The sequence below is a fragment of the Umezawaea sp. genome, from assembly GCF_057122925.1.
On the sequence record NZ_DBNGPQ010000048.1, the window covers coordinates 54,348 to 167,477 of the forward strand.

Sequence of the window (113,130 nt, forward strand, 5' to 3'; positions counted from 1 at the left end):
GACCTCCGGGCGCACCAGCCGGTGCGCCCCGTCGTCGGTGGGGACTCACGTTCGGGTTTTCGCCGCGAACCGCTGTCGTCGCCCGATACTTTTTCCCGATGAACGCAGGAGCCACCTCGGCGCGGCGGGTCGTGATCGTCGCCTACGACGACGCGCAGATCCTGGACGTCGCCTGCCCGAGCGGAGCGCTGGAGATCGCGAACGAGCACGGTGCGGCGCCGCCCTACGCGGTCGAGCTGGCGACGGTCGGCGGGCGCAGGGCGCGCACGTCGTCCGGGATCCAGCTGGCGGGCGCGCGGCGGCTGGCCTCGGTGACCGGGCGGATCGACACGGTGCTGGTGGTCGGCGGGCACGGCACGCGGGCGGTCATGACCGACCAGCGGATGCTGACCCAGGTGCGGCGGCTGGCGGAGCGGAGCAGGCGGGTCGCGTCGGTGTGCACGGGCGCGTTCGTGCTGGCCGCCGCCGGGCTGCTGGACGGGCGGCGCGCCACCACCCACTGGGGGTACGGCGACGTCCTCGCGACCGTCTTCCCTGCGGTGACCGTGGACCTGGCGCCCCTCTACGTGCGCGACGGCAACGTCTACACCTCGGCCGGGGTGACGAGCGCGCTCGACCTCACGCTCGCGCTGATCGAGGACGACCACGGCCCCGCGCTGGCCCGCGCCGTCGCCCGCGAACTGGTGACCTACCTGCAACGGCCCGCGGACCAGGCGCAGATCAGCATGTTCCTGGCCGCCCCGCCGACCGGTGACCGGCTGGTGCGCGACGTGCACGGCCACATCGCCGCCCACCTGGCGGACGACCTGAGCCCGCCCGCGCTGGCGGCGCGGGCCGGGGTCAGCACCCGCCACCTCACCCGGCTGTTCGCGACGCACCTGGGCACCACCCCGGCCCGCGCGGTCCGCGCGGCCAGGGCCGAGGCCGCCGTGCACCTGGTGCGCGGCAGCGACCTGCCGCTGGCGACGATCGCGCGCCGGTGCGGGTTCCGGTCGGCGGAGACGCTGCGGCAGGCGTTCCTCGACCTGTACGGGGTCACCGGGGACAGGATTCGCAGGATGCCGGACATGCCCCGACCGCTGGAACCGCCGCACCAGCAGACTCCCGGCCGTGGAGATCCGCGGACGAACGGAGCGACCGCGGACTGACTGTTGGGGGTAACCCGTGAAGACGATCACCGGTCTCGCCGCGGCGGCGATCACCGCGGCCTTCCTCGTGCTGCCGGGCACGGCGGCGCAGGGCGCACCGACCTCGCCGCGGACCGCGGTCGAGTACGACTACTACGCGACCTACGCCAACCGCGACCTGTGCGAGAAGGCGGGGAAGAGGTACCTGAACTTCCTCTGGCGCGACTACTACTGCAAGTGGACGGGCGGCGGGACGTTCCACGACCTCTACGTCTGGTGGAACGCCTGACATGGCCGCGGGTGGAGGGGTCCCGCGGAGGTTGGCGGTGCTGGTGGCGGCGACAGCGGCGGTGGTCGCGTGCTCGACCGCGCTCGCGGCGCCCGCCCAGGCGAGTTCCGCGAAGTGCCAGGAGTACCTGAGGGCACGGAACTACGTGGTCGGTCCCAAGGTGCGGGCGGCGTGCGACGTCGGTCAGAACGGCGGCGCCTCGGGCCCGCTCGCCTGCTACGTCTCGCTGCTCGCGATCGAGGTGGAGGCGGCGCACGCCTCCACCGCGTGCAACGCGGCGAGCGACTAGCACCGTCCCGCTCGACGGGGCCCGCCAGGAACGGTCCGATGTGGACTGTCCCGGCGGACCCCGGTCGGGCGGCCTGGACACCGCTCGCGAGGTACGCCCGCACGTCGGCGGGCGGTGACGGGCAGGTCTCCGACGACCTCGGCGGCGACGGCCGTCGCCTGGTGGGTGCGGAACCGCGCCCGGTCGGGGTAGCCCTTGGCACCGGGCGTGAACGCGGCGATGACGCGCAGGTGGTCGAAGAACGCCCCGCTCGTCGCTGACGACCTCGATCCCGTGCGTCGGGCACCGCGCCAGGTCGCCCTCCCCTTCGAGCTCGTCACCGTTCCCGTCGACCACCAGCGGACCGATCGACCTCGAACCCGATCACGACGCGCTCCCTCCTCGACGTCCCCCGACGCCACCGCACCTGGCGCGCCCACCCAAGTTCATGTTACCGTTGGTAACTGTAACTTTGGGTTACATACAACTAGTCATCAGGGAGCCCTCATGACCAGCGCCGAGACCCACGACCGAGCAGCTCAGCCGCGGCGCGACCGCGACGCGGTCGCGCGCAGGCTGCTGGACTCCTCCGAGGCGCTGTCCTACGACCCCGTCCGGGAGGTCGACTGGGACACGCCGCTGGACGAGGGGTTCCACGGCACGAGCCCGGAGTGGAGCACCCTCTACGGGACGCCGTACTGGCAGGAGATGACGCCCGAGCAGCAGCGGGCGCTCACCCGGCAGGAGGCCGCGTCCGTCGCGAGCACCGGGATCTGGTTCGAGATGATCCTCCAGCAGATGGTGCTGAGGGACTTCTACGCGAAGGACCCGACCGATCCCGCGTTCCAGTGGGCGCTGACCGAGATCGCCGACGAGTGCCGCCACTCCATCATGTTCGCCCGCGGCGCGCAGAAGCTGGGCGCTCCCGCCTACCGGCCGCGCAGGCTCGTGGTCGAGCTGGGCCGCGCGTTCAAGACCGTCGCCGTCGGCGAGGCCGCCTACGCGGCGATCCTGGTCGCCGAGGAGGTGCTCGACGTCATGCAGCGCGACTGGATGCGCGACGAGCGGGTGGCGCCCTTCGTGCGCACCATCAACAACATCCACGTGATCGAGGAGTCGCGCCACATGGAGTTCGCCCGCGAGGAGACCAGGGCCAGGCTGGCAGGCGCGGGTTGGCCGCGCAGGCAGTTCAACGCCCTGGTGGTGGCCATCGCCTCGTACTGCATCGTCACCAGCATGGTCAGCGAGAAGGTCTACGCGAACGCCGGGCTCGACCCCGAGCGGGCGATCCGCGAGGCCAGGGCCAACGAGCACCACCGGTCGATGCTGCGGTCGAGCTGCGCGGGGCTGATGGGGTTCCTGCACTCCGCCGGGCTGCTCACCAGGGCGGCCACGTGGTTCTACCGGCGCGCGAACCTGATCTGACCCATGGCCTACGCGATCACCCAGACCTGTTGCAGCGACGCGTCCTGCGTGGCGGTCTGCCCGGTCAACTGCATCCACCCGACGCCGGACGAGCCGGACTTCGGCACCACGGACGTGCTGCACGTCGACCCGCGCGCCTGCATCGACTGCGGGGCGTGCGCGGAGGCGTGCCCGGTCGACGCGATCTTCCCGGTGGACGAGCTGACGGGGCCGCTCACGGCCTACGCGAGCATCAACGCCGACTACTACGCGACCGCGGACACCGCCGGGGCGGACGCCGACCACGGGCCGAACTTCCACGCCTGGGGTCCGCCGGTGTTCGCCCGCACCACCCCCGGCGGCCCCGAGCCGCTGGACGTCGCGGTCGTGGGCACCGGCCCCGCGGGCATGTACGCGGTCCAGGACCTCCTGCTGCACACCAACGCCCGCGTCACGCTGCTCGACCGGCTGCCGGTCGCGGGCGGCCTCGTCCGCTACGGCGTCGCGCCCGACCACCCGTCGACGAAGAGGATCGGCGAGACCTTCGCGCGTCTCCACGACCACCCCAGGCTCCGGTTGCGCCTGGGTGTGGAGGTCGGGAAGGACGTCACCGTGCGGGAACTGGCCGCGCGGCACGACGCGGTGGTCTACGCGGTCGGCGCCGCGTCGGCCAGGAGCCTGGGCGTGCCGGGTGAGGACCTGCCGGGCAGCCTCGCCGCCACGACCGTGGTGGCCTGGTACAACGGCCACCCCGACGTGGCCGACGACGCGGTCGACCTGTCGTCCGAGCGGGTCGTGCTGGTGGGCAACGGCAACGTCGCGCTGGACGTGGCGCGGATCCTGACCGCCGACCCGGCCACCCTGGCGGGCACGTCCATCGCTCCAGGGGCGCTGGCGCGGCTGGCGGCGTCGGAGGTCCGCGAGGTCGTCCTGCTCGGACGGCGCGGTCCCGAGTCCGCCGCGTGCTCCAGGGCGGAGCTGCTCGCCCTCGTCGAGCGGGACGGCGCCGGCGTCGTCCTCGACGTGGGCGATCCCCGCACGGCCACGACCGTCGACGCCCTCGGGGCGAGTGCGTTCCAGCGGGTCGCGCGGGAGGTCGTCGACTGGTCGGCACCGCCGCCCGCCGGGCGGCGCGTCGTGTTCCGCTTCCACTCCGCGCCCCTCGCCGTCCTCGGTGACGGCGCGGTGCGCGGCCTGCTCGTCACCGGTCCCGACGGCGACGAGGAGATCGCCGCCGGGCGGGTGGTCCGAGCGGTCGGCTACCGGGGCGCGCCGCTGCCGGGCCTGCCCTTCGACGAGGCCACCGGCACCGTGCCCCACGAGGGCGGACGGGTGGTGGACCGGCCGGGGACCTACGTCGTCGGCTGGATCAAGCGCGGGTCCACCGGGGGCATCGGCGCCAACAGGACGTGCGCCGCGGAGACGGTCGGCACGCTCCTCGCCGACGCCGCGGACGGCAGGCTGCCCGCCCGGCCCCGGCGCGGTGCGCTGGCGCGCCTGCTCCGCCGGGCCTGACCCCGCCGGTCTGTACGCTGGGAACGACCGGGTTTTCCGGACGGAAGGGGTTGGCGTGCCGGGAGTTCGGCGATTCGCGCTCGTCGGTGCGCTGCTGCTGCTCGCCTCCTGCACCGCGGGTCCGGTCGAGAACCCGGTGTCGACGTCCACCACCACCAGCGGCGGCGGTGCGCCGCCCGTCGACCGCGTGCACGTGTCGCTGGGCGACTCCTACGCGACCGGCTACCGGCCCGCGGGCTCCGGCGCGCCCGCCGGTCCGAGCCGGGACGGCTTCGCCTACCTGGTGGCCGAGCGGGCGGACCTGACGCTCGTCAACCTCGCGTGCAGCGGCGCCACGTCCGCGCAGATGCGCGACCAGGCGGGCTGCGCCGTCGGCAACCGCGCCGCCGACGCGGCCGACCCGGCGGGCCTCACCCAGGTCGACGCCGCCGTGCGGGCGCTGCGGGAGAACGAGGGCCGCGTCGGCCTGGTGACGGTGGTGATAGGCGGCAACGACCTCGCGCCGTGCGCGCTGGCGTCCGACCCGGTGGTGTGCGCGTCCCAGGCGGTGGAGGGCATCCGCGCGGGTCTGGCCGCGATGCTGCCCGCGCTGCGGGAGGCCGCGGGTGACGCCCCGATCGTCGGCCTGACCTACCCCGACGTGTTCCTCGGGGCGTGGGTGTCACCCGCGTTCCCGAACGGCCAGAACCTCGCGCGCCTGTCGGTGCCGCTGTTCCGGGACGTGCTCAACACCGCCCTCAAGGCGGAGTACGAACGGGTGGGGGCGACGTTCGTCGACGTCACCGCCACCACCGGCGGCTACGGACCGCTGACGGAGGTGACCCAGGACCCGACCTACGGCCCGATCCCCACCCCCGTCGCGAAGGTGTGCGCCCTGACGTACTTCTGCACCCGGACCGACGTCCACCCCACACCCGAGGGCCACCGGGAGATCGCCGACGCGGTCCTGGCCGCCACCGGCCGCTGACCGACCGCTCAACCAGGGGCAGGCGGCCGAGCAGGCCCCACTGCTCCTCCCCGGCCACGCCGCCGACCTCAACCCGCGGCAGCACCGAACCAGCGCGGCAGGTGGTCGAGCAGGTCCCGCTGGTCCTCCCCGACCCACGCCACGTGCCCGTCCGGCCGCAGCAGCACCGCGGGCACGTCCAGTTCCTCGCTGACGTCCACGACGTGGTCGACCCGGTCCTCCCAGCCCGCCACCGAGAGCCCGCCGGTCTGGTCGAGCAGCAGCCCCCGGCCCGCGTGCAGCAGCCCGTACAGGCGTCCGCGCTTGAGCCCGACGTCCCGCAGCCGCCTGCCGACCAGGTCGTGGCCCCCGCCGAAGTCGTAGCGCAGCCCGATCGCGGTGATCTTCTCGGTCAGGTGCCGGTTCACGTCCTCGAAGTCCATCAGCTCGGCGATCAGCCTGCGCACCGCCCTGGGCCCCGGCTCGGTGGACATCAGCTCCATCTGCGCGCGGGTGTTGTCCAGCACGTCGGCGGCCACCGGACGCCGTTCGGCCTGGTAGCTGTCCAGCAGCCCCTCCGGCGCCCAGCCACCGACCGCGGCGGCCAGCTTCCAGCCGAGGTTGAACGCGTCCTGGACGCCGAGGTTGAGCCCCTGCCCGCCCGTGGGCGGGTGGACGTGCGCCGCGTCGCCCGCCAGCAGCACCCGGCCGACCCGGTAGCTGTCCGCCAGCCGGGTGGCGTCGCCGAAGCGGGAGAGCCAGCGCGGCGAGTGAGCGCCGAGGTCGGTGCCCGCGACCCGCACGAGCTGCCGGGTGAACTCCTCGAACGTCGGCGGGACCGACCGGTCCCCCGCCACCCCCTCGGCGGGCACGACGACGCGGTGCACCCCCTCCCCCAGCGGCATCGCGCCGAACCGGACCTGCGTCCTGCGGACCTCCGCCATCACGGCCGTCAGGACCTCCGGCGACGCGGTCAGCTCCATCTCGCCCAGCAGCGTCTCGACCCGGCTCGGCTCGCCGGGGAAGCCGACGCCGAGCAGCTTGCGCACCGTGCTGCGACCGCCGTCGCAGCCGACGAGGTAGCGCGAGCGCAGGTGCTCGCCGTCGGCCAGGTCGACGGTGACCCCGTGCTCGTCCTGGCTCAGCCCGACCACCTCGCGGCCCCGCCGGACCTCGGCCCCGAGTTCGACGGCGCGCTCGGTCAGCAGGCGGTCCGTGGTGGTCTGCGGGATGCCGAGGACGTAGGCGTGCGCGGTGTCCAGCCGCTCCGGCGACCGCTTGGGGATGCCCGCGAAGAAGCCCCCGACCGGGTGCGTCGTGCCGACCGCGAGGAACCGGTCGAGCAGACCGCGCTGGTCCACCACCTCGATGCTGCGCGCGTGCAGGCCGAGCGAGCGCACGACCCTGGTCGGCTCCTCGTCCCGCTCCAGCACGAGCACCCGCACGCCGTGCAACCTCAGTTCGCACGCCAGCATCAGCCCCGTGGGCCCGCCGCCCGCCACCACCACGTCGATCAACCTGATCCCCCGCCCATCCGAGTCAGCACGTCCGGCCGCAGAGTCTGCGGCAGCACCCCGGTCTTGCCGCAAGCCCCCCGGTGAGCTATAAATTGAGTGTGGCGAGGAGTGTTGAACTCCTCGCCATTCGTCGTTTCAGGACCACTGTGGACAGACGCTGGCATTGCCGCACCGCGTTCGTCGCGATCGGCGACCCGTCCACCCCGGACTCCTCGGCGACCGCGTGACCGTCGTCAGCGCCGACCCTCGCCCACGGCCCCTCCACCGGCTCGCGGATCCGGCCGTCGGAGATCCGGGGTGGGCGGGAGGTCGCCGTGCCGTCAGGATCGTCGACGCTCTCGGTCGGCACCGACCGGGAACAGGCCCGCCAGCACGTGGTCCACGATGTCGGCGGAACCGGCCGTCGGGGCGACCGCCGTGCGCAGGGCGAGGCCGATGCCCAGCGCCCCCAGCAGGACCACCGCCTGGGACAGCGGGATCGCGGGCGTCACGCCCAGCCGCTCCACGTGGGTGTCGAGCAGGGCGACGACCTGGTCGTCGTGGCGCCGCTGGACCGCGGCGACCGCCGCCGCCGTCACGGGCTGCCGCGCCGTCGCGGCGAGGACCTCCGCGGCGACCGCGCTCCACTTCGCCGCGTCCTCGTCCAGCACGGTGGCCGGGAACAGGGCGGCGACCAGCTCGTCACGGGTGGTGGCACCCGCCAGGGCTGCGCGCAGCCAGGTGAGGTGCGCCTCCGCGTGGCCGTCCACGATCGCCAGCCACAGGCCCTCCTTGCCGTCGAAGTGCTTGTACACCGCGCCGCGGGTGTAGCCGGCGTCCGCCGCGATCTCCTCGACCGTCGCCGCCAGGAACCCGCGCCGCAGGAACACCTGCCGCCCGGACTCCAGGAGCTGGTCGTGGGTGCGCCGCTGCTGCTCGGCGCGGGTCAGCCTGGCCATGCCCACCTACTTCAGTAACAGACCGTTTCTGGATACACGACGTTACTGTACGGTCGGGCGCATGGACTTCCTGGGGCCCTTGGCGACGGTGGCCTGCCTTCCGCTCAGCCTGGCCGTGTTCGCGTGGTTGGCCGTGCGGGCCCGACAGCGCGGCAGCGGCCACTCGCTGGTGGCGCCGTTCGAGGACATCTGGGACCCGAGCTCGCACCGGACGCACATCGAGGTCCAGCGCCAGGAGGACCGGGCCACCCGAGCGCCGTCGCCCGGCGACCCGCCGCTGCTGCCGTGGCGCTACGCCGACGTCGACGACGTGGCCGACCACCGGGGTGAGGTCAGGTGAGCAGCCGGTTCCGCCACGCCCAGATGGCGATCTCGGTGCGGTTGCGCGCCTCCAGCTTCGCCTGGACGCTCGCGAGGTGGGACTTGACGGTGGACAGCGAGATCCGCAGCGCCGCGCTGATCTCCGCGTTCGTCCGTCCTCTCGCGACGGCCAGCACGACGTCCAGTTCCCGCGCCGTCAACGGGATGTCCGGCCTCGGTGGCGTCCGAGCGCCCGCGTCCTCGGTGAAGTGCTTCAGCAGCCGCACGGTGACCGAGGGAGACACCATCGACTCCCCCTTGGCCGCCGCGTGCACGGCTTCGAGGAGAAGCCGGGGCCCCGCGTCCTTGAGCAGGAAGCCGCACGCCCCCGCGAGCAGGGCCGCGTAGACGTTCTCGTCGACGTCGTAGGTGGTCACGACGACGACCCGCAGCGGGTCGACGACCGTGGGGCCGGCGAGCAGCTCGGTGGCGCGCAGGCCGTCGAGCTTGGGCATCCGGATGTCCATCAGGGTCACGTCGGGCCGGTACCGCTGGGCGAGCCGCACCGCGGCCTCGCCGTCGGCGGCCTCGCTGATGACCTCGATGCCGGGATCGGCGTTCAGGATGAGCCGGAACCCGGTGCGCACCAGGGTCTGGTCGTCCGCGATCAGCACCCGGATCGGCATCAGACCCCTTCCTCGCCGCGCAGCGGGAGCCACGCGGTCGTGCGCCAGCGGTTGTCCGGTTCCGGACCGGCGTCGAGCGCCCCGCCCAGCGACGAGACCCGCTCGGCCATGCCCACCAGGCCGTAGCCGTCGCCCCCGCGGTCGCCGCTGACCCCGTCGTTGCGGATGTCCAGCACGAGTTCCCCCTCGTCCACGTAGGCGCTGACCTCGACCGCGGTGGCGCCGGGCGCGTGCCGCCGCACGTTGGTCATCGATTCCAGCACGATCCGGTGGACCGTACTGGACAGGTCCGACGGCACCGGCATCCCGTCCAGCTCCTCCGTCACGTCCACCTCGGCCTGGTCGCCCGCGGCGGCGCGCACCGCGTCGCCGAGGGTGCCGCTGGGCAGCGGCGGCAGCGGGTCGCTGCGCAGCATCCCGACCAGCCTGCGCATCGAGGTGAGCGCCTCGGCACCCGCCTGCTCGACCTCCCGGTAGACCTCCACCGGGTCCTGGTCGGGCACCGACGGGTCCTCCGCGAGGGCGTGCGCGGCCTGGGCGAGGACGACGATCCCGCTGACGTGGTGCGCCACCAGGTCGTGCAGCTCCCGCGCGAGCTGGAGGCGCTCGCTCTCGCGCACGCGGTCCAGTGCGGCGACGTGCCGGGCGTCGGCGTCGCGCAGCACCAGGCCGATGGCGAGCGCCGTGCCCCACAGCAGCGCGGCGGGCACCGCTCCCAGCGCCGCCCTCGACTCGAACCCGTAGCGGACCACGGGCGCGGAGACGACGGTGATCCCCGCGGCCGTCGCGAGCACCGTCGCCCCCACCGGCCGCAGGCGCCTGCACCCCGCACCCGCGACCAGCGCGACGGCCAGGACCTCCGTGACCACCGGGTGGGAGGCCGACCCGACCCCGGTCATCCCCACGAACCCGGCCACCGCCGTGCTCAGCGCCGACAGACCGATCACCGACCAGCCGAGCAGCGCCACGCGGTCCGGGAAGCGGCGGCGCAGCACGGCCAGCACCGCCACGGCGGTGCCCATGTGCGGGACCACCGCCGACAGCGCGGACGACACGACCCCGGAGTTGCCCCCCTGCCGCACCACCAGCACGTTGTCCGCGATCGTCGCCACCACCAGCGCGGTGATCTCGGCGACGAGCACGCCTCGGCGCGCGGGAGGTCCGGTCGTTGCCATGGGGACGATCATCCCGCCGTCGCGCACGGCGTCACCGACCAGGCCCGTGAGCGGAGCGGCCGTTCGGGTCGGGTCATTCGACCAGTCCACCTTCCCAGGCCCAGATGGCGATCTCCGTGCGGCTGCGGGCGCCCAGCTTGTTCCGGGCGCCCGCCAGGTGCGTCTTGACGGTGGACAGCGAGATCGACAGCTCGGCCGCGATCTCGGCGTTCTCCAGGCCGCGCGCCACCGCGAGCACGACGTCGGACTCCCGCGCGGTCAACGGCACCTCGTCGCGCCGGGGAGCGCGGCGGGTGGTGCGGGTGAAGTGCCGCAGCAGCCTCGTGGCGACCGACGGCGACACGATCGACTCGCCCCGCGCGGCGGCGTGCACCGCCTCCACGAGCAGGCGCGGTCCGGCGTCCTTGAGCAGGAAGCCGGCCGCGCCCGCGGACAGGACGGCCTCGACCGTCTCGTCCACGTCGTAGAGCGTCACCACGAGGACCCGCAACGGATCCGGCACGCCCTCGCCCGCGAGCAGTTCCGTGGCGCGGACGCCGTCGATCCTCGGCATCCGCACGTCCAGCACGGTGACGTCCGGGCGCAGGTGCCGCGCCAGCCGCACCGCCGACTCGCCGTCGGAGGCCTCGGCGACGACCTGGATGCCGGGGTCGGCGTCGAGGATCAGCCGGAAACCCGTGCGCACCAGGGCTTGGTCGTCGGCGACCAGCACTCGGATCGTCATCGGGTCCGGTCACCCGGCTCGCTTGACGCCCGCGATGTAGGCGTTGGAGGCGGGCAGGAAGCTCAGCACCACGGCGATCACCGCGATGGCGCAGCTCACGTAGCCGATGGCCGTGTTGCCGTCGGTGGTGAGGATCGACGCGAGCTGGAGCAGCGTGAGCACCGTGAGCACGATCCGCGCCCAGTTGCGGCCCGCCTTGAGCTTGAACGCCAGCCACAGGTCCACCAGCGCGATCAGCGCCGCGACGCCGATGGCGAAGGCGAGCCCGACCGTGGCCGAGCTCTGGAGCTGCTCCTCGGTCATCGACGCGCCGCTGGACTGGCGCAGGGTGTCGACGAGCTGGTCGCGCGACCCGGCGAGCACGGCGATCGACACCAGGCTGGTGACGGTGTTCGCGAGGAAGCCGAAGAAGGCCGCGATGATCGTGGTCGGAGGGGTGGTGTTGTGCGTCGAGGTAACCATGCCCGAAAGCTATGGCCTTCCCGGATGTGGCGCAGTGCAAGGAGGATCCGCCTAGTTCTTTCGGCTGATCCCCTAGTGCGCGGGCACTAGGGGATCAGCCGGCTCCCTATCGGGGCGAGTGCGCGTTGACCTCGCGCAGGTACTCCTGGACGTGGTCGCGCAGCGGCGTCGCGGGCGTCGGGGCCTGCGCCGCCAGGACGGTCGCGGGGGTCTTCACGGGACCCGCGACGGGGTGCACGACGTCCTCGTCGATCAGCGGGACACCGGGGCACACCGCGGTCCCCGGCCGGGAACCGTGCAGCAGGAACACGTTCACCATGCCCTCCACGCACGGGTTGCCGCTCGTGGCGTACTGGCCGTGGTACGGCGCGTCGTCCACCGACACGAACCCGACGCCCGGTGCCGCGCGCACGGCGTCGCGCGCCTGCTCGTAGCCGGTCTGCGGGTCGAACTCGCCCTGCACCACCAGAATGTTGCCCGCCACCTGCGCGGGCAGCGTCGGCAGCTGCCGCCTGGGCGCGTCGGACCAGAACCCGCAGGGCTCGGAGAGCCCGTAGGCCCAGCCGTACAACGGGTTCGCCGGACCCTGGCGGTCGCTCAGCGCGCGGTACCAGGCGGCCGACCGGGTCGGCTGGTCGCCGCACGCGACCGCGTAGCGCGTGCCGGGGACGAACGTGTAGTCCGGCGCGGCCTCGGCGATCCGCGCCGGGGTCAGCTCGGCCGCGGGCACGCCGAACTCGGTGCGGGACAGGCCGTCCAGCCGTTCCCGCAGCTCCGGTGCGACGCCCGCGAGCGACTCGCCGCCGCCGGCGGCTCCGTTGGCGCCGATCACGAACACCAGCGTGCCCAGCAGCCAGCCCAGGGGGCTGCCCATGCCGACGAACGCGCGGTCGAAGCCGTCCGGCGAGATCTGCTGGGACGCGAAGAAGACGCGCGCCCGCTCCCACGTGGCCTTCGCCTCCACCGGGGTGGAGCCGACGACGTCCGGGAAGTTCCGGGCCGCCCACGGCAGGTACTGGTCGTCGAACTGGCGCTGGTCGATCACCGGGAACGCCTCGAACGCGGCCTGGAGCCTGCCCTGCCAGTTCACGCTGGAGTCGAGCACCACCTTCCCGGTGGAGGCCGGGAACAGCGACGCGTACTTGGCGCCGAGCCAGGTCCCGTAGGAGTAGCCGAGGTAGTTGAGCTTCTCCTCCCCCAGCAGCGTCCGCACGAGGTCCATGTCGTGCGCGGTCTGCCACGTCGTGACGTACGGGGCGATGGCGTCGCTCTGGCAGGCCTCGGCGACGGCCCTCGGGACCTGCTGGTGCGCCGCGATGCTCCGCGCACCGCGGTCCCGCGCGTCCAGCAGGCCCTGGGGCAGGCGCCCGGTCGGCACGTGGCACCGGAAGCCGAGGTCGGTCGGCGACGTGCCGCCGGTGCCGCGCGGGTCCATGCCGATGAAGTCGTACTTCCCGTTGACCTCGGGTTCGAGCCCGGCCAGCGAGTTCGCGAACGCGGCGCCCTGCCCGCCGGGGCCGCCGGGGTTCAGCAGCAGGACCCCGGCGCGGTCACCGGTGGCCTTCGTGCGGCTGACGGAGACGTCGAGGTCGACGCCCGAGTCGGGTGCCGCCCAGTCCCTCGGGGCCTTGATCAGCGCGCACTCCACGGCGGGCGCCCCTTCCTGCGGTGTGAAGGGGCACGCCCCCCAGGTCACCTGCTGTTCGGTGTACCGGTCGAGCGGGTCCGCGAGCGCGGTGGCGGGAGCGGAGGTGGTGATGACGGTCAGCACGACCGCCGCCGCGACCCTTGCCTGTCGTCGCATGGTGGGCCTTCCGGATCGAGGATCAAGACCTGCGATCGTGGTGGCCCGCGCGCTCCGCGGCCTCGGTCGCGAGGACGAGATCCGCCGACCGCCTAGTCCTCCGGGACGAGGTGGGGGTCTTCGCGACGCGCACGACGGTGGTCCGCGTCACCAGGTCGCCGAAGCGCTGGTGCTTCGGCGTGACGGCGATCAGGACGGCGCCCAGCAGGCCGAGGAACAGGCCGTCCACCGCGAACAGCAGCCAGCGCACCAGGTAGTCGCGCCTGCTCGGCCGACCGCCGTCGAGCCGGACGACCTTCAGCCCCAGCCAGCGCATCGCGGGTGTGGCGTCGTCCTTCCGGTGGGGCACGAAGACCTCGACGTAGAGGGTGCCGAGCAGGCTGACCCCGATGAGCATCACCAGCGGCAGGAACAGGACCTGCCACGGGGCGCCCAGTCTCACCAGGCCGTACGCCGCGGCGGCCCCCCACAGCGTGGCCGAGGCGGTGGCGACGTGGACCAGCACCTGGTCCACCACGTGCTGGAGGTACCGCCGCAGCACCACGTTCTGCCCGTCGAGCACCCGCCCACCCTTCCAGACCGCGGCCCCACCCCGCCGAGCGGTGTCTCACATGGACGGTCCGCCCGTGAGCGCGCGGCGTTGCGACAGGACCGGGACACGCGGTGGACGGGACGTGGACGCGGGAGGGGAACCGTGGAGGCCATGACCACACGTGCCGCAGTCGTGATCGCCGCCTCCGCGCTGTCCCTGCTCACCGCCTGCTCCGGGGCGGACCCGTCGCCCACCGCCGCCGGGAGCACCGCGTCCCCCTCGGCCCGGCTGCTGTGGATGGGCGACTCGGTGGCCGCGGGCGAGGCCGTCCCGCTGGCCGCCGCCGCGAAGGCGGGCGGGCTGGCGCTGGAGTCGATGGCCTCCGAGGGCGGCGGCAACGTCTCCGGCATCCCCGACCTGACCACGGCCACGTGGGACCGGCTCACCGAGGAGCTGCGGTCGTTCGCGCCGACCGTGGTGGTCTACCAGGTGTCCACGTTCGACTGGGGGACCGAGCAGGAGCAGCGCGCGGCCTACGGGAGGCTGCTGGAGACCGTGTCCGCCGCGGGCGCGGAGCTCGTGTTCACCACGGTGCCGCCCATCAGGGTCGACGACTTCTACGCCCCGCACGTCGAGGAGCTGCGGCGCACCACCGCCGTGGCCAGGGCGGTGGCCGACGGCTCCGGCGGCCGGGCCGCGGTGCTGGACAGCGCGGCGGTCTGGGGGCCGACCTACCAGCAGGACCGCGACGGCGAGCGCGACCGCCACCCCGACGGCGTCCACACCTGCCCGCAGGGCGCGGCCCGGTTCACCACGTGGCTGCTGGAGGAGCTGGCCCGGCTCGTGCCGGGGTTCACGCCCGCCGAGCCGGAGGTCTGGGCCAACACCGGCTGGGCGGGCGACCCGGCGTTCCGGGGCTGCTGACCCCCGGTGGCTGGGACACCGGCGACCCGGATACTGGGCAGATGGCCGTGATCTTGCTCGTCGAGGACGATCCGCGGGTCAGCAGGGCGCTCCAGCTGGCGCTGGCCCGCTACGGCAACGAGGTCAGCACGGCGGGGACCGGCGAGGAGGGCGTGCGCCGGGTCCGCTCCGCCGCGCCGGACCTCGTGGTGCTGGACGTGATGCTGCCGGACGTGGACGGGTTCGAGGTGTGCCGCCGGATCAGGGCGCTGGGGTCGGTCCCGATCATCGTGCTCACCGCGCGCGGGGACGACTTCGACGTGGTGGCCGGGCTGTCGGCGGGCGCGGACGACTACGTGGTCAAGCCCGTGCGGCCCGCCGTGCTGGACGCCAGGATCAAGGCGGTGCTGCGCCGCGGCGGGCTGCCGACCGACGAGGTGCGCACGTCCGGCGACCTGGTGATCGACGCGGCGGGCGCGTCGGTGGCCAAGCGCGGCAGGCCGGTGGCGCTGACCCCGATCGAACTGCGCACGCTGCTCACCCTGTCCGGCGCGCCGGGCCGGGTGTTCAGCCGCGAGCAGCTGCTGCGGCTGGTCTGGGAGCACGACTACCTCGGCGACTCCCGGCTGGTGGACAACTGCGTGCAGCGGTTGCGCGCCAAGATCGAGGACGTGCCTGCCGAGCCGGTGTACGTGCAGACCGTGCGCGGCTTCGGCTACCGGTTCGGCCCGCTGTGAGCCGGTGGTTCCGCCCGCGCGGGCTGCGCTCCCGGCTGGTCGTGGCCTTCGTGCTGGTGACCGTGCTGGGCGCGGCGGCGGCCGCGTGGGCCGGGGCCGCGACGGCGGGGACCGCGCTGGAGGAGGAGAGCAGGCGGCGGCTCACCGAGACGCTGGAGCGCCAGATCAGCGCCGTCACCGCGGACCTGGCGCACCCACCGACACCCGACTCGCTCGACCGGCTGCGCGCCTCGATCGGCGAGGACACCCAGGTGAGCTACCGCGACCTGCGGTCGGGGGACCTGCCGGTGATCACCGACGCCCTGCGGGCCGCCGTCCGGGACCGGGGCGGGCTGGTGTTCCAGACCGTGACCACCGGGGGGAGTCGGAAGCTGCTGATCGGCACCCCGATCGTGCTCACCGGCATCGACCTGCGGCGTTCCCCCTCCGGCGTCGAGGTCTACGCGGTGCGCGACCTCGCCGAGACCGACCGGCAGGTGGGCCGCCTCCTGTGGACGGCGGCGCTGACCAGCGCGCTGGCGCTGCCCGTCGCGGTGCTGCTGGCGCTCGTGGCGGCGGGCGGGGTGCTGCGGCCGGTGCGCCGGGTCCGGGACACCGCGCGGGCGCTGGCGGCGGGTGACCTGTCCGCCCGGATGTCGACGCGCGGCGGGGACGAACTGGCCGACCTGGGCCGGACGGTCAACGGGATGGCCGCGTCGGTGCAGGAGGCGATGGCGGAGCTGCGGCGGTTCGTCGCCGACGTCTCGCACGAGCTGCGCACCCCGCTGACCACGCTGACCGCCGTGGTCGAGGTGCTGGCCGACTCCGTCGACGACCGCGAGCCCGCGGCGAGGGAGTCCGCCGAGCTGGCGCTGGCCGAGACCCAGCGGCTGGTGGCCCTGGTGGAGGACCTGATGGAGGTCTCCCGGTTCGACGCGGGCATGGTGAGCCTGCGGGCCGAGCCGGTGGAGGTGGCCGGGGCGGTCCGCGACTGCCTCGGCGCGCGCGGCTGGCGGGACCTGGTGCGGCTGGACCTGCCCGAGGAGGTGGGGGCGACGCTGGACCGCCGCAGGCTGGACGTGATCATCGCCAACCTCGTCGGCAACGCGCTGCGCCACGGCGCACCGCCGGTGGCGCTGCGGCTGAGCGCCGACGACGAGCGGGTGGAGATCGAGGTCACCGACCACGGGCCGGGCCTGGACCAGGAGGTGGTGGCGCACGTGTTCGACCGGTTCTACAAGGCCGACACCGCGAGGGCGCACTCGGCGGGCAGCGGCCTGGGGCTGGCGATCTCGCTGGCGAACGCGCGGCTGCACGGCGGCGACCTGGTGGCGGGCAACGCCGAGGGCGGTGGGGCGCGGTTCGTGCTCCGGCTCCCGCGCCACCACCGGGAACCGTCGTGAAGCGGCTCGCGGCCGTCGGGCTGGCCCTGCTGCTGACCGGCTGCGGCGCGGGGTCCTCCGAGGTGGTCGACGGGATGCGCGCGCCGACCGGCCTGGCGCCGGGGGTGACGCTGTTCTTCGTCGACGCCGACCAGCGGCTGCGGCCCCAACCGCGCGAGACCGGCAGGCTGGGCACCGTCGTGGAGGCGCTGGCCCTGCTGCTGACCGGCCCCGGCGCCGATCCCGACCTGCACACCGAGATCAGCGCGCGGGGCGAGACCAGGGTGGTCGTGGAGACCTCGGCCGACCGGATCACCGTCCGCCTGCCGCTGACCGGCGCCGACCTGACCGACCTGGGCGTCGACCAGGTCGTGTGCACCGCGCTGGGCGTGCACGTGCAGGGCGGGGGTTCGGCGTCGACCACCGTGCTGGTGGTGTTCACCCTGCCGGGCACCGAGCCGAACCCGCCCCGCCGCTGCCCGGTCATCCCACCCGGCTGACGTGCAGGTCGCCCACGTCGATCCGGGCCGCGGGCGGCTCCGGCACGACGACCCACAGCGCCGCGAGCGCGACCGTGGCCGCCGCGAGGACCGCCAGCCCCGTTCGTCCCCTCGCCCACGGGGCGCGGAACCTGATCGGGTCCTCGACCAGGACCTTCGACAGCACGGCCAGGCCGAGCGACACCGCGCACAGCACCCCCGTGCGCGCCCACCCGTGCAGGCCGAGCCGGTCCTCCGACAGCACCACGAACACCGGCCAGTGCCACAGGTACAGGCCGTAGGACACCAGGCCGAGCCCGCGCAGCGGGGCCCAGCCGAACAGCCGGGTCACCGCCGAGTCCGGCGTCCGCGCGCAGAGCAGGACCAGCAGCGCCGCCAGCAGCGAGTGCGCGAACAGCCCGCCCCGGAACAGCCAGTGCGCGTCCTCGCCGTCGGCGCTGGTCCACAGCACCGCGAGCGCGCCGGTCACCAGCACCTGCGCCGGGACGACCCGGCGGCCGACCGCCTCGACCACGGCCCGGCGGACCGGCGCGGTGGCCGCCAGCGCGCCCAGCAGCAGCGAGGACGCCCTGGTGTCGGTGCCGGTGTAGACCCTGGTGGGGTCGCCGGGGGTGAACAGCAGGACCACCAGCACCAGGGACAGCACCGAGACGACCACCGCGACCAGCGCGACCCCGTGCTCCACCCGCTCGACCGCCCTGGCCACCAGCAGCACGACCACCGGCCACACGAGGTAGAACTGCTCCTCCACTGCGATGCTCCACAGGTGGCCGAACACCCGCCCCGGCCCGAACCCGTCCCAGTAGCCCGCCGACTCGGCCAGCAGGTGCCAGTTCACCAGGTTCGCCTGCACCCACGGGCCGTCCGACAGCGCCGTCGCCCGCAGGTCCGGCTCCCCCAGCGCCCACACGGCCAGCGTGGTGCCCGCCATCAGCAGGGTCAGGGCGGGCAGCAGCCGCCGGAACCGCCTGCCCCAGAACGCGACCAGCGACACCGTCCCGTCCGACCCGACCTCGCGCAGCAGCAGGTCCGTGATCAGGTAGCCGGACAGCGCGAAGAACAGGTCCACACCGAGGAAACCACCGCCGAGGTGGCCCGCGTGGAACAGCAGCACCCCGGCCACCGCGACCCCGCGGACACCGTCCAGTCCCGCCGAGCGCGCGGGACCCCGTTCGAGAACACCCATGGGTCCCGAGCCTGCTGGGCGCGGGTCCCGGCCCTGTCCCGGCCGTGTCGCGGCCGTGTCGCGGACCCGTCGCGGTGATCGGGTTCGGCCCGCCCGCGAGCGGACGGACCGAAAATGTGGGAGCGTTCCCAGAAGCCGCCGCCGCGAGCCTTCGAAAGGAGTTCGATGCTAAGCACCCTCCGCGTCCTCGCGCTGGCAGGTCTGCTGGCCGCGGGCACGATCGCCGCAGTCGCACCGGCGCAGGCCGACACGACGATCTGCGAGCAGTACGGGTCGACCACCATCGGGGGCCGCTACGTGGTCCAGAACAACCGGTGGGGCAGCTCGGCGGCGCAGTGCATCAACGTCACCTCGACCGGGTTCCAGATCACCACGCAGCAGGGCTCGGCGCCGACCAACGGCGCTCCCCTGTCCTACCCGTCGGTCTTCCTGGGCTGCCACTACGGCAACTGCTCCCCCGGCTCGTCACTGCCGATGCAGGTCAGCCGGATCCGCAGCGCGACGTCCTCGATCGACTACCGCTACACCGGGGGCACCTACAACGCGTCCTACGACATCTGGCTCGACCCGACGCCGAAGACCAACGGGGTGAACCAGATGGAGATCATGATCTGGTTCAACCGCCAGGGCCCGATCCAGCCCATCGGCAGCGCCGTGGGCACGACGTCGGTAGGCGGGCGCACCTGGGAGGTGTGGCGCGGCAGCAACGGCGCCAACAACGTCATCTCCTACGTCGCCCCGTCCGCCATCTCGTCGTGGTCGTTCAGCGTGCGCGACTTCATCAACGACGTGCGGGCCCGAGGGGCGATCACCGACTCCTGGTACCTGACCAGCATCCAGGCGGGCTTCGAGCCGTGGAACGGCGGCACGGGCCTGGCGGTGGGGAACTTCTCGGCGTCGGTCTCCGGCTGACACCGACGGCGGTCGCGGCGCGTCCTGCTCGCGCGCCGCGCACCGCGGTCGGCGTCAGGGCTCGCGGACGGCCACCAGGCCGGATTCGTAGGCCAGCACCACGAGCTGGGCGCGGTCGCGGACACCCAGCTTGGTCATGGCCCGGTTGACGTGGGTCTTGGCGGTCAGGGGGCTGATCGCCATGCGCGCGGCGACCTGGTCGTTGGACAGGCCCCGCGCGACCAGGACGACGGCCTCCCGCTCCCGGTTGGTCAGCTCGTCCAGCCCGGCGCTGCTCGCGGGGTCGGGCGGCTGCGCCACGTACCGGTCGATCAACCTGCGGGTGATCGACGGCGCCAGCAGGGCGTCACCGCGCGCGGCGACCCGGACGGCGTGCAGGAAGTCCTCCGGCACGATGTCCTTGACCAGGAACCCGGCGGCACCCGCGCGCAGGGCGTCGAGGACGTACTCGTCCAAGCCGTAGTTGGTCAGGATGACGACGCGCACCGCGGCCAGCTCCGGGTCCGCCGCGATGCGCCGGGTCGCCTCTATGCCGTCCACGACCGGCATCCGGATGTCGAGGAACGCGATGTCGGGCAGGTGCTGCCGGGCGAGCGCCAGGCCCTGCTCCCCGTCGGCGGCCTCGGCGACCACCTCGATGTCGTCCTCGACCTCCAGCAGCGCCCGGAACCCGCCGCGCAGCAGCGGCTGGTCGTCGACGAGCAGGACGCGGATCACGGCGTCCGGTCCACGGGCAGTTCGGCGTGCACGGTGAACCCGCCGCCCGCGCGCGGTTCCGCGCTCAGGCGACCGCCGAGGGCCGTGACCCTCTCCCGCATCCCGAGCAGCCCGACACCGGGCGCGGGCGCGGAGTCCGGTGCGGCCGCGCCGTCGTCGTCGACCCGGATGGCCAGGACGTCGGGCCGGTGGTCGATCCGGACCGACGCGGTGGCGGCCCCTGCGTGGCGGGCGACGTTGGTCAGCGACTCCTGGACGATCCGGTAGGCGGTCCGGTCCACCGCGGCGGGCACGGCGTCGCGGTCCCCCTCGACCGCCAGCCTCGCGTCCAGGCCGTTCGCGCGGGCCCGGCGCACCAGGTCCGGGACGTCGTCGAGCCCCAGCGGCGGGCTCCGGTCGTCGTCCCGCAGCGCCTCCAGGGTCGCGCGCAGCTCGCGTGCGGCCTCCCGACCCGCCTCGCGGATCGCGAGCAGGGACTCCGGCACCTCCTCCCCCCGCTTGAGGGCGAGGTGCACGGCGACCTCGGACTGCACCTTGATCACGGAGATCTGGTGGGTGAGCGAGTCGTGCAGCTCGCGCGCGATGTGCAGCCGCTCCTCGTCGGCCCGGCGCCGCGCGGTCTCCTCACGGGTGCGCTCGGCCTCGTCCGCCCGGCGCTCGGCCTGCCGCAGCGCCTCCCCCGCCGCGCCGGCGGCGACCAGCCAGGCGATCTGGAGGACGTCCCGCGCCTGCGCGACCGCCTCGCCGACCGGCCAGTCGTGGGGCGACACCAGGATCGCGAGCGGGACGGCCACCAGCATGGCCACCGCCCCCACCACCGCGACGAGCCGGTGGCCCGCCCGCACCGCCGCGTACACCGCGAACAGGAACGCGACGACGGGCACGTCGAACCCGAGGGCCTGGTGGGCCAACGCGCACACCCCGGTCACCGCCAGCACCGCGACCGGTGCCCGTCGGCGCGCGGCCAGCGCCAGACCACCGGTCGCCAGCACCACGTGGCCGAGCGGGTCGAGGAGGGTGGAGGGGTGCCGCCCGGACAGCCCGGCCACCAGCAGGGCCGCCGCCACGCCGACGGCGATCCCCCAGTCCCCGACACCGATCCGCGGCCCGCTCATGCGTGCACAGTAGCCAGCGGTGGGCCCTGGCGAGTCCTGCTCGCGGACGACCTGCCGACTACCGCGAACGCGGTAGTCCCGCCGTTCCCACGACATCCGCGGTAGTCCCCCGCGACGACGGCGGCAGCGCGGATCTCCCGCGCGGGCACGACGACGGACGGCGCTCCGACGGACATGCTCTGCGGGGAAAACCCGTCGCAGTGAAGGAGCACACCATGTCCGCTCTCCGGTTCACCACGTCCGCGCTGGCCCAGTCCTCCGCCCTGACCACCGGGCGGTCCTGGTCGCTGGTGGCCGCGCTGCTGGGACTCGTCGGCGTGGCCCTCGGCGGGCTGGCGCTGGCCCGCCGCGCCGGGAGGCGAGGCGCTGTCGCCGCCCTGGCGACGGGTCTGGTCGGCGCGCTCGTCGGCGGACTCGTCGTGGGAGCGGCGCGGGGCGGGCCCGGCACCGGCTACGGCATCGTCGGCGGCTGCGTCGCCGTCGTGGTCGGGTTGGTCGCCGTGCTCCTCGGCGGGCTGGCGCTCGCCCGCTCCCGGCGCCCGGCGCCGACCCGGTGACCGGCGCTACCGGACGCGGTAGACGGAGACGTGCGAGTCGGACTCGGCGGTGAACTCCGCACCTGCCCAGTCGGCGTGCCGGGACTCCAGGTCGAACCCGGCCACGCTCGCCATCAGGTCGAGTTCGGCGGGCCAGACGTAGCGGTGCGGGCTGCGGGCCAGTCGGACCCGCCCGCTGCCGTCGAACGTGAAGTGGTGGGACACCAGGTGTTGGCGCACCAGGTCGTAGGTGTCCACGCCGAGGTAGCCGGGTTCGGAGTGGAACACCGCGGCGTCCCGCCCCGGTGGCAGCCTGCGCAGGTCTGGCACGCCCAGCTCGACCACGAACCGGCCACCGGGGTCGAGGTGGCGGGCCGCGTTGCGGAAGCAGTCGATCTGCTCGGCCTGGGTGAGCAGGTTCGAGATCGTGTTGTAGACCAGGTAGACGAGCGAGTAGCGGCCGGGGGCGGTGGCGGTCGCCATGTCCCCGACGACGACCGGGATCGTCGATTCGTCCACTGTGGACCGCAAGCGGTCGAGCATCGGCCGTGACAGCTCGATCCCGGTGACCGACACGCCGCGCCGCGCGAGCGGCACGGCCACGCGACCGGTGCCGACGGCGAACTCCAGCGCCCGCCCGCCACCGGCCAGCTCGACGAGGCGGTCCACCGTCGGCCCCAGCACCTCGGGCGCGAACATGCCGGTGCCCGGTGTGTCGTACCGCTGGGCCGCCTCGGTGTCCCAGACCTCGTCCTGTCGCATGGTGACGACCATGCTCGGGGCGGTCCGCGTTGTCCACCGAGTTTCCGACCGGTGCCGCGGGACGGGGAGCCGACCGTCTCAAGTGGAGTGCGACCCCTAGGGGTGGAGTGGGCTCCACCCCGGACCGGGTGGGCCGCACCACTGATCTCCGGCCGCGGATCGCGCAGGATCTCCCCATCGACCAGATCAACGGAGGAGATCCACGATGAGCAGAACCATCGCGACGGTGCGCAAGGGTGCGGCGGTCCTGACCGTGGCGGGGTTGGTGGGCGCCTGCTGGACCGCGAGCGCGGCGGCGGGCCCGTCCGGGCACCCGGCCGTCCAGGACAGCCTCAACTCCCTGGTGAGCCAGGAGAGGTTCCCGGCGGCGCTCGCCTCGGTGAGCCGCGACGGCCGCACGACCTCGCTGGTCGCCGGTTCCGCGCGGATCGACCGCCGGGTCCCGGTCCCCCGCGACGGCTACGTGCGGGCGGGCAGCGGCACGAAGACGTTCACCGCGGTGGTGGTCCTGCAACTGGTGGCCGAGGGCAAGGTGGACCTGGACGCGCCGATCGAGACCTACCTGCCGGGCGTGGTGCGCGGCGAGGGCGTCGACGCCACCAAGATCACCGTGCGGCACCTGCTCCAGCACACCAGCGGGCTCCCGAACTACACCGCGCACATCGGGCTGGACCACTTCCAGAAGATCCAGCACCGGTTCTTCCACCCCCACGAGCTGCTCGCGGCGGCACTCGCCCACCCGGCGGACTTCGCCCCCGGCACCTCGTGGAAGTACAGCAACACCAACTACCTGCTGGCGGGCTTCCTCGTCGAGCGAGTCACCGAGCGCCCGGTGCAGGAGCAGATCACCGAGCGGGTCATCAAGAAGGCGGGGCTGCGCCACACGTACTGGCCGCAGCCCGGTGACCAGACCGTCCGCGAGCCCCACGCGCAGGGCTACGGCACCGTCAGCACCACCGACAGGACGGTGATCGACGTGACCGAGATGGACCCCTCCTGGGGCGGGGCCGCGGGCCAGCTCATCTCGACGCCGAGCGACCTCGCGAAGTTCAACCGCCTGCTGCTGGACGGCAAGCTGCTCCCCGCGGCGCAACTGGCCGAGATGCGCAGGACGGTCGACGCGCCGGTGTACCCCGGTTCGGAGTGGCGCTACGGCCTCGGCCTGGTCAGCATCCCGCTCACCTGCGGCGGCCTGTACTGGGGCCACGGCGGTGACATCGACGGGTACGAGACCCGCGGCGGCGCCACCGACGACGGCCGTTCGGTGGGGCTCGCGGTGACCGCGCTGCCGGGCACCTTCGGCGACGAGCTGAAGGCCGTCAAAGCGGTGCTGAGCAGTGTGGACACCGCGTTCTGCGCGTGATCGGCGCGACGCGGGTGCCCGGACCCCGGTCCGGGCACCCGCCGGTGGGTGATCCGGATCATCCACACCGGAAACCACGGGCGCGCATCCGGGTGACAGCACCGGAGAACCGCTGGTCACCCGGTGCGGCCGAGGGGTACCACCCGGTCGCGGCCGAGTCGTCCGCCGAACGCGGTTGACCCTTTCGGGGGTCGACAGGAGAGGGTGAACGGGTGCTGGATAGGAGCGGAGAACCGCTTCCCGGCCCCTGGAGGACCGAGCACATGCCCGTTCCCGCACCACCCGTCCCCACCTGCGACGTGTACTCGCCCGAAGCCGCGGACGACCCCGTGGCGATGCTGCGCGGGATCCGCGCCGAGAGCCCCGTCAGCTGGATGCCCGACCTGAACTCCTACCTGTTGACGCGCCACGCCGACATCGTGGCCGCGTTGCGGGAGCCCCGGTTCATCAGCGGCAACCTGACGCAGGGCCTCGACAGGCTCAGCCCGGCGGAGGTCGCCGAGCTGAGCCCGATGCGGGAGTCGCTCGAACGCTGGATGGGGCACACCAACGACGTCGACCACGTCCGGTTCCAGCAGCTGCTCAAGCGGTACTTCACCCCGGCGATGGTGAACGGGTTGCGGCCGCGGGTGCGGGAGCTGACCACCGAGCTGCTGGACGCCGTGGCGCCGCTCGGCCGGATGGACGTGGTCGCCGACCTCGCGTACCCGTTGCCCGCCAACGTGATCGCCGAGATGCTGGGGATGCCGACCAGCCACCGCGAGCAGTTGCAGGCCTGGTCGCGCGACATCACCGCGGTGTTCACGATCGCGGACGTCGACAACCTGCGGGCGGGCCAGCGCAGCATCCTGGAGATGGAGGAGTACCTGCGGCCCATCCTCGCCGACCGCAGGGCGGAACCGCGCGACGACCTGCTCAGCATGTTCGCCGCAGCCGAGAGCCGCGGTGCCGTGTCGGAGGCCGAGGCGGTCGCGAACTGCGTGCTGCTGCTGTTCGCGGGCCACGAGACGACCGCCAACCTGATCGCGAACGGCCTGGTGCTGCTGCTGGAGAACCCCGACCAGCTGGCGCTGCTGCGCGAGCGGCCCGACCTCGTGCCCTCGGCCGTGGAGGAGATGCTGCGCCTGGAGGGCCCCGCCTCGGTGATCTCCAGGGTCGCGGAGGAGGAGGTCGAGGTGGCGGGCCACCGGTTCCAGCCGGGTGAGCGCGTCTACCTCGCCATGAACGCGGGCAACCGCGACCCGGAGGTGTTCCCCGATCCCGACCGCTTCGACGTGACGCGCAAGCCGAACCGGCACACGGCGTTCGGCATGGGCTCGTTCTACTGCCTGGGCGCGGCGCTGGCGCGGGTCGAGGCGGACGAGTGCTTCCGCCTGCTGCTGGACCGGCTGCCCGACCTGCGGGCGGGCTACGACCGGGTGCCGTGGCGGAACGTGGTGCCGCTCAACCGCCGCCTGGACACGCTGCCGGTGGAGTTCTGACGCCGTCCCGGCGCCCCGACCGCGGGGCGCCGGGCCCGGCCGTCAGGGCCGGAAGGGTGTGAGGTCCTTCAGCGAGTCGACGAGCTGGGCGCCCCAGCCGAGGACCGCTTCCCGGAACGGGGGCACGAAGATGAGCAGTGCCACCAGCAGCGCCACGTACGGCGCCACGCCCCCCTTGCGCTTCGACGCCACGCACACCCCCTGATCCGTCGTCACGACCAGCATGGCACGAGACCCGCGCGCCCCGCCGCCACGCCGTGCGGTGGTCGACGGGCCTTCGGCATTCCGCCGTCCACTCCCACGCCACCCGATCACCGCCCTTCCGAACCCATCGGTGAAGGCGGTCTCCCGCTCGGTCTCGAACAGCGCCCGGTCGACGTCGTGCACGGCGTTCTCCGTCGCTGTGGTCCGCCGTGCCGTCACCGGGAATGGGTGCACGAACCGTGCCGCTCCCCTGACCTGCGACGATGCGAACGACTCCGCGGTGCGGAGCGCGGGTGAGGTCGCGGTGCGCGGGCGGGCCGTGGTCGAGGAAGGCCGCCTGGTGCTCCACCGCGGCGGTCGCGACCCGGCGCAGCACTCCCGCGCGCAGGTCCAGCCCCCGGACGAGCTTGCGCGCGGCTCGCCCGCGCGGCCGTCACGCCCAACGCCTCGGCGACCCCCTCCCGGTCGTCGGCGGCGACCGCGGGCAGGTGCTCGCGCACGACGTCCACCAGCAGCGCGGACGCGACGCCGTCCTCGACCAGCGCCCGTGCCCCGGCGGCGAGCAGGTCGACGACCGTGCGCTCGACGATGCCGGACGGCCGCGACGCGCACCGTCCGCACCGCGTCCTCGACCAGCGCCCGTGCCCCGGCGACGCACCGCCCGCACCGCTTCCCCGACCGCGGCCACCGCCAGGCGGCGAACAGGTCGACGACCGTGCGCTCGACGATGCCGGGCAGCCGCGACGCGCACCGTCCGCACCGCGTCCTCGACCAGCGCCCGTGCCCCGGCGACGCACCGCCAGCACCGCTTCCTCGACCGCGGCCACCGCCAGGCCGTGCAGGTCGGCGATGTCCTCGGGATCGGCGTCGAGCAGGCCCCGGTCGGTCAGGTGCGCCACCACGGCGGGCAGCGCGTGGCGGCAGTCCGAGCGGCCCTCCAGCCCGGCCGCGGCCCCACCGTCCCGAAGGGCCGCGTCACGGCCTCGACGGCCTCCCGCGGCGCGCTCCCCGGACCGCGGCAGCGCGGACAGCGCGCCGCGACCAGGTGCCTGCCGCGGCCGGGCGCGGCGCCCCGGCCCGCCGCGCCGGCGCCGGGTTCTCCGCCAGCTCCCGCTCCACCCGGCGGGTCACCTCGTCCCGCGCCAGCGGCAGGAACTCCAGCCTGGAGCAGTTCCGGCAGCGACCGCGGCTCCAGCGCGGTGTGCGGCCCGAACGCGGGCGCTCCCCCGTGCGACACGTCGCCCTCCCCGACGGCGCTGCGATCCCGGTGCGCCGCCGCCCCTCCCTCACCACCGGCGGGCGGACCCCGCTTTCGCCGAGAACCACACCGTCCGGGCGTCCCCCGTTCGCGGTATCGGACCGCCCCCGTTTGAACCACAGGTCCCGCTGCGCTACGTTCAGTCACCGATCTGTCACGCGACCACTCTGGGGAGATGCGGCGCAAGTGCTCCAGCTGTCGAGGTACGCGCCTCGCACCAGGAACGGCGCGGTGCTCGCGGTCAGCGCCCTGGTCGACTCCATCGGCACCGGCCTGTTCCTCGCGATAGTGCCGGTGTTCGTCGTGCTCCACCTCGGTGCCGATCCCGTCCAGGTCGGCGTGGTCGTGGGCGCCGCGAACCTCATCGCGCTGCTCTCCCCCCTGCCCGCGGGGTGGCTGACCGACCGCGTCGGCCCCGGCCCCATGTGGACGGGGCTGCTGGTGGGCCGAGCGATCGGCTACTCGGGGTTCCTGTTCGTGTCGTCGTTCACCGGGTACGCGGTGCTGCTGTGCGTGCTCGGCCTGTTCGACCGCGCCAGCGCGCCCGTGCAGCAGGTGTTCCTGCTCCGCATGGAACGCCCCGAGGACCGCAGCAGGTCGATGGCCGTGCTGCGCACCGCCCGCAACATCGGGATGAGCGTCGGACTGCTGCTCGGTGGCGTGGTGATCTCGATCGGCACGCGCACGGCGTTCACCGTCGGGTTCGCGGCCAACGCGCTGTCGTTCGTGGTCCTGCTCGTCGCCGTCCGCCTCCTCTCCCGCACGGCACCCCCGGTCGAGCCCACGCCCGAACCCGGCGTGCGCGTCCCGTCGAGCGGAGTCGTGCTCAAGGACCGCCGCTACCTCACCCTGGCCACGGGCAACGCGATCCTGCTGCTGCACGACGCCGTCCTGTTCACCCTGCTCCCCCTGTGGATCATCAGCAGGACGGAGCTGCCACCCGCGTGGATCGGCCCCCTGCTGGCGGTCAACACCGTGCTGACGGTGGCGTTGCAGGTGCCGCTGACGAAGTGGGCGAACACGATCCCGAAGGCCCGCACGACGATCCTGCGCTCACTGGTCCCGCTGCTCGTCTCGGTCGTCCTGTTCCTGACCGCCGAACACGTGGGGGCCTCCATCGTGCTCCCGCTGGTGGCACTGGCGGTCGTGCTCCTGACCCTCGGCGAGAACATGCACTCGGTGTCGGCGTTCGAGCTGTCCTACCGAATGGCCCCGGAACGATCGATGGGCTCCTACCTGGGCGCCTTCGACTTCGGCCACGCCGTGCAACTCGCCGTCGGACCACCGTTCATGACCGTCGTGGTGCTGCGGGGCGCGATCGGCTGGAGCGCGCTCGGAGGAGCGTTCGCCCTCGGAGCGGTCCTGATGGCGGCCAGCTCGGCCAAGCGGGAACAACCGACCGGAGAGGGCTGAAACCCGCTGGGCGCTGTCGCGACCCGCACGACACCCCGCTCCGCCGAAGACCGTCCACCACCGTCCGCGACGGCCTCCACGAGGCGGTCCCGCACCCGGCCCGCGACGTCGCCGCCCGCGCAACTCCCGTCACGTCCGGAGTTCCGGGGCCGTTCCCACCCGCCGAACCGGTTCTCGGGCGGTCAGCCTCGGGTCACGGCCAGGTGGTCCACGAAACCGTCGACCGTGGTCACCTGCTCCGACCAGCCGAGTTCGCGGCCCAACCGCACCACCTGCGGCAGGCGGGCGACGCGGTCGCCCGCGAACACCTCGGCCGGTGTGCCGTCCTCGACGATCCTGCCGTCCGCGACCAGCACGACGCGGTCGAAGTTCTCCACGCAGAAGTCCATGTCGTGCGTGATCGCGATGACCGTGCGACCCCTCAGGGAGAGGTCGGCGATGATCGTGGCGAGCGCGTCCAGCGCGACGGAGTCCTGCCCCGTGGTCGGTTCGTCGAGCACGACGACGGGGGTGTCCATCGCGAGCACGCCCGCGATGGCGACCATCTTCCGCTGGGCCAGCGAGAGGTGGTGGGGGTGGGCGTCGGCGAGATCGGTGAGCCCGGTCGACTCCAGGGCCCGCTCGACCAGGTGGCGCGCGTGCTCGGGCGGGAACCCGAGGTTGCGCGGTCCGAAGTGGACCTCGGCGGACACGGTCTTGGCGTGCAACTGGTCGTTCGGGTTCTGGAACACGAACCCGACCTTGGCCGCCAGCACCGCGATCGGGTGCTCCGCGGTGTCGAGGTCACCGACGAGCACCCGGCCGGACGTGGGCTTGACCATGCCGTTGAAGTGCTGGGCCAGCGTGGTCTTGCCCGCGCCGTTCGGCCCGATGACCGCGACCCGCTCGCCCTGCCGCACGACGAGCGACACGTCGTCGAGCGCCGTCACGCGCTCGTCGTAGCGGAACGTCAGCGACTCGACGCGAATGTCCGACCGCACGGTGGAAACCTCCTGGGAGTGCCCTGGCAGAACGGTCACGGCGTGTGCTCCACCGACAGGCCCGCACCGAAGCCGCGCACGGCCTCGGGCAGCAGCACGGGCAGCGGGAGGGATTCCGGCCACAGGCCGCGTTCGGCGGCGCGACGGGCGGCGCGGGTGTAGCGGGTGCTCGACACGCCGAGATCCGGCAGGAGTTCGTCGGTGAACACGTCGTGCGGGGACCCGTCGAGCACGAGCGACCCGTGCGAGAGCACGAGGACCCGGTCCGCCAACTCGGCGAGCTGCTCGATCCGGTGCTCCACGAGCACGATGGTGATCCCGTTGCGCCGCAACGCGTCGAGCGCTCCGAAGACCAGTGTGGCGCTGGCCGGGTCGAGCTGCGACGTGGGCTCGTCGAGCACCACCACCCGAGGCCGCATGACGAGCACCGACCCGATCGCCACCAACTGCTGCTGGCCACCGGACAGGGCGAACGGCGAGCGGTCCGCGAGGTGCTCGATCCTCAGGTCCTCCAGCACCTGCTCGATGCGGCGGACCATCTCGGCCCGGTCCACACCGAGGTTCTCCAGCCCGAAGGCCAGTTCCTCGCGCACGGTGAACTTCGCCCCGGACATCTGGTTGAACGGGTTCTGCACCACCAGGCCGACCTCGGTGACCAGGTCCGCCAGCGGGGTGGTCGCGACCGGCCGCCCGCCCACCCGAACCTCACCGGAGAGCCGACCGCCCGACACGTGCGGGATCATGCCCGCGACCGCGCTCGCCAGCGTGGACTTGCCCGAGCCGCTGGCCCCGACGACCCCGCACACCTGGCCCGCGGGGATGGCGAAGCTGACCGGACCGAGCGCGTCCTCGGCGGTGGTCGGGTAGGCGTACGAGACGTTCTCGAACTCGATCATCGCACCACTCCGAGGACGTTGACGACGATGGCGGTGACGGCTGCCGCGCCCATCAGCAGCCGGGCCCACCGCTGGGCGGAGGAGTCGGCGACCGCGACCAGCGACGTGCGGCGGGTCGTGGAACCGAACGCGCGGGCCTCCATGGCGACCGCCCGCTCCTCCAGGTCGGCCAGCGACCCCAGCAGCAGCGGCCCGACCAGCGGCAGCAGCGCGCGCACCCGACGCCGCAGGCCCGTGGTGTCGAGACCTCTGGCCTGCTGGGCGCGCAGCACGTTCTGCGCCCTGGCGCGGAACGCGGGCACGATCTGGAGCGTCGCCGAGATGACGTAGCTGGTGTTGGGTGACATGCCCCGCTCGACCATGGCGCTCATCAGCACTCCGGGGTGCGTGGTGAGCAGGAGGAACAGGAACGAGCCGAGCATCACGACCAGCCGCAGCGACGTCTGCGCGGCGAACAGCAGGCCCTCGGACGTCACCGTGGCCGGGCCGAACTCCGCGAGGACGGTCGTGCCCTCCGGGAAGAACAGGCCCTGGAGCAGGAAGATGACCAGCACGACCGGCGCGGAGAAGAGGAGCAGCAGCCGCGCGTACGGCCGCTGGACCCCCGCGACGAGGACGGCGGGCACCAGCACCACCAGCAGGAGCACGAGCGGCGCCCACACCACGGGGATGGCGAACGCCGTGGTCGTGACGGCCAGCGCCATGACCAGCTTGGTGGTCGGGTTCAGCCGGTGCACCGGCGAGGCGCCGGACTGGAAGAACATCGTGGTCATCGGACCGCCTCCGCTCGCACGGGCGGCACCGCGGCGGGCCGGTCGATGCCGAACACCGAGTGCTCCCGCACGAACGAGAACCGCTGGCGCAGCCTCGGCGGCAGCGCCACGAGCACGCTGTAGGCGATCAGGCACGACACGACCTTGTCGAGCGGGTCGGCGATGAGACCCTGGATGCTCGCGGCCTCCAGCATGCTGTTGCCGTACACCTGGAGCGTCGCGATGAACGCGGACTGGCCGAGCGAGCCTCCCGCGTTGCCGAACACGAACGCCGTGATCGGCGCGGACACCACCCCGGCCACGACGCCGATCAGCACGCCCGCGAGGACCACCGTCGGCACGCGGCGGAACAGCCCGAACCGCGCGAAGGTGCCCGCGAGCAGGCCGATCGTGGCCGCGGTGACGGCGTAGGGCAGCGAGCCGGGGTTGATCGTCATCCCGACCGTGATGCTCGACAGCGCTCCCGCCGCCGCTCCCGCCGCGGGCCCGGCGAGCACCGCGACCAGCACGGTGCCGATGGAGTCGAGGTGCACCGGCAGCCCGCTGATCCGCACGAGCTGGCCGATGACGATGTTGATGGTGATCGCGACGGGGAACAGCGTCACCGTGGACGTGGTCAGCTTCGACATCGCGCCGCTGATGATCAGCACGGAGCCGAGCAGGTAGCCGACGAGCGCCAGCAGCGCGGCGGAACCGCCGACGCCGTGCGGCGAGGTCGGCCGGGTCGCGATCAGGTAGGCGTAGGTGATGATCACGACCGCCGCGCCCGCGGCGATGCGCGCCCACGGTGGTAACCGGGTGAGGAGGGTGAACCGCGGAGCGGTCATCGAGGGCCTGCTTTCCGGGGAGTTCGGGGCGGAGTCAGGCCTGCCACAGCACCGGGCAGAACTCGGGGTCGGCGTAGTCCGGGTCGCCGTTCGCGGTCTTGCGGACGAGTTCGTCGTGCTTGTAAGGGGTCTGCCTGCTGTCCGTGGCCAGCCGGTGGTCGCGGTAGGCGTTCGCGCCGTCCTGCATGTGCAGGGAGATCGCGCGCCTCGGCCGGTCGGTGAGGTTGGCCGCGCTGCCGTGGTAGAGCCGGCAGTGGTGGAACGTCATGTGCCCCTTGGGGATCGTCATCGGGAGCTTGACGACCTCGGCGGCGTTGCGCCGCGACGTCTCCAGCAGCAGGTGCTCGCGCTCGTGGTCACCGGGCACCGCGGCGTAGCCGTTCCTGCTGTCCCAGCCCCGGAACTCGTTCCACCGGTGGCTGCCGTCGACCATCGTGATGGTGCCGATGGACTCGTCGCAGTCGTGGAACGGGATGAACGCCGTGATCATGTCCTCGGAGCTGGACGAGGCCCAGTAGTACTTGTCGAAGTGCCAGGGCACGATGTTGGACTTCTCGTCCGGCTGCGGCGGCTTGTACAGCAGGGTCGCCTGGAACAGCCGGATGAGGTCCACGCCCGCCAGTCGGGCCGCCGTCGCGGCGATCACCGGCTTGCGCAGGATCGCGCCGATGGTGTCGTTCTCGTAGTGGATGTAGTCGTTGTTGCGCTGGATGTCGCCGTCCTCCGGCGTCCAGTACGAGATCTTCGACGGGTGCATGGGCAGCTCGCGGTCGCGCTTGCCCGCGTAGTAGTCCTCGCTGGCCTCGACGAGCGCGTCGGTCTCGTCGTCGGTGAGCAGCTTCGGGGAGAGGTACCAGCCGTGCTCGGCGTAGAACCGGACGTCCTCGTCGGACGGCAGCAGCTCCAGGTCGCGTGCGGACAGGATCGCGTTGTCTGGCACGGGTTTTCCTTTCACGGGTCGCGCCTGGCCGGCGAGGTCACGCGTCGGCGGGCGCGGTGGTGACGCGCAGGAGTTCGCGCACGGTCTTGAGCGTCTGCTCGCGGTCCTCCGGTGACGGGGCGTCGACCAGGACGAAGCCCGCGCGCTGGTCGGACGAGCGCAGCGGCGCGACGACGTCGCCGACCGACACCGCGAGACCGGCGCGGGTGACCATCGGGTGGGCCTTGACCTCGTCGAGGCCCGAGATGTCGACGACCGTGCCCGGCGCGCAGATCGGGAACCAGGCGGCCGCGTAGGACACCGGCTCGGGGGAAGCGGGCAGTTCCGGCGGCACGCCCATCGCGAGCTGCACGGCGGCGCGGTACGGGTCGAAGCGGTAGGACGCCGCGACGAGGTCGAGGATGAAGTCGCCGGGGGTCCGCACGGCGACCTCCATGATCGCCGGACCCCGCTCGGTGAGCCGGAACTCCAGGTGCACGAGCCCGGTGCGCACACCCGCGCTCCGCACGACGCCCTCGGTCAGCTCGCGGACGGCGCGCTCGGTCTCCGGGTCGTCGAACCGGTGGCCCGCGCGGTGCGCGACCTCCACGAAGCGGGGTGGACCGGTGGTCTCCTTCGCCGTGATGTTGCCGAACAGGACCTCGCCGTCGCGGGTGAAGCCCTCCCAGCTGAACTCGGGCCCCTCGACGGCCTGCTCCACGAGCAGGCGCTCGGTCCGCCGCGCCGCGAGGACCGCGCGCAGCTCGTCCACGCCGGACACGAGCTGGACGCCCGTGCTGCCGAAGGAGGAGAACGGCTTCACGACCACGGGCAGTCTCGGTCGTGCCCACTCGACGGCCCGGTCGTGGCCAGCCACGACGTGGAACTCCGGCTGCGGCAGGCCGTTCGCCGCGAAGCAGGCGCGTTGCAGCGCCTTGTTCCTGGACAGGGTCGAGGCGTGCAGGGACGGGCCGGGGAGGCCGAGGCGGTCGCCGACCACGGCCGCGCCGAGGACGTGCGGCTCGGAGAACGCCAGCACACCGTCCACCGGCGACGCCGCGGCGACCGCGTACCCGCCGACGGCCCACAGCTCGTCGACCGCCCAGCCGTCCTGGCCGAGGTCCGGCACCCGGTGCACCTCGACACCGTCGGGCACCTCCCCCGACCACGCCTCGGTCTCGACGACGTGGACCCCGAACCCGAGGTCGCGCGCGGCCTCCAGGTACGGGCGGCCCATGAAACCGACACCGACGAGCGCAAGCCGCTTCACTGGTTACCCGCCTTCACGCAAAGAGCACCAACAGCACATCCCCAGACGGCACGAGCATCAGCGCCGGATATTTTCGAAGCTAGCACCGCCGCATTCCAGCGGCAAGCAGATATCGGTCCGGACCCGCTCCGGGACCACTCGCCGCTCGGCCACCGGGGAGGCGAGCAACACGATCCCTCACACCCACCACACAGAAGACCAGCCAAACCAGCTACCCATGACGTTCACTCGAATGGAGTAACTATTCACGAAGTCAAGCGACTATGAGCACAGAATGCTACCAATGTCTCTTCCATCCCTCTTTCGAGGGATACCCCCAGCTCAGGGCCGGTCTGAGGGGCCACACCAGACCAGTTGCACCGGATTGGAATCGCCGGTAGTGTCGGGTCTTGATCGGCGGCTACGAGCGTTGTCCTGGGGACACTGGATCCAACGCTCCGAAGAACTGATTCGCGGTGTGACTGGGGAAGTATCGCACAGCGGCGCACTTTTTCGTGCGCACGAAAGAGTCGATTAGCAGTCGACGCTCCATAATCATCAGCCCGCCCAGCAGGGTGGGCCCAATCGGTGTGCCTAAATATTGTTTCACCGCCCTTCGCTCGCTCACACCAAGGTTTCGAAGAGGAGAACCGTGTCTGAATACGACTCTTTCGCGGACGCGTACGCGGCCGGTCTGCGCGACGTCCTGGTCGACGGCTCGCACGTCCCGTCGGTGCGCGACCCGCTGTCCAAGGCATCGGACTTCGGGACGAAGGACCGCCCCTACCGCGAGGTGATCGCGCACTCCTTCCGCGTTCGAGACCCCCAGCAGTCCCTCGCCGTCAGCTCGGCGCTCCCGGTGAACCTGCCGTACTGCTTCGGGCTCCTCGCCTGGTCCCTGGACGGCCGCAACGACGTCGACACCCCGGCGTACTACCGGCGCGGGGCGCACGAGTACTCCGACGACCAGCACACCCTCAGCGGCGCGTTCGGCCACCGGCTGCTGTCGTCGGCCGCGGGCGGCGACCAGTTGGAGGCGATCATCGGCCGGATCCGCAAGGATCCCGCGCACCGCAGGGCGTTCGGCCTCGTGCTCGACCCCTCGGACAACTTCCGGGAGTCGCGGGAGTACCCGTGCGCGGTGGGCGTGCAGCTCTTCCTTCGCGACGGCGCGCTCACGTGGCTCACCGTGATGCGCGCGCAGCAGGCGCTCACCGTCCTGCCCTACGACGCGTTCCTCTTCCTGCTCATGCACCAGTGGGCCGCGGCGCTGCTGGGCGTGCCCTGCGGGCCGTACATCCACCAGTCGGGCACGTTCCACTTCTACGACAACGAGATCGACCTCGCGCGGAAGGTCGTCGAGGCCCCCGTGACGTCGGCGCAGCTACCCGCCCTGCCTGACAGCCCCGAGGAGGCCCGCGAGGCCGTCGCGGAGCTGATCGCACTGGAGCGGACGCTGCGCGAGGCCGGGGTGGCGGGCAACACCGCCGCCGTCGACGAGATCGCCTCGACCAAGGCGTCGACCGACTTCACCGACGTGGTGCGCGCGTGCCTGGCCACGCAGGCCTACCGCAAGCTCGGCGACGCGGAGACCCGTGTCGACTCGCCCGCGGCGTCCCCCGAGGTGGGCGGGCTGATCGCGGCCGTCTGACCGCTCCCCGCCCTTTCCGAGGAGGAGTTCGTCGAACTGCAAGGGGGACCACACGTGGACGTCTCGGTGCGCGACACCCTGAAACCGGACCGAACACCACCCATCGACGGCGACGACCGCCTCACCCGGCTCGTCGAGGACAGACGAGCGCGGTTCGCCGCGGTTCAGCACGCGGGCGGCGACCAGGACGCCGTCTACCGCTTCCCCGTCATGGCGGCGCTCGTGCCCGTCGCGACCAACCGCGGGGGTGAGGTCGCCTACCCCGGCGACCCGATGTGCCTGTACTCCGCGCTCATCAGCACGATCCTGCGTTCCGTGGAGCGCAGGGCGTCCGGGCTGCCCGCGGTCCCGCACGTCGACGACGTGTACCCGGACTGGGGCCTCTACCCGGACGCGCACTACCGCTTGGCCGAGTCCGGCCCGCGGACCGGGTTGATCGTCGACAACCCGACGACCGACGGGAAGGTCTTCGACCCGCGGATCTGGGACGAGGCCGCGCGGGACCTCTTCGTCGAGCAGTTGCGCACGCTGCGCCCGAAGGTCGTGATGCTCAGCGCGGTGTCCGCCGCGCACCGGTACGCGCTGGAGATGGCGGAGCTGGCCAAGGAGCACGTGCCGGACTGCCTGGTCGTGCTGGGCGGCAGGCACGCGGACGAGACGGTCCGGGTCGACCGGGGCTCCGGTCTCGTCCAGCTGTCGTGGAGCAGCACGGTCGAGGTCGTGCGCGACGGCAGGGCCGACGGCGACGTCGACTTCGTCGTGGCGGGCGACGGCGCTCCGCTGCTGGACCTGCTGATGCGGGCCATCGGCCTGGTGGCCGAGCCGGGTTTCGGTCCGACCGACGTCGACCGGGTGATGGACGCGCTGCGGCTGATCGGCGAGCGGCACGAGGACCTCGCCGGGGTGGGGCGCGTCGTGGGCTTCGGCCGCGACGTCGTCATCCAGCCGGTCGAGGGCCGGGCGCTGAGCAGGTCCGAGCTGCCCTCGCCCTACGACGCGTTCTCAGTTCGGGCGCGCTTCGGCGTGTTCGACCGGGCGGGGTCGTCGATCCACGGCAGCCGGACCGGCCACATGATGACCCTCGACTCCTGCCCGTTCAAGTGCACCTTCTGCTCGGAGAGCAGCGCGGTGAAGGGCACGCCCACCCGGTTCGCGATCACCGAGACGCAGGAGGTCGCCGCCAGGGTCCAGCGGTTGGTGGACTGGGGCGCCGAGGCCGTGTTCTTCGACGACCCGGTGTTCTGGGGCGGCAACTGGACGGCCATCACGGCGTTCTGCCGCGACCTGCTCGCGCAGGCCGACCAGCCGTGCGCGGGCCACCTCCCCGGAGACCCGGAGCACCGGTCCCTGCGGGACCTGGAGTGGGGCGCGCAGCTGACGGTCGACGTCGTGCTGAACCGGGCCAGGTGGGCCGAGGTCGGCGCGGGGCTCGACCTGATGCGCGAGGCGGGGTGCTCCTACGTCTACATCGGCATCGAGAGCATGGCCGAACCGGTGATGAAGCACGTCAAGAAGAACCTGCTGCGCCGCAACCCCGAGCCGTGGGTCGGCAAGGTCAGGGAGGCGCTGGAGAAGATCAGGTCGCACGGCATCCGCGTCGGCAGCTCCGTCCTGTTCGGACTGGACGGCGAGGACCGCACGACGATGGAGGAGACCATCGAGCAGATCGGCAGGCTCATCGACGACGACCTGCTGATCATGGCCAGCCCGAACATCCTCACCTACCACCCCGGCACGTCGGTGTCCGAAGAGCACGGCCAGGACAAGCTCGACTACCACTCCCGCAAGGAGAACCGTCCCCCGTACACGTACTTCGAGGAGGCGTACCCGGAGGTGGTCTCCAAGTTGTTGGCGGAGGACGACATCTGGTACATCCACGAGACGGCCGCCAAGAGGTGGGGCACGGTGCGCAACAGCGCGGCCGAGGGAGCGGGCGTCGCCGACTGAGCGCCGACCGCACGACAGCATCCGACAGCCGCCCAGGAAGAGGAACACCATGCTGGAACCGACGTTGAACCCGCCGCTCGCGGTGGACCCGAAGAGCTACTGGGCTCCGTACTTCACCTACTTCCCCGCGCTGTCGCGGTACATCCCGCTGGGCGACTACGCCAAGCGGGTCCGCCCGAGGGCGTGCGTGCTGGGCGCCTCGGACGGCAAGTTCGCGCTGCCGCTGCTGCGCGCGGGCTGGGAGGTCGTCGGGGTGGAGACCGACGAGACGTTCCTCGACGGCGGTGTGCTCGACCTCGTCGACGGCCCGCACGAGATCGTCGGCCTGCGCAAGCGGCTGGCGGACGAGGGCCTGGAGGACCGCTGCACGATCGTCGAGCAGGACTACATGACGCTCGACGCGGCGGGCGACTTCCAGTTCGTCATGGGCAGCGGCCTGTGGTCGATGCCGCCCAACCGCAAGCACACCCTCCAGGCGCTGTTCGACCACGCGATGGGCATGGTGGCGCCGGGTGGGGTGTTCTTCGCCGACTACCTCGTCGGGTTGACGCCCGAGGACCAGGCGTGCGGCTACTACCCCGGTGTCGAGGAGATGGGCGGCATCGTCGCGCGCGACGGGTGGGAGCTGTTCGAGAACGTCGACCTCGGCATCTACGGCGAGAGCCACGTGGGGTTGGAGGAATGGCACTACCACCGCTACGCGGCCGTGATCGCGCACCGGTTCCCCGCTCCCCCGGCCGCAGGGTGATGTCGGGCTCCGCACCGTGCCGGGTCTGGGTGCTCGGCGGTTCCGCGAGTGGCAAGACCACGTTCGCGCGGGAGTTCTCGGCCGCGGCCGGGGCCCGGCACGTGGAGCTGGACCGGCTGTACTGGCAGGAGAACTGGACCCCGAAGGAGGACGCCGCGTTCCGCGAGGAGCTGGGCGTCCTCCTGCGGGAGCCGCGCTGGGTCGTGGACGGGCAGTACGCGGCGGCGGTCGACGACTTCGTGGCCGAGGCGGACTGCGTGGTCTGGCTCGACACGCCGCTGCGCGTGGCGTGGCCGAGGCTGCTGCGGCGCACCGTCACCAGGCTGGTGCGCAGGCAGGACCTGTGGGCGGGCAACCGCGAGTCCTTCACCAGCGTCGTGGGGCCCAGGTCGATCCTCTGGTTCGCGCTGCGCCTGCGGAAGCCGCAGCAGGAGGCGAACCAGCGGTTGTTCGACCGCCTGCGCCCCGGTGGCGCCGTGCTGGTGCGCAGCCGGACAGGTGACCCGGCCGCGCTCGCACGCGGTCTGGCGAACGGGGTGGGGTCGAGTGACCACGGCTGATCTCAAGCCGGTGCCCGGCTCTGCGCTGGCGGCCGACCCGGCGGTGACGGCAGACCCAGCGGTGACGGCGGATGCGGCAGCCACGGAAGTCACGGTGGATCCGGCTGTGGCAGCGGACACGGCGGTCACGGCAGACCCGACGGACGTGGCAGGTCCGGCGGCCACCGCAAACCCGACGGACCCGGCGGTCACGGCAGATCGGACAGACGCGGCGGTCACGGTGGATCCGGCAAAACCGGCAGTGGCGCCGGATGCGCCGGTCACCACAGACCCAGCGGTCACGGCGAGCGCGGCAATCGCGGCGGACGCAGCCGCGAGGACAGCCCCGGCGGCGGCAAACCCGGCAGACGCGGCAAACCCGACAGTGAAGGCGGTCACCGCGGACACGGCGGCCACCGCAGGCCCGGCGGCCCCGGCGCTGGTCGTGACGGACCTGGACGGCACGCTGCTGCGCTCGGACGGTTCGCTGTCCGGGCGGTCGGTTGCGGCGCTGGTGTCGGTGGCTGAGGCGGGTCTGCGGGTCGTGTTCGCGACGGCCAGGCCGGTGTGGGCCGCCGTGGGTGTCGTGCAGGCCGCACGATCGGGTGACTTCCTGATCTCGTCCAACGGTGCCGTGGTGTCCGAGGTGGCGTCCGGTCGGGTCGTGCGCACCACGGCGATGTCCGCCGAGGTGGCGGGGGCGGTCGTGGCCGCCCTCGCCGCGCGGTGCCCGGAGGCGGTGTGGGCGGTGGATCGGGTCGCTGACCGGATCGTGTCTCCCGCCTGGCCGAACGTGCTGGCCAGCACCTCCGCGCGGCTGTCCCGCGCCGACCGGGTGCCGCCGGGCGCGGGAGTGCTCTGCCTGATGGTCGTCGGCTGTCCCCGCGAGCTGGGGCACGAGGTCGCCCGCGAGTTCGGGGTCGGCTGCACGTCGTCGAGCGCGGGTCTGCTGGAGTTCTCGGCGCCGGGGGCGGACAAGAGGTCCGCCCTGCTCTGGGTGCTCGACCGCCTCGGGCTGTCCGCCGAGCGGGTCGTGGCCTACGGCGACGCGCCGAACGACCTGGCCCTGCTCGGGGTGGCGGGTACGGCGGTCGCCGTCGCCAACGCGGACGCGGCCGTGCTGCTGGCGGCGGACGCGGTGGTCGCGTCGAACGACGAGGACGGCGTCGCGCGGCACCTGGAAGAGTTGACGCGGCAGACCGGACCCCGCCGCACACCAGAAGGGCAATCGATGATCCTCTCCGCCTACGACTCCGCCGCCGAGGTCCCCGCGACCGAGTGGGACTCGCTGCGGGACCGGGCCACCACCTACTCGGCGTCCGGCTGGCTCGGCGTCCGCGAGGAGGAGCTGCCGGGCAGCGGGGTCGGCCGCCACCTGGTCGCGCGGGACGCCACCGGCGCGGCGGCGGGTCTGGAGACCTACGCGTTCACCGAGCCGCCGCACCGGCTGTACGCCCCCACGTTCCTGTTGGAGGGCCTGGTCGACGAGGACCGGGCCGTCGCCTACGAGCGCGAGCCGTTCGTCTTCGGCGCGGGCTGGTCGGAGTTCCGCGGCCAGGTCCCGGTGCGCCCCGGCCTGCCCGCGGCCGACCGGGCGTCCGCCGTCGGCGCGCTGGCGGCGGACACCCTGGCCTGGGCCGCCGATCGGAACGCGCACCTGCTGTCCTACCTGTACCTCCCGCTGGAGGAGGCGCTCGACGTGGCCCGCGCCCACGCCGACGCCGAGCCGGTGGTGGTGCTCCAGGACGTCGAGAACGTGCTGAGGACCGACTGGGCCGACTTCGCCGACTACCTGGCCTGGCTGCCCCGCAACCGCAGGACGCGGGTGCGCCGCGAGCTGCGCGACTTCCAGGAGAGCGGCCGGAAGGTGCGCGAGTGCGCGCTGGCCGAGGTGGTCGACGTGATCGCCCCGCTGAACAACGCCCTCATGCAGAAGTACGGCCACACCTGGTACAGCCTGGAGCGCGCGCTCGCCGTGTACGACCGGCAGGCGCGGCACCTCTCGGCGGACAGCTCCGTGCTGCTCGTCGAGGACGAGGGCAGGCCCGCGGCGTTCGCGCTGCGCTACCGCCGTGACGACCGGCTGTACTCCAGGGTCGTGGGGTTCGACTACGACCTGCCCAACCGGTCGGACTACTTCAACATCCTGATGTACGACGCGGTCCGCACCGGTGCCGAGCGCGGGATCGCGGAGATCAACCTGGGTGTGGGCACGTACGAGGCGAAGCTGGGGCGCGGTGCCCTGCCGGTGCCGCTGTACAGCGTGTTCGTCGGGGTGCGGGAGCCGCTGCCGGTCACGGCGCGGGCGGTCGAGGAGCACAACCGGCGCAAGGTCACCGCGTTCGCCGAGGAGTTCGGCCGGTTCGTGGTGGGCGGGCTGGACGCCGAGGCGTGGATGCCGGAGAGGGGAAGCGAGTGACGGTCCGGGTGCTGGGGAGCCTGGAGGGGGTCGACGCGCGGGCGTGGGACTCGCTGGTGCGTCCGCTCGGGTTCTACGCGAGCTACGACTGGCTGCGGTCGCAGGAGCGGTCGGCGGCGGCCACGGTGACGTACGTCCTCGTGGAGGAGGACGGCGAGCTGGTGGCGGCGACGCCGGTGTACGAGTTCGCGGCGTTCGCCGAGCCCGCCCCGCCCGCCTCGGCGGGGGCGGCCGGCCTGCTGCGGGCGGGGCCGCGCACCGGCTACCACAACCAGCTCCTCGTGCGCGCCGAGAACGAGCCCGCGGCGGGTGAGCAGGCCGCGCTGCTGGTGGGCGCGCTCGCGGACCTCGCGGTCGAACGCGGACGTGAGGCGGTGCTGTTCGACCACCTGACGACGGCGGACCTGGCCCTGCTGGACTGCGGCTTCGAGGCGCGGGGCGAGCTGCGCGGCGCGGAAGGCGTGGTGCACAACGACGGGGGGACGTTCGAGTCCTACGTCCGGCTGCTCGGGCGCAACGCGCGCAAGAAGGAGTACGAGTGGCGGCGCTTCGCCGACGCGGGCTTCCGGGTCGACGTGGTGCGGCTGTCGGAGTGCGTGGACGAGGTCGTGCCACTGATCGCGAGCACGGGCGACCGGTACGGCTCCGGGCTGCCGGAGGAGGAGATCCGCCGGTACCTGGGTGAGCAGGCGCGGTGCGCCGACGACGCGAGCGCGGTGTTCCGCTGCTTCGACGCCGACGGGGCGCTCGTCGGGTGCTCGGTGTGCTTCCGCTGGCAGGACACCCTGTACGCGCGGGTGGCCGGGTTCGACTACGCGAGGCTGCGGGACGCGTTCGAGTACTTCAACACCGTGTACTACGAGCCGCTGCGGTACATGGAGGCGAACGGGCTGCGCACCCTGCACCTGGGGGTGGCCTCGCTGGAGGCGAAGGTGCGCCGGGGGGCGGCGCTGCACCCGCAGTGGGCGTGCGCGATCCCGGTGCCGCTGACGCCGGGGGTGCTGCGGGCGCACGACCCGGCCGCCGACCGCGCGCTCGCCGACTCGATCGCGGAGGGGGCGAAGAGCGGCATGGGCGACCACGAGTGGTCGGCCGACGCGTTCGGCAAGGCCACCCGGCCGAGCTGACCACAGCGGACCGCTCCGCCACCGCCGACCTGACCGCGAGGCGGGTTCGGCGGGGCGGACCGCGGACCTGACCACGACGACCGTTCTCGGGGGGACGAGGAATGCCAGCAGGGACCGACACCGACGCGCTGCGGGACGAGTTGCGGCGCGCCACCAGCGGGTCGTGCCGTCACGCCGACGCGTTCGTCGAGCGGTACGCCCACATCGCGCTGCGCCACGTGGGCGGGCGGACGGCCGACCTGATGACGACCCGGCGCGCGGGCACGTCCGTGCGGCGCGTCGACGGGGACGGCGTGGCGTACCAGGCTGACGACGACCCGGCTCGGGTGCTGGAGGTGCTGGGGGCCGAGCAGGCCGCCTTCGACCTGTCCGCCGGGCACGCGCACCTCGACGACCTGGTGCTCGCGGTCGAGGAGGCGGCTCGTTCCGCGGACCCGCGGATCACCCAGGTCCTCGTCGACGCCGAGCTGAGCGCGCAGCAGATCGCCGTGGTCGGTGTCGACGAGGTGCGCCGCGACCAGCGGAGCCTGCTGTACCTGACGATCCGGGTCATCGCGGAGGAGAACGGCAGGCGCGCCACGGGTTTCCTCACACCGGGCACGTCCGCCGCCGACCTGTCGCTCGACGCGGCGGCGGCGGGCAGGGCGGCGGCCGACCGCGCGCTCATCGCACTGGCCGCGCGGCCCGCCCCGGTGGCGCACCTGCCGGTCGTGGTCGGGCCGGGGCGGGGCATGGTGCTGGTGCACGAGGCGTGCTGCCACCCGCTGGAAGCCGACGAGGTGCTGCGCGGCTCCGTGTACGCGGACCGGTTGGGAGAGCGGATCGCCGCGCCAGGGGTGTCCATCGTGGACGATCCGACGCTGGCCGGCGCGGTGGGGTCGTACGGGGTCGACGACGACGGGACCGCGGCGCGGCCCACCACCCTCGTGGACGACGGGACGCTCGCGTCGTTCCTCAGCGACCGGGTGACGTCCGAGCGGCTGGGGCTGCCCATCACGCCGAACGGGAGGCGGGACGGGTTCCACCACCGGCCCATCCCCCGGATGACGAACACCCGCGTGCTGGCGGGCGGCGTGACGCCGGAGGACATCATCGCCGACACGCGCTTCGGGCTGTACGCGCCGCACGTCGGCGGTGGCGAGGTGCTGGAGTCGACCGGCGACTTCGTGTTCCGGGTGATGAACGGGTACCTGATCGAGAACGGGAGGATCACCGACCCCATCGGGGAGACCACGGTGCGCGGCAACGGTGCCGAGGTGCTGCGGTCCATCGACGCGGTCGGTGACGACGTGGAGCTGGGTGTGGCGAAGTGCGGCAAGTTCGGGCAGCTGATCCCGGTCGGCGTGTGCGGGCCGACGCTGCGGATCGGTTCCCTGCTGGTGGGAGGGACGGACGCGTGAGGCTCGACGACGCGGTGATCGACGACTACCTGCGGGCGGCGGCCCGGCACGGCGCGACGGCCGAGGTGCGGCTGCGGGTCGACGAGCGGGAGGAGCTGGTCGTCCACTCCGGACTGGTGGACTCCACGTCGACCGTGCGGGCGGGAACGGTGACCGTGCGGCTGTGGCGGGACGGCCGGACAGCGCTCGCCGTCGTGCCGCGCACGGCCGACGCCGAGTCCGTGGTCGCGGACGCGCTGGCGAACTCCTACGAGGCCGCACCGCGGCAGGTCACGGCGGCGGGGGGAACGGGAAGCGGTGGAACGGGAAGCGGTGGAACAGGAGGCGGTGGAACGGGAGGCGGTGGGCAGAGCGGTTCGCCCATGGCCGCACCACCCGCGACGAACGCCGACGACACCACGCCGGGGCAGGACTCGACGGCTGAGACCGACCACACCACACTGAGGCAAGACCCCGCGGCTGGGACCGACGACACCACACCGGAGCAAGACTCAACGGCTGAGACCGACCACACCACACCGGGGCAAGACCCCGCGGCTGGGACCAACCACACCACACCGGAGCAAGACTCGACGGCAGAGACCGACCACACCACACCGGGGCAAGACCCCGCGGCTGGGACCAACCACACCACACCGAGGCAGGACCCCGCGGCTGGAAACGACCACACCACGCCGGAGCAGGTCGCGGTGGGTGGGCCTGGCGGTGGTGGGCGGAGTGCCAGTCGGTCGCTTGCGGAGTTGCGGGCGGAGGCGGCGGCGCTCACCTCCGCTGGCGACGTGCTGACGGAGCTGTGGATCAACCAGGTCAGCCGGTCGGTGGTCGTCGCGAGCACCGGAGGTGGCCGCCGTGGGTACCGGACCAGTTCCGGGTCGTTGCTGTACCGCGCTACCCGTGACGCGGCCGGTCGGAGGACGCACGTCGACCGGGAGGACATCGGGCCGGACGCCGCGTTCCTGCTCGGGCGGCTGCCCGCGCTGGTCGCCGGGCGGTGCGGTGCCGTGTTGCGCGCCCCCACGACGACGTCCGCTCCGCCCTCGGCCGTTGTGCTCGACGGGGCCGTGGCGGCGCGGTTGGTGTTCCTGTTCGCGCGGAGCCTGTGCGCGGACTCGGTGGCGCAGGGGCGCAGCAGGCTCGCCGGCCTGGTGGGGACGCGGATCCTGTCGGCGTCGTTGACGCTGGTGGACGATCCGCTCGCGCGGGACGCGCCGCTGCACGCGCCGTTCGACGACGAGGGCACGCCGACGGCTCGGCGCGTGCTGGTGGACCGGGGTGTGCTGACCGGTTTCCTCGGCAGCCGCGAGCACGCGTCGCCGGTGGCGGGCAACGCGTGGCAGGAAGGTCCGTCCGTGCCGCCCCGGCCGATGCCGGGGAACCTGTGGATCGAACCGGGGTCCGGGGCGGCCGTGCCGGACGGCGCGTTCCTGAGGGTGGTGCAGGCGTACGGGATGCACCTGTCGAACGACATCACCGGCGACTTCTCGATGGGGGTGACCGCGCTGGTGGAGCAGGGTGGCGAGGTGTGCTCGGCCGAGGGGCTCACGGTGGCGGGCAACGTGTTCGCGATGCTGGAGCGCGCGCACCCGCTGGCCACCGAGCTGACCTGGTCGGGTGGCGGGTCGTCGTACTGCGCCTCGCCGGACCTGCTCGTCGAGGGCCTCACCGTGGGCGTCTGAACCGTTGGGGGAGAAGCACGTGTCGGGTTCTCTGTGGCGCAACAGCGACTTCGTGAAGATGTGGACGGGCGAGTCGGTGTCGCTGTTCGGCACCTACATCACGCAGCTCGCCTTCCCGCTGACGGCGATCCTCGCGCTCGACGCGACGGCGTCCGAGGTGGGGTTCATCAACGCCGCGAGGTTCGCGCCGTTCCTGCTGATCCCGCTGTTCGCGGGGGTGTGGGTCGACCGCCACCGCCGCAAGCCGGTGCTGCTCGCGGCCCGCGCGGGCTGTGCGGTGGCGCTGTGCGCGGTGCCGCTGGCGCAGACGTCGGGTCTGCTCAGCATCGCCCTGATGTGCGTGATCGCGTTCGTGATCGGCTCGCTGGGCGTGGTCGACCAGATCGCCTACCAGGCATTCGTGCCGTCCGTGGTGCCGAAGGACCAGCTCGTGCGGGCCAACAGCGGGTTCATGGGCAGCGAGTCCGTCGCTTCCGTCGCGGGTCCCGGTGTGGCCGGTCTGCTGATCGCCGCGATCACCGCGCCGGTGGCGCTGCTGGTGAACGCGGCGTCGTTCGTGTTCTCGACGGTGATGCTGCTGTTCGTGCGGGCGGAGGAGGAGAAGCCCGCCCCGCCGGACGGCGACAAGCGGGTGTTCGCGCAGATCCTGCTGGGGATGCGCCTGACGTTGGGCAACCGCGTGCTGGTGTCGCTGATCGGCTGGTCGGGGACCTACAACTTCTTCCACTCCGGCGCGTTCACGCTCGTCGTGATCTTCCTCGTGGACGAGCTGGGCGTGGGTGCGGGGTCGGTGGGCGTGGTGTTCGCCGTCGGCGGTGTCGGCGCGCTGCTCGGCGCGGTCGCGGCCCGCCGGGCGGGCGACCGGTGGGGTGTCGGCCGCACGATGGTGGGCGCGATGGCCGTGGCCGCCGCACCGTGGCTGCTGGTCGCGTTCGCCCACGACGCCCTCACCGGTGTCCTGGTGTTCGGTGCCGTGCTGTTCGTCAACGGGCTCGGCGAGACCGCGTCGAACATCCACTCGCTGAGCCTGCGCCAGAGCGTCATCCCGCCGGAGCTGCTCGGCACCGTGATGGGCGGGATGCGCTTCCTGATCTGGGGCCTCATCCCCGTCGGCTCGCTGCTGGGCGGCGTGCTGGGCACGGCGATCGGGCTCCGCCCGGCCCTGCTCCTGTGCGCCGCGGGCATGATCGCCGCCTGCGCCTGGCCGCTGGCGACGAAGCTGTTCCGGATCCGCTCGGCGGAGGACGTGACCCTCACGCTGACCCGGTGATCACCCCGTTCGGCTCCGCCAAAGGAGACGGGATCGGTGTGTCCACTGTGGCCTCGGTGAAGAAGTCGTTTCACCTCCTCTGACCTGCGTTGTTCGTGACCCGCCGAGCAATCTCCACTGTGGATCACCGGAGGTTTCTGGTACGAAGGTTCCCGTCGGAGCCGTTCGGGAGCAGACCCGGGAAGTCCGGGAACTCGTGTTCGGGTTGGTGCGGATGCGGGTACCACCTCCGGGGAAGAGGGGCACCATGAGCTTCTGGGACTTCGTGGCCGACCGGTGGAGCAGGCTCGCGGGTGAGGCGCTGCTGCACGTCAGCGCCGTCGTGCAGTGCACGGTCCTGGCCGCCCTCATCGGTGTGGGCCTGGGGGTCGCGGTGTACCGCAGCCCCGCTGGGTCGGCGGTCGCGACCGCGTTGACCAGCGCCGTCCTCACCATCCCCTCGTTCGCGCTGCTCGGTCTGCTGATCCCGGTCCTCGGCCTCGGCGCACCGCCGACGGTGGTGGCGCTGGTGCTGTACGGGCTCCTCCCCATCGTGCGCAACACGATCGTCGGGCTGGTCGGCGTGGACGCCTCCGTCCGCGACGCCGCCCGCGGCATCGGGATGAGCCGCCTCGGCGTGCTGACCAGGGTGGAGCTGCGCCTGGCGTGGCCCGCGATCCTCGCGGGGATGCGCGTCTCGACCCAGATGCTGATGGGCATCGCCGCCATCGCCGCCTACGCACGGGGGCCCGGCCTCGGCGTGGAGATCTTCGCCGGGCTGACCAGGGCGGGCAGTGCCAACGCCACCAACCAGGCGGTCGCCGGGACCGTCGGCATCGTCGTCCTCGCGCTGGTCCTGGACGGGGTCTTCGCGCTGATCGGCCGCTACACCACCTCCAGGGGGATCCGTGGCCAGTGAGATCGAACTCGTCGACGTGACCAAGCGGTACCCCGGTGCCGACCAGCCCGCGGTGGACTCGGTCAGCATGACCATCCCCGCGGGCGAGATCGTGGTGTTCGTCGGTCCCTCGGGCTGCGGCAAGACCACCACCATGCGGATGATCAACCGGCTGATCGAGCCCACGTCTGGCCGGATCACCATCGACGGCGAGGACACGCTGTCGCTCGACCCCGACCGGCTGCGCCGCGGCATCGGCTACGCCATCCAGCAGGCCGGGCTGTTCCCGCACCTCACCGTCGGGCAGAACGTCGGCATGGTGCCGGGGCTGCTGGGCTGGAAGAAGTCGAAGTCCGCCGACCGGGTCGACGAGATGCTCGACCTGGTCGGGCTGGACCCGGCCGACTTCCGAGACCGCTTCCCCCGGCAACTGTCGGGAGGGCAGCAGCAGCGCGTCGGCGTGGCCAGGGCGCTCGCCGCGGATCCGCCGGTGCTGCTCATGGACGAGCCGTTCGGGGCCGTCGACCCGATCACCCGCGGCAACCTCCAGGACGAGCTGATGAGGTTGCAGGCCGAGCTGCGCAAGACCATCGTCTTCGTCACCCACGACTTCGGCGAGGCCGTCAAGCTCGGCGACCGGATCGCCGTGCTGGGCCAGCAGTCGCGGATCCTCCAGTACGACACGCCCGAGCAGATCCTGGCCAACCCCGCCGACGACACCGTCGCCGGGTTCGTCGGCGCGGGCGCGTCGCTCAAGCAGCTGACGCTGCTGCGGGTGCGGGAGGTGGAGCTGAGCAAGGCGATCACCGCGACGACGGCCGACGACCCCGCCGAGATCGTCCGCAGGCTCGCGGCGGCGAAGCGCGAGTTCGCCCTGCTGCTGGACGCGCGCGGCCGTCCGACCGGGTGGGTGCACGCCCGCACGCCGTCCAAGCCGGTGCCCGTCGGCGACTCCGTGACGCTCCAGTCGACGTTGCAGGACGCGCTGGAGGCGATCCTCACCGAGGGCGGCGCCGCGGTCGTCACCGGTGCCAGGGGCGAGTACGTCGGGCTCGTGGAGATCGACACCGTGATGAGCACGGTGAAGCGGCTGCGCGAGGAGGCGGGCGCGTGACGGCCGCCCTCGCGCGGGAGCGGAGGTCGGAGCGGCTCCGGCTGCTGGTGCAGCCCGTCGCGGTGCTCCTGCTGGTGCTCGGCGTGCTGGTGTGGGCGTTCTCCCAGGACCTCGACTCGATCGAGCGGCAGAGCCTCAACGCCTCGGCGCTGCTGTCGGCGACGTGGGACCACCTGGTGATCAGCTTCGTGGTGACCGCGCTCGTGCTCGTGGTCGCGGTGCCGCTGGGCGTCCTGCTGACCCGCCGGTGGGCCCGCCGCGTCGCACCGCTGTTCCTCGGCATCGCGACGATCGGCCAGGCCTCCCCCGCGATCGGCGTCCTGGTGCTGTTCTTCCTGGCGACCGGGATGGAGGGCCTGTGGGCGGCGGTGCTGCCGATCGCCTTCTACACGCTGCTCCCGGTGCTGCGCAACACGGTGGTCGGCCTCCAGGGCGTCGACCCGGCGCTGGTCGACGCGGGCCGGGGCATCGGCATGTCCTCGGGCGCGGTGCTGCGCCGGATCGAGCTGCCGCTGGCGGTTCCGCTGATCCTGGCGGGCCTGCGCACGGCGCTCGTGCTCGCGGTCGGCGTGGCCACGCTCGCGGTGTTCGTCAACGGCGGCGGCCTCGGACTGCTGATCGACACCGGCTACAAGCTCGCCCGGTTCCCGGTGCTGATCACCGGCGCCGTGCTGGCCGTCGGGCTGGCGCTGCTGGTGGACTGGCTCGGCGCCGTCGCCGAGGCCTACCTGGGACCGAAGGGGCTGCGATGAAGAGGACCGTGCGCCGTCTGGCCGCGCTGGCCGCCGCGACCGGGCTGCTCGCGTCCGGCTGCGGCCTGGAGACCTCGTTCGCGCTGCCGTTCGACGTGGCGCCCGGCTCGATCCAGCGGGTGCCGGAACTCGACGGTCTCGGCGTCGCGGTGGGGTCCAAGGACTTCACCGAGAACCAGGTGCTCGGCTACATCGCCGAGGTCGCGCTCGCCGCCGCGGGCGCCGAGGTGCGGGACATGACCAACATCCAGGGGTCGAACAGCTCGCGCCAGGCCCTGCTGACGGGTGACATCGACCTGTCCTGGGACTACACCGGTACGGGGTGGATCAGCTACCTGGGCAACACCGAGCCCATCCCGGACGAGAAGGCCCAGTTCGAGGCGGTCCGCGACGCCGACCTCGCGGCGAACGGCCTGCGCTGGCTGGACTACTCGGCGGTCAACAACACCTACGCCTTCGCCGTCACCAAGGACTTCGCGCGGGCCAACAACCTCACGACGACCTCGGACATGGCCGCGCTGGTGCGCGACTCCCCCGACAAAGCCGTGTTCTGCCTGGAGACGGAGTTCATCAGCCGCAACGACGGTTTCCCCGGCGTGGCGGCGGCCTACGGGTTCGACGCGAAGACCGCGCAGGTCAAGACCTTCGGCACCGGCACGATCTACACCGCGACCGCGGACGGCCTGTGCAACTTCGGCGAGGTGTTCACCACCGACGGCCGCATCCTGGCGCTGGACCTGGTGGTGCTGGAGGACGACAAGAAGTTCTTCCCGCAGTACAACGCCTCCGTCGTGCTGCGCTCGGACTTCGACACCGCCCACCCGCAGGTGCGGGAGATCATGGCGCCGATCGTGGCGAAGCTCGACAACGACACCATCCGCGGCCTCAACGCCGAGGTCGACGTCGACGGCCGCGACCCGGCGGTGGTCGCCCGCGACTGGATGGTCCGCGAGGGCTTCGTGTCCCTGCCACCGGCCTGACCTCGCCGGGAGCGTCCGTCCGATGTGGATGCCGACGCTCCCGGAGGACGCGCCGCGAGCCGCTCGTCCCCCGAGCGAGCTACCCACGACTGTCCACCGCGCGGTGACGATTCCGGGCGGGTGGATCCCTAGCGTTCTCACCGTAGCCGCGGCACCCCGCCGCGGACCTCGCGGAGGAGACGTCATGCGGTTCGTGAAGCAGCTCTTGGCCGTCGCGGCGGTCAGCCTGGTCGGCGGTCAGGCCGTCGCCGCGGTGCGGGCGACGAGCGACTGGCTCACCCTGGTCCTCGGACTCCTGACAGCCGTGGCCGCGGTCGCCGTCTACCGGTGGGTGGTGCGGCGCACCGAGCACCGGGAGCCCACGGAGCTGGCCGGGGCGGGCGCCGTCGCCCGAACCGGTCGGGGCGTGCTGATCGGGTTCGCCATGTGCGCGGCGGTCATCGTCAACATCGCCTTCCTCGACGGGTACCACGTCAACGGCCTCGGCTCGGTCACCGGGGCGCTGGCGCTGCTCGGGTTCATGTCGGCCGCCGCCGTGGGCGAGGAGCTGCTCTTCCGCGGGGTGCTGTTCCGCGTGGTCGAGGAGCGCACCGGTACCTGGATCGCGCTGCTGCTGACCGGTGTCCTGTTCGGCCTCATGCACCTGGCCAACCCCGACGCCAGCCTGTGGGGCGCCACCGCCATCGCCGTGGAGGCCGGGTTCATGCTCGCCGCCTGCTACGCCGCCACCCGCAACCTGTGGGTGCCGATCGGGCTGCACTTCGGCTGGAACTTCGCGCTGGGCGGCATCTTCAGCGCCGCGGTCTCCGGCAACGGCGCGTCGAAGGGCCTGCTGGACACCACGATGTCGGGGCCGGACCTGGTCACCGGCGGCGAGTTCGGCCCGGAGGGCAGCCTGTACACGGTGGCGGCGGGCGTGGTGCTGACGCTGGTGTTCCTGTGGCTGGCCCACCGCCGCGGCCACATCGTCCCGCGTCGCGGCCGCACTGCCGGCGCTACAGTTTCCCGGTGATCGACCTCCGGAAGGTGTCCGCCCGCTGGCAGGGCTGGGACGTCGCGGTCCGGGACCTCCCGCTCGCGCTGCTGCTCGCGCTCACGTCGCTGCTGCCCGCGCTGCACAACCGCGGCACGCAGATCGGTGAGCTGCCGGGCCGTCCCCTCGACGCGCTGACCTTCGTGGTGATCGGCCTCCAGTGCCTCCCGCTCGCGGTCCGCCGCCGCTGGCCCGCCCTGTGCCTCGCCCTGGTGCTGCTCGGTTTCGTGGTCGACCAGCTCCGCGGCTACCACACGGTCGCGGGCACGGCGGTCCCCCTCGCCCTGATGAGCGCGGCGGCGCACCTGGAGCACCACCGGCGCACCGCCGCCGTCCTCGCCACCGCCGCGTACGTGGCGATGGTCGTCGGACTCTTCCGGCTCGGGTCGCCCGAGACGCTGATCGGGTTCACGACGTTCTACGCGGCGCTGGCCGCCGCGTGGGCCGTCGGGGCCTGGCTGAGGACGACCCGGATCGCCGAGGCCGAACGCCGCGGAGCCGTCGCCGCGGCCACCCGCGTCGCCGAGCGCACCCGCATCGCGAGCGAACTCCACGACGTCGTGACGCACCACGTGACGGCGATGGTGGTGCAGGCCGAGGCGGCCCGCTACCTGACGGCCGCCCCGGAACGCCTCGACCGGTCGCTGACCGCCATCACCGACAGCGGCAGGCGGGCCATCAAGGACCTGCGGAACCTGCTCGACCTGCTCAACCCGGAGCACGGCGCCGAACCGCGCACGCCGTCGGTCGGCGAACTGCGCTCCCTGGTGGAGCAGACCAGGCAGGCCGGGCAGCCGGTGGAGTTCACCGAGGACGGGGCGCCCTCGGCGACGACCGGCAGCGCGGCCATCGCGGCCTACCGGGTGGTGCAGGAGGCGCTGACGAACGCCCTCAAGCACGCCAACGGCAGCCGGACGACCGTCCACGTGCGACACGGCGGGGCGGAGACGACCGTGGAGGTCAGCACCGACGAGTCCGGGTCGCGGTCCTCGTCGCCCGGTGGGAGCGGGCGGGGTCTCGCGGGGCTGCGGGAGCGGGTCGACGTGCTCGGCGGCGAGTTCAGCGCGGGGCCGCGGGCGGGCGGCGGCTTCGTCGTGCGGGCGCGCATCCCCACGGGCAGCGCGTCGTGACCTCCTGGGGGCGCGGTCACCGGAGTAGCCTCTTCCCCCGTGCCACCGTGGAAGACGTTCGAGCAGGCCGAGCCGGAGTTCGCCGCGCGGGTGCGGCGGCTGTTCGACTCGGGCCGCCACAAGACGCTCGCGACCCTGCGCGCCGACGGCTCGCCGCGCATCTCCGGCATCGAGTGCGAGTTCGCCGGGGGTGACCTCCGCTTCGGGTCGATGCCCGGCGCGCGCAAGGGCGCCGACCTCAGGCGGGACCCCCGGTTCGCCCTGCACGGCCCCACCTCCCACCCCGTGGAGGGCAGGGAGGGCGAGTGGCCGGGCGAGGCGAAGATCGCGGGCCGGGCCGTCCCGGTGGCCGAGGAGGCAGGCGGTGAGCAGCCCGCCGGGGAGACGTTCGTCGCCGACGTCACCGAGGTGGTCGTCACGGCGCTCAACGCCGAGGCGACGAGGCTCGTCGTCGAGTCGTGGACGCCCGAGCGGGGACTGCGCAGGGTCGAGCGGGAGTGACGCGCGCCGTGGGGGCTCCGGGCGGAGCCCCCACGGCGGCGTTCGTCACGGACTGGTGCAGGTCACCGTCGGCAGCGAGTTGGTGCCGGAGTAGCTGACCGCGAACCCGAAGTTCACCGATCCCTCGGGTGGGATCGTGCGGTTCCAGTCCACGTTCTTCACCACCACCTCGGCCCCGGACCCGGAGCGCACGCCGTTCCACACGCTGTTGACCGTCTGGCCGTCGGCGTAGGTCCACCGCGCGGTCCACCCGTTGTAGGCGGTGGCGCTGTGGTTCATGACCTCGACCTCGCCCTGGAAACCGCCCTGCCACGCGCTGGTGATCTTGTAGATCGCCATGCAGTGCGCGTCGCCCGGCGGGTTCTGGCCGGTGGTCGTGGTCGTGGTCGTCGTCGGACCGCCGCCCCCGCCGCCGACCCCGGTGACCTCGCCGTTGCCGCCGTCGAAGACGACGTCGGAGCAGTTGTAGAAGGTCTCCTGGCTGTCGGACCTGGTCCACACCGAGTAGACGAGGTGCCTGCCCGACTTGCCCGAGGGCAGGGTGGCGTTCCAGTTGTACTGGCCGTCGACCGTGCCGACCTGGCCGACGCGCGCCGGGTCCTTGATGCTCGCGAACGGCGTGCTCTCCAGGTCGTCCCACGCCAGCGCGCGGGTCGGGCTCCAGCTGTCCTTGGTGATGTACAGGTGGAACGTGCCGGGGTGCGCGGCCCACGCGTTGTACGCCCAGGCGAAGTTCGCGCCGGAGGTCAGGTGCGTGAGCGGGTAGTCGTTCCTGGCGAGGTCGAACCCGGAGTAGGTCGGGTTGCCGCCGCTGCACAGCTTGCCGTCGGGGATGAAGCCGCGGGTCCGGCCCGCGCCGTCGGAGCGCAGCACGCCGAACCAGTTGTAGAGGGCGTTGTCGCCGCCCGCGGACACCGCCGCCGCGCAGCCGGGGTTCTGCGGCACGATGTTGCCCTGCGGCGACAGGCCGTCGCGCCAGCACAGGAAGGTCCGGCTGCCCGGTTTCATCATGGCGCCGTGGGCGGACGCCGCGGTCGGACTGATCACGTTCACGAGCACGGCTATCAGCACACCGGTGACACCGGCCGCGGCCAGCGCGATCCATCGTCGGGCCGTCACGTCGTCCACCTCCTCGTCGAGGTTCTGGGAACGCTCCCAGAACCTCGACTGTAACGGCCATCACGCCGGAGTGTGAACACCCAATCACCCACTGCGTCCACTCGGACGCACGCGCACCCCCGTCCCGCCGAACGAACCGGGCGACCACAGCGGCCACCGCGGCCGCCTCGGTGACGACCAGGCCCGGTCACCCAGCAGGACCACGTCGGCTGGCGAGCGGTGCGTGGAGGCCACCCGAACCCGGTGGCAGTGGTCGACGTGGACGCGATCCGGACCGCGCTCGGCGGGTGAGGCCGGAACGGTCAGCACGGCAGGACGGCGTCGACGATCTCTCGCGTGTCGTGCACCCGCGCCGCCGCTCCCGGTCCGCGCCGGGCGGCACGCTCGGGTGATCAGCCGCCGATCACGCCGATGGCGATGCCGAGCATCGCGGTGTTGTAGACGAACGAGAGCACACCGTGCGCGAGAACCCGCAGCCGGATCCCGGAGGTGCGCGACTCGACGTCGGAGACCGCGAACGTGGTGCCGACGGTGAACGAGAAGTACGCGAAGTCGATGAACGTCGGGTGTTCGGTGCCGGGGAACACCAGCAGCTTCTCGGGCAGGTCGGCGTAGTAGGCCTGCGCGTAGCGGTCGGCGTAGCCGAAGTGCAGGATCCCCCACGCCAGCAGCACCGCGGGCACACCCACGACCTTGCCGTTCACCGCCTCCTGGGTGCCCTCTTCGCCGACCACGATGAGCAGGCCGGACATGATCCCGATGAAGCTGGTGATCAGGGTGAACAGGGTGCCGCTGCGGCGGCCCAGCGCGGTCTTGACCCACGCGCCCTGGTCGTCCCCCGCCCGCTTGCCGCGCCTGAGGCGGATGACGCGGATCGCCAGGTAGACGACCGCGAGGACGTCCCACAACGCGATCCACCTGAGGTCGTCCGAGAAGAAGATCGGGAGACCGAGCAGGACGAGTGTGCCCTCGATGGTCCGGGACAGCACGATTGACGGGCTGAAGCGCATGACTTTCCTTTGTCGGGGCAGCAGGGGTGGCCGGTCGACCCGGTCCCGCGACCCTCCTGGTCGCGGGGCCGGGAAGGCGTCAGCCCGCGGCGCGGAGGATGAGTTCGGCGACCGCGTTCGGACGCGAGACCGCCACGGCGTGCGAGGCTCCGGCGACCGTCGCGGTGGCGCGTGAGCCAGCCCGGTCGGCCATGAACTCCTGTGCTCGCACGGGGATGTTCTTGTCGGCGCCTGCCAGCAGGAACCACGAGGGGATGCTCGCCCAGGAGGGCGTGCCGGACGCCTCGTTCAGGGCGACGTCCCGGATGGGGCGCTGGGTGCTGGCCATGAGCGCGGCCTGTCGCGCCGGGACGTCGGCCGCGAACTGCTGCCGGAAGAGCGCGGGCTTGATGTAGAGGTCCGTCGAACCGTCGGGCAACGGGACCGGTGCCAGCGTCTCACCCAGCGTGCTGCCGGGGTGCTCCGCGGCGAGCCGCGCCGCTGCTTCCCCCTCGGCGGGGGCGAAGGCGGCGACGTACACCAGAGCCTTCACCTTCGGGGAACGTGCGTTCACGTTGGTGATGACGGCGCCGCCGTAGGAGTGGCCGACGAGCACCACGGGGCCGTCGATGGTGGCGAGACGCGTGTCGAGGGCCTCGGCGTCGGAGGCGACTCCGCGCAGCGGGTTGGCCACGGCGACTGCGGTGAAGCCGCGTCGCTGCAACCGTTCGATGACGGGGTTCCAGCTCGCGCCGTCGGCGAAGGCGCCGTGAACGAGGACGATCGTGGGCTTCTGACCGGACGTCGGGTGGGCGGCCACCGCGTTCGAGATGCCGAACGGGGCGAGCCCGGCGGCGGCGAGGACGGCGAGCAGAGCGGTGATGCGGTGTCTGAGCTTGTGCACGTCAGGTTCTCAGTCCGTGAGGAAGGCGATCAGGGCGGTGTTGACCTCGGCCGCGTGGGTGAGCAGCAGGCCGTGCGGAGCGCCGTCGACCTCGACGTAGCGCGCGTTGGGCAGGCGGCGGTGGAATTCGCGGGCGGTGGCGTCGATCGGCAGGATGCGGTCGGCGGTGCCGTGCAGGATCAGCGACGGCACGTCGATGCGCTCCACGTCGGCCCTGAAGTCCGTCAGCCACGCCGGGACGCACGCGTACGCCGCCACGGGTGCCGAGGCGATGGCGGTGGCCCAGTTCGCCCGCAGCGCGGCATCGCTGAGACGGGACCCGAGCGTCTCGTCGGTGTTGAAGAAGTCGACGAAGAAGTTCTCGTACCAGGCGTAGCGGTCGGCCTCGGCCTGCTCGGCGATGCCGTCGAACACCGACTGCGGCACGCCCGCGGGGTTGTCCTCGGTGTGCAGCAGGAACGGCTGGAGCGCACCGAGGAAGGCCGCCTTCGCCACCCGCTGCGAGCCGTAGGTGCCGAGGTAGCGGGCGACCTCGCCCGAGCCCATCGAGAAGCCGACGAGGACGACGTCGTTCAGGTCGAGCCGGGTCAGGACCTTGTCCAGGTCGCCCGCGAAGGTGTCGTAGTCGTAGCCCGTCATGGTCTTGCTCGACCGGCCGAAGCCCCGGCGGTCGTAGGTGATGACCCGGTAGCCGGCCTTCACCAGCGCGTCGGTCTGCTTCTCCCACGACTGCCCGTCCAGCGGGTAGCCGTGGATCAGGACGACCGGCTGGCCGGAGCCGTGGTCCTCGTAGTACAGCTCGACGTCGGTCGAGCCCTCGGTGCCGACGGTGATGGTTCCCATGGTGCCTTCCCGCCCGTCCGCCGTGTGCGGACCGGGCACGGCACGAACCTAGGGAGCGAGCAGGGCTGGCCGCGTCCGTCGGACTACGTCTTCGGCGTACGTCGTCGTGCCGCGCAGCACCGCGGCGAGTTCGCCTCGTGACGTCACGCCCAGTTTGGGGAACATCCGCTGGAGGTGCGTGCTCACCGTCCTGGGCGAGACGTACAGCCGCTCGCCGATCTCCCGGTTGGTGAGCCCTTGCGCGGCGAGCTGGGCGACGTGCAGCTCGGTCGACGTGAGCCGGTCGACGGCGGCCGGGTCCTGGCGGGGCGAGGACGTGCCCGCCGCGCGCAGCTCCTGGCGTGCCCGCTCAGCCCAGGCCGACGCGCCGAGCGCGTCGAAGACCTCGCGTGCGGCCCGCAGGACCACACGGGAGTCCGCGGGCCGCCGGTGCCGCCGCAGCCACGCGCCCAGAGCGAGGTGCACCCGCGCCCGTTCGAACGGCCAGTCGACCGGGACGGCGTCGAGAGCCGCCCGGTAGAGCTGCTCGGCGGCGTCCGGCGGGCTGAGCAGGGCGCGAGCGAGGCGCAGTCCGCAGAGCAGGGCCGGTGAGGGCGTCCCCTCCGCGAGCGGCTCCAGCTCCCGCAGGACCTCCCGCGCCGCGTCGGTGAACTCGCTGCGCACAGCCGCCTCGACCAGTTCGGCGACCCCGTAGAACCGCAGCCAGGGGTGGAAAGCGGGGTCGGCGGGGTCGAAGGCGCGCTGCAGGTGCCCGAAGGCGTCGCCGTAGCGTCCCTGGCAGAGGGCTTCCTGACCGCGAGCCATCTGCACGATGGCCAGTGCCGGGCGCGCGCCACAGGGAAGAGCGGTGCGCTCCGCCTCCGACGCCCACGCCTCCACACGCGGATCGCCGCAGACGGCGGCGAGCTGTGCGCGGATGGCGTGCACCATCGCGTGCACGAGGGGCTGACCGGTCTCGCGGGCCAGCTCGGCGGCCTCCTCGGCGGCGAGGTGAGCGGCGCGCACGTCGCCGAGCCGTGCGGCGCTGCCCGCCTGGACGCACAGGGCCCTGGCCAGCATCGACAGACGGCCCTGCGCACGGAGCGGGTCCAGTGACCTCGCCGTCAGCCGACCGGCCAGGGCGGGAGCACCCACCGTCACCGCGGCGGCGCCCAGGAGCTGGTCGCCCTCGGCGTCCTCGGACGAGCGCTCCAGCTGACCGGCCAGGCCCTCGAGCGCCGTTCGGCCGCGCTCGACCGGTGCGCAGTACGCCCGCAGGGCCACCAGGTCGGCGTTGTCCGCGTGCACGGGCATCCGGTCGGCCGCGGCGGCGACCCGCCGGCGAGCGGCCGGCCCCGGCTCTCCCCAGAAGCAGTGCAGGACCGCGCCCCACAGCATGCGCAGTCCCAGCACGGGCTCACCACCGGCAGCGGTCTCGACGGCCAGCTCGGCCAGTTCGGCGGTCGCGGTGCCCTCGCCCTGCGCCGCCCCCTCGACCAGGGCGATGCCGACCCAGGCCGCACGCCCCTGGTCCCGGACCGACAGGTCCAGCGAGCGCGCCTGGGCCAGCAGGTGCGCCGCGACGTCGCTCTGGCCCGACTCCAGGGCGAGCTCGGACGCGCGCAGCAGCCGGTCCGCTCGTGCGGAGGGGTCCGCGGTCAGCTCCGCCGCTCGTCGCAGCGCGGCCAGGGCCGCGGCGACACCACCGCGCCGCACGGCCCTGCCGGCGGTGAGGTCGAGTTCCCGCGCCGCGTGCTCGTCGGGACCGGCGGTGGCGGCGGCGCGGTGCCACGCCTGCCGGTCGGGCTGTCCCTGGAGCTCGTGGGCGAGAGCGGCGTGCGCGGCCTGTCGTTCCGCGGCCGTCGCGGCGTGGTGCATCGCCGAACGGACGAGCGGGTGCCGGAAGACCATCCCCCAGGGCTCCAGCAGGCCCGCGCCGACCGCCGGTTCGAGGGCGGCGACGCCGACCGCCGTCCCGAGCATCCGGGCAGCGGCGGCGAGGCACTCGTCCATCGTTCCGTCACCGTTGAGGGCCGCGAGGAGGAGGACCGCCCGCGTGTCGGCCGGAAGCCGGGAGACCCGTGCCGTGAAGGTTCGCTCCAGCCGTTCGGTCAACGGCAGCGGACCCGGCGTGAGGGCGTAGGCCCCACCGACCGACCGCAGCGCGACCGGCAGCTCGGTCAACGCCAGCGGGTTCCCCGCCGCCTCCACCAGCAGTCGCCGCCTGACTTGCTGCCCCAGGTCGGGGGCCACCGCGTCCAGCAGCTCGCCCGACACCTCGTCCGTCAGCGGGTCCAGGTGCAGCACGGGCAGCCCGGCGCAGCCGAGCCGGTCGTCGAGGCAGCGGGTGACGGCGACCAGGGCGAGGGGGTCGGACTCGATCCGCCGCGCGACGAACCCGAGCACGTCGAGGCTGGCCCGGTCCATCCAGTGGGCGTCCTCGACGACCACCAGCAGCGGTGCCTTCACGGCCGCGTCCGACAGCAGGGTCAGCGCGGCCAGGCCGACGAGGTAGAGGTCGGGCACGAACTCGTCGACGAGCCCGACGGCCGCGCGCAGGGCGGCGCGTTGCGGCGCCGGCAGGTCGTCGATCCCGTCTCGGAGCTGGTGGACCAGCTGGTGCAGGCCGGCGCAGGGCACGTCCTCCTCCGACTCCACGCCCACCGCCGTGATCACCCGCGTCCCGCGGTCAACGGCCCGCGCCGCGGCCTCCGCGACCAACGCCGACTTGCCGATCCCAGGGGCGCCGAGGACGACCACCGCGCCGCCCGACCCCGAGGCGGCCTGCTCGACCAGGGCGGCCAGTGCACGGCGTTCCGTCTCGCGTCCCAGCAGCGCCCGTCGTTGCATGCCGCGCTCTCTCTTCCGTGTGACTTCCCGCTGCCGACGAGCGGCCGCGGTCCGCAGAATGGCACGCGCGTCGCTCCGGGCAAAGCGAGGGCTCCAGTGCCTTCGGGAGTATTCGAGCACCCGCTTGAACGTTCCACGGGCTCGTCGCTCACGAGGTGGTGCGGTTCACATCCGGGACTCGTGCGGGACCGGCCGTCCGACAACGTCGATCGGAACACCCGGCGACCGGCTTTCGGCTGACGTGAGCTCAGCCTGCCGGGCCTGCGCTTCCGCTACCACAGGACGGTTCAGGAACGTCCGGGGGATGAGGTGCCGCGGTCCGGAATCGGCCAGCCCGGAACCGCGCACCGCCCTCTGCGCAGGAACTCCTGACTCGGTGGGGGGTTGCGGGATCGGCACCAGCAGATGGCGCGGTGCACGCCAGGGCCGGAGCCGTGTCGGCTGCCGCGGCGGGCGGTCACCGGTGTGATGCCCTTGGACCGCGCCAAGTCCCGGTCGGGGACACGGCCACCGGGATGCCGTGTCCTTCGGTGAACAGGGGGTGCTCCGAGCCCGTTCCGGCCGCTCTGCCGATGCTCGACCCGATTCCCGCGCGGTGGCTGCACCTCGCGCTCCAGGGCATCGGGTTCACCGACGAGGTGCCCCGCGGTGACGTGGACCGAATCGCCGTGGCCGCTCGGGTCACGACTCCCGGCGCACCACGTACCAGCCGGTGCGGTCGAACCCGTCGACCCGGCCGCCGCCGTCGAGCAGACCGGTCAGCGCGTGGCGCACGGCGAGGCGCCAGCGCCGCGCCAGGTCGGGGTCGGTCGTGCGGAGACCCTCGACGTTCCGCGGCACGGCCACGAGGGAGGTGGCGCCGTCGAGGCTGCCCGGCAGCGGGCCGCCGTCCTCGGCGACGCCCAGCGCCACCACCGCCCCGGCCGCGAGTTCGTCCGCGGCCACGGCGCTCGTGGTGCCACCGCCCGCCGCCCGGTCGCGCAGCGCCCAGCGCACGAGGAAGCGGTCGGAGTCCTCGTCGCCGTTGATGGCGTCGAGCATGGGACCGTAGAAGTTCGTGAGGTACTCGGTCGGTCGCGCGCCCAGCTTCACCAGGTTGAAGTAGGCGTTGCGCGCCACCAGCGGGTCGAACGTCCAGGCGATCTCGGACAGGCCGCGCGCCAGCGCCCACGACCGCTGGTGCTGCTTGAGCGCGAACCCGACGCTGCGACCGGTGGCCGAGCGCGAGACACCCGCGATGTGGCTGTGCAGCGCGTCGCTCGCGGGCGCGTGGACGAAGCCGACGCAGGCGCCCACCAGCCGGTCGCCCTCGAAGGCGCCCGACACGTAGTTGCCCGCCTTGGTGAAGGCGCGCAGGAGTTCGATCGTCACCGGGGGGTTCGCCGAACGGCCCCAGACGGTGGCGAACAGGTCCACCACCTGGTTCAGCTCGGACAGGTGCGCGAGGTCGCGGACCGAGACACCGGCGGCCCTCGCCGCGGCGAGGGCGGTGTCCACCGCGCGGGCCTGCTCGGGCGCCGCGGTCTTCATGTCGGTCACGGCGTTCGTGCTCCTCAACTCGTCAGGGGTGGTCATGGCCGGGCGCCGCGGGAGCCGGGGTCGCGGAGTCCGCCAGCAGCTCCTCGACCAGCGCGCGCAGCAGCGCGGTCCGGCCGGGCACCTCGCCGACCAGCACGTGCTCGTCCGCGGCGTGGGCACCGCCGCCGACCGCGCCGAGACCGTCCAGGGTGGGGGTGCCGACGCCCGCCGTGAAGTTGCCGTCGGACGCGCCGCCGACGGCGGCCGAGCCCGGCGCGGGCAGTCCGAGGCGCGACGCGATCGTCAGCACCCGCCGGTGCAGCGCCGCCGACGAGGCGGCCTCCAGCGGCGGCCGGTTCACCCCTCCCGCCACCTCGACCCGCGCGCCGGGCAGCGCCGGCGCCAGCGCGCCGATCGCCCGGTGGACGCGCTGCTGCTCGGCCGCGGTCCTGGCGCGCACGTCGACCGCGAACGACCCGGCGGCGGGCACGGTGTTGGTGGTGGTGCCCGCGCGGGCGGCGGTCGCCGTGACCGTGGTGCCCGCCGCGGGGTCAGCGAGGGCGCTGACGGCCAGCACCTGGTGCGCCAGCTCCTCGGTGGCGTTCACCCCGCGCTCGGGTTCGAGCCCGGCGTGCGCGGCCAGCCCGAACACGCGCACCTCGTACAGCGACACGCCCTTGCGCTCGGTCTTGAGGGCTCCGCCGTCGGCGGACGCCTCCAGCACCAGCGCGGCGGTGGCGGCCCTCGCCTCCTCCTCGACCAGCTCGCGGGAGCTGGGCGACCCGAGTTCCTCGTCCCCGGTCACGAGCAGGGTGACGCCGTCGAGACCGGCCGCCGCGTGGAACGCCATCACCAGGCCGACCTTCATGTCGAAGCAGCCCGGTCCGCGCAGCACCCCGTCCTCGACCCCGTACGGGTGCTCGGCCAGCGAGCCCAGCGGCCACACGGTGTCGTGGTGGCCCAGCAGCAGCACCCGCGACGGCGCCGGGCCGAGCCGCCACCGCAGGTGGGTCCGGCCGTCCAGCACGATCCGCTCGGGCGCCACGCCCAGGCGCGCGGTGCCGACCCGTGCGACGACCTCCGCCGAGCGGGCGACGGCGGCCAGGTCGGCCGACGGCGACTCGCACTCGACGAGGGTCCGCACGTCGGCGAGCACCTCGTCGAGGAGGTCCGCCATCAGGACACCCTCGGCGTCGCGCGCACACCGAAGTGCACGTACCGCTCGCCGGTCGGCAGCTCGTAGAAGGTGACCGGGGCCCACGTCTCCGCCTCCGGCGGCTTGACCGCGAACAGGCCGGGACCGGCCGGGACGAGCGGGTGCTCCTCGACCGGATCGGGCAGCAGCGCCGCGAGCGGGCCGCTGATCGTCGTCCGCAGGAGCGGGCCGTCGGGGCCGTCCTCGACCTCCATCCGCACCGCGGACCGCTCGTACACCCCGACGTACGGGGTCACGTCGACCTGCACCGGCTCCTCCGGCGGCGCGAACGGGCGCGGCACCGCGACGTCCGCCACCTCGGCGAAGACCTCCCGGTAGAGGTCCTCGTACAGGTCGCGGGTGTGGCCGCCGTTGGTGAGCAGCACGACCGCGAGCCCCTGCTCGGGCAGCACGCGCAGGAACGCCGCCTGCCCGAGCGTGTTGCCGTCGTGGCCGAACAGCCGGTGGCCGTCCCAGTCGAACCGGATCCAGCCCAGCCCCCACGAGTCGCCGAGGACGAGCTTGTCCGGCAGGTCGGCCTGGTGCGCGGTCATGGCCGCCGCGCTCTCCTCGCCCAGCACGCGGGTGCCGTCGGCGGCGACGCCGCCGAGCAGGTGCATCCGGGCGAAGGCGAGCACGTCGGCGGCGGTGGAGGTGACCAGCCCGGCGGGACCCACCGAGCGGAACAGGCCCCAGGCCTGCGCCGGGACGGCCTCGCCGTCGCGCTCGTCGTGGCCCATCGCCGCGCCGAACGCCAGCGCCTCCTCCGGCAGCGTCACGGTGTGCGCCAGCCCGAGCGGGGTGAACAGCCGCTCGCGCAGGGCCTGGTCCCAGGTCTGCCCGGTGACCTTCTCGATCACGCGGCCCAGCAGCGAGTACCCGGAGTTGCAGTAGGACCAGGTCACGCCGACGGGGTGGTTCTGCCCGGCCTCGCCGAGCAGGTCGACGTAGCGCTCCAGGCAGTCGTCGCCGCGGCCGGTGTCGGTGAAGACGTCGCCGTCGATGCCGCTGGTGTGGTTGAGCAGGTGGCGGACCGTGACCGACTTGGTGGTGTCGGGGTCGGCGAGCCGCAGTTCGGGCAGCACGTCGACGACGGGGGTGTCGAGGTCGAGCCGCCCCTCGTCGACCAGCGTCATCACCACGGTCGCCGTCCACACCTTGGTGATCGAGCCGATCTGGAACAGCGAGTCGGTGTCGACGCGTGCTCCGGTGCGGACGTTCAGGACGCCGTGCGCCACCTCGACCAGCTCGTCCTCCGCGCCGCCGGTGCCGAGGCGGAGCAGGCCGAGCTGCGCGCCGGGCACCCCGTGGCGCTCGGCGAGCCGGGTGAGCCGCCGCTGCCAGTGGGCGGCGTCGATCCGGGCCCTGCCCCCGCGGGTGGTGTGCTGCTCCAGCCAGTCGAGCACGCGGTGGTTGAAGTCGAGCCGCTGCGAGGGCGGGCCGAGGAGGATGAACACGTGCGAGGCGTTCGGGTAGACGACCAGCCGGGTCGGGACGCCCTGCTCGCGCAGCGCCGTGTGCCACTGCTGGGCCTGGCTGACGGGGCAGGTCAGGTCGTCGGCCCCGTTGACCACGAGGGTGGGGGTGCGGACGTCGGCGACGCGGGTGAGCGGTGACATGGCGGCGTAGCCCTCCGGGTTCTGCCGCGGGGTGCCGCCGAGCTCGTACGCGCTGAGGAAGTGGCTGTCGTCGCTGGTGCCGCCCATGCTCACCAGGTCGCTGACCGGCCCGCCCGCGACCGCCGCCGCGAACCGGTCGTCGTGGCCGGTGAGCCAGCACGCCATGAACCCGCCGTAGCTGTAGCCCGCGACCGCGAGCCGGTCCGGGTCGGCGAAGCCCTCGGCGACGAGCTGGTCCAGCGGCTCCAGGAAGTCCCCGGCGTCCGCGACACCCCACGCGCCGCGGACGCCGTCGTAGAACGCCTCGCCGTACCCGTCGCTGCCGCGCGGGTTGACCAGCAGCACCGCCCAGCCCCGGTTGACCAGTTCCTGGTGGTAGAGGTGCATCTCGTCGGCGGCGGCGTTCCACGCGTTGTGCGGTCCGCCGTGCACGTCGAGCAGCACCGGCCGAGCACCGCTCCGCTCGGGGTCGTGCACCAGCCAGGCCTGGACGTCCGTGCCGTCGGAGATGGTGAACCACCGCTCCTCGCGCGGGTGCTGGTCCACTTCGGACAGTGCGGCGCCGTGGTCGGTCGGCGTGGTCTCGGCACCGGTCGCCAGGTCGACGACCGCGATCTCGCCGAACGACGTGGGCGTGGCGAGCGCGACGGCGGCCCGGCCCGCCGCGATCGACAGCCCGGAGACGACCCGGCCCGCGCCGTCGACGACGGGACGGGCGTCGCCGCCGTCGGTGCCGACCGACCACAGGTGCGTGCAGCCGCGGTCGCGCAGGCAGAACCACACCCGGCCGTCGTGCTCGTGCGGCAGGCCGCCGGGGTAGGCGGTGGCGCCGGGCATCACGTTGCGGTCCAGCGCTCCCGTGAGGTCGGTGACCGAGCCGTCGTCGACACCCACGCGGAACAGGCGGGCGTGGCCGACGGGGTCGCCGGACCAGCCGACCACGAGCAGCGCCGACCCGTCGGCCGACCAGCCCGCGGTGCTCGCGACCCCGTCGGCGAACGCGAGCACGCGCGGCCTGGCGTGCGGCGCGTCGACCTCCAGGAGGTGCACGGGCGTGCGGTGCCGCAGGTCGCCGTCGGGGCCGGTCCGCCGGGTGAAGACGAGGGTGCCGCCGTCCGGCGACCAGTCCGGCGGGCCCGCGCTGTGCGGCCCGTCGGTGAGCTGCCGGACCTCGCGGGTGGTCGGGTCGAGGACGTGGAGCTGCGTGCGGACCCGGCCGAACATCCCCGAGCCGTCGGCCTGGTAGTCGAGCCCGTCGGAGACCATCGGCCCGGCACCGCCGGACGGGTCGACCGGCGCGGTGAAGGCGAGCCTGCGGCCGTCCGGGCTCCAGCGCGGTGCGCCCGCGCCGAGCGGCAGGTCCGTCACCCGCTCGGGCACCCCTCCCCCGGCGTCGAGCACGGCCACCTGCCCGTCGCGGACGAACGCGAGGCGGGTGCCGTCCGGCGACCACGCTGGCGCGGCGTCGTCCGACCCCGCGCTGAGGCGTCGGGGTGGGCGGCCGTCGGTGTCGACCAGCCACAGCTCGTCGACGTTGCGGTCCAGGTCGGTGTCCGGGGTGCGGAGCACGTAGGCGATCCGGCTCCCGTCCGGCGACAGCGCGGGCTGCGACGGGACCGCCACGTCGGTGAGGTCCTCGATGCGCATGCGTCGCGTCATGGCTGGCTCCTTCGCGTGGTTCGTCCGGGTACCGCGGCGAGCAGTTCGCGGGTGTAGTCGTGGTCGGGCGCGGTGAGCACCCTGGAGGTGGGGCCCTGCTCGACGACCCGGCCGTGCCGCATGACCGCGACGTGGGAGGCGACGTAGCGGACCACCGCGAGGTTGTGGGAGATGAACAGGATCGTGAGCCCGAGTTCGCGCTGGAGCTCCCGGACCAGGTTGAGCACCGCTCCCTGGACGGAGACGTCCAGCGCGGACGTGATCTCGTCGGCGATGACCACGCGCGGGCGGGCGGCCAGCGCCCGCGCCAGCGCGACCCGCTGCCGCTGGCCGCCGGACAGCCGCGACGGGACGTGGTCCGCGCACACCGGGTCGAGGTGCACGAGGTCGAGCAGCCGCTCCACCTCGGCCCGCCGCTCGGCGCGCGTGCCGCCCGGCGGCATCGCCTCGGCGACGCTCCCGCCGACGGTCATCCTCGGGTCGAGCGAGGAGTAGGGGTCCTGGAACACCATCTGGAGCGGGCGCGGCCTGCCGCGGGTCGGCACCGGGGCGCCGTCCAGGGTGATGCGGCCCGACGTCAGCGGGGCCAGGCCGACGGCGGCCCGCGCGAGCGTGGACTTGCCGGACCCCGACTCGCCGACGAGCCCGACCACCTCGCCCCCCGGCACGGTGAGGCTGACGCCGTCGACGGCGGTGGTCCGGCCGTAGCGGACCGTGACGTTGTCGAAGCACAGCTCGCTCACGTTCGCTCCACCAGGTCGTCGGTGTTCCGGTCGGGGACCGAACTCGGCGCGCTCACAGGGACTCCACCGTCTCGACCAGGTCGTCGGCGCTCAGGTCGGCGGGCAGCGGTTCGCCCGCGTGCCAGCACGCGACCCGGTGGCGCCGCGAGTCGGCCACCAGCGGCGGGTCCTCGGTGCGGCACCGGGCGTCGGCGAGCGGGCAGCGGTCGGCGTAGGCGCAGCCGGGTGGCGCGTCGGCCGGGCTGACCGGGCGGCCGGGGATCGTCGCGAGCGGCTTGGTCAGGTCGGTGGACATGTCGGGCACCGCGTCGACCAGCGCGCGGCTGTACGGGTGCCGGGCGGCGGTCGCCAGGTCGGCGGCGGGCAGGTCCTCCACGACCCGGCCCGCGTACATCACCAGGACCCGGTCGCAGACCTCCCCGACCACCGTGACGTCGTGGCTGATCAGCACCAGCGCCACGTCGTCGGCCTCCCGGATCGCGCCGAGCAGGTCGAGCACCTGCTGCTGCACGGTGACGTCGAGCGCGGTGGTCGGCTCGTCCGCGACGATCAGCGCGGGCGCGCCCATCAGCCCCATGCCGATCATGGCCCGCTGCCTCATGCCGCCGGAGAACTCGTGGGGGTACTGCCCCGCGCGCCGGTCGGCGTCGGGGATGCGGACGGCGGTCAGCCGGTCCACCGCGCGGGCCATCGCCTCGCGCCGGGTCAGGCCCTGGTGGTGGGTGGCGACCTCGGCCAGCTGGGCCCCGATGCGGCGGGTGGGGTTGAACGACGTCATCGGGTCCTGGAAGACCATGGCGAGCGAGGTGCCCAGCATCCGGCGGCGGACCGCGGTGTCGGGCGCCAGCAGGTCGGTGCCGAGCAGGTCGAGCCGGGACGCGTCGACCCGGCCGTGGTCGGCGACGAGCCGCGTGATCGCCAGCGCGGTCATGGACTTGCCGGACCCCGACTCGCCGACGATGCCGACCGCCTCACCCCGCCGCACCTCGAAGGACACCCCGCGGACCAGCCGCACCGGGCCTGCCGGACCGGGGAAGGTGACCTCCAGGTCGCGGACGTCGAGCACCACGTCGGACGACGGCTCGGGGACGTCCTCGTCGCGGACGGCGGGCTCCGGCGCGGTCGCGGGAGCGGGCGGGGCGCTCGCCCGCGCGCGCGGGCCGACGCCCACCGGGACACCGAGCCCCTTCGCGACGGACTCGCCGAAGAGGTTGAACGCGAGGCCCGCGAGGAGCACGGCCGCGCCGGGGGTGAGCGCGGCGGCGGCGTTCACGTAGATGGCGCCGATGCCGTCGTAGAGGAGGCGACCCCAGTCGAACGAGGGCGACTGGACGCCGAGACCGAGGAACGACAGGCCCGCGAACGCCAGCAGCGCGTTGCCCGCGCCGATGGTGGTGTTGACGACCAGCGGTTCGGCGATGTTCGGCAGCACGTGCCGGAACAGGATCCTGATCCGGCCGACGCCCGCCATGCCGGCGGCGGCGACGTAGTCGCGCGCCGCCACCCCGGCCACGAGGGTCTGGGTGAGGCGGGCGAACGCCGGGGCGCCCGCCAGCCCGATGGCCAGCACGGCACCGGTCGCGCCCGCGCCGAACACCACCGCGAAGAACAGCGCCAGCAGCAGGCCTGGGAAGGCCACGGCGATGTTGACCGCCGCCGTCACCACCCGGCCCGCGTGCCGTCCGAGCACGAACGGCGCCGAGCCGAGCAGCAGACCGGCCACCACCGCGATCGCGATGGCGAGCAGCGCGAGCACGATCGACAGCCGGGCCGCGACCAGGGTCCTCAGCAGGATGTCCCGCCCGAGGTTGTCCGTTCCCGCCCAGTGCTCGGCCGACGGCCCCGCCAGGATGTCGTCGGTGTCGACGGCGTCGGCGCCCGCGCCCCAGAGGACCGGTCCGAGGCAGGCCAGTGCGACCACCGCGACCACGAGCACGGTCGCCGTGAGCCCCACCGGGGTGCGCACGACCCGCGACCAGCGTCCTTGCATCCGTCAGACCTCCCGGATCGTCGAGCGGGGATCGAGCAGGGCGAGCGCGACGTCCACGACGAGGTTCGTGATCAGCACGCCGACGCCGTAGACGAGGACGATCGCCTGCACCACCGGGTAGTCCTTGGTGAGGATCGACTGCACGATCGTGCTGCCCAGTCCCGGCCAGGCGAACACGTTCTCCACCAGCACCGTGCCCGCGACCATCGAGCTGAGCAGCAGCCCGCCCAGCGTCAGGGCCGCGGTGACGGCGTTCGGCAGCGCGTGTCCCAGGTAGACGGTCCTGGCGGGGAGCCGCTTGGCGCGGGCCGTCCGGACGAAGTCCGCCTCCAGCACACCCACCATCTCGACGCGGACGATCCGCGCCAGGATCGCCGCCGCCCCGATCGCGAGCGAGAACACGGGGAGCACGTACGCCGCCGCGGTCTCGTTGCCCGCCACCGGGAGCAGCTCCAGGCGGATCCCGAAGACGTAGATCAGCGCCACGCCGATCAGGAAGTCCGGCACCGTCGCCACCACGATGCTGGTCGTGGTGAACGCCAGCTCCGTGCGGCGCCCGTGGCCGCGCCGGGTCAGCACGCCCATGAGGACCCCCAGCGGGATCGCCACGACCACGGCGGCCAGGAACGCCAGCACTGCCAGCTGGAGCGTCGCGGGCAGCCGCTGCGCGATGACGTCGGACACCGGCAGCTGCGAGGAGATCGACGTGCCGAGGTCGCCGGTGACCAGCCCCCGCAGGTAGTGCAGGTACTGGGTGAGGATCGGGTCGTCCAGCCCCAGCGCCTGCCTGCGGGCCTCGACCAGCGCCACCGGCGCCGTGGGGCCGAGCGCCCCGCGGACCGGGTCGCCGGGGATGAGGTGGATCATGGCGAAGGACGCGGTCACCAGCACCCAGAGCGACACCAGCAGCCGCCCGAGGCGCCGGACCGCGAACCGCGCCCACGGACGGGCCTGCTTCCCCGCCTCGACCCGGACCGGGCTCGGAGCCGTCACGCTCACCGACATGTCCACCGTCCCCCGTCGCTACTTCGCCAGCACGCGGATGCTCGTCGGGATGAGCTGGCCCGGCGTCCGGAACTCCGCGCCCTTGCCGAACGTGCGCACGACCTTGGCGGCGAACGGCACGACGTCCGCCTTGGCGATCAGGCTGGACTCCGCGGCGAGCCAGTCGGCGCACCCCGCGACGCCCGCGGTCGTCATCGCCGCGGCGACCGCCTTGTCGTAGTCCGCGTCGGCGATGGCGGCGAAGTTCGTGCCGTCGGGAGAGGCCGGGCCGGACAGGAAGGGCACGAGCTGGTCCGGGCTGCTCACGTTGAGCGAGACCCAGGAGACGTCCCAGTCGCCCGCACCGAAGATGGTGCTGGTCAACGTGGTCTCGTCCTGGCTGCGGGCGGTGGCCTCGACACCGACCGCCTTCCACTGCTGCACGGCGAGTTCGGCCGCGGCGTCGCCCGCGCTGCCGTTGTTGTTCTGGTAGAGGAAGGTCACCGCGAGCGGCGTGCCCCCCTTGGCGCGCTTGCCGTCGCTCCCCGCGGCCCAGCCGGCTTCGTCGAGCAGCGCGGCGGCGGCCTCGGCGTCGAAGGCGGGCAGCGCCTTCGAGACCGAGTCGCCGGGGCAGGCGACCGGCTCGTTCGCGGCCAGCGTCGTCGCCCCGGAGCCCTTGTCGGAGGTGAGGACCTTCCGCAGCTGGGCGAGGTCGAGCGCCCTGGTCAACGCCATGCGCACCTTCGGGTCGGCGGTCACCCGGCCCGCGGCGTGGTTGTACCACTGCTCCCCCACCAGCGCGGGGGTCTGCGCGGCGAACAGCCCCGACTTCTCCAGCCGCTCCGCGTCCGGCCCGTTCACCTGCGCGGCGTTCAACCCGCCGGACAGCAGCAGGTTCGCCGCGGTCGTCTCGTTCTGCACCACCTTGACCACGACCGTCTTCGGCAGCCCCTTGGTCGCGGTCGTGGCACCGCCGGGTCCCCACGTGTAGCCGTCGCGGATCGTGTAGGTGTAGTGGTCGCCCGGCGCGGCCTCGGTGAGCTGGTAGGGCCCGGTGCCCGAGGTGCCCGTCTTCAGCGCGGAGCGGTCGGCCATCCCGGTGGGGCACACCACGGGCAGGCTCGCCAGTCCGTTGAGGACGAACGGCGCGGGCTGGGGCAGCGTCACGGTCACGGTGCCCGCCGCGTCGTCGCCCACCGACGTGGCTCCCGCCGGGAAGAAGGTGCCCAGGAAGGGGCTCTTGTTGTTCGGGTCGGCGACGAAGTTGAGGTTGGCCGCGACGTGGGAGGCGGTCAGCTTCGCCCCGTCGGCGCAGGTGACGCCGTCGGCCAGGGTCAGCGAGACCGTGGTGCCCTCGACCTTCCAGGTCTTGGCGAGGCCGGACTTGATCTCGCCGGTGCCGCCGTCGACGCTGAGCAGCGGGTCGTAGGCGAACTGGGAGACGGTGAACAGCGTGGAGCCCGCGCCCATCTGCGGGTCGAGGCTGCCGGGGTCGGAGGAGACCCCGAGGGTGAAGGTTCCGCCGTCGACGACCTGGGCCTCGCCGCCGCTGGTCGAGGTGCCCCCGCAGCCCGCGAGCGCGGCGGCGACCAGGCAGAGGGACAGGCCGTAGGTGCCCGTTGTGGTCCGCTTCATGGCGGTTCCGTTCCGTGCGGTTCTCGTGGGATGGGGGTCGTCAGGCCCCGGCGCGACGTACGGCGCGGCCGAGGTGGAGGTAGAGCGCGCGGCCGGTGCCGTCGTCGCCGAGGAACGCGTGCGGCATGTGCATCCCGCGATCGGCCTCGAGCGGGATCAGCAGGTCGTCGCCGTAGTGGACGAGTTCGGTCCGCTCGACCTTCCCGCCCATGTCCACCAGCGCCCCCTTGGGGACCTGGTCGATCCAGATCCGCTGGTCGTCGTCCTGGCTGACGGTGAGGTCGAAGACCTCCGCCGAGTAGGTGCCGACGTAGCGCCGGGCGTCGATCCTCGGCGGTTGCGCGGGCGGCGCGGGCAGCGGGGGCAGTGCGACGTCGGCGAGTTCGGCGAGCACGTGGCCCACGACGTCGTGGTGCAGCGCGAACATGTCGCCGCCGTTGGTCAGCAGCGCGACCACCAGCCCCGACTCCGGGACCATCCGCAGGAACGCGCCCTGCCCGATGGTGTTGCCGTCGTGGCCGACGAGCGTGCCCTCCGGCGTGTCGAACCGCTCGAAGCCGAGCCCCCACGAGGTCCCCATGAGCCCGAGCGGGGGCAGGTCCACCTCGCGGTCGTGCATCCTGGCCGCGGTGCCGGGAGCCAGGACCGCGGTGCCGTCGGCCGCCCGGCCGTCCTCCAGGTGCATCCTGGCGAAGGCGACCAGGTCGCGGGGCCGCATCGCGAGCGTCGAGCCCGCCGGTGCGTTCGACCGCGCCAGCGCCCACACCGGAGCGGGGACGTAGCCCGCGCCCGGCTCCAGCTCGACGTGGCCGACGGCGGCGCGGAACATGATCGCCTCGTAGGGCCCGGTCGCCGCGTGGGTGAGCCCCAGCGGCGTGATGAGGTGGTCGCGCAGGCAGGCGTCGTAGGACTTGCCGCGCAGCACCTCGACGAGCCTGCCGAGCACGCAGTAGCCCGCGTTGTTGTAGGAGAACCGCTCGCCGGGCGGGAACAGCTGCGGCACGCCGTGCAGCGTCGCGACGTACTTCTCGACGCAGTCGTCACCGACCCCGGTGTCGGTGAAGATGTCGCCCTCGAACCCGGCGGTGTGGTTGAGCAGCTGCCGCACGGTGATCCGCCGGGCGGCGTCCTCGTCCGCGACGCGGAACTCCGGCAGGTACGTCCGGATGGGCTCGTCCAACCCGACCGCGCCCTCGTCGACGAGCTGCATGACCAGCGTGCTGGTCCAGAGCTTGGTGATCGACCCGATCTGGAAGACGGAGTCGGTGGTCGCCTCGACCCCGGTCGCCTTGCTGAGCAGGCCCGCGGCACCGTCGACCACCTGGTCGCCCTGGAGCACGGCCCACGCCGCACCCGGTACATCGTGCTTGGCGAGCAGGGACGGAAGCCGCTCGTCGAGCCAAGCGTGAACCTCGTGAAGGTTGCCCATGCACGATGATGCTAGGAACGAAGCGGACCGATGTGTTCGTCGTCACGGATGACTTGGCGGCTCCCGCTTGGTCGGGTGCGACAAGTCCGGGTCGTCGGGGGCGTCGATGCCGTCCCGTCCGCGTTCGCGGAGCGGGAGGACGAACCAGAGCGTCGCGAAGCCGACACCCGCCACGACGCCGAACGCGATCCCGACCCACCCGCCGACGACGACCTCACCGAGCAGCAGGACGGTGCCGGTCATGGCGCAGGCCAGGGTGCCGAGGCCGACCACGGTGAAGCGGTGGGCAACCTCGATGACGTCCTCGCGCCTGCCGCGGCGGAACAGCGCCCGGTGCCACGCGACCGGGGCCGTGAGCAGCGCGACCGACGCGGCGGCGAACAGGACCGTGACCAGGTGGGTGGCCCTGACGTACCGGTCGACCTCCTGGTAGCGGTCGGTGAACACGATGGTGAGCAGGAAGCCGAACAGGATCTGCACACCGGCCTGGGCGACCCGCAGCTCCTGGAGCAGCTCGTTGAGGTTGCGCCTCCACCGGTCCTGGTCGCGCTCCTCTGCCCGGCTCATCTGCTCGTGCGCCTCCCCAGCGGGATCGGACGGACCCCGCGACCCTCGCACCGCGCGCCGCCGACCGCCACACGAGCCTCGGCCGTCTCACGTCACGCGCAGGCGCACGACCAGCTCCTCGACCGTCGCGATGGTCACGTCGGGGACGTCGGGCAGCGCGAACTCGACGGGTTCGGCCAGCGCGTACTCGTCGCCTTCGGGCGGGAAGGCCGTCCGCGCGGCGCTGAGCCGGACGGGGTGCCGCCCCACCGCGCCGACCGTGCTGTCCGGCTGGACGACGGTCAGCGTGAAGGCCCCCACCAGCTCGTTCGCGAACCGCGACGGGGCGTCCGGCAGGGGCCGCAGCACCCCGGCGGCGCTGTCCTCCAGCTCCAGGGTGATGGTGCCGCCGTCCTCGGGGCCGCCCGCGTCGGGCAGGTCGCCGGTCAACCGCAGACCGACCAGCCGGGTCCCGACGGAGTCACCGGAGCCCTCCTCCACCCGGACGCGGCACTCGCCGACGAGGTCGACGAGCACCGGCCTGGAGCGCAGGGTGACCGCCGCGCCGGACACCCGGCAGCTCAGCTCCACCTCGACACCGACCGACGGGAGAACGGCGCGTGACATGGCACTCCTCGCTGTGCGGAACGCGGACAGGACCTCACCGCCGGTCTACCCCGGTGCGCGGGCGCCAAACGGGCCGAGGTGGGCCCGGCCGCGAACGGCGGTCAGCCCCTCATGGCGTCGAACGCGCCGGGTTCGTAGGAGCCCGCCGGGTTGCGCGCGATGACGTTCATCCGGTTGGCCGCGTTGATCAGGCCGACCAGGCAGATCAGCGCGGCGAGCTGGTCGTCGTCGTAGTGCTCGCGCGCCCGCGCCCAGGTCTCGTCGGACACGCCGTGGTGGGTGTCGGCGAGCCGGGTGCCCTCCTCGGCGAACGCGAGCGCCACCCGCTCGGCCTCGGTGAACACGGTGGCCTCGCGCCAGGCCGCGACCAGGTTGAGCCGGACCGCCGTCTCGCCCGCGGCCGAGGCCTCCTTGGTGTGCATGTCGACGCAGAAGCCGCAGCCGTTGATCTGGCTGGCGCGCAGCGACACCAGCTCCTGCGTGGTCTTCGGCAGGGCCGACTGGACGATGACCAGGCTCGCGTTGGCGAACCGCTTGCCGAACCTCGCGGCGGTCTCGTTGTGGAACAGGTCGATGCGGGCGTCCATGGCTTCGTCCTCACTCGTGGTGGTGCGATCGGTCGACCACGAGTCGTCCGCGGCGCTCCCGCCGTGACAGCGCGGTGGCGTGACGAGCGCCATGCGGCGCGGGTGTCACGGAACGGTGGTGAGCGGCGTCTGGCGGGTGACACCGGTGAGAGCGAAGAGGAGCTGCCCCATGCCCGACACGGCGCGGACCGAGACCGACGACCGCCCCGACCCCGCCACGGAGGCGTTCCTCAGCCACCGCAACCTGCTCTTCACCGTGGCCTACGAGATGCTCGGCTCGGCGGCCGACGCGGAGGACGTGCTCCAGGAGACCTGGCTCCGGTGGGTGGGCGTCGACCTCGACACCGTGCGGGACCGACGCGCGTTCCTGGTCCGGATCACCACCCGCCAGGCGCTGGACAGGCTGCGCGCGCTCGGCAGGCGCAAGGAGTCCTACGTCGGCTCCTGGCTGCCGGAGCCGCTGCTGACCGCGCCCGACGTGGCGGAGGACGTCGAGCTGGCCGACAGCGTCTCGATGGCGATGCTGCTGGTGCTGGAGACGCTCGCGCCGACCGAGCGGGCGGTGTTCGTGCTGCGCGAGGTGTTCGACCTCGGGTACGACGAGATCGCCGACGCCGTCGACAAGACCCCGGCCGCCGTGCGCCAGATCGCGCACCGGGCGCGGGCGCACGTCGCCGAGCGCCGACCGCGCGGGGCCGTCTCCCCCGCCGAGACCCGAGCCGCGTTCGAGGCCTTCCAGCGGGCGACCGAGACCGGCGACCTCCAGGGGCTGCTCGACGTCCTCGCGCCGGACGTCGTCCTCGTGGGTGACGGCGGCGGTGTCAGGCAGGCCGTTCCCCGGCCGATCGTGGGAGCGCTCAAGGTGGCCCGCCTGCTCACCTCGGGGCCGGGCCGCGACGCGGCGGCGTGGCTGCGCCCCGCGCAGGTCAACGGCCACCCGGCGATGGTCCTGCACCGGGACGGGGAGGTGGACACGGTGCTGGCGATCCGCATCGACGACGGTCTGATCACCGGCATCTACGCGGTCCGCAACCCCGAGAAGCTGTCGCACATGGAGCAGGAGACGTCGCTGAGCCGGTGAGTCCGGACCACCCACCGTCCTCCCAGGACACCCCGGTGACCGGCGGAACGGCCAGGTCCCGTCGGCGGGGTTCACCGACCATAGTGAGCACGTCGCCGCGGTCGGGCCTCCACCCCAGCTCCGAGCGCGCGCGGACCCGGCTGGACGCGGCGAGGACGTCGCCGCGGTCGAGGTGATGTCGACGACGGTGCCGTGCCCGCGCTCGGCCACGGCGGGGACGGGAGCGCCCACCAGGAGGAGCGGTGCGCGGGTGTTGACGGCGAAGTGCCGGTCGAAGCCGTCGGCGGTGGTGTCCGGCGTGCTGGTGAACGCGTGGATGCCCGCGTCGTCTACCAGGACGTCCACGTCGCCCGCGTGGGCGGCGAGAGCCCGCACCTCGTCGGCGTCGGCCAGGTCCGCGGTCACGCACCGGGTCCTGCCGCCGCGTTCGCCGACCTCCTCGACGAGCCGGGCGCCCCGCTCCGGGTCGCGGCCGTGGGCGAACCACCGAAGCCGCGCCGCCTGACCCGAAGGGCAGGGCGACCAGGGACCGCATCATCGAGGCCGCGACCGAGCTCATCGCCCGCAACGGCGTGGCAGGCACCGGCATCGTGGACGTGCGCGCGGCGGCCGGGGTGAGCGGATCGCAGCTCTACCACTACTTCGACAGCAAGCAGGCGCTGATCAGGGCGGTCATCACCAGGCAGGCCGACGCGATCGTGCGGGCGGACCAGCCGAGGATCTCCGCGCTCGACAGCGTCGAGGCGCTGCGCGCGTGGGCCGACGCCGCGATCGAGCGGCAGCGGGAGAACGGCAGCCGCGGCGACTGCAACCTCGGTTCCCTCGCCGGTGAGCTGAGCGTCCGCGACGAGGAGTCCCGCACCGACCTCGCCAACGGCTTCCCGCGCTGGAAGGACCTCATCCTCGGGGGTCTGCGGGCCATGCGCGAGCGCGGGGAGCTGCGGGCCGACGCCGACCTGGAGGAACTCGCGCTGTCGCTGCTCGCGGCGTTGCAGGGCGGTGTCCTGCTCTCGCAGACGATGCTCCAGGTCGCGCCGCTCGAAGCGTCGATGAACGCCGCGCTGGCCTACGTCGGTTCGTTCGCCACCGGCACCGGGCGGTGACGCCCGCGGCGTGACCGCGCCGAGTCCGGTGTGGACCCGGTGATCCATTACCGGGAGGCATCGATCCGCCGGAGCAGGCATTTCACAGGCTTTCCGGACGCGCCTAGCTTTTGTGGTGACAGGCGAACAGCCCAGACCACACCGGAACGGACAGCACCATGACGAACAGCATCCAGAAGGTCGCCGTCATCACCGGCGCCTCGCAGGGCATCGGCGCGGCACTCGTGGAGGCCTACCGCAAGTCGGGCTTCGCGGTCGTCGCCAACTCGCGCTCGATCGCCCCGTCCACCGAGCCCGACCACGTCACCGTGGCGGGCGACATCTCCGACCCCGCCGTGGCCAGGGCCGTCATCGAGACCGCGGTGCGCGAGTTCGGCCGCGTCGACACCCTCGTGAACAACGCGGGCATCTTCATCGCCAAGCCGTTCACCGAGTACACCGACGAGGACTACCGGGCCGCGATCGGCGTCAACCTCACCAGCTTCTTCACCACGACCCAGCTCGCCGTCGACCAGATGCTGCGGCAGGGCGGGGGCGGTCACGTCGTGCAGGTCACCACGAGCCTGGTCGACCACGCGAACAGCAGCGTCCCGTCGGTGCTGGCCTCGCTCACCAAGGGCGGCCTCCAGTCCGCGACCAAGTCGCTGGCCATCGAGCTGGCCACGCGGGGCGTGCGGGTGAACGCGATCTCCCCCGGCATCATCAGCACGCCGATGCACGCCCCGGAGACGCACGCGGCCATGGCGAGCCTGCACCCGGTGGGGCGCATGGGGACCATCGACGACGTCGTGGACGGCGTGCTCTTCCTGGAGAACGCGCCGTTCGTCACCGGTGAGGTGCTGCACGTCGACGGCGGCCAGAGCGCGGGCCACTGACCCGCGGGCACGACGTCAGCCGCGGTCGCGGGCGGAGTCGACGGCCGCCTCGACGAACCGGCGCATCAGCCGGGGCAGGCGGTCCGGCAGGAACGCGATCGAGACGGGGCTGGACGGGGCACCGATGAGCGGGATGAAGCGCACGGCGGGGTGGATGTTGCGGCGCATCGCCACCTCCGGCACGACACCGATGCCCCGGTTCGCCGCGACCGACTCCAGCCACTCGTCGAAGTTGTGGGTCTCGACGACCTCGGTCGGACGGCCGCCGCCGGTCCACGACCACGGTCCGGTGGTGCCGCTGACGGTGTTGACCACCAGCGGCCACCGGCCGACCTCGTCCCAGCGCACCTGCTCGGCGTCGGCGAGGTCGGAGTCCGCCGAGCACACGGCGACGCGCACCTCGTCGAACAGGTGCACGACCCGCGCGGGTGAGCCGCCGTCGACCGGGCCGCGCACGACGGCGACGTCGATCCGGCCCTGCACGACCCCGACGAGGGGGTCGTCCACCCGCACCAGCGACACCCGGCTCCCGGTGGCCCGCTCGAAGCGGGTCAGGGTGCCCTGGGCCCACGGATCGGGCAGCAGCCAGCTGAACCCCATCCGCACGGTCACCCGCTCGCGCGTCGAGGCCAGCGCCTGGTCCACGGCGACGAGCACCTGCTGAGCCCGTTCGAGGAACTCCGCGCCCACGGCGGTCAGCTCGACGTGGCGGGAGTCGCGGTCGAGCAGGCTGACCTCCAGCACGGCCTCCAACTGCTTGACCGTCCGCGTCAGCGCGGGCTGGGTGATCAGCATCTGCTCGGCGGCACGGGTGAAGGAGAGCTGCTGGGCCACCGCGACGAACGCCCTCAGGTGACGCAGCTCGACATCCATGACCGGTGAGTATAGGTGCACCGCACCAGGCATTTCCGCCGCGGACAGCGCACGCCTACCGTCGTTTTAGGACAGTTCACGACCCGGCCCGAGGAGGGCGGGGAGGAGGAGACCGATGGGCACCAGCTTCCTGGACGACCTCGGCGTGGCGCTGCCGGTGCTGGCCGCTCCCATGGCGGGCGGACCGACGACGCCCGACCTCGTCGTCGCCGCGGCCTCGGCCGGGGCGCTCGGCTTCCTGGCGGGCGGCTACCGGACCCCGGAGCAGCTCGGCGAGCAGATCGCGGCCGTGCGGTCGGCCACGGGCGCGTTCGGGGTGAACCTGTTCGCCCCGAACCCGGTCCGGGTCGAGAGGGCCGCCTACCGCCGCTACCGCGACGCCGTGCGGGCCGACGCCGAGCGGTTCGGCGCCGCGGTCCCGCCGGAGCCGGTCGAGGACGACGACCACTGGCGCGACAAGGTCGACCTGCTGCTCGACCACCCCGTCCCGGTCGTCTCGTTCACCTTCGGGCTGCCCGACGCCGCCGCGGTGGCGGCGCTGCACCGGGCGGGCAGCGTCCTGGTGCAGACGGTGACCTCGGCCGACGAGGCGCTGCGGGCCGTCGACGCGGGCGTCGACGCGCTCGTCGTGCAGGCCTCGGCCGCGGGCGGCCACTCCGGGACCCTGACGCCCGACCGGATCCCGCCGGAGAAGCCGCTGCGCGAACTCCTCACCGAGGTCAACCACGCGGCGGGCCTGCCCAAGATCGCCGCGGGCGGTGTCGTCGACCCCGCCGAGGTCGCGGCGATGATCACCTGCTGCGCGCGGGCCGTCCTGGTCGGCACGGCGCTGCTGCTCGCGCCGGAGGCGGGCACGTCCGCCGCGCACCGCGCGGCCCTGCTCGGCGCGGACCGCGGCGACACCGTCGTCACGCGCGCCTTCACCGGACGGCCCGCCCGCGCCGTGCCGAACCTCTTCACCGCCGCCCACCACGACCACGCGCCGTCCGGCTACCCGGCGCTGCACCACCTCACCAGGCCGATGCGCGCGGCGGCCACCGCCGCGGGCGACCCCGAGCACGTCAACCTGTGGGCGGGCACCGGTTACCGGCAGGTGCGCCCGCGGCCCGCGGCCGACACGCTCACCGACCTCGCGCGCGACCTCTGAACGGAGAAGGACCATGAACGACGAGGACATCCTGACCGGGGTGCTCGACGAGTGGAAGGCGGGCGTCGACGCGCACGACCCCGAGCGGGTCGCCGCCACCTTCACCGAGGACGCGGTCTTCCAGGGCCTGCGCCCCTACTCCGTCGGGCGCGAGGGGGTGGCCGCGTACTACGACGGCCAGCCGCTCGGCCTGACCGCGGACCACCGGGTGCTCGAAGTCCGACGGCTCGCCGAGGACGTCGTGCTCGGCTACGTCGCCGTCGACTTCGGCTTCACCGACCGACCGGCGCTGGCGGTGCTCCTGGGCGTGGTCCTGCGGCGGGTCGACGGCGCCTGGCTCATCGGCCACTACCAGGTGTCCCGGCCGACCCCCTGAGCCGGGGAACGGCCCGCCGAGTTCCCCGCCGATCACGGCCCGCCAGTGCCGCGCGGACCGGATGATGTCGCCGCCGACGTGGTCCAGGAGGCGGCCCGCCGCCGCGAGCCTGGCCCCGACGGCGGTGTCGGTCCCGAAGACGTCGGCACCGCGCAGCGCGGTCGCGGCGAGCCGCTGGTTGGCACGGGCGCCGACGACGGCGGAGCGGAAGCCCGCGTCCTCGTCGACGGAGTAGCGGTAGCGCCTGCTCCCGGTCTCGCGCTCGCGGCGGACCAGTCCCTGCTCCAGCAGGAGGCCGACGGCGTGGGAGGTGGTGGCCGCGCTGACCCCCAGCTCCCGCGCCAGCTCGGCGGCCGTGCGGCTGCCGGTCTCGGAGGTGGACAGGCACGCCAGGGCACCGGCGGCGGTGCGCGGCAGGCCGGTCGCGACGAGCGCCGCGGTGAAGTCGGCGACGAACGCCGCCGCCAGCTCGGGAGCGAGGCCGCGGTGCTCGCCGACGCGCCGCGCCACCGCCTGCGGCCGGGGCCTGCGCCGGGCCCGGTGGGTGGTGGCGAGCTGCGCCAGGTCCGCGCGGTAGCGGCCGGGTCCGCCGTTGCGCGCCACCTCGCGGCTCACCGTGGACGTGGGGCGGCCCAGCAGCCGGGCGATCCCGGCGTAGTCCAGCCCGCGCGCCAACCCCGCGGCGATCTCCCGCCGGTCGGCGCCGGTCAGCCTGCGTCCTGGCATCCGCCCAGCACCCCCGCTCCGTCGCCGCCAGTATGTGCGGGCGTCGAGGACCATTGCAACGCGACCACCTGTCAGAGCATTAATCGGCACGGTCGTTGCAATCGGCGATCACGACCACCACCAGCGCGAACCCTCCTGGCGACGAGCGTTGCCGGTGGATCGGTCTTCGGCCCGTCCCTAATGTTCGGAGCCGGTCGCCGGGCACCCGGCGGCCTCCGCGGACGAACGAGGGAGACCATGATCGAGTCCGCCGTCGACCTGCCCACCGGACGGACGCCGGGCTGTCCGTTCGACCCTCCTGCCGAGCTGACCCGCATCGGCGCCGCGGCCCCGCTGACCCCGCTGCGCTTCCCGGACGGGCACGACGGGTGGCTGGCCACCGGCTACGGCACGGTGCGCCAGGTGCTGGCCGACCCGCGGTTCAGCAGCCGCGGCGAACTCCAGCACTCGCCGCTGCCGGGGTTCGAGGGTGTGACGGCGCCGCCCGCGCGGCCCGGCGACTTCCTCAAGATGGACCCGCCGGAGCACACCCGGTACCGGAAGCTGGTGGCGGGCAGGTTCACCACGCGCCGGATGGCGCAGCTCACCGAGCGGATCGAACTCGTCGCCGCGGAGCACCTCGACGCCATGGAGCGGCACGGCGGGCCGATCGACCTCGTCACCGCCTACGCCCAGCCCATCCCCACCACGGTGATCTGCGAGCTGCTCGGCGTCCCGTACGCCGACCGGGGGCGCTTCCAGGCCGACGCCGCCAGGCTGTTCGGGACCGACACCGCGCCGGAGGGCAAGCACGAGGCGTTCGAGTCGCTGAGCGGCTACGTCCGCGACCTGGTCACGGCGAAGCGCGCCGCACCGACCGACGACGTGCTCAGCGAACTCACCACGACCGACCTGACCGACGACGAACTGGCCGCCGTGGGAGGTCTGCTCCTCGCGGCGGGCCTCGACACCACCGCCAACGTGATCGCGCTGGGGACCTTCGCGCTGCTGCGGCGGCCCGAGCGCTGGGCGGCGCTGCGCGGCGGTCCGGACGTGGTCGACACGGCGGTGGAGGAGCTGATGCGCTACCTCACCGTCGTGCCCGTCCTCGCGCGGGTGGCGCTGGAGGACGTCGAACTCGACGGCCACGTGGTCGGGGCGGGGTCGACCGTCGTGCTGGCGGTGGCGGCGGCCAACCGCGACCCGGCGAGGTTCACCGATCCCCACGTCCTGGACCCGCACCGCGCCGCCGTCGGCCACCTCGGCTTCGGCCACGGCCCCCACTTCTGCCTCGGCAGGCAGTTGGCGCGGGTCGAGATGCGCGTGGCGTTCCCCGCACTGGCGGCCCGGTTCCCCCGGCTGCGCCTGGCCGTCGCCGCCGAGGACGTCCCGCTGCGCGAGGGGGCGGACGTCCACGGGGTGACCGCGCTCCCGGTCACCTGGTGAAACCCGCGGCGGGGCCGGTTCGCCGCGGGGGTTCAGCCCACGGGCCTGCTGACCTCCGCGATGAACTGCGTGGCGACCTCGTGGAGCCTCTTGTTCTGGCGCTGCGACTGCTCGGCCAGGATGCGGAACGCCGAGTCGGCGTCGACCCGCCGGACCGCCATGATGACGCCCTTGGCCTGGTCGATCACCGCTCGCGAGGCCAGGGCGCGGCGCAGGTGCTCGGCGTTCTCCTTGGCCAGGGCGTACTGGCGGTGCGCGCGCAGGATCGCCTCCACCGCGGTCGAGTAGAGCGCCAGCGCCTGCCCGTCCAGCTCGACGAAACCCCCGTCGGAGGCGCCGTAGCAGTTCACGGCGCCCGAGAAGCCCTCCTCCACGACCAGCGGCGCCGACAGGAAGCTGCCGAACCCGGCCGCGTGGGCGTCCCGACCGAAGTCCGGCCACCGGTCGATCGCCTCCCGAGCGGTCGCCCGCACCAGCTCACCGGTGCGCGAGGCGTGCAGGCACGGGCCGTCGCCGATCCGGTACTGGTCCTGGTCGAGCCTCTGCACCAGGTCGCTGGTGGCCGCGGCGGTGCGGGCCTTCCCGTGGTCCAGCAGGGTGATGGTCGCCTGCCGCACCTCCGGCAGCGCCGTCACCACCTGCTCGCACGCGCTCTGGAGGAGGACCTGGAAGTCCTCGTCGCCGTCCAGCGCCTTGGTGAGCCCCAGCAGGGCGCTCCGCACCTCGTCCAGCGGACCCGGCGAGGCCGAGTCGGGTTGCAAGCGCATTCCTTCTCCCGTCGCACTCTCGGACGTCCACCACAGTGCACCGCTCGCGGACCGGCCCCAGACCACACCTCGATCGCTCACGACCTGGTCGGTGTCTACCCGTTCGCGGCATGATCCATGCCTTCCTCCGTGCCGACGGCGCACGGCGGCTCAGGACGTGGCGGCCAACGCCTCGGGCACGCTCGCGTACAGCTGGAGCACCTCGTCGAGCATCGTGGCCCGCAGCGCGCGCAGGGGGTTGCGGGCCGGGGCGACCACGCGCAGCGGCGTGCCCTGCCGTTCGCCGATCTGGTGGTGCTGCACCAGCAGCGACAGCCCGACCGAGGCGAGGAAGTCGACGGCGGTCAGGTCGACCACCACCGGGAGCCCGCCTCGCGCGGCGGCGGTGAACGCCGCGGCCAGCCCGTCGCCGAGGACCGGGGCGGTGGAGGTGTCCACCTGTCCGGCCACCCGGACGACGACGGCGTCGTCCCGGTGCTCCTGCTCCACCCGTACCGGTTCGACGTACTCGTCCTCGATCGACATGCCGCCTCCAGACGCCTCTGGCTCCGCTCACCAGAACCGTAGCCTGCCGCCGGAGGCGGATCGTGGAGCCGAGGGCGCTCGGCGGCACCACCCTCGACGTCCGGGAGGGCGAGCTGGTCGGTCCGGTCGGACCGAACGGCTCCGGCAGGACCACGCTGGTCGACCCGCTGTCCGGCCGCCCCGCGGCGAGGTCCTGGTGGGAGGTGAGGACGTCACGCGCCCCGCCCCGGATCGCGCACGTCGGGCGTCCTGGGCCTGTGAGCGCCGCGGTCAGGTGCGCAGCGTGCGCGCCCAGGGAGCGTCGACCGCGGTGGCGTCGATCGCCACCACGACGTTGCTGAGCAGGGCGTCCGCGAAGTACCGGCGGATCTGCTCGTCGGAGGCACCGGACACCGCCCGGACGTGCTCGACCTGCTTGGCGTAGCAGCGGCGCACGGCCTCGCCGATGACCGGTTCGGCCGCGCAGCACTGGGCGTGCACCAGGATCATCAGCAGGGCCCGGTCGGCGATGACCTCGTCGTAGGAGGCGGTCAGCGCCCGCAGCACGTCCTCCGGGTCGGTGCTCGGCGCGGACGCCGCCGCGGCGGCCACGGACTCGCGCAGGAGGTCCGAGCAGTGGTCGACCAGCGCGGCGAACAGCGCTTCCTTGTCCTTGAAGAGCCGGTACAGGTAGCCCTGCGAGATGCCCGCGGCCTTGGCCACGTCCATCGTCGAGGTCCCGTAGTACCCGCGCTCCGCGAACGCCTCGATCGCGGTGCGCAGGACCGTGGCCCGGCGCTGCTCGGCGGTGGAACGCTGTCGCGTGCCGCTGTCCATGTGCTCGACCAACTCTCGTGCGCGGGCCGCGTCAGCCCTCGCCGAGCGCCTCGGCGACCACCAGCGGGTTCCAGAAGTCGACGTAGCGGCTGATCCTGCCACCCTCGGTCTCGACCACGCAGATGTAGGTCTGGTCGTAGGGCCGACCGGTCGCCAGCGCGACCCCCGTGCCCTTGAGCTCCGCGATGACCAGCGAGGGGTCGACGGTCTCGTGGAAGCGCAGGTCGGTGAAGTCGACGCGGAAGTTCTCCGAGAAACCCCTCAGGTGCCCGGCCAGGCCCTCCCGGCCCACGACCCGGCTCGGGTAGCCCTTCGGGGCGTAGGGGAACTCCAGCACCCCGTCCTCGGTGAACAGCTCGGCCCACTCGGCGGTCCGCCCGGCGGCCAGGTGCTCCAGGTGGGTCCGGAACGTCCGCTGGGCGGTGGTTCGAACGCTGTCGGTGGTCTGCGGAGCGGACACGGTGTCTCCCATGCTTAGTAAGCGGTTGACCACTTACTTTCCAACCCAGATGAATGCCCAGTTCACGGCATCACCGATGAGTCAGGAAGTGCGAGTGGTCACAAGTAAGTAATCAACCACTTTCTTCCTCGGCCGTCAAGCGGCGGCCGCCCGCGCGGTCACGGGACCAGCACCATCCGGCCGCCGACCCGGCCCTCGGCCTGCCGCTCCCACGCCGCGGCGACCTCGGTCAGCGGCACGGCCTCGTGCGTCACGGACAGCTCGCCGCGGACGATCGCGCCCGCCACGACACCGATGCCCTCAGCCCGCTGCGCGGCGGTCAGCTCCTTGTTGGTGTACCCGAGCAGCCTCAGGGACCGGCCGTAGAGCACCGAGGCGTCCAGCGGGCACGTCGACCCCGCGCTCGCCCCGAGCGTGACCATGCGGCCGCCGGGCCGCAGCACGTGGGCGGCGGCCGCGGCGGGAACGCCGAACAGCGGGTCGAGCACGAGGTCGGCCGAGCCGTCGCAGGCCGCGAGGAAGCGGCCCACCAGCTCGGGGTGGTCGTCGGTGTCCAGCGCCACCACGGCGTCGGCGCCCGCGGCGGCGGCACGGGTCCGCGCGGTCGCGGACCGGGCGGCGGCGACGACCCGACGCGCTCCGGCGAGGCGCGCCAGCCGCACGGCCGCCTGCCCCACGACACCACCGGCGCCGAGCACGACGACCTGCTCCCCCGCCACCAGCCCGCCGCGCCACGTCAGCGCCATGTGCGCGGCCACGGCCGACAGCCCGGCCGCGGCGACCAGCACCGGGTCGGCCCCGGAGGGCAGGTCGACCAGGTCGGCGCGGCGCACGGCCACCGCGTCGGCCATGCTGCCGTCCTCCGGTGCCATGCCCGCCGCCGTGGGGAACCACACCAGCCGCCCCTCGGCCGTGCCCACGCCCTGGACGCCCGGCACGTAGGGCGTGCGCGGCACACCGTGGTAGGACCTCCCGCCCGCGCACAGGACGTCCAGCGGCGTGATCGGCGCGGCCAGCACCCGGACCACGACCTCGCCCAGCCCGGCGCGGGGCGTCGCCCGGTCGACCACGACCGGGGGCAGACCGGGCAGGCGGATCTCGGCCGCGCGCATCCTCACGTGCTGATGTCGGGGTAGGGCAGGGCCTCGTGCGCCAGCCGCCGCGCGTACTCCAGCTGGAAGCCCAGGCCCTCGTGGTCGCGTTCGAACATCGCGATGAACAGCGTGAGCGTCAGGAACGGGTGGGCGCCCATCGCGAACAGCGCGGGGTAGTCGTGGGAGCGCAGCGCCTCGCGCTCCGCCTCCTCGAACGACAGCCAGGTCGACCGCTCGTCGACGACGCAGTTGAGGATGCGGTTCGCGTGCTCGTCCTCCCACCACGCGACCGTGCCCGCGGGGTCCTCGCGGTAGCGCTCCACGAGGTCCTGGTCGCGGTCGACGGTGTAGAGGAACTTGTTCAGCAGGTACTTGCTCATCGCGCACCGCCGTCCGGGTACCAGGTGAAGTAGGCCTCCATCGTGTGGAACAGGTCGAACGTGTCGACGTAGTCGGCCTTCCGGCCGTCGCCCGCGACGCCCATCATCAGCATGAAGTCCATGAACCCGTGGGTGGCGTTGCCGGGCAGGTGCAGGCTGTCGAGGCTGACCTCGGCCAGGCACTCCTCGATGTCGCCGCCCGCGATCCACTCGACGGCCTTGCGGTCGAACTCGGGGTCGGGGCCGTGCGGGCCGAACTGCCGGGGCCCGCCCAGTTCGAGGGAGAGGTGCCCGGTGCCGATCACCGCGACGCGCTGGTGCGACGGCCACGACTCGATGAGCTGGCGGATCGTCCTGCCCAGCTGCACGAACCGCTTCGGCTGCGGCAGCGGAGGGGCGAAGATGTTGGTGTAGACGGGGACGATCGGCAGGTCGGCCTCGGGGCGCAGCGTGATGATCGGGCACGTGATGGAGTGGTCGATCCGCAGCTCGTTGGAGAACGCCAGGTCGAACCCCGCGTCCATGCCCTCGCGCAGCACGTACGCCGACAGGTCCTCGTGTCCTTTGAGGAGCATCCTCGGCAGGCCGAACTCGCGTTCCTCGTTGGCCCAGTTCGCGTCGTAGAACGGGGCCTTGCCGACCAGGAACTGCGGCATGTTGTCCAGCCAGAGCTGGTGGAAGTGGTCCGATCCCACCATCACGAGCACGTCGGGCCGCGCCTTCGTGAGGGTCTCGCGGAACGCCTCCACCTTGCGCACCCACTCGTCCGCGAACGGGGGCCGGTCCTCCCCCGTGGCGGTGCTGGCGCGGTAGTAGAACGGGTGGTGCGTGGACGCGATGACCGCGACCAGTTCAGCCATGCCGACCTCCGGTGCTCGACTCGGGTGACTGGGGATCCGGTGGGACGGAAGCGTTGTTGAGGTCCACCGAGAGGAAGATGTCGTTGCCGACGGGGTGCCTGATCTCCTCGGCGAGCTGGCCGATCAGCCCGGCCGTGCGGGCCAGCAGGGCGAAGGCGCGCAGCAGTTCCAGCGGCAGTCCGAGGTCGGCCAGCGCCGCGCCGCAGGTGCCCGCGCCGTTGAGCGGCAGCGTCTTGCCGAGCACCCGCGGGTGCACGCGGCCGATGGCGGCGAACAGCGCCAGGTGCGGGCCGTGCAGCCCCTCCTCGGCGGCGATGGCGAACAGCCGGGGCGTGCGCGGGTCGCCGTCCTTGTGCACGTGGTGCCCGAGACCGGGGACGAACTCCCCCCGCTCCCGCCGCGCGCGCACCGCGGTCAGGGCCAGCTCGTCCCAGCCGTCGTCGTCGACGGGCAGCTCACCGTCCACACCGGACAGCACGTCGTGCAGGAACCGGCCGCAGTCCTCGGTGACGCCGAGGAACCGGGAGCCGCCGCCGAGCAGGCCCGCGGCGAGCGCGCCCTGGACGGAGTCGGGCGCGGACAGGTAGGTCAGGCGGGTCACGATCGCGGTGGGGGTGAACCCGTGGTCGGCCAGCGCGGCGAGCACGGACTCGAAGACCCGCGTCTGCCCCGGCGTCGGCCTGCGCTGGGTGGCCAGCCAGAACGCCAGCTCACCGAAGCCGACGCTGCCCATCACGTCCTCGGCGAGGTCCTGGCCGAGCAGCGTGATGGTCGTGGGGGTGGAGGCGCCGAGCGCCGTCGGGTAGGTCACGCGTCCCGCCCCTTCTCCAGCCAGGCCCGCAGTTCCCCGCCGTGCTCGTCGAGCAGCGGGGGCGGCAGGCGGTAGCCGACGGGGGTCGCGGAGAAGCGGATGGGGTGGCGGGTGGTCGGCACGGCCCGGTCGCCCTCGCCCACGACGACGACCGGGTCCAGCTCGAACCGCTCGGCCATCGCGAACCCGCCGTCGATGGTGTTGATCGGCCCGCACGGCACGCCCGCCGCGACGAGCAGGTCGAACCACTCCAGCGCGCCCCTGGTCCGCAACCGCTCGGTGAGCAGCGGTCGCAGTTCGTCCCGGCGTCGCGTGCGGTCGGCGTTGCGGACGAACCGGGGGTCGTCGGCGACCTCGGGGATGCCGAGCACACCGCACAGCTTGCGGAACTGCGCGTCGTTGGCGGCGGTGACGATCAGGTCGTTGTCCGCGGTCGGCAGCGCCTCGTAGGGGAAGACGCTCGGGTGCGCGTTGCCCATGCGGAACGGGACGACGCCCGCCGCGACGTAGGAGGAGCTGTGGTTGACCAGCCCGGTCAGCGCCGACGAGAGCAGGTTGACCTCGACGTGCTGGCCCTCGCCGGTGGCGTCGCGGTGCCGCAGCGCGGCGAGGACGCCGATCGCGGCGTGGTTGCCAGCCATCACGTCGAACACCGAGATCCCGGCCCGGAACGGCGGCCCGTCGGGGTCTCCGGTGAGGCTCATCAGCCCGGAGATCGCCTGCACCATCAGGTCGTAACCCGGCACGTCCCGGCCCGCGCCGGAGCCGAACCCGCTGATCGACGCGTACACGACACCGGGGTTGGCCTCCCGCACCGACTCGAAGTCGAGCCCGTACTTCGCCATGCCGCCGGGCTTGAGGTTCTCCACCACGACGTCGGCCCGCCGGGCCAGTTCGCGGGCGACCTCGACGTCGGCCGCGTCGCGCAGGTCGAGCGCGATGGACCGCTTCCCCCGGTTGACGCCCAGGTAGTAGGTGGACACGCCGTCGTGGACCGGTGGCGTCCACGTGCGGGTGTCGTCGCCCCCGGGCCCCTCGACCTTGACGACCGAGGCGCCCATGTCGGCGAGCAGCATCGTGGCGTAGGGCCCGGCGAGGATCCGGGAGAAGTCCGCCACCAGGACGCCCGCCAGCGGGCCCGCCGACGTCTCCGGCACTCCGGTGTCAACCATGCAGTTATCCCGCCGTCCTGCGGACACGCGTCCGCAGGACGGATTGTGCGACTGGCACGGGAACTAGTCAAGGATCTAGCGGACACATGTCCGACGAGCGGACAACGCTAGGCGGACGCGGTCACGTGCGGGACGGTCTCCAGCCGGGCGAAGTCGGCGCTGATGTCGCCCGCGGTCTGGAGCAGCAGCGGCAGGTGGTGCTCGACCAGCCGCTCCACGGAGGTCTCGGCGGCGTGGCAGTTCACGTTCACGCCCGCCACGACCCGGCCGGACCCGTCGCGGACCGGCGCGGCGATCGAGCGGATCCCGAGCGTGAGCTGCTCGTCGGTGAGCGCCCAGCCGCGGGCCCGCACCTCGCGCAGCGCGGCGTCGCGCTCGGCGCGGTCCGGCTGCCACCGCGAGACCAGGCCCGAGCGCGAGGGCTCGGCGAGCACCCGGTCCAGCTCGTCCGGCGGCAGCGCCGCGAGCTGGACCTTCCCCAGCGACGTCGCCAGGGCCGGGAACCGCGTCCCGATCTGCACCGACAGCGACACGATCTTGGGCACGGAGACCCTGGCGACGTAGACGATGTCCGAGCCGTCGAGCTGGGCGATCGAGCACGACTCGTTCGTGCGCTCCACCAGCTTCTCCAGGTGCGGCCTCGCCACGTCCCACAGGCCCATGGACCGCACGTACGCCACGCCCAGCTCCAGCACCCTCGGCGTCAGGGAGTAGCCGCGGTCCGCCGTGCGGACGTAGCCCAGCTCCTCCAGCGTCAGCAGGATCCGGCGCGCGGTGGGGCGCGCGAGGCCCGTCGCGGACGCCACCTCGGCGAGCGTCATCGCCGGGCAGCCCGGCCGGAAGACCGCGATGACCTCCAGCCCGCGCGCGAGCGCCTCGATGAAGTCCGGACCCGTTCCCTCACGTGGCACCACGCGCCTCCTCCCACCTGCTGATCCGACCCAGCGTAGCCCGCGCTGTCCGCGATGCGGACAAGGCGACTCCCCAGCCTGCGGCAGGTCGGTCGCCCGCGCTCATTGACACTGGTCGAGCGGAGGTTCAGAGTGACCGCCAGAACCCGATGACCGTTGGTCGGACAGTTGTCCGGACAGTGAGGGAGCGACGACGATGCCGCAGCCACCCGCCGAGACGTCGAACAGGCCGGTCGTGTTCCGGGGCGGCACGGTGGTGACCGTGAACGCGCGCCACGACGTGCTGACCGACCACGACGTGCTGGTGGTCGACGGCGACATCGCCGCCATCGGCCCCGCGCTCCCCGTACCCGAGGGCACGGTGGAGGTCGACGCGAGCGGCGGCGTCGTGATGCCCGGCATGATCGACACGCACCGCCACCTGTGGCAGACGGCGATGCGCGGCTACGGCGCGGACTGGACGCTGACCCAGTACTTCGTCTGGTACTACCTGGAGTGGGGCCGGGTGTTCCGGCCGGAGGACGTCCACGCGGGCAACCTGCTCGGCGCGGTCGAGGCGCTGGACGCGGGCGTCACGACCACCGTCGACTGGTCGCACGGCCTCCGGACCACGCAGCACGCCGACGCCGCCGTCGACGCCCTCCGGGCCGTGCCCGGCCGGTTCGTGCTCGCCTACGGCAACATCCAGGACGCGCCGGCGAACTGGACCGCGACGCCCGAGTTCCGCGACTTCGTCAGCCGCCGCACGACCGGTGACGACCTGCTCGGCTTCCAGCTCGCCTTCGACGTGACCGGCGACCCGGCGTTCCCGGAGCGGCCCGCGTTCGAGGTCGCCCGCGACCTCGGCGTCCCGGTCACCACCCACGCGGGCGTGTGGGGCGCCACCGGCGACGACGGCATCAGGCTCATGCACGACCACGGCTTCATGACGCCCGAGACGGTCTACGTCCACGGCGCGTCCCTGTCGGCGGACTCCTACCACCGCATCGCCGCCACCGGCGGTTCCGTCTCGGTGTCCACGGAGAGCGAGCAGAGCGCGGGCCAGGGCTACCCGCCCACCTGGGCCCTGCGCGCCCACGGCATCCCCGTGTCGCTGTCCATGGACACCTCGGTGTGGTGGAGCGGCGACCTGTTCTCCGCCATGCGCGCCACCCTCGGCGCCGACCGCTCCCGCGAGCACCTGGAGGCGCACGCGAAGGGCGACACGGTCACGCACTCGTCGCTGCGCGCCCAGCAGGTGGTGGAGTGGGCGACCCTGGGCGGCGCCCGCGCGCTGGGCCGGGAGTCGCGGCTGGGCAGCGTCGAGGTCGGCAAGGCCGCCGACCTCGTGCTCCTGAAGAACGACCGCTCCCCCGTCTCGTTCCCGCTGCTCAACCCGCACGGCCACATCGCGTTCCAGGCCCAGCGCGCCGACGTCCACACCGTTCTGGTGGGCGGCCGGATCGTGAAGGCCGACGGTGAACTGGTCGGCATCGACCTCGCGGCGGTCCGCTCGACGGTCGAGAGCACGGTCGAGCACCTGCGCTCGCGGCTCGGCGAGGAGGCGTGGGCCAGGGGCATGAACCCGGACGTCCCGACCAGCGAGGTGCTGGACAACCCGTACACCTACACCGACTACCGCAGCGGCAGCACGCACAGCGGCTGAGCACTGCGGAAGTCCCGTCGAGCCACGACACTGGAGCCGTGGACGGGAAGAAGGGCGGGGCGGCGCGGAAGGCGCCTCCGCCCACGACCGAGGACGGGCGCTACATCGTCGTCTCCGGTCGCCGCTGGCGGGCCACCGACCCGGACCTCCCCGACGACGTGGCCGCCGTGCTGCGCTCGGCGCTGATGGCCGCGCGCCGGGACGTGGGCCGGGCGCTGCGCGCCGGTGCCGATCCGGCGTCGGCGCGAGCACGTGTGCAGGTGGCGAAGGCGGCGCTCGGCGAGCGCGGCACCCCCTGGTGGGAGCAGACCCCCGACGAGCGCGAGCAGCGCTGGCGGCGGGGTCTGCGCGAACTGGAGGAGTAGCGCGTCAGCCGGGGTCCGCGTCGCCGTCGAACACGAGCAGCGTGCTGGGCACCCGGCCGAGCGGGACGGTCCAGCGCTGCACCCGCGGGCCCAGCCTCGTCTCGTCCAGGACGACGGTCGGTCCCGGCCCGGCGAAGGTGATCGACAGCCGCCCGTGCCAGGTGACGACGTCCAGGACCTCCTCGGCGGTCTTGCGCACGAGGGAGTCGACCAGGCCGCCGAGGATCGGGATCTCGGTGGTCGTGGCGTGCTTGGCCACGAGTCCCTTGCGGAAGGCGGAGATCGTCACGACCGCGCCGTTCCAGCGGTGGCGGGCCGGGCCCCGCAGCGTCCACGACAGCGGCCCGCCGCCCGCGTCGAGCCGGAACACCTCGGTCCTCCCGCCGTCGACGACCCTGGCCCGCGTCCACGTGGGGGCGAAGGTGAACAGGTCCCTCGGCTCGCGGGTCACCAGATCGTCAGCAGGCCGATCAGCAGCAGCACCCCCACCAGCAGCGCCGACACCACGAGCCTCGTCCCGACTCCCGCCGGCGCGACGGCGGTCGGCTCCGGTTCCGGCAGCCGGGACGGGGCTTTTCCCCGGCTCACCGGGAGGACGACCGGCGCGTCGCCGAGGCTGTCGTCGGAGCGCTGCACCAGCAGCGCCAGCGGTTCGGCGGCGGGCTCACCCAGCACCGGGTAGCCCGCCAGACCGTCGTGGACGTCCGGTTCCAGGCAGTAGTTGGCCACCACCGCCCGTCCCCGCGCGCCGCGCAGCAGTTCGCCGACCCGGTGGGCGAACGCGGCGCGGCTCGCCTCCCCGTCCACCGCGCCCGCCCAGCGCTCCGCCGTCGTGGCACCCGGCGACGCGGGCGGCACCCGTGCGGGCAGCGTCCGCACGGCGGTGCGGAACCCGCGGGCCACCAGCCGCCGGGTCTCGTCGCCCGCCTCGGCCCGCCACCGCGTGATCGTCCCGGAGTCCTGCGGGAACGCGGCGGAGAACGTCCTGCCGACCTCGGCCGACCCCCGGTCGGGGTCCAGCCAGCGGTGCACCAGCGCGGGCACCCGGTCCACGTCGGCGTCGGGATCGCCGTGCTCGCCCTCCAGCACGAGCACCAGCCCGATCGAGGTGCCGCCCGGACCGACCATCGTCATCGCGATGGGGGCCAGGTAGAGCCGCCACCCCGCACGGTCGGACTCGACCAGCAGCGACGGGAGCTGGAGGTTCGTGACCGCCTCGTACCGCCGCCACCACGACTCCCCCGGCGCCTCCCCGAGGAACGCGTACTCCTGGCGCAGGCCCCCGCCGCGGGTCATGACGTGGACGCGCATCAGTGCGCCCTGGCCGCCAGCGGGCTGCGCACCCGGCTGGAGTAGGAGCGGCCGGAGAAGTCGTCCACCACCGCGTCGAGCAGGCGCAGCCGCTCCAGCGCCCGCTGGTGCGCGCCGTCCAGCCGGTCGGCCGCGCGCACCTCGCTCGTGTACTCGCCGAACCTGCGCAGCCCGAGCCCGCGCAGCACGGACGTCCTGCGGTCCACGAAGTCGAGCACCCGGTCCTGGCCGTAGGCGTCGGTCGCCAGCTCGTCGACCAGGCGGAAGAAGTTGCCCACCAGGCCCCGGTCGCGCTCGGCCAGGCCGCGGGCGGCGTGCGCGTCCTCCGCGGTGGCCAGCACGTGCTGCTCCTCGGCCGTCTTGCGGGCAGCCAGCAGGGTCTTGCACAGCGCGATGAGCACGTCCTCCACGCCGTGGATCGACAGGACGGGCCTGGAGCGCACCAGGAAGCGGCCCTCGAAGCGGAGGTGGGTGTCCTCGTCGGGCACCCACCTGCCCGACATGCGCTCGACGCACCCGAGGGTGTCGACCGGCACGTAGAGCATCTCGGTGTGCTCCGCCTCGCCCGCGATGGCGTCGAGCACGTCGCCGTAGACCGACCGGAAGCGGTCGAACAGCTCGTCCGCGCGGTCGTGGCGCCCGCCGTTGTCGGCGAAGTACGACTCGCACTTGACCGGCACGAACAGCACCAGCGCCGGGGAGTCCGGCCGTTCGGCCCTGCTGCGCGCCCACCTGCGCGCGACCTGGCCGACGTCGTAGGTGTCGAGCACCAGCGGCACCGCGCCCCGCTGCGGGGCGGTGACCGCCTCCATCAGGACGGTCGCGTCGACCGGGACGACCAGCACCGAGCTCCGGACGATGAACCCCTCCACCTCGCTCCACGCCTGCTCGTGCGCGGTCGAGCGGTTCGCCGGGTCGAGCCACCCGCCGGGGAAGTCGAGCAGGCGCAGGGCGATGCCGGTCTCCTCCGCGGTGTCCTCCGCGGAGCCGGGGTCGAGCAGCAGCTCGAACGAGACCGTCGTGTGGTTGGCGGCCAGCGCCCCCGGTGTGAAGCGGCGGGACTGCACGAGGCTGTCCAGCGCCCTCGCCTGCTGGCGCATCTTGACCTCGGTGGCCCGGTCGTTCGCCCTGATGGTGACACCGGACGTCTTCAGCAGCCGCTGGCCGTCGCGGAAGAGGGAGCTGACCAGCGAGGTCTTGCCCACCCGCGACGGACCCAGCAGACCGATCTCGAACAGGACTCGCGTGGGTTCCACGGTTACGGGTTCCTCCTACCGGCGACCGCGCCGGAGATCGACTCCACCAGCCGGTCGACGCGGGCCGCGCGGGAGCGGGCACCCTCGATCCGGTCGGACTCCTCGGGCCACAGCAGGTCGCGGTGGGTGCGGGCGAACCGGGCGAACTCGACCTTCGACCGGCCGGACCGGATCAGCTCGTCCTCGAACTGCTCGACGGCCGCGTGCAGCACCAGCGCGGGCACCACGGACTCGCGCTGGAGGGCGAGCATGGTCTCGTAGGCGGCCTGCTCGGTGAGTTCGGCCAGGCGCGCCTCCAGCACCTCCACGTCCTCGCGGCCGACCCCCACGACCAGGCGGGTCACCGGGTCGCCGGTGACGGGGTCGACGCCCTCCAGGTTGAAGCCGTCCAGGGCGGCGCGCACCCCGGGGTGCAGGTGCGTCCGGTACTCCAGGCGGGTGGCGAGCAGGTCCGCGACCGCGCCGCCGAGCGTCGGGCAGGACGCCTGGTCGAACCGGGTCTTCAACGACCACAGGGCTTCCTCGCCCTCCACCTCGCCCACGAGCGGCCCCAGCACGTCGGCGAACGCGTCGGCGACGTGCCGCCACGTCTGCCGCAGCAGCGCGTCGAAGTAGGTGTCGAGGCCGCCGAACCGCTTGCTGACCTCGACCCGCAGGCGGCTCATCTCCTCGGCGGTGAACGGGCTGGCGTTGCCCTCCGCGCCGACCTCCAGCAGCGCCGCGGACCGCCACGCCTCGGCTCCGCGGCCGAAGCCGTCCTCGATCCAGGCGCGGATGCCGTCGAAGACGTCCGTGACCGCGTCGACGTACTCGTCGCTGTCGTCGCCGCCGTCGCGGGCCCGCGCGTGCAGCGAGGAGACCAGGCCCCGCAGCGCGAAGGACACCCGTTCGCGCAGTTCCTTCGCGCCCCGCGCCAGCAGTTCGTCGGCGCTGTGCGCGAGGTCGCGGGAGCCGCCCTCCAGCGCGGCCAGCACCTTCGCCGCCTGCTCGGCGGTGGACGCGGCCCGGTCGAGCGCCGCGGCGAGCACGTCGTCGTCCATGCGGCCGAGCGTGCCCGCGAGGTCCGACAGCAGCGGCAGGAGCACGGACCCGTCGACGTCGCGCCGATCCTTCAGGTCGGCCTCCAGCACCTCGTAGTACCGCCCGTCGACGCCCGCGTTGACGTCGGCGAGGATGCGGTCGCGCAGCACCGCCACCCGCTCGGGCTCCTTGCCGGTGTTGAGCACGATCCGCACGAAGTCCTTGGGGCCGCGGACGTCCCCGCGGGCGACGTCGAGCAGCGCGAGGGTCCTCTGGTCGGCGGCGCCGAAGTAGGTGCTGTCCGCGCTGGCCGCCGTGACCAGCAGCACCACGTCGATCCCGTGCCTCAGGTCGGCGACGTGCCGCTGTTCCGCGTCCGCGGCCAGCTCCCCCAGCCCCGGCAGGTCGACCAGGGTCAGCCGGTCGACCTCCTCGTTCGGGAACGGGCACTCGATCCTGGCCTCGCGCACGGCGAGGTACCGGCGGTCGGCGGTGCCCGCGTTCTCCTCGGCGTTGGTCGGGTAGGCCACGTAGGGGCGCAGGTGCTCGACGTCCACCTCGACGTCCCGCCCGGTGAGCAGGTCGGCGTAGGAGTCCAGCGAGTCCCGCATCCGGCGGAGGCGCTCGTGCAGGCCGACCGAGCTGTGCTGGTCCACGGCCTCGGCGGACGGCCGCGGGTAGTCCCACCCGCGGAACCGCGCCAGCGTCGCGGGCACCTCGGCGATGCCCAGTTCCCGGTGGTACGGCGCGACCACCTCGGCCAGGAACGAGTCGACCGTGTGGGTGCCCAGGACCGCCCGGCGGCGCGGGGAGCAGACGATGCGGCTCCGCACGGCGGTGACCGGCACGTCCGGCCCGGTGGGGATCTGCTGTTCGGTCAGCCCGGACACGGTCTGGAGCAGCGTGCTCTTGCCAACCCTGGCGCGACCGCTCACGCCCACGCAGACCTGGTCCCTGGCGAACCGGGACTCCGCGGCCGACAGCACGTCCACCGTCCGCGCCACCTCGGCCGACAGGGCGGGGAGCCGGTCGTCCGCGGTGGTGTCCCGCTCCAGCAGCCACGTGACGTCCGCGGCGACCGACCGCCACCTCGCGAGTTCCGCGCGGACCTCGGGGAGCCGTTCCGCCCGCCGGCGCAGGATCTTCTCGATGCGCTCGGAAATCTGCCCCACGCCAGCCCCTCCCGGTCCCCGGCACGTCCTTCGACGACCACGATACGCAGGGCGCCGCGGAGGAAGTCATTCCAGCACAAGGGGAATCGAGCAGGTATTACCTCGACCTACCCCGAGGGTCACGGCGAGACGGGCTCCAGCACGACCACCGGGATCTCCCGCTCGGTGTAGGTCGCGTAGGTCGAGTAGGGCCGGTAGACGGCCACCAACCGCTCCCACAGCGCGGCCCGCTCCTCCCCCTCGGCGACGCGCGGCCGGACCCGGCGGCGGTCGCCGCCGGGCAGCTCCACCTCCGTGGTCGACATCGCCATCAGGTTGTGGAACCACGCCGGGTGCGCGTCCGAGCCGCCCTTCGACGCGACGACCACCAGCCGCGGCGCGTCGTCGAGGTAGATCAGCGGATTGGTGCGGGCCTGCCCGGACTTGCGGCCCACGTGGTCCAGCAGCAGCACGGGCGCGCCCAGGAAGGTGCCCCCGACCCGGCCACGGGTCTTGCGGAACAGGAACTCGTTGAGGCGCGCGAGCCCGCGGTGGAGCTTCCAGTAGGGGGACGTCGGCGCGGGTGGTTTCGGCATGGGTCGATGCTGGCAGAGCTCAGCAAGTGTCGTCAACTGACAAAAGTCAGAGCACGACTCTTGGCTCACCGTGTCGCGAACCCGTACCCTGGCGGCGTGGACAAGCCCGGCCTGCGCGAGCGGAAGAAGCAGCGGACGCGCGAGGCGCTGACGGACGCGGCGTACGCGCTGTTCCGCTCCAACGGCTTCGACGCGACGACCGTCGACCAGATCGCCGAGGCCGTCGAGGTCTCGTCGCGGACCTTCTTCCGGTACTTCACCTCCAAGGAGGACGTGGCCCTCTCGCTCGCGGACGAGCAGATCACCGCGATGCTCGACAGCTTCGCCGCGCAACCGGCCGACGTGCCGGTGCTGACCGGGCTGCGCCGGGCCTCCGTCGAGGTCGTGCGGGCCTACGAGGCGGACTCGGACCAGGACCGCTACCAGCGCACGCAGGACCTGATCTCCACCAGCCCGGCGCTGATGGCCGCGTGCACCGAGCGGGGCGCCGCCCGGCTCGACGAGGTCGCGCGGCTGGTCGGCGTCCGGATGGGCGTCGACCCGACCGCCGACCCCCGACCGCACCTGGTCGCGTCGGTCGTGCTCTGCTCGGTGCAGACCGTGATCACGGCGTGGCGGGCCACCGGCCGCCAGGCACCGGACTCGGAGCTGATCGGCCAGGCCTTCGACCTGCTGTCCACGGGCCTCGACTACCCGGCGGCGCGGAACTGACGCTCGCCCCCGCACGGCGCGGGAGCCGCCGTTTGTAGCATCGGCGTGCGCTGATCCGCCCGGACCGGCGCGGTGGAGCAGGGAACGGACGACGCATGAAGCCCGAGGAGTTCCGCACGGCCGCGCACGCGCTGGTGGACTGGATCGCCGACTACCGGGAGCGGATCCCGGACCTGCCGGTGCAGTCACGGGTGAAGCCGGGTGACGTGGCGGGGATGCTGCCGACCTCGGCCCCGGTCGCACCGGAGTCCTTCGACGCGGTCCTGCGCGACCTCGACCGCGTGGTCGTGCCGGGCATCACGCAGGTGCAGCACCCGAGCTTCTTCGGCTGGTTCCCCTCGAACGCGACGCTCAGCTCCGTGCTCGGCGACTTCGCCACCGCGGGCCTCGGCGCGCTGGGCATCACGTGGCAGTCCGCGCCGTCGCTGACGGAGGTGGAGGAGGTCGTCGTCGGGTGGCTGCGCGAGCTGACCGGCCTCCCGGAGTCCTGGCGCGGCGTCATCCAGGACACCGCCTCCACCGCGTGCCTGGTGGCGCTGCTCGCCGCCCGCGAGCGGGCCACCGACTACTCCGAGACGCGCGGCGGCCTCCAGGCCGAGCCCGCCCCGATGACCGTCTACACCACCGAGTACGCGCACTCGTCCATCCCGAAGGCCGTCGCGCTCGCGGGGTTCGGCGCCGACAACCTCAGGGTGGTCGCGACCGACCCGTGGACGCGGGCGATGCTCCCGGAGGCACTGGCCGAGGCGGTCGCGGCGGACGTGGCGGACGGTCGGCGGCCCGTCGCCGTGGTCGTGAACGTCGGCACGACGGGCACCACGGCCGTGGACCCGCTGGCCGAGATCGTCCCGATCGCCCGCGAGCACGGGATGTGGGTGCACGTCGACGCCGCGATGGCGGGTTCCGCGCTCCTGCTCCCCGAGATGCGCGGCCTGGTGGCCGGGCTCGACGGCGCCGACTCCCTCACGTGGAACCCGCACAAGTGGATGGGCGCGGTGCTCGACTGCTCGCTCATGTACGTCGCCGACCCCCAGCACCTGGTGCGGGTGATGGCGACCGGCCCGTCCTACCTGCGGTCCGCCGTGGACGGCGAGGTGACGCAGTTCAAGGACTGGGGCATCCCGCTCGGCCGCCGGTTCCGCGCGCTCAAGCTGTGGTTCCAGCTCCGCCTCGACGGCGTGGAGGCGATCCAGGCCCGCCTGCGCCGCGACCTCGCCAACGCCCGCGCGCTGGCCGAGCAGGTCGAGGCCGCCGAGGGGTGGCGCGTGCTGGCGCCGGTGGCCCTGCAAACGGTGGTGCTGCGCCACGAACCGCGGGCCTGGGTGGCGCCGGACGGCGACGTCCTCGACGGCGCCGCGCTCGACGCGCACACCCTGGCGTGGGTCGACGAGGTCAACAGCTCGGGCGCGGCCTTCATCACCCCGGCCAAGCTCGACGGGCGGTGGTCGGTGCGCGTGTCGATCGGCGCCGAACCCACCACGTCCGACGACGTGGCCGCGCTGTGGCACCTGCTGCGGACCACCGCCGAGCGCGACTGACCGCCCTGTCCTCCTCGGGTGGTTCGGGTGGTCGACGCCTGGACCAACGGCCCCGCCGGCGCGTGCCGGCGGGGCCGTACCCCCAGATGTGGTTGGTCTCAGCGCCCCCGGATCAGAAGCCGCACGGCTCGATGCTGCCGCTCGTGCCGTCGGGGTTGACGTCGAGCAGGTCGTCGCGCACCCAGCCGCGCACGCCGGTCCGCAGGTTCTGGAGGTAGGTCCAGGTGAACCCGTCGTCGGCGTTGGTGTAGCAGTGGTAGCGGGCGTCGTCGGTCGGCTGGAGGGCTCCCGGCGCGTCGCAGCCAGTGGACGAGCCGCTGCGCTGCCTGGCCGCGCCGCTCAGGGGCGCGTCGACCTCGACCCGGTTCTCCAGGTTCGGGCCGGCTCTGCCGCAGGTGGCGTGCCGCGTGCCCGCGGAACCGTGGTCGGGCTTCGGCGCGGCACCCGCGGAAGGGGCCGAAACAATTCCGAGCACGGCGAACGCGGCCATTGTCGTGGCGGCGACTGCTTTCCTCATGGACGGTCTCCTGTTCGTGGTTTATTCCTGACGGTCCGGGATATCTCATCTCCCCCGCCCCTGCCCACGGGGCTGAACGGACACAGCGGAAGACTCGGCCAGGAACGAGCGGCTGGGCAAGGGGTTGCGGGTACCTTGGGATGCTGGGACGCGTCGACACGTCTCGCGGTGCACGGGCAACGGACCTGCTGGGACGCGTGTGGGACGGCCGCGTCCGGTACGGACCGGCGAGAGGTGGACCGTGGCGCGATCAACGGAGGAGCAGCAGTTCGCAGCATTCCTGCGAATGCTGAAGAACCGCACCGATAGGAGCTATGAGGCTTTGGCGAAGCGAACCGGCATCAGCGGTTCGAGCCTTCACCGCTATTGTGCGGGAACGAAGATCCCGTCGAACTTCGGCACGATCCAGCGGTTCGCCGAGGAGTGCGGCGCCACCCGGTCGGAACTGCACGAGCTGCACCGGCTGTGGGCGCTGGCCGACACCGTCCGGCGGGGGCAGCCGGAACCCGCCGTCGAGCAGGTCGACGAGTCCCCGGACGACCTCGCCGAGCAGGAGCGGACGTCGAGGCGGACGACCGCGCGCCGGAGGTGGGCGCTCATCGGCGCGGTGGTGGTCGTCCTGGTGGCGGGCGGTGTCACGTGGTGGTTCCAGTCGAACACCGACCCCGGATCGGTGACCACCCTCGACGGGCCCATGCTGCTGTCGCCCGCGTGCCCGCCCGTGATCAGCATGGGCCAGCACGACGAGTGCGCGCGGGAGGTCCAGTCGCTGCTGTCGAAGGCGGGCGCCACGATCTCCGTGGACGGCGACTTCGGCCCCGCGACCCTGCGCCGCGTCACGGCGTTCCAGGTGCTGGCGGGCCTGCAACCCCGTGGCGTGGTGGACGAGCCGACCAAGCGGGCGCTCTACGAGCAGGACACGTCCATGGCCACCTGGTCACCCGAGCAGGTGGAGCGGCGCGTCCGCGAGGTCTTCCCCGAGGAGCCCGACCGCGCCGTGGGCATCGCGCGCTGCCAGTCGTTCCTCGACCCGCTGCACGTGCTGACCAACACCAACGGCACCCGCAACTGGGGTGTCTTCCAGCTCTCGGACAAGCTGCTCGGCGAACTGGGCGGCACCCAGGAGCAGGCGCTCGACCCCGACTGGAACATCCAGACCGCCCGCCGCGCCTGGAGCCGCTTCCAGGACTTCCGCGACTGGGAGCACTGCGACCAACCGTTCCGGACGACGACACCCGCACCCACCAGTTCCCCGTGACCCTCGGGCGACCTCACCGGGGAGGACGGACGAGCCGCACGGCGTTCCAGGACACCGGTGGCAGCACCACGGTCAGGGTGTCGTCAGCGAGGTCGGTGGGCTGGGAGCGGGGTACGACCCGGTCGGGCTCCTGCTCGGTGTTGGCCGCGGCCGTGTCGGGGTCGGAGAGCGTCCACGCCTCGGCCACCTCGACGGCGCCGAAGGCGAGCGAGACCCGCAGCTCCACCGGCTCGGTGCGGTGCCGGTTCACCGCGAACACCACCACGGCGCCGGTGTCGGGGTCGTGGGTCGCCACGGCGTCGACCACCGGGACGTCGCCGTAGCGGGCGGTCGGGTAGGTCGGCGAGGTCGTCTCCGCCCGCAGCACCCGTCCCCCGGCCAGCCGCGAGGTCAGCGCGAACGGGTGGAACGTCGTCTGCCGCCACGCCGGGCCGCCCGGTTCGGTGCGGATCGGCGCGATGACGTTGACCAGCTGCGCCTGGCAGGCGGCGGTGACCCGGTCGCTGTGGCGCAGCAGCGAGATCAGCAGGCTGCCCACCACCACGGCGTCGGCGACGTCGTACCGGTCCTCGATGATCCGCGGCGCGACCTCCCACTCCACGGGCGGGTTGGCCTGGAAGCGCTTCTGGTACCAGACGTTCCACTCGTCGAACGACACCCCGATCCGCTTGTCGCTCCCGAGCCGCGCGCCGACGGCGTCCGCGATGGCGACGACCCGCTCGACGAAGCGGTCCATGTCCACGGCCGAGGCGAGGAAGCTGTCGACGTCGCCGTCGAGCACCTCGTAGTAGGCGTGGCAGGAGATGTGGTCGACCTGGTCGTAGGCCAGCTCCAGGACGGTGGTCTCCCACTCGCCGAACGTGGGCATGGCCGAGCTGGAACTCCCGCAGGCGACGAGTTCGAGCCCCGGTTCGGCCTGGCGCAGCGCCCTGGCCGTCTCGGCGGCCAGCCTGCCGTACTCGTGCGCCGTCTTGTGGCCGGTCTGCCACGGCCCGTCCAGCTCGTTGCCCAGGCACCACACCGCCACGCCGTGGGGTTCGGGCGAGCCGTTGGCGCGGCGCAGGTCCGACAGGCGCGTGCCGCCCTCGTGGTTCACGTACTCGTGGACGTCGAGCGCCTCGGTGATGCCCCTGGTGCCGAGGTTCACCGCGTACATGACCTCGACGCCCGCCTTGCGCGCCCACCTCACGAACTCGTCGACGCCGACCTCGTTGGTCTCGATGCTGTGCCACGCCAGGTCGCGGCGCACGGGGCGGTCCGCGACCGGGCCGATCCCGTCCTCCCACCGGTAGCCGGACACGAAGTTGCCGCCGGGGTAGCGGACCAGCGTGACGCCGAGTTCACGGGTCAGCGCCAGCACGTCACCCCGGAAGCCGTCCTCGTCGGCCGTCGGGTGGCCGGGTTCGTAGATGCCGGTGTAGACGCAGCGGCCCATGTGCTCGACGAACGACCCGAAGGTCCGGCGCCGCACGGGGGCGACCACGTGGTCGGGGTCGAGGACGAGTGACGCGGTGAGCACGGTTCTCCCGAGGTGGTAGCGGTTCGACGAGGGGGACGGACTACTTCAGGGCGCCCGCGCCCACGCCACCGCGCCAGAAGCGCTGGAGCAGGACGAAGGCGGTGATCAGCGGGACGATCGCGAACAGCGCCCCGGTGACGACGAGGGTGAACAGCACCCTGGTGCCCGCCTCCTGCTGGGCGGTGTTGAACCACGTCGTCAGACCGACGGTCAGCGGGTAGAGGTCGGTGTCGCTGAGCATCACCAGCGGCAGGAAGTAGTTGTTCCACGTCGCCACGAGCGTGAACAGGAAGACGGTGACGATCGCCGGGCGGATCATCGGCACCACGATCCGCCAGAAGATCCGCAGCTCCCCCGCCCGGTCGACGCGGGCGGCGTCGATCAGCTCGACCGGCACGCTCTCGGCCACGTAGACCCGGACGAGGTAGGTGCCGAACGGGCTGAGCAGCGACGGCAGGATGATCGCCCACACGGTGTTGACGATCTCCAGCCGCGACAGGATCAGGTACGTCGGCAGCACCAGCGCGGTGGCGGGCACCATGATCATGCCGAGCAGCGCGGTCTCGAAGAACCGCTTGCCCCAGAAGGAGAAGCGGGCCAGGCCGTAACCGGCGGCGGCGGCGAGTGCCGTCGCGCCGACCGCGCTCACCCCGGAGTACAGGGCGGTGTTGAGCAGCCAGCGGCCGTACACGCCGCCGTCCTCCCGGAAGAGCTGGACCACGTTGTCCACCAGGTTGAACTCCCGGCCGAACCACAGCGCCGGGGTGGACAGCAGGTCGGGCTGGCTCTTGGTCGCGGCGATCACGACCCACAGCAGCGGGACGAGGAAGTACAGCACCCCGGCGGCCATCAGGACGTGCGGCACGCGCGGGCTCGGCTCGCCGAACCGGCGGGACCTCGCGGCGGCGCGGCGCTCGGCGGACGTGCTCACGAGCCCGCCCCCCGCCTGCGGCTGACGAACACGAAGACGTAGGCGACGACGAACACGACGAAGCCGAGGGTGAAGGAGATCGTGGCGGAGTAGTTGAAGTTCGAGTAGGCGAACGCCTGGTTGTAGGCGTAGAGGTTGGGCGTGTACCCGGCGGAGATCGTCGGGGCGAAGCGGGCCATGACCTGCGGCTCGGTGAAGAACTGGAGGGTGCCGATGACGGTGAAGACCGCGGCCAGCGAGATGGCCCGCCCGATGGCCGGGACCTTGACGCGCAGGGCGACCTGCACGGGTGAGGCGCCGTCGACGACCGCTGCCTCGTACACCTCGCGCGGAACCCCCTGCAACGCCGAGTAGAGGACGATCGTGTTGTAGCCGGTCCACGCCCACGTGACGACGTTGCCCAGCGACAGCAGCAGGAGCGGCCCGCCGAAGAAGTCGACCTCACCGAGGCCGAGGGCGGTGGTCAGGCCGGTGAACGGCCCGAAGGTCCTGCTGTAGAGGAAACCCCACATGAGCGCGCCGACGACGGCGGGCACGGCGTAGGGCATGAAGGCGATCAGCCGGTAGAGCACCGCGAACCGGGTGGTGACGGCGTCGAGCGCGAGCGCGCCCGCCAGCGCGATGCCCAGCATGACGGGGATCTGCACGGCGCCGAACAGCAGCACCCGCAGGAAGCCGTCCAGCAGCAGCGGGTCGGTGAACGCCTTGACGTAGCCGTCCAGCCCGCTGAACCGCGACCCGAGCACGAGGCTCTTGGTGAACAGGCTGAGGTACAGCGCGAAACCCAGCGGCACGACCAGGAACGCGACGACCACGAGGAAGAACGGCAGGACGAACAGCATCCCGGCGACCGGGTGCGCGGTCGTGCGGCGGGAGGACCGGCGGGGGCCGCGGTCGACCCGACGGCGCGGCGGTGACCGGTCGGCGTCCGGCGCCGCGGTCGGCGGGGCACTGGTCACGGGGACCTCCAGGACGGGGCGGGCGGCTACTCGGTGACGGTGAAGCCCTGCTGCCGGGCGTACGCGACGACGTTCTTCTGCGTCTCCTCCAGCACGGTGCGCCACGGCCTGCTGCCCGACATCGCCTCGGCGCTGCGGTCGTTCAGCTCGCTGAACACGAAGTCCTGGAACGGGGTGTACTGGAACTCGCCGAGCTTCCCGGACACCGGCACGAAGATCTCGTTCACCTTCTGCCCGGCGAAGAACTCGTAGGCCTTGCCGGTGAACGCCGGGTCGGCGGCGACCTCCTTGACCAGCGGGTAGAGGAACGCCTTGTTCAGGCCGACGTCCCAGGCCGCCTCGGAGGAGCCGAACAGCTCCCTGGCGACGGTGGTCGCGGCCTTCTTGTTCCTGGCCTGCTTGGTCACCGCGAACGTCGAGCCGCCCCAGTCGCCCTGGTCGTCCGCGCCCTCGGTCCACTGCGGCATCGGCGCGACCGCCCACTTGCCCGCGGTGTTCTTGAGCGACCCGGCGACGTAGCCGGGGGTCCAGCCCGCGGCGGCCCACGTCCAGTACTTGCCGGAGTCCAGCGCCGCGGTGGCGTCGGCGGTGAAGAACGGGTCCTTGGCCATCAGCCCCCTGTCGACCAGGTCGCCGTGGAACTCGAACACCTTCCGGCACTCCCGGCTGGTCAGGTTGATCTTGACCTGGTCCCTGGCGGTGGCCGCGGAGTACCCGTAGGGCCTGCACCCCGCCTGCCACATGAGCCCGTTGATCCAGCCGCCGTCGCTGCCGAAGCTCGCGACGAAGGCGGTGGGGTCCACCGCCTTGATCCTCGCCGCGGCCTCGGCGTACCCGGCCCACGTGGTGGGCACCGGGATCTGGTGCCGCTCGAACAGGTCCCTGCGGTACATCAGCGCCATCGGCCCGCCGTCCACCGGGATCGCGTACACCTTGTCGCCGTCGGTGGCCTGGCTCCACGCCCACTCGGCGTAGAGGTCGCGGTCGTCGCCCGCGCCGAACTCCCCCATGTCCACGAGGGCGTCGAGGATGACGAACGTCGGGATCTCCTGGAACTCCACCATCGCCACGTCCGGAGCCCCGGTGCCCGCGGTGAACGCGGTCTTCAGCTTCGCGTACTGGTCCGGCCCCGTGCCGACGTTCGTCCAGTCGACCTGGACGTCGGTGTGCGAGGCGTTGAAGGCGTCGACCACGCCCTTGAACTCCGGGTACCACGCCCAGACCGACACGCGCACCGGCCCGCCGCCCGCGCCCGACTCGCCGCCGCAGGCCGCGACGGCCAGCAGGAGACCGACGGCCAGTGTCGACGCGGTCCTTCCCACCCTGCCGATACCGAGCATGGACAGCACCTTTCTGTCGCGGCCCGCCGTCGGAGCGCACGGCGACCACCCCACCGGACGGGTGGGGAACGGGAGGGTGGGCGGCGCGGATCCGCACCGCGGGGGGGTCTTGCGCCGCGTCCGGCGGGAGCCGGACCTCCCGACTGCCACCGCCGGAGCGACACCGGCTTTGCTGCGCTGCAATGGACTATGGCGCGCATTTTGCTGCGCTGCAAGACCTCACCGGAACGCAATCCGGGTGACTCGCGGGCCTGGATGGGTTCAGCCGTGGTGAGGCGGGTTGTCGCCGCCAGGGGCCCCGTGCACACTCCTTGCAGCGCTGTGGTGCGGATCGGCCCACTCGCACTCGTCCGAACGGAGGAGGCCATGCGCGATGCCACCCTGCGCGACGTCGCACTGCTCGCCGGTGTGTCGGCGCGGACGGTGTCGAACGTGGTCAACGGCTACGCGCCGGTCACCGACCGCACCCGGCGGAAGGTCGAGCGGGCGATCGTCGAACTCGACTACCGGCCCAACGTCCTGGCCCGCAACCTCGCCAACGGCCGGTCGGGGCAGATCGCGGTGGTCGTGCCCTACCTCGACACGCCCTACTTCGCCGAACTGCTCCAGGGCATCATCCCGAGGGCGCGGGAGCGCGGGTACAATGTCCTGATCGACCAGACCGACGGCGACGCGACCCACGAGCGCGACCTGATCCGCCGGGGCGCGCGCGGCTTCCCGTTCGACGGGATGATCCTCAGCCCGCTCGGCCTGGCGCAGGAGGACCTGTCCGACCACGACCCCGCGCTGCCGCTGGTGATCCTGGGCGAACGCGTCTCCGACGGCGTCTTCGACCACGTCGGCATCGACGACGTGGTGGCCTCGCACGAGGCCACCCGCCACCTGATCGACCTGGGCAGGCGCCGGATCGCCGCCATCGGCGACCAGCCCTACCCGACCGGCGAGGCGGCCCAGCTGCGCACCCTCGGCTTCCGCCGGGCGCACGAGGAGGCGGGCCTGCCGGTGGACGAGTCGCTGATCATCCGCACCCCGCGCTTCAACCGCGTCGACGGCGCCGACGCCATGCACCGGCTGCTCGACCGGGACGACCCGCCGGACGCCGCGTTCTGCTACAGCGACCTCGTCGCGCTGGGCGCACTGCACGCGGCCCTGGAGCGCGGTGTCCGCGTGCCGGAGGACATCGCGCTGATCGGCTACGACGACATCGAGGAGGGCCGGTACTCCAACCCCACCATCAGCACCGTCTCGCCCGACAAGCTCACCATCGCCGCGACCGCCGTCTCCCGCCTGCTCCAGCGCATCGGCAGCACCGAGGCGCTGCCGGGCGTCGAGGTCCGCGCGGGCCACCGCCTCATCGCCAGGCAGAGCACCGTCGGCCGCCGCTGAGGGCCGGTCAGAGGCACGGCGGCCGGTAGCCGTGCACCTCCAGGCCGCGGAACTCCAGCTCGTTGGGCGTCTTGCCGACGAAGACGAGCCCGCGCGCCTCCTCCAGCGCCGCGTCGAACGGGTACGCGGGCGCCCCGAGTTCCGGCAGCGTGGTCCACGCCTCCGGCGCGAAGCTGAAGAACCGCGTCACCGTCCGCCCGCCCGTGGCGGGCACGAGCGTGAGCCACTTGTCGCCGCCGCTCCAGTGCGACGCCGGGCGCAGCTGCACGTGCACGTCGTCGGTCGCGCTGTAGGTCAGCCAGAAGCCCGCCGACCCGGACAGGTCGACCTGGGCCTCGAACCGGTTGGCGAGCCAGAGGACGACGACGTGCCACTCGGCGTCGAGGAACGACACCCTGGCCGCGTAGTCGACCCCGTGGCCGCCGCGGACCGGGGTGAGCAGGCTGCCCGTCGCGGGCACGGTCGTGCCCTCCCCGCTGGCCAGCCACTGCTGGAACCGGTCGACGGACGGGGTCCGGCACTCGTGCCGGGAGACCTCTCTGCCCGCCGCGGCCGGACTCGCGGGCGCGGGCGCCACCGCGACGCACACGGCCAGAACAGCCACCGACATCCCCGCCGCGAACTTCCGCACCGGCACGCCCCTCACCACGTCACGACCGACCCCGCAGTGGTGCGGGGCCCGGCTTCCACCGGTGGATCATCGACCACGACCGCGCCGGAGCACCGGAACGCCCTCGGGATTCACTGGTTTGGACCAATCGGGGCGGGCGCCCGTCAGCCGGGCCCCACCACGACGTCGGGGAGCGGGCGTCCGGCGACCTCGACGGCCTCCTCGTGCGGCAGGCCCAGCATCCGGAGCACCATCTCGGCCATGTCGGTCGCCGCCGCGTCGCCGTCCAGCTCGGGCCGGGTGAACCGCAATTCGACCAGGGCCAGCATCGCCCCTCCCAGCGCGGCCAGGGCGATCACCGGGTCGACGCGCGCGAAGCGGCCCTCCGCGATGCCGTGCTCCAGGTCGCGCCGGGCGCGCGGGCCGAGGCCGGTGTCGGCGTGCAGGAGCCCGGTGGCACGGCGGCGCAGCACCTGCATCACCTGCGGGTGCGTGTCCGCCATGCGGGCCGCCAGCCGGAAGCCGCCCGACATCAGCTCGGCCGGGTCCTCCACCCCGCTCAGCCCCTCGTCGAAGGCGCGGCCGAACTCCTCCAGCGCCTCGGCCACGGCGACGTCGAACAGCTCGACCTTCGACGCGAAGTGGTTGTAGAAGGAGCCGAAGCCCACGTCGGCCCGCTCCGCGATGAGCTGGATGCTCGCCGCGGCCTCACCGCCCTCGGCCAGGATCTGCCTGGCAGCGCGGACGAGCGCCCGCCGGGTGGCGGCACGGCGGCGCTCGTTGCGGTTGCCGGACGGCGCGGGACTGGACACGACCCGATCCTATCAGCGGCACTGAGTACCATTCCAATTCTGATGACTTCATCAGTTCGTTGTGCGACCGCGGACCGCGAGCACCCCGTCGTCCGGTCCGGCGCGGTCGGTCGGGAGAATGCGGCGGGCACCGGGTCCGAGCCCCCGGTTCCACGACGACGGAGGTGGGGCGTGCCCGCGGAGCTGAGCCTCGGCGTTCTCGGTCGGGCGGCTGGCCTGTTCGCCGTCACCAACATCGACGACATCGTCGTCCTGGCGCTGTTCTTCGCCCAGGGCGCCGGACGGCGCGGCACGACGCGCTCCATCGCCCTCGGCCAGTACGCGGGTTTCGCGGGCATCCTGGTCGTGGCCGTCGCGGCGGCGGTGGGCGCCACCCTCCTGCCCGACAGCGCCGTCCCCTACCTGGGCCTGCTGCCGCTCGCGCTCGGCGTCAGGGCCGCGGTGCGGGCGTGGCGGGACCGCGGCGGCACCGACGAGGAGCGGTCCGCGCGGGACGGTGGCCCGACGGTGCTCGCCGTGGCCGCCGTCACCTTCGCCAACGGCGGCGACAACATCGGGGTCTACGTGCCCGTCTTCGCCACCGCGGGCGTCGGCGGCATGGCCGTCCACGTGGTCGTGTTCCTCGTCCTGGTCGCCTTGTGGGTCGCGGCGGGCAGGTACTTCGCCACGCGCCCCGCCGTCGCGGAGGCGCTGTCGCGGTGGGGGCACGTCCTGCTGCCCGTCGTCCTGATCGGCATCGGCCTGCTGATCCTCGTCGAGGGTGGCGCGTTCGGCCTGTGACGGGCCGGAACCGGGCGCCCACGTCGGCTCCGCTCGCGGGACGCGGGAAGGTCGGGGCGGGGATCGAGCCGCCCGCGGTCCCAGGCCGGTGCTCGTGGTCGTCCCTCGTGACCAGCCGCTCGAAGACGCTGCCGTTGGCGTCCAGCGCGAACACCCCGCCGCGGACGCTGATCGTGGTGCCGGGCCGGGCCGGGACCACCGCCCTCCGGATCGTGCGCGGCGGCGCGGCGAGCGTGCCCGCGGCGTCGCCGCCGCCCGCGGTCGCCACGTGCGGCACGGCCGTGGCCGCGGCGCCGGGCAGCGGCGCGGTGCCGGGCCGCGGCGAACGCGGCTCCCGCGGCGAGTCCCGTCGCCGTCGTGCCGGTTCTCCCGTGGTGTTCGGGACGGGACGGAGCCGGGGTCGCGACCCCGGCTCCGACTCACGTCACCTCTGGGTGATGTCCGACGGTTGGTAGAGGCAGTTCACGCCGTCGGCGCCCGAGCCGATCTTGGTCGGCTCGCTGCCCTTCGGCACCCCCTTGTACTTGTCGCACACGGAGGTGGTGCCGTAGACGGTGATCCGCGAGAACCGGGCGGTGTCGCCCCAGTTGGTGTTGATGCCCGCGAGCACCTTCGTGGACCGGGCGGTCACGCCGTCGAGCACCACGTGCCGCTGGTAGGAGTTGGTGCAGTTGCCGCACGCCCGGTAGAGCTTGCCGGAGCTGTGGACCTGGAAGTTCCGGATGGTGACGGTGCCCGCGCCGTTGTGCTGGAACACCTTGTCCGAACCGGACTTCGCGCCGCCGCCGTCCACCAGGTACCTGGCCGAGGAGCTGGGGCTCAGGAAGGTCGCGGCGTCCTCGCCCACGTCGTTCCACCACACGTTGCGGATCGTGCACGAGCCCTCGCAGTGGATGCCGTCACCGGCGGGCGTGTCGAGGAAGACGTTCTGGATGGTGCCGCCGTCGGCCACCACGAACATCGGGTCCTGGCTCTCGCCCTGCCCGCCGTCGCCGATGCCGTAGTGGCGCTTCATGCCGCCGTCGAAGAACGTGCCCGCGTCCTTGGTCGTCGTCTGGTGCACGCTGCCGGTGTCGGACGGCCACGCACCGCTGCCGTCACCCCCACCGGGCTGCTGGGGCGTCGTCGTGGTCGTCGTGGTCGTGGTCGGGTTCGTCCCGCCGCCCGCCGGGGTGAACGTCCACTGCTTGGTGGCGGCGCCGTCGCAGGAGTTCGTCTGCACGAGCGCGCCCGCGGCGGTGGAGTTGTCCTTGAGGTTCATGCACTTGCCGCCGTTGGTGTCGACCACGCGGTAGCCGCCGCCGCTCTCGGTCAACGACCAGGTCTGGCCCGCGGAGCCGGTGCAGGCCCGCTGCTCGATCACCTTGCCCGCCGACGTCGACGCGTCCCGGACGCCGACGCACAGGCCGCTGCCGACCGAGGTGATCCGGAACCCTCCGCCGACCGCCGCCAGCGTCCACCGCTGCCCGCCGCACGCCGCCTGCTGGAGCTGCGCGCCCTCGGCCGCGCTCGGCGCCTCCAGGCAGAGCCCGCTGCCCGCGTTGGTCACCGCGTAGGTCCCCGCGCCGACCGCGGCGCTCGCGGGCGAGGCCATCGGCCAGGTGGCGACGGTGGCGGCCAGCGCCGCCGTGACGGCAGCCGCCGCGAGACCCGCGCGCCAGCGCGCACCACGCCGCCGTGGAACACGCGTGGATGGTGGTCGATCCGATGTGCTCATGGGAACTCCGCTTCCGACTGTTCTGGAACTCGTTGCGCGCCAACGCGGAAAACGCTTTCCATGCGGATGCTAGATGCAGCCGGATCGGCAGGTCAACGGCCGTTTCCGCAGGCACGGGCCGGTCCGACGTCGAAATTCCCGTCGAATGCGATCGAACGCCGTGGTCGGCCAAGTCGGAATCGATCACCGAGTTGTCCGGCAGGCGGCGGAGGTGGTCGCACTCGTGAACGGATCCGGGCCGAACCGGCCGGGAGCGCTAGACCTCGCCGTCGCCCTCGGGGGCGGCCAGGTCGCGCAGGTCGTCGACGAACCTGCGCATCAGCCGCTCCAGCTCCAGCAGGTCGCGGTCGCTCCACTGGGCGAACACCGGGCCCGCGAGCCGGTGCCGGGCGGCGTCGAGCGCGTCGGTGACGCGGCGCCCCTCGGGGGTGATCAGCGCTTCCCTGACCCGCTTGTCGGCCGCGCTCGGACGGCGCTCGACCAGACCCAGTTCGGCCAGCTTGGCGACCTGCCTGCTGACCGTGGTGTGGTCGCGACCGGCCCGGTCGGCGAGTTCGACCACGCCGATCGGCTGGAACCGCTCGATCCCCACGAGCAGCGGGAACAGGGCGCGGTCGAGCGTGACGCCCGCCTCCCGCAGGAGGACGTCGTCGCGGCGCGGCAGGTTCATCAGCGCCACCAGGTCCACGACGGACCCGTGGAGGTGCCGCTGCGCCACCAGTCGACGCCTCGTGGTCATCCCCGCCGCACCTGCCTTCCACGCCGCCCCGGACGGGCGGGCACATGGTAGCGCGAGCCCGCCGACGCCCGTATACCTGTGCATCACGCACAGGTATACGACAGGGAATCATCAGTCAGAGAAAGAATACTGAGATTGACGACCGGGACAGTCGACCCATAACGTGTGCATCATGCACACAATTTACCCACCGGTGGAGCACCGAACCACCGCGGAGCCCGACGTGGTCATCTGCGGCTCCGGCGCGGCGGGGTTGACCCTCGCCGTCGACCTCGCCCGCAGGGGCGTCGGGTTCCTCCTGGTCGACAGGGCTCCGCACCCGTTCACGGGCTCGCGCGGCAAGGGCATCCAGCCGCGGAGCCAGGAGGTGTTCGAGGACCTCGGGCTGATCGACCGGATCGTCGCGTCCGGGGGCGAGTACCCCGCCCAGCGCCACCACGCCGACGGCGGCTGGGTGGACCGGTCCGACTTCGGCGGGCTGGAACCGACGGCGGCGGAGCCGTACCAGCTCCCGCTGATGGTCCCGCAGTTCCTCACCGAGCGGCGGATGCGGGATCGGCTGGCCGAACTCGGCCACGTCCCGCTGCACGGCCACGAACTCGTCGGCTTCGAGCAGGACGCCGACGGCGTGACCGCGCGGATCACGACCCCCGACGGCGAGCGGACCGTGCGGACCCGGTACCTGGTCGGCGCCGACGGCGGGTCGAGCTTCGTGCGCAAGGCCCTCGGCATCGGCTTCCCCGGCAAGACCCTCGGCGTGCGGGCGCTCGTGGCGGACGTCCTGGTCGACGGCGTGTCGGCCGACGCCTGGCACACGTGGGGGCACGGGACCCCGGACCACGTGTCGCTGTGCCCGCTGCGCGGCACCGACCTGTTCCAGTACCAGAGCCCGATCCCCTTCGACGCCGAGGTCGACCTGTCCGCGGAGGGGCTCACCGCGCTGCTGCGCGCACGCACCGGGCGGGACGACCTCGTGGTCAGGGCCGTGGACTGGGCGTCCGCGTTCGCGATGAACGCGCGGCTGGCGGACAGCTACCGGGTCGGGCGGGTGGTGCTGGCAGGGGACGCCGCCCACTGCCACCCGCCGACCGGCGGGCAGGGCCTCAACACGGGTGTCCAGGACGCCTACAACCTCGGCTGGAAGCTCGCCGCCGTGCTCGACGGCGCCCCGGACCCGCTGCTGGACACCTACGAGGAGGAGCGCAGGCCCGTCGCCGAAGCGGTGCTCGGCCTGTCCGTGCGGCTGCTCGACGCGGCCAGGGACGGCGAGGTGCGCCGGGGCCGCGAGGTGGCCCAGCTCGACCTGGGCTACCCGACCACCTCCCTGGCCGTGCCCGGCCCGGAGCGCGACCGGGGCGTCCGACCGGGCGACCGCGCCCCCGACGCGCCCCTGACCGGGGCGGGAGGG

Annotated in this window: 108 protein-coding genes and 2 pseudogenes (1 of these 110 cut by a window edge); 48 read left to right on the top strand and 62 right to left on the bottom strand. The window is 73.1% G+C overall.

The genetic code is table 11. From position 1 onward, the window contains the following. Positions 1-98: 98 nt before the first annotated feature. The 7 genes from AC156L_RS10140 (at position 99) to AC156L_RS10170 (ending at position 5,570) form a co-directional block, all read left to right on the top strand. Complete coding sequence (locus tag AC156L_RS10140; RefSeq protein ID WP_330874248.1) at positions 99-1,148, top strand: GlxA family transcriptional regulator; 1,050 nt, start codon at positions 99-101, stop codon at positions 1,146-1,148. 16 nt (positions 1,149-1,164) lie between these two features. After that, positions 1,165-1,416: a hypothetical protein gene (locus AC156L_RS10145; RefSeq protein ID WP_330874249.1), complete on the top strand. Its 252-nt coding sequence runs from the start codon at positions 1,165-1,167 to the stop codon at positions 1,414-1,416. 1 nt (position 1,417) lies between these two features. Further along, positions 1,418-1,705 (top strand): hypothetical protein, encoded by a 288-nt coding sequence (locus AC156L_RS10150; RefSeq protein WP_330874250.1) that lies wholly within the window; start codon positions 1,418-1,420, stop codon positions 1,703-1,705. A 38-nt stretch (positions 1,706-1,743) separates the two neighbouring features. After that, positions 1,744-1,965: a hypothetical protein gene (locus AC156L_RS10155; protein WP_330874251.1), complete on the top strand. Its 222-nt coding sequence runs from the start codon at positions 1,744-1,746 to the stop codon at positions 1,963-1,965. A 226-nt stretch (positions 1,966-2,191) separates the two neighbouring features. Next, positions 2,192-3,109, top strand: a complete 918-nt coding sequence (locus AC156L_RS10160) for an AurF N-oxygenase family protein (RefSeq protein ID WP_330874252.1) — start codon at positions 2,192-2,194, stop codon at positions 3,107-3,109. 3 nt (positions 3,110-3,112) lie between these two features. After that, positions 3,113-4,603, top strand: a complete 1,491-nt coding sequence (locus AC156L_RS10165; RefSeq protein WP_330874253.1) for an FAD-dependent oxidoreductase — start codon at positions 3,113-3,115, stop codon at positions 4,601-4,603. Between the two features lie 55 nt (positions 4,604-4,658). Continuing rightward, entirely contained in the window at positions 4,659-5,570 is a 912-nt protein-coding gene (locus AC156L_RS10170) for a GDSL-type esterase/lipase family protein (protein ID WP_330874254.1), read from the top strand. A 68-nt stretch (positions 5,571-5,638) separates the two neighbouring features. Here AC156L_RS10170 and rox read toward each other — a convergent pair whose 3' ends face one another. Together rox and AC156L_RS10180 are read right to left on the bottom strand one after the other, a co-directional pair. Continuing rightward, positions 5,639-7,066, bottom strand: a complete 1,428-nt coding sequence (gene rox / locus AC156L_RS10175; RefSeq protein WP_330874255.1) for a rifampin monooxygenase — start codon at positions 7,064-7,066, stop codon at positions 5,639-5,641. A gap of 320 nt (positions 7,067-7,386) precedes the next feature. Continuing rightward, positions 7,387-8,004 (bottom strand): TetR/AcrR family transcriptional regulator, encoded by a 618-nt coding sequence (locus AC156L_RS10180; RefSeq protein WP_330874256.1) that lies wholly within the window; start codon positions 8,002-8,004, stop codon positions 7,387-7,389. A gap of 61 nt (positions 8,005-8,065) precedes the next feature. On the opposite strand from AC156L_RS10180, the gene AC156L_RS10185 reads away from it, so the two are divergent. Then, complete coding sequence (locus AC156L_RS10185) at positions 8,066-8,344, top strand: hypothetical protein (protein ID WP_330874257.1); 279 nt, start codon at positions 8,066-8,068, stop codon at positions 8,342-8,344. Here the strand turns inward: AC156L_RS10185 and AC156L_RS10190 are convergent. The 6 genes from AC156L_RS10190 to AC156L_RS10215 all read right to left on the bottom strand — a co-directional run bounded on the left by AC156L_RS10190 (position 8,337) and on the right by AC156L_RS10215 (position 13,717). Next, on the bottom strand, positions 8,337-8,990 hold the full coding sequence (locus AC156L_RS10190) for a response regulator transcription factor (protein ID WP_330874258.1): 654 nt from the start codon (positions 8,988-8,990) through the stop codon (positions 8,337-8,339). The genes AC156L_RS10185 and AC156L_RS10190 overlap by 8 nt on opposite strands. Beyond that, complete coding sequence (locus tag AC156L_RS10195; protein WP_330874259.1) at positions 8,990-10,165, bottom strand: sensor histidine kinase; 1,176 nt, start codon at positions 10,163-10,165, stop codon at positions 8,990-8,992. The genes AC156L_RS10190 and AC156L_RS10195 overlap by 1 nt, the downstream gene beginning before the upstream one ends. A 73-nt stretch (positions 10,166-10,238) precedes the next feature. Then, positions 10,239-10,889: a response regulator transcription factor gene (locus tag AC156L_RS10200; RefSeq protein ID WP_330874260.1), complete on the bottom strand. Its 651-nt coding sequence runs from the start codon at positions 10,887-10,889 to the stop codon at positions 10,239-10,241. Positions 10,890-10,898: 9 nt separating this feature from the next. Further along, the gene (locus tag AC156L_RS10205; RefSeq protein ID WP_330874261.1) at positions 10,899-11,351 is read right to left on the bottom strand and encodes a hypothetical protein; all 453 of its coding nucleotides are present in this window, start codon (positions 11,349-11,351) and stop codon (positions 10,899-10,901) included. Between the two features lie 106 nt (positions 11,352-11,457). Next, complete coding sequence (locus AC156L_RS10210; RefSeq protein ID WP_330874262.1) at positions 11,458-13,155, bottom strand: alpha/beta fold hydrolase; 1,698 nt, start codon at positions 13,153-13,155, stop codon at positions 11,458-11,460. 22 nt (positions 13,156-13,177) lie between these two features. Then, positions 13,178-13,717 (bottom strand): RDD family protein, encoded by a 540-nt coding sequence (locus AC156L_RS10215; protein ID WP_330874263.1) that lies wholly within the window; start codon positions 13,715-13,717, stop codon positions 13,178-13,180. Between the two features lie 141 nt (positions 13,718-13,858). On the opposite strand from AC156L_RS10215, the gene AC156L_RS10220 reads away from it, so the two are divergent. Genes AC156L_RS10220 through AC156L_RS10235 form a run of 4 tightly spaced genes read left to right on the top strand, consistent with a single transcriptional unit; the run spans position 13,859 to position 17,188 of the window. Next, positions 13,859-14,611 carry an SGNH/GDSL hydrolase family protein gene (locus tag AC156L_RS10220; protein ID WP_330874264.1) on the top strand — a complete coding sequence of 251 codons (753 nt, stop codon included), beginning with the start codon at positions 13,859-13,861 and terminating at the stop codon, positions 14,609-14,611. A 41-nt stretch (positions 14,612-14,652) separates the two neighbouring features. Next, positions 14,653-15,327, top strand: coding sequence for a response regulator transcription factor (locus AC156L_RS10225; protein WP_330874265.1), 675 nt, complete (start codon positions 14,653-14,655; stop codon positions 15,325-15,327). Next, positions 15,324-16,709 (top strand): HAMP domain-containing sensor histidine kinase, encoded by a 1,386-nt coding sequence (locus AC156L_RS10230; protein WP_330874266.1) that lies wholly within the window; start codon positions 15,324-15,326, stop codon positions 16,707-16,709. The genes AC156L_RS10225 and AC156L_RS10230 overlap by 4 nt, the downstream gene beginning before the upstream one ends. Beyond that, positions 16,706-17,188 carry a hypothetical protein gene (locus AC156L_RS10235; protein WP_330874267.1) on the top strand — a complete coding sequence of 161 codons (483 nt, stop codon included), beginning with the start codon at positions 16,706-16,708 and terminating at the stop codon, positions 17,186-17,188. Before AC156L_RS10230 ends, AC156L_RS10235 begins: the two co-directional genes overlap by 4 nt. On the opposite strand, the gene AC156L_RS10240 is transcribed toward AC156L_RS10235, so the two are convergent. Further along, a complete protein-coding gene (locus tag AC156L_RS10240; protein ID WP_330874268.1) occupies positions 17,172-18,374 on the bottom strand; it encodes an acyltransferase family protein in 1,203 nt (400 codons plus the stop codon). The two genes, AC156L_RS10235 and AC156L_RS10240, sit on opposite strands and share 17 nt — an antisense overlap. 165 nt (positions 18,375-18,539) lie before the next feature. On the opposite strand from AC156L_RS10240, the gene AC156L_RS10245 reads away from it, so the two are divergent. Beyond that, the gene (locus tag AC156L_RS10245; RefSeq protein ID WP_330874269.1) at positions 18,540-19,286 is read left to right on the top strand and encodes a GH12 family glycosyl hydrolase domain-containing protein; all 747 of its coding nucleotides are present in this window, start codon (positions 18,540-18,542) and stop codon (positions 19,284-19,286) included. 54 nt (positions 19,287-19,340) lie between these two features. On the opposite strand, the gene AC156L_RS10250 is transcribed toward AC156L_RS10245, so the two are convergent. Then, a complete protein-coding gene (locus AC156L_RS10250; protein ID WP_330874270.1) occupies positions 19,341-20,003 on the bottom strand; it encodes a response regulator transcription factor in 663 nt (220 codons plus the stop codon). Further along, on the bottom strand, positions 20,000-21,118 hold the full coding sequence (locus tag AC156L_RS10255) for a histidine kinase (protein WP_330874271.1): 1,119 nt from the start codon (positions 21,116-21,118) through the stop codon (positions 20,000-20,002). The genes AC156L_RS10250 and AC156L_RS10255 overlap by 4 nt, the downstream gene beginning before the upstream one ends. A 215-nt stretch (positions 21,119-21,333) precedes the next feature. On the opposite strand from AC156L_RS10255, the gene AC156L_RS10260 reads away from it, so the two are divergent. Next, a complete protein-coding gene (locus AC156L_RS10260) occupies positions 21,334-21,675 on the top strand; it encodes a DUF6223 family protein (protein ID WP_330874272.1) in 342 nt (113 codons plus the stop codon). Positions 21,676-21,681: 6 nt separating this feature from the next. On the opposite strand, the gene AC156L_RS10265 is transcribed toward AC156L_RS10260, so the two are convergent. Then, a complete protein-coding gene (locus tag AC156L_RS10265) occupies positions 21,682-22,416 on the bottom strand; it encodes a class I SAM-dependent methyltransferase (protein WP_330874273.1) in 735 nt (244 codons plus the stop codon). Positions 22,417-22,621: 205 nt separating this feature from the next. Between AC156L_RS10265 and AC156L_RS10270 the strand changes: the two genes are divergently transcribed. Together AC156L_RS10270 and AC156L_RS10275 are read left to right on the top strand one after the other, a co-directional pair. Beyond that, the gene (locus tag AC156L_RS10270; protein WP_330874274.1) at positions 22,622-23,779 is read left to right on the top strand and encodes a serine hydrolase domain-containing protein; all 1,158 of its coding nucleotides are present in this window, start codon (positions 22,622-22,624) and stop codon (positions 23,777-23,779) included. Positions 23,780-24,042: 263 nt separating this feature from the next. After that, positions 24,043-25,260, top strand: a complete 1,218-nt coding sequence (locus tag AC156L_RS10275; protein ID WP_330874275.1) for a cytochrome P450 — start codon at positions 24,043-24,045, stop codon at positions 25,258-25,260. 42 nt (positions 25,261-25,302) lie between these two features. Here the strand turns inward: AC156L_RS10275 and AC156L_RS10280 are convergent, their stop codons facing one another. Further along, positions 25,303-25,476, bottom strand: coding sequence for a hypothetical protein (locus tag AC156L_RS10280; protein ID WP_330874276.1), 174 nt, complete (start codon positions 25,474-25,476; stop codon positions 25,303-25,305). A gap of 1,432 nt (positions 25,477-26,908) precedes the next feature. On the opposite strand from AC156L_RS10280, the gene AC156L_RS10285 reads away from it, so the two are divergent. Further along, on the top strand, positions 26,909-28,135 hold the full coding sequence (locus AC156L_RS10285) for an MFS transporter (RefSeq protein WP_330874277.1): 1,227 nt from the start codon (positions 26,909-26,911) through the stop codon (positions 28,133-28,135). A 182-nt stretch (positions 28,136-28,317) separates the two neighbouring features. On the opposite strand, the gene AC156L_RS10290 is transcribed toward AC156L_RS10285, so the two are convergent. From AC156L_RS10290 to AC156L_RS10315, 6 genes are read right to left on the bottom strand one after another with little or no spacing between them, the layout of a single operon-like run. Then, complete coding sequence (locus AC156L_RS10290; RefSeq protein WP_330874278.1) at positions 28,318-29,115, bottom strand: energy-coupling factor ABC transporter ATP-binding protein; 798 nt, start codon at positions 29,113-29,115, stop codon at positions 28,318-28,320. Between the two features lie 35 nt (positions 29,116-29,150). Beyond that, positions 29,151-30,011, bottom strand: a complete 861-nt coding sequence (locus AC156L_RS10295; RefSeq protein ID WP_330874279.1) for an energy-coupling factor ABC transporter ATP-binding protein — start codon at positions 30,009-30,011, stop codon at positions 29,151-29,153. Further along, complete coding sequence (locus tag AC156L_RS10300) at positions 30,008-30,784, bottom strand: energy-coupling factor transporter transmembrane component T family protein (protein ID WP_330874280.1); 777 nt, start codon at positions 30,782-30,784, stop codon at positions 30,008-30,010. The genes AC156L_RS10295 and AC156L_RS10300 overlap by 4 nt, the downstream gene beginning before the upstream one ends. Continuing rightward, positions 30,781-31,611, bottom strand: coding sequence for a hypothetical protein (locus AC156L_RS10305; protein WP_330874281.1), 831 nt, complete (start codon positions 31,609-31,611; stop codon positions 30,781-30,783). The genes AC156L_RS10300 and AC156L_RS10305 overlap by 4 nt, the downstream gene beginning before the upstream one ends. A gap of 34 nt (positions 31,612-31,645) precedes the next feature. Next, positions 31,646-32,551, bottom strand: a complete 906-nt coding sequence (locus AC156L_RS10310; RefSeq protein WP_330874282.1) for a phytanoyl-CoA dioxygenase family protein — start codon at positions 32,549-32,551, stop codon at positions 31,646-31,648. 37 nt (positions 32,552-32,588) lie between these two features. Continuing rightward, positions 32,589-33,800 carry an ATP-grasp domain-containing protein gene (locus AC156L_RS10315; RefSeq protein ID WP_330874283.1) on the bottom strand — a complete coding sequence of 404 codons (1,212 nt, stop codon included), beginning with the start codon at positions 33,798-33,800 and terminating at the stop codon, positions 32,589-32,591. A 631-nt stretch (positions 33,801-34,431) separates the two neighbouring features. On the opposite strand from AC156L_RS10315, the gene AC156L_RS10320 reads away from it, so the two are divergent. The 16 genes from AC156L_RS10320 to AC156L_RS10395 all read left to right on the top strand — a co-directional run bounded on the left by AC156L_RS10320 (position 34,432) and on the right by AC156L_RS10395 (position 52,943). Further along, positions 34,432-35,430: a thymidylate synthase gene (locus tag AC156L_RS10320; RefSeq protein ID WP_330874284.1), complete on the top strand. Its 999-nt coding sequence runs from the start codon at positions 34,432-34,434 to the stop codon at positions 35,428-35,430. Between the two features lie 66 nt (positions 35,431-35,496). Beyond that, positions 35,497-37,377, top strand: coding sequence for a B12-binding domain-containing radical SAM protein (locus AC156L_RS10325; protein WP_330874285.1), 1,881 nt, complete (start codon positions 35,497-35,499; stop codon positions 37,375-37,377). A gap of 49 nt (positions 37,378-37,426) precedes the next feature. Beyond that, complete coding sequence (locus AC156L_RS10330; RefSeq protein WP_330874286.1) at positions 37,427-38,125, top strand: class I SAM-dependent methyltransferase; 699 nt, start codon at positions 37,427-37,429, stop codon at positions 38,123-38,125. Beyond that, positions 38,125-38,685, top strand: a complete 561-nt coding sequence (locus tag AC156L_RS10335; RefSeq protein ID WP_330874287.1) for a P-loop NTPase family protein — start codon at positions 38,125-38,127, stop codon at positions 38,683-38,685. The genes AC156L_RS10330 and AC156L_RS10335 overlap by 1 nt, the downstream gene beginning before the upstream one ends. A 364-nt stretch (positions 38,686-39,049) precedes the next feature. Further along, positions 39,050-41,083 carry a GNAT family N-acetyltransferase gene (locus AC156L_RS10340; protein ID WP_330874288.1) on the top strand — a complete coding sequence of 678 codons (2,034 nt, stop codon included), beginning with the start codon at positions 39,050-39,052 and terminating at the stop codon, positions 41,081-41,083. After that, positions 41,080-42,210, top strand: coding sequence for a GNAT family N-acetyltransferase (locus AC156L_RS10345; RefSeq protein WP_330874289.1), 1,131 nt, complete (start codon positions 41,080-41,082; stop codon positions 42,208-42,210). Before AC156L_RS10340 ends, AC156L_RS10345 begins: the two co-directional genes overlap by 4 nt. A 101-nt stretch (positions 42,211-42,311) precedes the next feature. Further along, positions 42,312-43,610, top strand: coding sequence for a TldD/PmbA family protein (locus tag AC156L_RS10350; RefSeq protein ID WP_330874290.1), 1,299 nt, complete (start codon positions 42,312-42,314; stop codon positions 43,608-43,610). After that, positions 43,607-45,286 (top strand): metallopeptidase TldD-related protein, encoded by a 1,680-nt coding sequence (locus AC156L_RS10355; protein WP_330874291.1) that lies wholly within the window; start codon positions 43,607-43,609, stop codon positions 45,284-45,286. The genes AC156L_RS10350 and AC156L_RS10355 overlap by 4 nt, the downstream gene beginning before the upstream one ends. A gap of 19 nt (positions 45,287-45,305) precedes the next feature. Continuing rightward, positions 45,306-46,556: an MFS transporter gene (locus tag AC156L_RS10360; protein ID WP_330874292.1), complete on the top strand. Its 1,251-nt coding sequence runs from the start codon at positions 45,306-45,308 to the stop codon at positions 46,554-46,556. A gap of 247 nt (positions 46,557-46,803) precedes the next feature. Next, positions 46,804-47,454: an ABC transporter permease gene (locus tag AC156L_RS10365; RefSeq protein ID WP_330874293.1), complete on the top strand. Its 651-nt coding sequence runs from the start codon at positions 46,804-46,806 to the stop codon at positions 47,452-47,454. Further along, positions 47,444-48,547 carry an ABC transporter ATP-binding protein gene (locus AC156L_RS10370; RefSeq protein ID WP_330874294.1) on the top strand — a complete coding sequence of 368 codons (1,104 nt, stop codon included), beginning with the start codon at positions 47,444-47,446 and terminating at the stop codon, positions 48,545-48,547. The genes AC156L_RS10365 and AC156L_RS10370 overlap by 11 nt, the downstream gene beginning before the upstream one ends. After that, the gene (locus tag AC156L_RS10375; RefSeq protein ID WP_330874295.1) at positions 48,544-49,299 is read left to right on the top strand and encodes an ABC transporter permease; all 756 of its coding nucleotides are present in this window, start codon (positions 48,544-48,546) and stop codon (positions 49,297-49,299) included. The genes AC156L_RS10370 and AC156L_RS10375 overlap by 4 nt, the downstream gene beginning before the upstream one ends. Further along, positions 49,296-50,279, top strand: coding sequence for a glycine betaine ABC transporter substrate-binding protein (locus tag AC156L_RS10380; protein ID WP_330874296.1), 984 nt, complete (start codon positions 49,296-49,298; stop codon positions 50,277-50,279). The genes AC156L_RS10375 and AC156L_RS10380 overlap by 4 nt, the downstream gene beginning before the upstream one ends. A gap of 184 nt (positions 50,280-50,463) precedes the next feature. Then, positions 50,464-51,291 carry a CPBP family intramembrane glutamic endopeptidase gene (locus AC156L_RS10385; protein WP_330874297.1) on the top strand — a complete coding sequence of 276 codons (828 nt, stop codon included), beginning with the start codon at positions 50,464-50,466 and terminating at the stop codon, positions 51,289-51,291. Then, positions 51,288-52,442 (top strand): sensor histidine kinase, encoded by a 1,155-nt coding sequence (locus AC156L_RS10390; RefSeq protein ID WP_330874298.1) that lies wholly within the window; start codon positions 51,288-51,290, stop codon positions 52,440-52,442. The genes AC156L_RS10385 and AC156L_RS10390 overlap by 4 nt, the downstream gene beginning before the upstream one ends. Before the next feature lie 39 nt (positions 52,443-52,481). Beyond that, positions 52,482-52,943, top strand: coding sequence for a pyridoxamine 5'-phosphate oxidase family protein (locus tag AC156L_RS10395; RefSeq protein ID WP_330874299.1), 462 nt, complete (start codon positions 52,482-52,484; stop codon positions 52,941-52,943). Between the two features lie 45 nt (positions 52,944-52,988). On the opposite strand, the gene AC156L_RS10400 is transcribed toward AC156L_RS10395, so the two are convergent. The 16 genes from AC156L_RS10400 to AC156L_RS10475 all read right to left on the bottom strand — a co-directional run bounded on the left by AC156L_RS10400 (position 52,989) and on the right by AC156L_RS10475 (position 74,159). Beyond that, positions 52,989-54,062: a lytic polysaccharide monooxygenase auxiliary activity family 9 protein gene (locus AC156L_RS10400; RefSeq protein WP_330874300.1), complete on the bottom strand. Its 1,074-nt coding sequence runs from the start codon at positions 54,060-54,062 to the stop codon at positions 52,989-52,991. A gap of 392 nt (positions 54,063-54,454) precedes the next feature. Next, positions 54,455-55,072, bottom strand: a complete 618-nt coding sequence (locus AC156L_RS10405; RefSeq protein ID WP_330874301.1) for a DUF1345 domain-containing protein — start codon at positions 55,070-55,072, stop codon at positions 54,455-54,457. Between the two features lie 79 nt (positions 55,073-55,151). Continuing rightward, positions 55,152-55,871 (bottom strand): alpha/beta fold hydrolase, encoded by a 720-nt coding sequence (locus AC156L_RS10410; protein ID WP_330874405.1) that lies wholly within the window; start codon positions 55,869-55,871, stop codon positions 55,152-55,154. 93 nt (positions 55,872-55,964) lie between these two features. Beyond that, positions 55,965-56,798 carry an alpha/beta fold hydrolase gene (locus tag AC156L_RS10415; protein WP_330874302.1) on the bottom strand — a complete coding sequence of 278 codons (834 nt, stop codon included), beginning with the start codon at positions 56,796-56,798 and terminating at the stop codon, positions 55,965-55,967. Between the two features lie 48 nt (positions 56,799-56,846). Beyond that, positions 56,847-59,627, bottom strand: coding sequence for an ATP-binding protein (locus AC156L_RS10420; protein WP_484406773.1), 2,781 nt, complete (start codon positions 59,625-59,627; stop codon positions 56,847-56,849). Positions 59,628-60,308: 681 nt separating this feature from the next. Continuing rightward, a complete protein-coding gene (locus AC156L_RS10425; RefSeq protein WP_330874406.1) occupies positions 60,309-61,157 on the bottom strand; it encodes a GNAT family N-acetyltransferase in 849 nt (282 codons plus the stop codon). 31 nt (positions 61,158-61,188) lie between these two features. Further along, on the bottom strand, positions 61,189-62,322 hold the full coding sequence (locus AC156L_RS10430) for a M20/M25/M40 family metallo-hydrolase (RefSeq protein ID WP_330874304.1): 1,134 nt from the start codon (positions 62,320-62,322) through the stop codon (positions 61,189-61,191). Beyond that, entirely contained in the window at positions 62,322-65,618 is a 3,297-nt protein-coding gene (locus AC156L_RS10435; protein ID WP_484406775.1) for a serine hydrolase, read from the bottom strand. Before AC156L_RS10435 ends, AC156L_RS10430 begins: the two co-directional genes overlap by 1 nt. Continuing rightward, complete coding sequence (locus AC156L_RS10440) at positions 65,615-66,361, bottom strand: ABC transporter ATP-binding protein (protein ID WP_414719802.1); 747 nt, start codon at positions 66,359-66,361, stop codon at positions 65,615-65,617. Before AC156L_RS10440 ends, AC156L_RS10435 begins: the two co-directional genes overlap by 4 nt. Positions 66,362-66,413: 52 nt before the next feature. Continuing rightward, entirely contained in the window at positions 66,414-68,351 is a 1,938-nt protein-coding gene (locus tag AC156L_RS10445) for a dipeptide/oligopeptide/nickel ABC transporter permease/ATP-binding protein (RefSeq protein WP_330874306.1), read from the bottom strand. A gap of 3 nt (positions 68,352-68,354) precedes the next feature. Next, positions 68,355-69,350: an ABC transporter permease gene (locus AC156L_RS10450; RefSeq protein ID WP_414719803.1), complete on the bottom strand. Its 996-nt coding sequence runs from the start codon at positions 69,348-69,350 to the stop codon at positions 68,355-68,357. 24 nt (positions 69,351-69,374) lie between these two features. After that, entirely contained in the window at positions 69,375-70,970 is a 1,596-nt protein-coding gene (locus AC156L_RS10455; RefSeq protein WP_330874308.1) for an ABC transporter substrate-binding protein, read from the bottom strand. Between the two features lie 40 nt (positions 70,971-71,010). Then, complete coding sequence (locus tag AC156L_RS10460; RefSeq protein ID WP_330874309.1) at positions 71,011-72,399, bottom strand: serine hydrolase domain-containing protein; 1,389 nt, start codon at positions 72,397-72,399, stop codon at positions 71,011-71,013. A 42-nt stretch (positions 72,400-72,441) separates the two neighbouring features. Next, the gene (locus AC156L_RS10465) at positions 72,442-72,966 is read right to left on the bottom strand and encodes a DUF6328 family protein (protein WP_330874310.1); all 525 of its coding nucleotides are present in this window, start codon (positions 72,964-72,966) and stop codon (positions 72,442-72,444) included. Positions 72,967-73,053: 87 nt separating this feature from the next. After that, positions 73,054-73,572 carry a hypothetical protein gene (locus AC156L_RS10470; RefSeq protein WP_330874311.1) on the bottom strand — a complete coding sequence of 173 codons (519 nt, stop codon included), beginning with the start codon at positions 73,570-73,572 and terminating at the stop codon, positions 73,054-73,056. Between the two features lie 101 nt (positions 73,573-73,673). After that, on the bottom strand, positions 73,674-74,159 hold the full coding sequence (locus AC156L_RS10475; protein ID WP_330874312.1) for a carboxymuconolactone decarboxylase family protein: 486 nt from the start codon (positions 74,157-74,159) through the stop codon (positions 73,674-73,676). Positions 74,160-74,328: 169 nt separating this feature from the next. On the opposite strand from AC156L_RS10475, the gene AC156L_RS10480 reads away from it, so the two are divergent. After that, entirely contained in the window at positions 74,329-75,240 is a 912-nt protein-coding gene (locus tag AC156L_RS10480) for an RNA polymerase sigma-70 factor (RefSeq protein ID WP_330874313.1), read from the top strand. A 213-nt stretch (positions 75,241-75,453) separates the two neighbouring features. Here AC156L_RS10480 and AC156L_RS10485 read toward each other — a convergent pair. Then, positions 75,454-75,663: pseudogene (locus tag AC156L_RS10485) on the bottom strand (SDR family NAD(P)-dependent oxidoreductase); the annotation flags it as partial. Between the two features lie 113 nt (positions 75,664-75,776). Here AC156L_RS10485 and AC156L_RS10490 point away from each other — a divergent pair. Together AC156L_RS10490 and AC156L_RS10495 are read left to right on the top strand one after the other, a co-directional pair. Then, positions 75,777-76,343, top strand: coding sequence for a TetR/AcrR family transcriptional regulator (locus AC156L_RS10490; protein ID WP_330874407.1), 567 nt, complete (start codon positions 75,777-75,779; stop codon positions 76,341-76,343). 158 nt (positions 76,344-76,501) lie between these two features. Beyond that, on the top strand, positions 76,502-77,218 hold the full coding sequence (locus tag AC156L_RS10495) for an SDR family NAD(P)-dependent oxidoreductase (RefSeq protein ID WP_330874315.1): 717 nt from the start codon (positions 76,502-76,504) through the stop codon (positions 77,216-77,218). Positions 77,219-77,233: 15 nt separating this feature from the next. On the opposite strand, the gene AC156L_RS10500 is transcribed toward AC156L_RS10495, so the two are convergent. Further along, entirely contained in the window at positions 77,234-78,091 is an 858-nt protein-coding gene (locus AC156L_RS10500; RefSeq protein ID WP_330874316.1) for a LysR family transcriptional regulator, read from the bottom strand. A gap of 115 nt (positions 78,092-78,206) precedes the next feature. Between AC156L_RS10500 and AC156L_RS10505 the strand changes: the two genes are divergently transcribed. Both AC156L_RS10505 and AC156L_RS10510 read left to right on the top strand, forming a co-directional pair. Next, positions 78,207-79,238: an NAD(P)H-dependent flavin oxidoreductase gene (locus tag AC156L_RS10505; RefSeq protein ID WP_330874317.1), complete on the top strand. Its 1,032-nt coding sequence runs from the start codon at positions 78,207-78,209 to the stop codon at positions 79,236-79,238. A 13-nt stretch (positions 79,239-79,251) separates the two neighbouring features. Next, complete coding sequence (locus AC156L_RS10510; RefSeq protein WP_330874408.1) at positions 79,252-79,614, top strand: SgcJ/EcaC family oxidoreductase; 363 nt, start codon at positions 79,252-79,254, stop codon at positions 79,612-79,614. A 252-nt stretch (positions 79,615-79,866) separates the two neighbouring features. Here AC156L_RS10510 and AC156L_RS10515 read toward each other — a convergent pair. Next, a pseudogene (locus AC156L_RS10515) lies at positions 79,867-80,394 on the bottom strand (helix-turn-helix domain-containing protein); the annotation flags it as partial. A 183-nt stretch (positions 80,395-80,577) separates the two neighbouring features. Between AC156L_RS10515 and AC156L_RS10520 the strand changes: the two are divergent. Further along, positions 80,578-81,765 (top strand): cytochrome P450, encoded by a 1,188-nt coding sequence (locus AC156L_RS10520; protein WP_330874318.1) that lies wholly within the window; start codon positions 80,578-80,580, stop codon positions 81,763-81,765. Positions 81,766-81,797: 32 nt separating this feature from the next. Here the strand turns inward: AC156L_RS10520 and AC156L_RS10525 are convergent, their stop codons facing one another. The 10 genes from AC156L_RS10525 to AC156L_RS10570 all read right to left on the bottom strand — a co-directional run bounded on the left by AC156L_RS10525 (position 81,798) and on the right by AC156L_RS10570 (position 89,561). Next, complete coding sequence (locus AC156L_RS10525; protein ID WP_330874319.1) at positions 81,798-82,532, bottom strand: GAF and ANTAR domain-containing protein; 735 nt, start codon at positions 82,530-82,532, stop codon at positions 81,798-81,800. Positions 82,533-82,682: 150 nt separating this feature from the next. Continuing rightward, positions 82,683-83,057 (bottom strand): STAS domain-containing protein, encoded by a 375-nt coding sequence (locus AC156L_RS10530; RefSeq protein WP_330874320.1) that lies wholly within the window; start codon positions 83,055-83,057, stop codon positions 82,683-82,685. Between the two features lie 270 nt (positions 83,058-83,327). Further along, positions 83,328-83,873, bottom strand: coding sequence for a TetR/AcrR family transcriptional regulator (locus AC156L_RS10535; RefSeq protein ID WP_330874321.1), 546 nt, complete (start codon positions 83,871-83,873; stop codon positions 83,328-83,330). 31 nt (positions 83,874-83,904) lie between these two features. Then, the gene (locus AC156L_RS10540; protein WP_330874322.1) at positions 83,905-84,333 is read right to left on the bottom strand and encodes a nuclear transport factor 2 family protein; all 429 of its coding nucleotides are present in this window, start codon (positions 84,331-84,333) and stop codon (positions 83,905-83,907) included. A 158-nt stretch (positions 84,334-84,491) separates the two neighbouring features. Further along, positions 84,492-85,445 (bottom strand): zinc-binding dehydrogenase, encoded by a 954-nt coding sequence (locus tag AC156L_RS10545; RefSeq protein WP_330874409.1) that lies wholly within the window; start codon positions 85,443-85,445, stop codon positions 84,492-84,494. A 2-nt stretch (positions 85,446-85,447) separates the two neighbouring features. Beyond that, positions 85,448-85,807, bottom strand: a complete 360-nt coding sequence (locus tag AC156L_RS10550) for a hypothetical protein (RefSeq protein ID WP_330874323.1) — start codon at positions 85,805-85,807, stop codon at positions 85,448-85,450. After that, the gene (locus AC156L_RS10555; protein WP_330874324.1) at positions 85,804-86,667 is read right to left on the bottom strand and encodes a DODA-type extradiol aromatic ring-opening family dioxygenase; all 864 of its coding nucleotides are present in this window, start codon (positions 86,665-86,667) and stop codon (positions 85,804-85,806) included. The genes AC156L_RS10550 and AC156L_RS10555 overlap by 4 nt, the downstream gene beginning before the upstream one ends. Further along, on the bottom strand, positions 86,660-87,478 hold the full coding sequence (locus AC156L_RS10560) for a citryl-CoA lyase (protein WP_330874325.1): 819 nt from the start codon (positions 87,476-87,478) through the stop codon (positions 86,660-86,662). Before AC156L_RS10560 ends, AC156L_RS10555 begins: the two co-directional genes overlap by 8 nt. Beyond that, positions 87,475-88,650: a CaiB/BaiF CoA transferase family protein gene (locus tag AC156L_RS10565; protein WP_330874326.1), complete on the bottom strand. Its 1,176-nt coding sequence runs from the start codon at positions 88,648-88,650 to the stop codon at positions 87,475-87,477. The genes AC156L_RS10560 and AC156L_RS10565 overlap by 4 nt, the downstream gene beginning before the upstream one ends. Positions 88,651-88,757: 107 nt before the next feature. Next, the gene (locus AC156L_RS10570; RefSeq protein WP_330874327.1) at positions 88,758-89,561 is read right to left on the bottom strand and encodes an IclR family transcriptional regulator domain-containing protein; all 804 of its coding nucleotides are present in this window, start codon (positions 89,559-89,561) and stop codon (positions 88,758-88,760) included. A 196-nt stretch (positions 89,562-89,757) separates the two neighbouring features. On the opposite strand from AC156L_RS10570, the gene AC156L_RS10575 reads away from it, so the two are divergent. Continuing rightward, positions 89,758-91,206: an amidohydrolase family protein gene (locus AC156L_RS10575; protein WP_330874328.1), complete on the top strand. Its 1,449-nt coding sequence runs from the start codon at positions 89,758-89,760 to the stop codon at positions 91,204-91,206. A 38-nt stretch (positions 91,207-91,244) separates the two neighbouring features. Beyond that, positions 91,245-91,571, top strand: coding sequence for a hypothetical protein (locus AC156L_RS10580; RefSeq protein WP_330874329.1), 327 nt, complete (start codon positions 91,245-91,247; stop codon positions 91,569-91,571). Positions 91,572-91,575: 4 nt separating this feature from the next. On the opposite strand, the gene AC156L_RS10585 is transcribed toward AC156L_RS10580, so the two are convergent. The 5 genes from AC156L_RS10585 to AC156L_RS10605 all read right to left on the bottom strand — a co-directional run bounded on the left by AC156L_RS10585 (position 91,576) and on the right by AC156L_RS10605 (position 96,905). Further along, complete coding sequence (locus AC156L_RS10585) at positions 91,576-92,022, bottom strand: hypothetical protein (RefSeq protein ID WP_330874330.1); 447 nt, start codon at positions 92,020-92,022, stop codon at positions 91,576-91,578. Beyond that, the gene (locus tag AC156L_RS10590) at positions 92,019-92,882 is read right to left on the bottom strand and encodes a hypothetical protein (protein ID WP_330874331.1); all 864 of its coding nucleotides are present in this window, start codon (positions 92,880-92,882) and stop codon (positions 92,019-92,021) included. Before AC156L_RS10590 ends, AC156L_RS10585 begins: the two co-directional genes overlap by 4 nt. Further along, complete coding sequence (locus AC156L_RS10595; protein WP_330874332.1) at positions 92,882-94,138, bottom strand: hypothetical protein; 1,257 nt, start codon at positions 94,136-94,138, stop codon at positions 92,882-92,884. Before AC156L_RS10595 ends, AC156L_RS10590 begins: the two co-directional genes overlap by 1 nt. A 2-nt stretch (positions 94,139-94,140) precedes the next feature. Continuing rightward, entirely contained in the window at positions 94,141-96,330 is a 2,190-nt protein-coding gene (locus tag AC156L_RS10600; protein ID WP_330874333.1) for a hypothetical protein, read from the bottom strand. A gap of 119 nt (positions 96,331-96,449) precedes the next feature. After that, positions 96,450-96,905 (bottom strand): nitroreductase family deazaflavin-dependent oxidoreductase, encoded by a 456-nt coding sequence (locus tag AC156L_RS10605; protein WP_330874334.1) that lies wholly within the window; start codon positions 96,903-96,905, stop codon positions 96,450-96,452. A gap of 96 nt (positions 96,906-97,001) precedes the next feature. Between AC156L_RS10605 and AC156L_RS10610 the strand changes: the two genes are divergently transcribed. Next, positions 97,002-97,616, top strand: a complete 615-nt coding sequence (locus AC156L_RS10610; RefSeq protein WP_330874335.1) for a TetR family transcriptional regulator — start codon at positions 97,002-97,004, stop codon at positions 97,614-97,616. Between the two features lie 95 nt (positions 97,617-97,711). Further along, entirely contained in the window at positions 97,712-99,154 is a 1,443-nt protein-coding gene (locus AC156L_RS10615) for a pyridoxal phosphate-dependent decarboxylase family protein (RefSeq protein ID WP_330874336.1), read from the top strand. Between the two features lie 112 nt (positions 99,155-99,266). Here AC156L_RS10615 and AC156L_RS10620 read toward each other — a convergent pair whose 3' ends face one another. Then, positions 99,267-99,671 (bottom strand): SH3 domain-containing protein, encoded by a 405-nt coding sequence (locus AC156L_RS10620; protein WP_330874337.1) that lies wholly within the window; start codon positions 99,669-99,671, stop codon positions 99,267-99,269. A gap of 241 nt (positions 99,672-99,912) precedes the next feature. On the opposite strand from AC156L_RS10620, the gene AC156L_RS10625 reads away from it, so the two are divergent. Then, complete coding sequence (locus AC156L_RS10625; RefSeq protein ID WP_330874338.1) at positions 99,913-100,929, top strand: helix-turn-helix domain-containing protein; 1,017 nt, start codon at positions 99,913-99,915, stop codon at positions 100,927-100,929. 13 nt (positions 100,930-100,942) lie between these two features. On the opposite strand, the gene arfA is transcribed toward AC156L_RS10625, so the two are convergent. Genes arfA through AC156L_RS10645 form a run of 4 tightly spaced genes read right to left on the bottom strand, consistent with a single transcriptional unit; the run spans position 100,943 to position 105,678 of the window. Next, entirely contained in the window at positions 100,943-102,448 is a 1,506-nt protein-coding gene (arfA, locus tag AC156L_RS10630) for an arabinosylfuranosidase ArfA (protein WP_484406778.1), read from the bottom strand. 40 nt (positions 102,449-102,488) lie between these two features. Next, positions 102,489-103,379: a carbohydrate ABC transporter permease gene (locus tag AC156L_RS10635; RefSeq protein ID WP_330874339.1), complete on the bottom strand. Its 891-nt coding sequence runs from the start codon at positions 103,377-103,379 to the stop codon at positions 102,489-102,491. After that, a complete protein-coding gene (locus tag AC156L_RS10640; RefSeq protein ID WP_330874340.1) occupies positions 103,376-104,338 on the bottom strand; it encodes a carbohydrate ABC transporter permease in 963 nt (320 codons plus the stop codon). The genes AC156L_RS10635 and AC156L_RS10640 overlap by 4 nt, the downstream gene beginning before the upstream one ends. Before the next feature lie 26 nt (positions 104,339-104,364). Further along, positions 104,365-105,678 carry an ABC transporter substrate-binding protein gene (locus AC156L_RS10645; RefSeq protein ID WP_330874341.1) on the bottom strand — a complete coding sequence of 438 codons (1,314 nt, stop codon included), beginning with the start codon at positions 105,676-105,678 and terminating at the stop codon, positions 104,365-104,367. A 366-nt stretch (positions 105,679-106,044) separates the two neighbouring features. Here AC156L_RS10645 and AC156L_RS10650 point away from each other — a divergent pair, with 366 nt between their 5' ends. Continuing rightward, entirely contained in the window at positions 106,045-107,064 is a 1,020-nt protein-coding gene (locus AC156L_RS10650; protein ID WP_330874342.1) for a LacI family DNA-binding transcriptional regulator, read from the top strand. A gap of 7 nt (positions 107,065-107,071) precedes the next feature. Here the strand turns inward: AC156L_RS10650 and AC156L_RS10655 are convergent, their stop codons facing one another. Beyond that, on the bottom strand, positions 107,072-107,701 hold the full coding sequence (locus AC156L_RS10655) for a hypothetical protein (protein ID WP_330874343.1): 630 nt from the start codon (positions 107,699-107,701) through the stop codon (positions 107,072-107,074). Between the two features lie 137 nt (positions 107,702-107,838). Beyond that, a complete protein-coding gene (locus AC156L_RS10660) occupies positions 107,839-108,486 on the bottom strand; it encodes a TetR/AcrR family transcriptional regulator (RefSeq protein WP_330874344.1) in 648 nt (215 codons plus the stop codon). A 183-nt stretch (positions 108,487-108,669) separates the two neighbouring features. On the opposite strand from AC156L_RS10660, the gene AC156L_RS10665 reads away from it, so the two are divergent. Continuing rightward, the gene (locus tag AC156L_RS10665; RefSeq protein ID WP_330874411.1) at positions 108,670-109,266 is read left to right on the top strand and encodes a cadmium resistance transporter; all 597 of its coding nucleotides are present in this window, start codon (positions 108,670-108,672) and stop codon (positions 109,264-109,266) included. A gap of 107 nt (positions 109,267-109,373) precedes the next feature. Continuing rightward, on the top strand, positions 109,374-109,721 hold the full coding sequence (locus AC156L_RS10670; protein ID WP_330874345.1) for a hypothetical protein: 348 nt from the start codon (positions 109,374-109,376) through the stop codon (positions 109,719-109,721). Here AC156L_RS10670 and AC156L_RS10675 read toward each other — a convergent pair. Together AC156L_RS10675 and AC156L_RS10680 are read right to left on the bottom strand one after the other, a co-directional pair. Beyond that, entirely contained in the window at positions 109,691-110,983 is a 1,293-nt protein-coding gene (locus tag AC156L_RS10675; RefSeq protein ID WP_330874346.1) for a pectate lyase, read from the bottom strand. The genes AC156L_RS10670 and AC156L_RS10675 overlap by 31 nt on opposite strands. Positions 110,984-111,239: 256 nt before the next feature. Next, positions 111,240-111,722 carry a MarR family winged helix-turn-helix transcriptional regulator gene (locus AC156L_RS10680; protein ID WP_330874347.1) on the bottom strand — a complete coding sequence of 161 codons (483 nt, stop codon included), beginning with the start codon at positions 111,720-111,722 and terminating at the stop codon, positions 111,240-111,242. Between the two features lie 172 nt (positions 111,723-111,894). On the opposite strand from AC156L_RS10680, the gene AC156L_RS10685 reads away from it, so the two are divergent. Next, positions 111,895-113,130: the 5' portion of an FAD-dependent oxidoreductase gene (locus AC156L_RS10685; protein ID WP_330874348.1), read on the top strand. It continues 291 nt past the right edge of the window; 1,236 of the gene's 1,527 nt are visible here — the first part of the coding sequence; its start codon is at positions 111,895-111,897; its stop codon lies off the right edge, out of view.

Excerpts from the sequence above, each read along its gene's own strand:
- AC156L_RS10140 (WP_330874248.1), top strand. The coding sequence starts at position 99 with ATGAACGCAGGAGCCACCTCGGCGCGGCGGGTCGTGATCGTCGCCTAC.
- AC156L_RS10150 (WP_330874250.1), top strand. The coding sequence starts at position 1,418 with ATGGCCGCGGGTGGAGGGGTCCCGCGGAGGTTGGCGGTGCTGGTGGCG.
- AC156L_RS10155 (WP_330874251.1), top strand. The coding sequence starts at position 1,744 with ATGTGGACTGTCCCGGCGGACCCCGGTCGGGCGGCCTGGACACCGCTC.
- AC156L_RS10160 (WP_330874252.1), top strand. The coding sequence starts at position 2,192 with ATGACCAGCGCCGAGACCCACGACCGAGCAGCTCAGCCGCGGCGCGAC.
- AC156L_RS10165 (WP_330874253.1), top strand. The coding sequence starts at position 3,113 with ATGGCCTACGCGATCACCCAGACCTGTTGCAGCGACGCGTCCTGCGTG.
- AC156L_RS10180 (WP_330874256.1), bottom strand. The coding sequence starts at position 8,004 with ATGGCCAGGCTGACCCGCGCCGAGCAGCAGCGGCGCACCCACGACCAG.
- AC156L_RS10185 (WP_330874257.1), top strand. The coding sequence starts at position 8,066 with ATGGACTTCCTGGGGCCCTTGGCGACGGTGGCCTGCCTTCCGCTCAGC.
- AC156L_RS10190 (WP_330874258.1), bottom strand. The coding sequence starts at position 8,990 with ATGCCGATCCGGGTGCTGATCGCGGACGACCAGACCCTGGTGCGCACC.
- AC156L_RS10195 (WP_330874259.1), bottom strand. The coding sequence starts at position 10,165 with ATGGCAACGACCGGACCTCCCGCGCGCCGAGGCGTGCTCGTCGCCGAG.
- AC156L_RS10200 (WP_330874260.1), bottom strand. The coding sequence starts at position 10,889 with ATGACGATCCGAGTGCTGGTCGCCGACGACCAAGCCCTGGTGCGCACG.
- AC156L_RS10205 (WP_330874261.1), bottom strand. The coding sequence starts at position 11,351 with ATGGTTACCTCGACGCACAACACCACCCCTCCGACCACGATCATCGCG.
- AC156L_RS10210 (WP_330874262.1), bottom strand. The coding sequence starts at position 13,155 with ATGCGACGACAGGCAAGGGTCGCGGCGGCGGTCGTGCTGACCGTCATC.
- AC156L_RS10220 (WP_330874264.1), top strand. The coding sequence starts at position 13,859 with ATGACCACACGTGCCGCAGTCGTGATCGCCGCCTCCGCGCTGTCCCTG.
- AC156L_RS10225 (WP_330874265.1), top strand. The coding sequence starts at position 14,653 with ATGGCCGTGATCTTGCTCGTCGAGGACGATCCGCGGGTCAGCAGGGCG.
- AC156L_RS10240 (WP_330874268.1), bottom strand. The coding sequence starts at position 18,374 with ATGGGTGTTCTCGAACGGGGTCCCGCGCGCTCGGCGGGACTGGACGGT.
- AC156L_RS10245 (WP_330874269.1), top strand. The coding sequence starts at position 18,540 with ATGCTAAGCACCCTCCGCGTCCTCGCGCTGGCAGGTCTGCTGGCCGCG.
- AC156L_RS10255 (WP_330874271.1), bottom strand. The coding sequence starts at position 21,118 with ATGAGCGGGCCGCGGATCGGTGTCGGGGACTGGGGGATCGCCGTCGGC.
- AC156L_RS10260 (WP_330874272.1), top strand. The coding sequence starts at position 21,334 with ATGTCCGCTCTCCGGTTCACCACGTCCGCGCTGGCCCAGTCCTCCGCC.
- AC156L_RS10265 (WP_330874273.1), bottom strand. The coding sequence starts at position 22,416 with ATGCGACAGGACGAGGTCTGGGACACCGAGGCGGCCCAGCGGTACGAC.
- AC156L_RS10270 (WP_330874274.1), top strand. The coding sequence starts at position 22,622 with ATGAGCAGAACCATCGCGACGGTGCGCAAGGGTGCGGCGGTCCTGACC.
- AC156L_RS10275 (WP_330874275.1), top strand. The coding sequence starts at position 24,043 with ATGCCCGTTCCCGCACCACCCGTCCCCACCTGCGACGTGTACTCGCCC.
- AC156L_RS10295 (WP_330874279.1), bottom strand. The coding sequence starts at position 30,011 with ATGATCGAGTTCGAGAACGTCTCGTACGCCTACCCGACCACCGCCGAG.
- AC156L_RS10300 (WP_330874280.1), bottom strand. The coding sequence starts at position 30,784 with ATGACCACGATGTTCTTCCAGTCCGGCGCCTCGCCGGTGCACCGGCTG.
- AC156L_RS10305 (WP_330874281.1), bottom strand. The coding sequence starts at position 31,611 with ATGACCGCTCCGCGGTTCACCCTCCTCACCCGGTTACCACCGTGGGCG.
- AC156L_RS10330 (WP_330874286.1), top strand. The coding sequence starts at position 37,427 with ATGCTGGAACCGACGTTGAACCCGCCGCTCGCGGTGGACCCGAAGAGC.
- AC156L_RS10335 (WP_330874287.1), top strand. The coding sequence starts at position 38,125 with ATGTCGGGCTCCGCACCGTGCCGGGTCTGGGTGCTCGGCGGTTCCGCG.
- AC156L_RS10350 (WP_330874290.1), top strand. The coding sequence starts at position 42,312 with ATGCCAGCAGGGACCGACACCGACGCGCTGCGGGACGAGTTGCGGCGC.
- AC156L_RS10365 (WP_330874293.1), top strand. The coding sequence starts at position 46,804 with ATGAGCTTCTGGGACTTCGTGGCCGACCGGTGGAGCAGGCTCGCGGGT.
- AC156L_RS10380 (WP_330874296.1), top strand. The coding sequence starts at position 49,296 with ATGAAGAGGACCGTGCGCCGTCTGGCCGCGCTGGCCGCCGCGACCGGG.
- AC156L_RS10385 (WP_330874297.1), top strand. The coding sequence starts at position 50,464 with ATGCGGTTCGTGAAGCAGCTCTTGGCCGTCGCGGCGGTCAGCCTGGTC.
- AC156L_RS10405 (WP_330874301.1), bottom strand. The coding sequence starts at position 55,072 with ATGCGCTTCAGCCCGTCAATCGTGCTGTCCCGGACCATCGAGGGCACA.
- AC156L_RS10415 (WP_330874302.1), bottom strand. The coding sequence starts at position 56,798 with ATGGGAACCATCACCGTCGGCACCGAGGGCTCGACCGACGTCGAGCTG.
- AC156L_RS10420 (WP_484406773.1), bottom strand. The coding sequence starts at position 59,627 with ATGCAACGACGGGCGCTGCTGGGACGCGAGACGGAACGCCGTGCACTG.
- AC156L_RS10425 (WP_330874406.1), bottom strand. The coding sequence starts at position 61,157 with ATGAAGACCGCGGCGCCCGAGCAGGCCCGCGCGGTGGACACCGCCCTC.
- AC156L_RS10430 (WP_330874304.1), bottom strand. The coding sequence starts at position 62,322 with ATGGCGGACCTCCTCGACGAGGTGCTCGCCGACGTGCGGACCCTCGTC.
- AC156L_RS10435 (WP_484406775.1), bottom strand. The coding sequence starts at position 65,618 with ATGACGCGACGCATGCGCATCGAGGACCTCACCGACGTGGCGGTCCCG.
- AC156L_RS10445 (WP_330874306.1), bottom strand. The coding sequence starts at position 68,351 with ATGCAAGGACGCTGGTCGCGGGTCGTGCGCACCCCGGTGGGGCTCACG.
- AC156L_RS10455 (WP_330874308.1), bottom strand. The coding sequence starts at position 70,970 with ATGAAGCGGACCACAACGGGCACCTACGGCCTGTCCCTCTGCCTGGTC.
- AC156L_RS10460 (WP_330874309.1), bottom strand. The coding sequence starts at position 72,399 with ATGGGCAACCTTCACGAGGTTCACGCTTGGCTCGACGAGCGGCTTCCG.
- AC156L_RS10465 (WP_330874310.1), bottom strand. The coding sequence starts at position 72,966 with ATGAGCCGGGCAGAGGAGCGCGACCAGGACCGGTGGAGGCGCAACCTC.
- AC156L_RS10470 (WP_330874311.1), bottom strand. The coding sequence starts at position 73,572 with ATGTCACGCGCCGTTCTCCCGTCGGTCGGTGTCGAGGTGGAGCTGAGC.
- AC156L_RS10475 (WP_330874312.1), bottom strand. The coding sequence starts at position 74,159 with ATGGACGCCCGCATCGACCTGTTCCACAACGAGACCGCCGCGAGGTTC.
- AC156L_RS10480 (WP_330874313.1), top strand. The coding sequence starts at position 74,329 with ATGCCCGACACGGCGCGGACCGAGACCGACGACCGCCCCGACCCCGCC.
- AC156L_RS10495 (WP_330874315.1), top strand. The coding sequence starts at position 76,502 with ATGACGAACAGCATCCAGAAGGTCGCCGTCATCACCGGCGCCTCGCAG.
- AC156L_RS10500 (WP_330874316.1), bottom strand. The coding sequence starts at position 78,091 with ATGGATGTCGAGCTGCGTCACCTGAGGGCGTTCGTCGCGGTGGCCCAG.
- AC156L_RS10505 (WP_330874317.1), top strand. The coding sequence starts at position 78,207 with ATGGGCACCAGCTTCCTGGACGACCTCGGCGTGGCGCTGCCGGTGCTG.
- AC156L_RS10510 (WP_330874408.1), top strand. The coding sequence starts at position 79,252 with ATGAACGACGAGGACATCCTGACCGGGGTGCTCGACGAGTGGAAGGCG.
- AC156L_RS10520 (WP_330874318.1), top strand. The coding sequence starts at position 80,578 with ATGATCGAGTCCGCCGTCGACCTGCCCACCGGACGGACGCCGGGCTGT.
- AC156L_RS10525 (WP_330874319.1), bottom strand. The coding sequence starts at position 82,532 with ATGCGCTTGCAACCCGACTCGGCCTCGCCGGGTCCGCTGGACGAGGTG.
- AC156L_RS10530 (WP_330874320.1), bottom strand. The coding sequence starts at position 83,057 with ATGTCGATCGAGGACGAGTACGTCGAACCGGTACGGGTGGAGCAGGAG.
- AC156L_RS10535 (WP_330874321.1), bottom strand. The coding sequence starts at position 83,873 with ATGGACAGCGGCACGCGACAGCGTTCCACCGCCGAGCAGCGCCGGGCC.
- AC156L_RS10545 (WP_330874409.1), bottom strand. The coding sequence starts at position 85,445 with ATGCGCGCGGCCGAGATCCGCCTGCCCGGTCTGCCCCCGGTCGTGGTC.
- AC156L_RS10550 (WP_330874323.1), bottom strand. The coding sequence starts at position 85,807 with ATGAGCAAGTACCTGCTGAACAAGTTCCTCTACACCGTCGACCGCGAC.
- AC156L_RS10555 (WP_330874324.1), bottom strand. The coding sequence starts at position 86,667 with ATGGCTGAACTGGTCGCGGTCATCGCGTCCACGCACCACCCGTTCTAC.
- AC156L_RS10565 (WP_330874326.1), bottom strand. The coding sequence starts at position 88,650 with ATGGTTGACACCGGAGTGCCGGAGACGTCGGCGGGCCCGCTGGCGGGC.
- AC156L_RS10575 (WP_330874328.1), top strand. The coding sequence starts at position 89,758 with ATGCCGCAGCCACCCGCCGAGACGTCGAACAGGCCGGTCGTGTTCCGG.
- AC156L_RS10590 (WP_330874331.1), bottom strand. The coding sequence starts at position 92,882 with ATGCGCGTCCACGTCATGACCCGCGGCGGGGGCCTGCGCCAGGAGTAC.
- AC156L_RS10605 (WP_330874334.1), bottom strand. The coding sequence starts at position 96,905 with ATGCCGAAACCACCCGCGCCGACGTCCCCCTACTGGAAGCTCCACCGC.
- AC156L_RS10615 (WP_330874336.1), top strand. The coding sequence starts at position 97,712 with ATGAAGCCCGAGGAGTTCCGCACGGCCGCGCACGCGCTGGTGGACTGG.
- AC156L_RS10620 (WP_330874337.1), bottom strand. The coding sequence starts at position 99,671 with ATGAGGAAAGCAGTCGCCGCCACGACAATGGCCGCGTTCGCCGTGCTC.
- AC156L_RS10645 (WP_330874341.1), bottom strand. The coding sequence starts at position 105,678 with ATGCTCGGTATCGGCAGGGTGGGAAGGACCGCGTCGACACTGGCCGTC.
- AC156L_RS10650 (WP_330874342.1), top strand. The coding sequence starts at position 106,045 with ATGCGCGATGCCACCCTGCGCGACGTCGCACTGCTCGCCGGTGTGTCG.
- AC156L_RS10675 (WP_330874346.1), bottom strand. The coding sequence starts at position 110,983 with ATGAGCACATCGGATCGACCACCATCCACGCGTGTTCCACGGCGGCGT.
- AC156L_RS10680 (WP_330874347.1), bottom strand. The coding sequence starts at position 111,722 with ATGACCACGAGGCGTCGACTGGTGGCGCAGCGGCACCTCCACGGGTCC.